Raw genomic sequence first — 115,343 nt, 5'->3', positions numbered from 1 at the left:
CGGAGTTATCGGGCAGGCAAGACCGCCGAGCGCCGAGACAAGCGTCCCGTAAGGCGAGATGAACGGGGAAGAGCCATCGTTGCCGTTCGAAGAGACTCGCGTATTCCGTTGACTGTGTCATCCCTGACGGCGCGAGTTAACAAGGTCGACCAGTTCAACGTCATCCTGACGAATCGCTGCAACCTGCATTGCATCTCTTGTTCGTACCCGGACCAGCGTCCCTTCCGATTCGTGCGACGGCAGACCATCTCCCGGCTGCTGCCCAGCCTGGAGGCGGCGGGCCTCACCCGGGTGATGCTCACCGGCGGCGAGCCGTGCATGCACCCGGAGTTCGACGACATCGTCGACGACATCCACGCGCGGGACCTCAAGATCGTCCTGGTCACGAACGGCACCTACATCCGCCGGAAGATGGCGCGGCTGGAGGGCAAGCTCTACCGGCTGATCATCTCGCTGGACTCCGACGACGCCGAGGGCTATTCGGCGATCCGGGGCGCCGGGGCGTTCGACCACCTCGTGCAGCTCCCCTCGTTGATGCGGGAGCGGTCGCCGGAGACCCACCTGACGCTCTGCATCCTCACCCAGCGACTGAACTTCCGTAGGCTGCCGGCGTTCGTCGAGATGGCCGCCGAGATCGGCGTCGACCAGGTCTCCTTCCTGGTGCCCGACGTGGCGGGAATGGCCGCCCCGATGGATCGCGGTGGCGCCTTCGGGCACCTCGAACCGGTTCCCCGGTCGCGCGTCGACCAGGTGGCGCTCACCCTCGACGAGGTCGCCGAGCTGCGTGCGGAGGTGATCCCGGCGGTCTACGCCGCGGCGGACCGCCATCCCGAGCTGATGTGCGGGTCCATCGGCATGCTCGACGACTTCGCCGACTATTTCGAAGCGTTCCAGCGGGGCGTGCCACGGGCCGAACGCCGGCGCTGCGCACTGCCGTTCCGCGAGGTCGTACTCGACGAGCAGGAGCGGCTGCGGTTCTGCTTCTTCATGCCGGACGCCTGGCCGGCCGGCCGCGTGGACGACGCGCTGAACCACCCCGACGCGGTGGCGGCGCGGCAGGACTACCTCGATTCCGACGAGCGGCTGGACCGTCACTGCAACATGTGTCTGCAAGCCGTGCGAGTGGAGGCGTGATGGCGGACGACCGTAAAGATCTGATCCTCACCGCCCTGCCGTGGCAGCGCTACGACACCACGGCGATCCAACTCGGTGCGCTCCAGGCGTGGCTGCGGGAGGGCGGTTACGAGGTCGACACCCGGCACTACTACAAAGACCTGATCAACTACATGGCGCCGTCGACCTACATGCGTGTCTTCGAGGCGTACATGGGCGAGTCGGCGTTCAGCGCGCTCATGTGGCCGGAACGGTACGACAGCATCAGGAACGCGGTGGTGTCGTGTGTGGACTTCGACCTCTCCGTCGCACCCACGGTCGGGGTGGTCAAGCATCCGCAGTTGAACGCGAACCTGTCGCTGGCCGAGCGTGAGCAACTGGCGCGCAGCCACGAGACGCGGAGCGAGCCGACGGTCCAGCCGCTGGACTTCGACGCCCTCGTGGCCACCCTCTCGACCTTCCTCGACGACGTCTTCGCGGCGGTTCCGTGGCAGGACTACAAGGTCATCGGCTTCACCACCAGCCACCAGCAGTTGATCCCGACAGTGCTGCTGTCGCGGCGGATCAAGCAACTCCTGCCGGACACCCCGATCATCATCGGCGGCGCGCTGATGACGCAGGACCTGCCGAGGACCGTGCTGCGGCTCTTCGAGTGCTTCGACGTGGTGGTCGAGGGCGAGGGCGAGGCGACCTGTAGCGACCTGATGGCCGTACTCACCGGACGGGATCCGGAGCGGACCCTCAAGGACGTACCCGGCATCGTCTGGCGGCGGCCGGACGGCGAGATCGCCCGTAACCTGTCCCGGCACGCCATGGACGACCTGGACAAGCTGCCACCGCCTGACTACGACGACTACTTCCGGCACGCGCTGCGGCCCGGTGCCGGGGACGTGATCCCGAAGCTGACGCTGGAGGCGTCCCGGGCCTGCGTGTGGGGCAAGTGCACCTACTGCAACCTCAACCTCCAGTGGCGCAACCTCTACCGGCGCAAGAGCCACAGCCGGGTCATCGAGGAGATGGCCACCCTCAGGAGCAAGTACAAGAGCCCGTACTTCACCTTCTGCGACACGAACGTCGAGGACAAGATCCCGCTGTTCCAGCAGTTGGCCAAGGACCCCTACGACTACCGGATCCTGGCCGAGGTGTCACCGAACATCAGCCGGGCCGGGGTACGCGCGCTGCGCCGGGCCGGGGTACGCACCATCCAGGCCGGCATCGAGTCGTTCAGTGACCGGGTCCTGCGGCTCTACCAGCGCAACCACCGGCTGATGCGCAGCCTGGAACTGCTCAAGTGGACGGCCGAGTACGACGTCGAGATCTACTACAACGTCATCATCAACTTCCCGGCCGAGGTGCCCGAGGACGTCGAGGCGTCGGTCAAGGTCGTCGACTACGCGCGGTACTTCATGTACCCGTCGGTGCACGATTACAGCTTCACGATCGACAGCCCGGCGTGGAACGACAAGGAGAGCTACAACATCGCCGGCTTCTACGTCCCGGACGAGGTCGGCGCCTGCTTCCCCGAGCCCTACGCAACCGAGTTGGCGCAGCTGCTCGCCCTGACGATCAAGCCGATCCCGGCGAAGGAGACCGGTGCGGACTGGGCACCCTTCCTGGCTGCGGTCGGCGACTGGAAGAAGCAGTACCACGCCAACCTCGGTCGCCCCGGCCTGGTGTACGCCGACGGCGGCGACTTCCTCAACGTCACCATCCGGTCCGGCGGCAACGGCAACGACATCGTGATGCAGTTGCCTGACGAGTACCGGGCCGTCTACCTGGCCTGCAACCACTCGTCGCGGACGCTTCCGGAGATCACCGCCGCCGTTCCCAAGATTCCGGAGCGGGAGGTCGTCGAGATGCTCGAGGAACTGCACGATCTCAAGATCCTCTTTGCCGACCGGGGCCGGTACTTCGCGCTGGCGATCCGCGAGCGCAACAGCGGAAACTACCCGACCGCCGGTGACGAACCCGAGCCCGCGGAGGAAACGACGACGACGCTGCCGCTGCTGAGCCTGGAAGACCCCCGGTCGCGGCAGAAGCGGATCACGCACGTGCCAAGAGGCGCCGATGCCCGCTCCGACGCCACGCAGTGAACTGGTCCTGCCGCCGCTGAGCCCGGTACTCGTGGGCCGGCCGTACGCCGCGATACCCCATCTCGCGGCGTACGCGCAGCAGCGCGGCAGTACCGGGATCCGGCAGACCGACCTCAACCAGGCGTACGCGGGGCACCTGCTGCGCACCGCCGACCCGGCCGAGTTGCCGTCCTCGGCCGACCCGGAGAGCCTGGCCGGTGCGGTCGACGAGGCCATCGTCGCCGCGATCCTGGCCGCGATCGAGCGGGCACCCGACGACGTGGAGCTGCTGGCCGCGGCGGCCCGAGACCCGGGGATGCGGGAGTGGCTCTTCGCCCGGGTCGGGCTGGCCGAGAGCGAGAGCCCGGAGGACCTGGACGCGGCGTTCGCGATGGTGCCCCTGCTGCGGGACATGCGGGCGTTCTTCGCCGACCACTACCGGGTGCGGGGTGTGCCCCGGCTGGTCGGCGTCAGCGTGCCGTTCGCCACCCAGCTCGCCCCGGCACTGGTCCTGGCCGAGGTGCTGGGCGAACTCGCCGACGACGTCTTCGTCGTGCTCGGTGGCCCGCTGCCCAGCCTGCTCAGCGACGAGCAGGTCGAGCGCCTGCTGCGCAACTCGGCGGTCTCGGGCGTGGTCCGGCACGAGGGCGAGGAGGCGTTCCGGCTGCTGCACGAGGCCGACGACCTCTCCCCGGCGGGAATCTCCGGCATCCCTTCGCTCTCCTACCGGGACGGCGCGGCGGTCACAGTGAAACGCCCCGGCGAGTTCCTGGTCCGGCTCACCGACACCGCGCCGTACCCGTTGGATCCGGAGTACGTCGCGGAGGGCGTGGAGCTGCCGGTCATCGTGGGGCGGGGCTGCTTCTACACCTGCGCCTTCTGCGACTACATCCAGCTCTACGAACGGATCAACTTCCGGTCCGCCGCCGACGTGGTGGAGTCGGTCCGGCTCGCGGCGGAGCAGAGCCGTACCGGGATGCTGCACTTCGTCTACGAGGTCATGTCGGTGCGCTACGAGCGCAAGCTCGTGCGCGCCCTGGTCGAGGCGGATCTGGGCATCCAGTGGCGGGGATTCCAGCGGGTCTACGGCGAGATGACCGCCGACGACGTACGGATGCTGGAGGCGTCCGGCTGCCGCCGGTTGGACATCGGGCTCGAATCCGCCGACGACGACGCGTTGCGGCGGATGGACAAGGGCTACACCCGGGACGACATCGCGGCCTTCCTGCGGGCCTTCGAGGGTACGTCGATCCAGCTCCTGGTCAACGTCATCGTCGACTACCCGGGCCTGAGCTACGAGCGGGCGATGGAGGCGGCCCGGTTCCTCGCCGAGGCGACCGAGAAGATCGACAGCCTGCACTTCGAGGTGCTCCGGTTCGCGCTCGGCCGCAACTCGGCGATGTTCGACCGGCCGGACGACTTCGGGCTGACGATCCTGCCGACCAGCTCGGACGGTTCGCCCCGGCCCACCTCGCCGACCCAGGTGCCGTTCAGCTCGCGCGAGTCGATGAGTCCGGAGGAGCGGGCCCGGGTCGAGGCGTACTACCGGACGCTCAACGGCCGCAACTCCGCCCGCCGGGCCGAGCGGGCCGCCTCGGACCTGCGGATCGCCGAGGAGCTGTGGGTCAGCCGGGAACCCCTGGTCTACACCGCCGCCGTGGACAGCGCGGACATCGCCGTCCGCCGGCTGTCGACGGCGGAGACCTTCCTGCTCTCCCGCCGGTACGAACCGCTGCTCGCGCAGGTGTGCCGGAGCACGGCGCCGACCCGGCTCGACGACCTCGTCGCCGGGGCGTGGCGCGGGCGGGCCGGGTTGGAGCCGGACGAGTGCGCCGAGGTGCTGGAGGGGATCGGCCTGCTGCGGCCCGACCCGCCCCGGCGCCCCCGGCGTGAGCCGGTCCGGGTGGGGGTGGCCAGCGACGGCGACTTCTTCCGGGGCGTGAAGCGGACCGGGGAGGGCCGGGCGATATGACCGGGGACGGGCGCCGGCCCGCGCCGGCACGGGTACGCCAGGACTTCGACGCCGAGGCCGTACTCCAGACCTTCTTCGGCTGCAAGCCGGACGACGTACCGGACGACTTCGTCTGTACGCCCATCCCGGCGTTCTACTCCGCGCTGGTCTCCGGGGCGTCGGAGGTCGTCGAGTACCGGGGCTGGTGGCGGATGGCCACCGTGACGCTGGACCGGCGCCGTTACGGGGTGGTGCAGCACTTCGAGGGCAGTCGGGTGGTCGACGTGCTCTACGCGCTGGCCGGGCCCGGGTCGCGGGCGGCCTTTCTCGGCCTGGTCGGCGGCCTCGACGACAGCGTCGAGATAGGTGACGTCGTCGGCATCGACGTGGCGCTGCGCCACGGCGGGTCGCCGGAGCGGGCCGTCGGGGGCCTGCCGGGCGGCGGGGTGACCGCGCTGACCGTCGACGGCATGCTGGAGGCAACGCCTGTCGGGCCGGCCTCGCCCGGTCACGCCCAGGTCGTCGACCTGGAGACGCACTTCTTCTACCGTGCCGCCCGTGGTACGGCGGTCGCGGCCTCGGCGGCCTGGGCCCTGGTCACCGACAAACCTGCGGTACGCCCGTTCTGGCAGGTACCGCTCACCGACGGGGACCTCGACGACGCCGTTTCCCGAATGTTTCCCGTCCTCAACGAATGGCTGGACCTGTCGGTCGACCGATCTCAAGGGGAGATGTGAACCATGGGGCAGAAAGTGTTCGTTCCGCTGACCATCCCGCAGACCTCACGTGACCATCTGCCCCAGGCGCCGGTGATCCACCGTTTCCAGCGCGGCGACGAGGTGGTGCACTACAACGCCTTCACCCACAACTGGCTGCTGCGCAGCACCGCCGACCCCGAGCCCAGCCAGGCCGAACTCGACACGCTCAGCGAGGTGGACTGGTCCTTCACCCCGATGGACATGCTCAGTGATCCGCACCTGATGCGGGTCGAGGTGACGCAGACCTGCAACTTCCAGTGCTCCTACTGCATCGTCTTCGAGAACAACCTGGCCCAGCTCTACGAGCACATGTCCGCGGACACGGCGCGCAAGCTGTTGCAGTGGTACCGCGAGAACATGATGGGCGGCACGGTGATGCTCATCGGTGGCGAGCCCACGCTGAACTGGGAGGTCTGCAAGATCTTCCTGGAGGGCGTGCCGCTGGACGCCGGCAAGGAGCTCTACACCAACGGCATCCTGCTCAGCGACGACGACATCGCCTGGCTGCGCGACCTCAACGTCGAGATCCGGCTCTCCATCGACGGCTTCGAGCGGCACCACCGGCAGCGGGTGAACTTCGCCGGGGAGACCCTCTACGCCCAGGTGCTCGACCGGCTCGCCGCGATGCAACGACTCAACGCGAACGTCGGCGTCAACTGCACGGTGACCCCGGAGAACCTCCCGGACCTGGTCGACATCCACCACTACTTCGTGCAGGAACTCGGCATCCGGCACGTCAACTACTCCATCCCGCACACCACCGTGAACAGCACAGTCGCGGACGGGCTCGACATGAACGCGTACACCGCGGCGATGATGGAGATCTACGAGGACGCCAAGCGCAACCACGTCTACGTCGCGCAGATCATGAAGCGGGTCGCGTACATCGCCCGGAAGCGGTTCAAGGCCATCGGCTGCACCGTCATCGGCCCCGAGGTGACCTTCTATCCGAACGGCCAGCGGACGCTCTGCACCAAGCTGGACAGCCACCCGAAGACCCGGGTGGTCACCCCGCAGGACATCTACGACTCGTTGCCGTTCTTCCAGCAGGACTGCCGGTCCTGCTCGGCGATCGGGATCTGCGGCGGTGGCTGCTACTGGGACGCCCAGATGCGCTTCGACCGCTTCCAGGACCTGCGCGAGTGCGACTTCCAGCGGCAACTGCTGGAGCGCATGCTCTGGGACGTCGTCGACTGGACGCGCTCCGGCGACGAGTTCCCGATCATGTTGAACGACGTCTTCGGCACCACCATGTTCGGACAGCGAAATGCCGCCTGAGGTGCACCTCGCCGGGACCTGGGAACAGGTCGTGGCAGCGTACGACCAGGGGTGGGAGCAGCTCGACTATCTGCCCCGGGTGCTCTGCGTGGAGCCGACGAACGGGTGCAACTTCGCCTGCACCTCGTGCCCCCGGCCGGACGGCAAGCCGCACCTGCTGGACGCGGCGGAGCTGGCCGACTGGGTCGAGCGGGAGCGCGACGCCTTCCAGGCCGCGCCGGTCTGGGTGCACTTCTCCGGGGAGTCACTGCTGCATCCCCGGCTCGACGAGATCATGCGTACGCTGCGCGAACGCGGCGTACGCATGATGCTCTCGACGAACGCCTCCCGGCTGGACGACCGGCGCTGCGCGATGCTGCTGGAGGCCGGGCTCGGCCTCCTGGTGTTCTCCCTGGACGCGGCCCGGCGGGAGACCTACGAGCGGATCCGCATCGGCGGGGACTTCGACGAGGTCCAGCGCAACGTGCGGCGGTTCATCGCGCTGCGCGGTGACCGCGGCCAGCCGGTCACCCAGGCACAGCTCGTCATCTCCGACCAGCCCCTCGACGAGATCTGCGAGTTCATCCGGATCTGGGCGGAGGAGGGCGTCGACACGGTGCACCTCAAGCGCTATTCGACCCGCGCCGGGCAGCTCAGCCGGCCCGCCGGCCGGCGGGACTCGGCGCCGCCAGGCAGCCGCTGCCTCGACCCGTGGCTGAACGTCGTGGTCCGGGCCGACGGCTCGGTGGTGCCGTGCTGCGCCGACTTCGCCGGCCGCCTGGTCCTCGGTTCGCTGCACGAACAGACGCTGGCGCAGATCTGGAACGGCGAGAAGGCCCGCGCGCTCCGCGCCGCGCATGTCGCGGGCGGGTCGCAGCTGCCCGAGGCGTGCCGGCTCTGCTCGGACGTCCGCACCCCCCGGGACAACGAGTCGGTCAGCCGGTGCATCGGGGTACCGGCCGATGTGCAGGAACTCGCCGAACTGCTCGACACCGTGCCCCGGCACCTGCTCTTCGACGTACGCGGGACCGTCGGATCGCTGGCGGAGCGGTCGCCGGAGCGGAGGGTGCGGGTGTGAGTCTCGCCGTACTCGCCAACCGCCTCTACGACGGCCGCGCCGACCGTGCCGTCGGCCGCGCGATGGTCCTCGTCGAGGAGGGCCGGATCGCGGCAGTCGACACCGACGGCAACCCCGCCCCGGACGGGTACGACGTGCTGGACCTGGGCGACGCCACGATCCTGCCCGGACTCGTCGACACCCACGCACACCTCTGCCTGGACGGCAGGCCGGACGCGGCGGACGCGATCGCGACGACCCCGGCGCAGCGGCTCGTACTGTCGATGCGGCACGCCGCCCTGCGCGCCCTGCACGCCGGCATCACGACCATCCGCGACCTGGGCGACCACCAACTGCTGAGCCTGCACCTGCGGGACTGGTTCGCCACCGGACCGGAGACCGGCCCCGAGCTGGTCTGCGCCGGTACCCCGGTGACGATCACCGGCGGGCACGGACACTTCCTGGGGCTGGAGGCCGACGGCGAGCTGGAGGTGCGCAAGGCCGTCCGCACGCTCACCAAGCGCGGGGTGGACGTGATCAAGGTGATGGCCTCCGGCGGCCGGCTGACCCCCCGGTCGAACACCTCGCTTCCGCAGTACACCACCGTCGAGCTGCGGGCGGCGGTGGAGGAGGCGCACCGGCACGGGCTGCCGCTGACCGTGCACGCCTATCCACCGGAGGCGATCGCCCAGGCGGTGGCGGCCGGAGTCGACGGGATCGAGCACTGCTTCTTCAGCGTGCCGGGTGGGCTGGCTCCGGAGCCGGCGGTCATCGACGCCATCGCCGAACGTGGGATCATCGTCGGCCCGACGCTCGGGCTGAGTCCCGAGTGGACGGTCCCACCCGGGTTCCGGACCTTCCTCGACGTCTTCGAGCCGGTGGTGGAGACGATGCACAAGAGCGGCGTGCTCCTGGTCGCCGGCCCGGACGCCGGGTCGCTGCCGGGCAAGCCGCACGACGTACTCCCGCACGCCGTGCGTACCCTCGCCGGGCTGGGGTTGACAAACGTCGAGGCACTGCGCTCGGCCACCTCGCTCGCGGCCCGGGCCTGTGGACTCGACGACCGCAAGGGGGCGCTGCGGCCCGGGATGGACGCCGACCTGATCGCGGTACGCGGTGACCCGATCGCCGACATCGACGCCATCGCCGACGTCTGCCTGGTCGTACGCCAGGGAAAGGTCGTCCGCGACGACGGCCGATCCCACGTCGCCGCCCAGGGACGACATGCGCCACCCTCCGGCGACCGGGCGGGCTGATGCGGCACGAGCGGATGCTGGTCGACGGAGAGCTGACCGAGGCCGCCGACGGCAGGCGTTTCACCAGCCTGAACCCGTGCACGGGCGAACCGGTCGGCACCGTGCCGGACGCGTCGGCCCGGGACGTGGCGGCGGCGGTCGGTGCGGCCCGGCGGGCGGCCGACGACGGCGGCTGGGCACACGATCCGAAGCTCCGCGCGGAACGCCTGCGCGGCCTCGTCGACCTGCTCGACCGGGACCGTGAGGCGGTACGCGACGACGTCGTGACCGAGGGCGGGGTACCGGTCCGGCTGACCCGCTCCATCCAGCTCGACGCGGTCCTCGGCGACCTCGACTGGATCTGCGACCATCTCGTGCAGCATCTGGCGGACGAGGAGTTGGGCACCCGCGACTTCCACGGGTTCGGCAGCGCCCGGATCGTCCGCCGGCAACCGGTGGGGGTGGCCGCGGTGCTGACACCGGCCAACTTTCCCGCCGCCCTGCTGCTGCGGCGGGTCTTCACCGCACTGGCCGCCGGCAACACGGTGGTGGTCAAGCCCTCGCCGTACACCTCGCTGACCGCCCTGCGGATCGCCCGGCTCGGCATCGAGGCGGGGCTGCCGCCGGGGGTACTCAACGTCGTCACGGCAGCCGACCACACCCTCGGCGAGACACTCTGCGGCAGCGACGGCGTCGACCTCGTCAGCCTGACCGGATCGTCGGAGGTCGGCCGTCGGGTGGCCGCGATCGCCGGTGCCGCACTCAAGCGGGTGGTGCTCTACCTCAGCGGCAAGTCCGCACACGTCGTACTGCCCGATGCCGACCCGGACCTGCTGCCGTACGCGGCGGTGCGGGCCTGCTTCCACGCGGGTCAGGCCTGCACCCTCTTCTCCCGGCTGATCGTCCCGCGCCGACTCTTCGCCGAGGGCGTCGAGGCGCTCCGCGAGGCGATGGCCACAGTGCCGTTGGGCCGCCCGGACGATCCCGAGGTGGTGGTGGGACCGTTGGTGAGCGAGGCGGCCCGGCAGCGCTTCCTGACGGCGGTCGCCGCCGCCGGCCGCTCCGGAGCCGAGATCGTCTGCGGCGGTGGCGTCCCGCCCGGACTGGACGGCGGCTACTTCGTCGAGCCGACGCTCGTCACCGGGGCCGCACCGGATTCGCCACTGTCCTGTCAGGACATCCCCGGCCCGCTGTTGACGGTTTTCCCGTACGACACGGAGTCCGAGGCACTGGCGCTCGCCAATGGCACCGAGTACGGTCTGGCGGCAGCGGTGACCTCCGGCTCGCTCGAGCGCGGCCGGCGGTTCGCCAACCGACTGCGGGCCGCCGCCGTGACGGTAAACGACGGCCTGCCGTACGGACCCGACGCGCCGTACGCCGCGTTCGGGGCGAGCGGAAACGGTCACAACGGGGGTGGTCCCGCGTTCGACGACTACCTCGTGCGACAGGTGACGGGCCTCCCGCTGGACACCTCGCCGACCGATGGTCCGGCCGATCCTCCGGTGAGTCGCCCGGCCGGCTGAGGCCGACTGTCGGCGAACGGCGAACGGGATCCGGTGAGGAAGGGCTGTGAGGGCGACGTACCCATCAACAATCGACCGGCTGCTGGACCGGTGGGGTGAGCATCACCCGGACCGGGTCGCACACCTGGTGCACGACGCGGGCCGGCTGACCTACGGGCAGTGGGCCGCCCGGGCCCGGACGGTCGCGGCCCGGCTGGCGGGCCACGGTGTCCGGGCCGGCACCCGGGTCGCGCTGGCCTTTGCGCGCGACGCCGCGCTGGACTTCGCCGTCTGCCTGGCCGCGGTCCACCGGCTGGGCGCGGTGGCGGTGCTCGTCTCGCCCGACGACCACACCTCCCGACGGCGCGCCCTGACCTCGGCCGTGCACTGCGAGTTCCTGGTCGGCGGCGAGGACGCCGCCGAGGCCGATCCGGAGGTGCGGATTCTCGTCGTCAAGGAGCTGCTGGACGGCGTCGACGAGGAGCCCCGGACCGATGACGCTCCGGAACCGGCCGCCGAACCGGACGCCGTCGCCACTGTGGTCTTCACCTCCGGCACCACCGGTACGCCGAAGGCCGTCGCCATGACCCACCGCGACATCATGTACGGTGCCCGTCCGGCGCCGAGCACCGCCGACGAGGTACTGCTGCACGCCTTCCCGCTCTTCGTGCCGGTCGGCCAGTGGGCGACCCAGGTACCGCTGCTCCGGGGCGTCACCGGAGTCCGCGCGCCCGAGTTCGACCCGGCCACCTTCCTGCGGCTGGTGGAGCAGTACCGGGTCACCGAGACCGCGATGGTGCCGGCCACGGCGACGGCGATGGCCGGACTGCTCGACGGGGACCTGCCGGACACCTCGTCGCTGCGTCGCCTGACGATCGGGTCGGCGCGCTGCCCCGTTCCGGCCCTGGAGGCGCTGCGCGCGCTCTTCCCCGCCGCCACCATCGTGATCGACTATTCGAGTACCGAATCCGGCTGGGCCGGCACCATGCTGGAGTACGGCCCCGGCTACCAGCCCGGCGCCGTCGGCTTCGCCAACCCGGGCTCGGCGGTCCGGATCGTCGGGGAGCAGGGGCAGATTCTCGGGCCGGACGAGGTCGGCGTGGTCGAGTTGCGGGTGCCACCCGACCTGCCGGCCCGGTCCTATCTCGACGATCCACAGGCCACCGCGGCCACCTTCCGGGGCGACTGGGTGCGGATGGCCGACCTGGGCCGTCTCGATGAACGAGGCTGCCTGCACCTGGTGGCGCGGACCCGCGAGTTCGTCAACATAAGCGGGCAGAAGGTCTCCTGCCCGGAGGTGGAGCGGGTGCTCGAATCCTTCCCGGGCGTCCGGGAGGCGGCGGTGTTCCCGATCAGCGATCCCATCCTCGGCGAGGACCTGGGTGCCGCGGTGCAGGCCGTCCGGGCCGTCGAACCGGAGAGCCTGCGTCGGCACGCCGCCGACCGGCTGGCCGCGTACCAGGTGCCGAGCCACGTGCTGGTGCTGGCCGACCTGCCGCGTACGCCCAGCGGCAAGGCGGACAAGGAGGCCCTCGCCGAGTTGGTGGCCGCCCGGCTCGCGCCCACGGGCGGGACGGACGCCGCAGGTGCCGCACCGGCCGGCGACGCGGAGGCCACCGGGCGTGCGCCGGGCGCGGAGGTGGCGCGGGCCCTGCGCGACGCCGTCGCCCGGGTCACCGGCAGCGAGCAGGTCGCGCTGGAGAGTTCCTTCACCGAGCTGGGCCTCAGCTCGGTGGAGGTGATCCGGGTGTACCACAAGCTCGGTGAGTCGCTCGGCGGTGACCTGGACATCGCCCTGATCTTCGAACCGGTACCCCTGGCCCGACTCGCCGAACTCATCGCGGAACAGGGCGTCGCGGCGCCGATCCGGCCGGGAGGCACCGATGCCTGACGCGCCGGCCGTCTACCTCGCCAACATCTCGCACGTGGTGGGCGATCCGGTCACGCTCGACGACCTGGCGGACGCCGAAGTGCGCAAGGCCCTGGCGACGCTCACCGACGAGGGACTGGTGCGCTGTCGGGTGACCGACGACCCCGTACCCGACCTGGCCGGCGCGGCAGCGTCGGCAGCGCTGCGTGCACCGGGCCACCGGACGGAGCCGGAAACCGTGGTCTACTGCTCCGACACGCCGACCCTGGTCCCCCCGGGACCCCAGGTCTGGCAGCTCGCCAGCGGGCTGGGCCTGCCCCGGGTGCCGGTGCTGCGCGTCGCCGGGGGAGAGTGCGGCAACCTCGGCCTCGGCCTTCGGGTGGCCCGCAACATGGTGCTGGCCGAGGAGTTGCGCAGCGTGCTCCTGGTCACCGCCGACCGGTCCGTCGGGGACACCCGCTATCTGCCGGACGGGCTGACCGTGCTCAGCGACGGAGCCGCCGCCTGCCTGGTCACCGCCGAGCCGCCGGCCAGCGGTTTCGCGGTGCACCGGATCGCCGTCAGCGTGCAGGCCGATGCCGCCGCGACGGGCATCGGAATGCCGACGGCCCGGGTCACCCTCAACGGGATCGGCAGAGCCGTACGCCGGCTCTTCGCCGACGCGTCACTCAGCGTGGCGGACTGCCGCTATCTGGTCACCGGCAACTACGGTACGGCCATCCAGTCGCTCTTCGCGGCAGCCGTGGGAGTGCCGCAGGCCGTGGTACGTGCCCCGCTGCGCGAGGCGATGGGGCACTGTTTCTCGGCCGACGTCCTGATGAACCTGGAGGCGCTCCGGGTCGGTGCCGATCTGGACCCCGGTGACCGCCTGCTGCTGCTGACCACCGGGTCGCGGGGCTGGACCGTGACCCTGGCCGAATACCTCGGTTGAGTCGCGGCCGAACACCTCGGTTGAGGCGCGGCCGGGTGCCTCGATCTTTGAGACCGCGCCGGCCGGGCGGGGACACGACGACGCGCCCCCGCCCGGCCGACGGTCTCAGACGACCAGGTTCACCAGCCGGGGAGCCCGGACGATCACCTTCTTGACGGCGGCCCCGCGCAGCGCCTGCCGCACCGGGTCGGCGGCGAGGGCCAGCTCCTCCAGGGCGGCGTCCTCCACCGCAGAGGGCACCTCGAGCCGGGCCCGGACCTTGCCGTTGATCTGGACCACGCAGGTGACGGTCTCGGTGACCAGCAGCGCCGGGTCCGCCTCCGGCCATCCCGCGTCGCAGACCGAGGCGGGGCGGCCCAGCCGCTCCCAGCACTCCTCGGCGGTGAAGGGTGCGAAGCACGACAGCATCCGCACCAGCGCCTCGGTGCCCTCCCGCACGGTCGGATCCTTCGGCCCGGGCTTGCCGTCCACCGCGCGGCGCAGCGACGAGGTGAGCTGCATCAGGCGCGCGACCGCGACGTTGAGCCGTCGGCCCTCCATCAGGGTGGTGACCTCGGCGACCAGGCGGTGCACCTCCTTGCGCAGCGCCGAGTCGCCGTCGGCCGGTGCGGCGTCGACGGGTACCGCGCCGACGTCGCCGGCCAGCCGCCAGACCCGGGCCAGCCATTTGACCGCACCGGTCGGCGAGACGTCCGCCCAGTCGATGTCGTCCTCCGGGGGACCGGCGAACAGCATGGTGACCCGCACCGCGTCGGGGCCGTGCGCGGCGATCTGCTCCTGGAGGTTCACCAGGTTGCCCAGGGTCTTGCTCATCGCCTTGCCGTTCATCACGACCTGGCCCTGGTTGATCAGGCGCCGGAACGGCTCGACGAAGGGCAGGTAGCCCATGTCGTGCAGCACCTTGGTCATGAACCGCGAGTAGATCAGGTGGCCGGTGGAGTGCTCACGCCCACCGACGTACTCCTCCACCGGCAGCCACCGCTCGATGCCGGCCGGGTCGAACGGGCCCTCGTCGTACTCGGCGTTCGGGTAGCGCAGGAAGTACCACGACGAGTCGACGAAGGTGTCCATGGTGTCGGTGTCCCGCCGGGCGGCCTCGTTGCCGCAACGGGGGCAGGGCACGGTCACCCACGCCTCGGCGCTGGCCAGCGGCGAGCGGCCGTCCTCCGGGCGCAGCTGGTATCCGGAGTCGGGCAGTACGACCGGCAGCTCCTTGTCGGGCACCGGGACCTCGCCGCAGTCCGGGCAGTGCACGATCGGGATCGGGGTGCCCCAGTAGCGCTGCCGGGACAGCAGCCAGTCCCGCAGCCGGTAGGTCACCGCCTTCTCGGCCACGCCCCGCTCGGCCAGGTCGGCGACGATCTTCTCGCCGCCCTCGGTGTGTGGCAGGCCGTCGTAGTCGCCGGACTGCACCAGGGTCCCCGGCCCGGCGGTCGCCACCCCGGTCGTCTCCGGGTCGGGTTCGCCGGTGTCCACGACGGTACGCACCGGCAGGCCGAACGCCTTGGCGAAGTCCAGGTCCCGCTGGTCGTGCGCGGGAACCGCCATCACCGCACTGGTGCCGTACCCGGCGAGGACGTAGTCGGAGGCGTAGACCGGGATCCGTTCACCGTTGACCGGGTTGACGGCGTACCGGCCGAGGAAGACTCCCGTCTTCGGTCGATCCTTGGCCAGCCGGTCGATCTCGCTTGCCGTGCGTACCTCGGCCCGGTACGCCTCGAACTCGTCCCGCCGCTCGTCGGCGCAGAGTTCGTCGGCGAGCGTGCCGTCGGCCGCCACCACGAAGAAGGTCGCCCCGAACAGGGTGTCCGGGCGGGTGGTGAAGACCCGGATCGGCTCCTCGCGGCCCTCGATCACGAAGTCGATGTGCGCGCCCTCGGACCGGCCGATCCAGTTGCGCTGCATCGCCAGTACGTCGTCCGGCCACTTGCCTTCCAGCTGGGCCATGTCGTCGAGCAGGCGCTGGGCGTACGCCGTGGTGCGGAAGAACCACTGGGTCAGGTCGCGCTGCTGGACCACCGCGCCGCACCGCTCGCACCGGCCCCCGATCACCTGCTCGTTGGCCAGCACCGTGCAGTCCGTCGGGCACCAGTTCACCGGGGCGGAGCGCCGGAATGCCAGGCCGCGTTCGAACATGCGCAGGAACAGCCACTGGTTCCAGCGGTAGTATTCCGGGTCCGACGTGTGGAAACGACTACGCCAGTCGAACGATATCCCGAGCCGACGGAATGATTCGGCCTGGACGTCGATATTGCGGTAGGTCCATTCCCGCGGATCCATGTCGCGTTTCAGGGCGGCATTTTCGGCCGGCAGACCGAACGAATCCCAACCGATCGGATTCAGCACGTTCGTCCCGCGCATGCGGATGAAACGCGCGATGCTGTCGCCGATCGAATAGACCTCTGCGTGCCCCATGTGAAGATCACCGGAGGGGTACGGGAACATGCTGACAACGTAGGAACGGGGGCGCTCGGGAGACCCGTTCTCGGATGGTCCCTCCGCCTTGAACGTGCCCCGGTCCTCCCAGACCTCCAGCCATTTCTCGATGATGGCCTGAGGGTTGTAACTGTCCTCCACTGTTCCCGACCCCTTACGTCACGCGGACTACATGTGCTTAGGAAAGCACGAGGAGTGCCTGCTGTGTGTCACGCCTATCATTCAGAGTTCTGTAAAGCCGCGGCGCCCGCGCCGACGGTCAATCATATCGGCTGCCCCGGGCGGTGTTCCCGCACCCACGGCGAGGCCGGGGCGGATGGCGGCGCCGGGGTGCCGCGCCAACACGTCCGGGAGCCGCGACCTGGCGTTGCGAAGATCGGGTCAGCCCGCGCCGGATGCACGTCGACGACCGCGCCACGGTCGCCCAGCGGGACGCCGCGCCACGGTCGCCCAGGCGGCCGCGCCGGTTCAGCGCAGCAGGGTGACCCCGGTGTCCATCATGCACAGCGCACCATTTGTCACCAGCAGTCGATCGTTTGCGTAGTTCAGGCTCGCCGACCGGAGATCCCGGAATATCCGTTCCAGCGGCAGCGGCGAGTCCCGCCGGTAGGCCAGTCCGAGGCCGCCGAGCTGCACCATCCGGTCGACCGCCTGGAAGGTCAGTTCCGCGGCCAGCACCTTCAGCGAGTTCAGGTGCAGTTGGGTGGCGGTACCGCTCAGCGACCCGCCCGCCTGGCGGGCCGTGCTGACCTCGCCGAGAGCGCCGTGCAGGTAGGCGCTCACCGCCTCCAGGTCGAGCCGGATCCGCGCCAGCCGCTCGGCGACGAGCGGCGACCCCAGGTCGATCGAGGAGGGCCGGTCCGGCGACCGCAGCATCCGGAGCAGTCCGGCGTACGCCGCCCGTGCCCCGCCTAGCCAGCAGGCCGCCCAGCCGAGGTGACCGGCCGGCACCATGGACTCGATGGTGATCGCCCGGAAGCCGCCGGGCTCGCCGAGCAGTTGGTCGGCGCCGACCCGGCCGGTGATCGAGAACCCGAGGCTGTGCGTGCCGCGCATGCCGAGCGGATCCCAGTTGCCCCGGCCGGTCAGGGTGAGTTGCTCCCGGTCGGCGTAGACCAGGCTGACCTCGTGTGACGTCGCCTCCGGTGAGGTCCGCATGGTGATCAGGAAGCCGTCCGCGTGCTCCCCGCCGGTGACGACCGGCGCCATCCGGTCGATGTGCAGGTCGCCGTCCTGCCGGGTGATCGCGGCCTCCGCGCTGAGCAGGTGTCCACCCTTGCCGGCCTCGGTGGTCACCGAGGCCAGGTACACGTCGCCGGCGGCGATCCGGGGCAGCAGCCGGTCCCGCAGCGGCGCGGACGCGTGGCGCACCAGCACGTCGACCTGCTGGCAGTGCATCGCCCAGATCATGGCGGTGGAGAGGCACTCGGCGGCCAGGTCACCGGCGATCTCCACCAGGTCGGACAGGTCGCCGCCGAGCCCGCCGTACCGCTGCGGCACCAGCAGGCCCAGCAGGCCGCTCTTGCGCAGTGCGGCCAGGTTCTCGGTGGGGAAGGCCGCCGCCAGGTCGATCTCGCGGGCGTGCCGGCGCAGCACCGGCAGTACCGCGTCCAGCAGTTCGGCGCGCCTCTCCGCCGGCAGTGCGGGGCGGGTCATCGGGCCGACCCCGACGCGCTGCCCGGACGGCTGATCGCCTGCCAGGGGCGGCCCGGGGGAGTGAGCGTCTCGCCGTACGGCGACTGCCCGGTGCACCGGATGTCGTAATCGTGCTCGACGGCGACCATGATCCTCCTCGTCGGTTGGCTCTGGACGACCAACACCGCCATCAGCCGGCAACGTGTTCCGCGACGATCAGCGACCACGACTGCGGGGTGGAGCTGAGCAGCAGCAGCCGGTCCGCCGGGTCGAGATCGCCGCGCTCCAGCAACGTGGAGAGGCTGATCAGGAGGTCGGCCGAGAAGCAGTGCCCCAGTTCGGCGACCCAGGGCGTGTAGGCCTGTTCCGGGGTGCAGCGCGCTGCCGTGGCGAGGAAGGCCCTCGACGTACGCCCGAAGTTGCTGGTGAGGAAATGTCGGCACTCGGCCGGCGGTACGCCGGATTCCGTGGAGACCGCGCTCAGCGCCCGCCCGATCTTGCGCATGATGGCCCGGCCCAGCACCAACTGGCTCGACCCGACGCCGAGGTCCGCCTTCACCTCGGTGGACAGGCCGAGGACGCGGAACCCCTCGGCGACCGGTTCGGTGGTGAGGAGGCAGGCCGCGGCCGAGTCGCTGAGCACTGTCGTGCCGTGGGTCAGAAACCGTGGGATGTTGCCGGCGACGCGGTCGGCCGTGACGAACAGGACGGTGCCGAGACCCTCGCTCGCCATCACCGCCCGGGCCACCTTCAGCCCGGCGCCCAGGTTGCCGCATCCGCCGCTGCTGATCAGCACGGCGGGCGTGTCGGCGAGCCCGAGTTCGCTCTGCACCTGCCACATCTGCCGCGCCACCGGGTCGCTGGTCGGGGTGTCGGTGCAGTAGACCAGCATGTCGACGGGCCTACCGGAGAGCTTTTCGACGACCGGCCGGGCGGCCGCGACGGCAAGCTCCGGCACCGACCGCTCGTCGACCAGGTAGTGCCGGATCCCCTGCTCGTGCAGGTTGGCCAACTCGGCGCGGACCTCCGGGTCCGTCGTGTCGTCGATCGGCACCGGTTCGCCCAGGACATGGCACAGGTGGGACGCGTACACCTGCGGGCGTCGCGCCTCGTTGGCACCGTTCGGCAAATCTCCCCCGTGGTTCGACGACCAGACGTCCGCCGGGTGACGCCTCGATGCGGGTCCGGCCCGGCAGGACGGCCAGGTTGGGCATCGTGAGGGCAAAATAGTTGACGACATCGATCTGGGGCAAGGTATCGACCGAGTCTCGATGGACTGCTACAAACCAGCGCCGGTCGGGCCAACCCAACAAGTAGTACAACTCTTGACGTTCCCGACGAGTGTCCAGACCCTGTGTGGGTCGCAGGCGAGGGAGCGGAACGGAGACCCGCCGTGGAATCACTGTACGTCCAGGCTCGGCACGGGGTTGACCGCGAGGCTCCGATGACCTGGGGGCAGCTCACCCAGCAGGCCATCTACGACATCACGGCGGACGAGTCGTACCGGCAGACCCAGAAACGGACTATCGAACTGCCGCCGGGCCTGTCGCCGCAACGGATCGCGACGGCGGTGCGGTGCGTGCTCGAACGCCACGAGAGCCTGCGTACCCTCTTCTCGGCCGACCGGCGCCAGCGGGTGCAGCCCGCCGTCGAGCTGTCGGTGTCGATGGCCGAGGCGGGCTCGGCCGACGAGGCGTGCCTCCACACCGAGCTGTACCGGCGTCCCTTCGGCCCCGACGACCTGCCGGTGCGGTTCGGCGTCTGCCACGAAGCCGACGGTTCGGCCACCCTGCTGGTCGCGGCCTCCCACCTGGCGATCGACGCGTTCGCCGCGGACCGCCTCGCCGACGAACTGCGCCGGCTCTGCGGCCCCGACGACCCGGCCGTGCTGCCGGACCCGGTGGCCCAGCCGGTGGACCGGACCCGGTTCGAAGGGTCGGAGGCGGGCCGGGCGATGTCGCGCCGGAACATCGGTCGCTGGCAGCGGCTGCGCGAGGAGGGGGTGGGCAGCACCCCCGCGCCCACCCTGCCCGGACTCACCCCCCGATTCCACACCGGCACGCTGATCTCGCCGGTCCTGCGCCGGGCGATGCCGGCCGCGTCGGCGCGGCTGGGAGCCTCGTCGGCGGTGATCCTGCTGGCGGCGATGAGCAGCGTGCTGGGTGACACCTTCGGCATCCCGAGGGTGGCCACCCGGATCGCCTACGCCAACCGCACCGACCCGCTCGACCTCGGGATCGAGACGCTCATGCAGTGGGGCCTGGCGATCGTCGACGTACGCGGCACCGCGCAGGAGGTGACCCGATCGGCGTTCCGGGAGACGCTGCGCGCCTCGGCGGCTGCCCGGTACGACATCTACGAGCTGTTCGAGACGCTGTCCGGCGAGCGCCACCCAGCGGGCCACCGCTTCATGCCGCAGGTCTTCCTCAACTACTTCGACGGCGCGAACACCGGGACGATGCCGGTGCCGGAGGACGACGACGGCCCGGTGCCGGAGAGCACGTTTCGCAGCGTACCCAGCCACGAGCACGACAGTGACGGCCTGTATTTCCTCTTCGCGTCGCCGTCCCGCGAGGCGATCACCCTGCATTACATGATCGACACCCGGCTGATGTCCCTTGTCGATCTCGAAGCGTCCGCCCGGGCGCTCGAGGAGTGGGTGGTGACGGTGGCGCGGTCGGAGCCCTGAGTAACCATAAGACGGCCGCCAATGGGTGCCAGCAGTGAACAGAGCGATGGGGTACGGTGGCGCAAAGGGCAGCGACCGCCAGCCGAGCGGCACACCGTCCTAAAGGCACGGTGAAGCCATCCAGCAGCAGAGTTTGCCGGGGTCGCCCGCCCCAACACGGGGGAGTAGCTGTTGGACCTGACACCTCAGGCGTCGACGCTTGTCAAGATCATGGATGGCGCCTCCTGCTATGTCTACGACCTTGACGACGTGCTTGCCGCGGCGGAAGAACTCCGTTCCGCGGTGCCTTCGGGGTCGCAGCTCTACTACTCACTGAAAGCGAATCCCCACCCGGCCGTGGCCGGCATACTCGCCGAGCTGGGCTTCCGTGCCGAGGTGAGCTCGGTCGGCGAGCTCGACCAGGCCTGCCGGGCGGGATTCCCGGCCGTCGAGGCCATTTTCACCGGTCCCGGAAAGACGACACAGGACCTGCGCACCGCGGTTGCCCGTGGGGTGCGGACCTTTTCCTGCGAGTCCGTCAACGACGTGCGCAGACTGGAGGGGGAGGCGTTCCAGGCCGGTGAACCGCCCCGGGTTCTGCTCCGGATCAACGGGCTGGACGCCGGCAATGCGAGCGGACTCCGGATGGCCAACACCGCGTCCCAGTTCGGCCTGACCCCGACGGAGATCGAAAGCGCACTCGCCCAGGCCAGGACGGTGCGCGTGGTCGGGATGCACTTCTACACGATCTCCAACGCGCAGGACGCCCAGGCGTTGGTGAACGAGCACCTGTTCAACCTCGACGCCGCACACCGGTTGGCCGGCGAGTTCGGGATCCCACTCGACCTGCTGGATCTCGGCGGCGGGTTCGCCTCGCCGTACGCGCGTCCAGGATCGCGCCCGGACTACCGGGCCCTGCGCCCGGCGGTCGAGGCGGAGGTGGCCCGCCTGGGCCTGACCGGCACCACCCTGGCCTTCGAGTCCGGCCGCTTCCTGGTGGGGGGCAGCGGCTCACTGCTCACCGAGGTCGTCGACGTCAAACAGAGCCGGTCGAAGACCTACGTCGTGCTGGCGAGCGGGATCAACCACCTGGGCGGGATGTCCGGGCTGCGCCGGCTCCCACCGGCCTCCGCCGTCTTCGAGAATCTGACTCCGCCACAGGGAGAACCGGAGACGGTGACCGTGGTGGGTCCACTGTGCACTCCCGTTGACGTCCTCTCCGCCCAGACCTCCATGCCCGTGCCGCGAGTTGGTGACGTCCTGCGCGTGCCGAACGTCGGCGCGTACGGGCTGACCGCGAGCCTGGTCGGATTCCTCGGTCACGACGCGCCGACGGAGGTGGCGATGCGGGCCGGCGAGGTGGTGACGGTCGGCCGGCTGCGCCTCACCCGGGACGACGAGCAGGCGGCCGGGCAGAGCGTCTCCGCACAGGATGTCGCCCGTCGCCTCCAGCCGCTCCTCGCCCAGCACGCCCCGGCCGCCGACGCGTCCGCCGAGGTTCCCGAGGCGTCGCTGAAGGCGCTGCGGGCGAGCGGGCTGTTCGGGCTGCTCGTGCCGAAATCCCACGGTGGGCTCGGCGGAAGCCTCCGCGACATGGCGGAGGTCACGACGATCCTCGGCGCCGGCTGCGTCTCCACCGCGATGATCTGGGCGATGCACTGCCAACAGGTCGATGCCGTGGTCCGGTTCGGTTCCGCCGAGTTGCGGCAGCGGGTGTTGCCGCAGATTGCCAGGGGTGACTGCTACATCGCCTCGGTGACCTCGGAGCGCGCCAAGGGTGGAGACCTGCTCACCAACGCCGAGGGCCTGGTCGAGCACGGCGACCGGCTCTGGCTCGAACGCGACGCGCCGATCGTGACCGGTGGGCTGCGCGCCGACGCCTTCCTGGTGACCATGCGGTCCGCACCGGAGGCGCCGCCGAACCGGGTCACCCTGGTCTGGGCCGACCGCGCGGATCTGGCGATCGAGCAGCTGCGCAGCTGGGACACCCTGGGCATGCGGGGCACCGAGAGCGTCGGGCTCAAACTGCGCGGCTTCGTACCCAGAGCTGCCGTGATCGGGGACGAGGGAAACTTCCGGGCCATCGCGCTGGAGAGCTTCGTACCGGTCGGGCACATCGGCTGGGCAGCCGCCTGGCTCGGCGCCGCCCGGGGCGGACTGGTCCGGGTGGCGTCCAGCATGCGCAGCCGGGAGCGGTCGAGTGTGCCCGCCGCACAGTCGGATCTGGCCCAGGCCAGGCTGGCCGAGGTGCGCGGCAAGCTTGAGGCGGTCAGCGCGTACCTGTGGCAGGTGGTGGCCGAGGTGGAGGAGCTGCGCTCACTCGGCCGGCGGCCGGACGCACCGGCGACGCAGATCCACCTGAACACACTCAAGGTGCTCGCCTCGACGCTCACCTATCAGGCCATCGACGAGTGCGTGCAGCTCGTCGGCCTCAACCACGGCTACCGGCGCGACAGCGATCTGCGGCTGGAGGCACTGCTGCGGGACCTCCGGTCGGCGAGCCTGAACTTCTCGAACGACCGCATCCTGGTCGCCTCCGGCGTGCTCGGACTCGTGGACACGAACGTGCAGCTCGTCGCGCGATCCGGATTCGAATGGTGACGCAGAGGCTGCTGGAGGATCGATGACGGACCTGTGGAACGACACCTTCCTGGAAACGCTGCGGCAGCAGGTTCCGCTGCTGCCGGCCGAGGGCGAGCTCACCCCCAGCACCAACCTGTACGACCTCGGGCTCGACTCGATGCGCAGCGTCCAGTTGCTCATCGCGCTGGAGGAGTCCTTCGACATCAGCATCCCCGACGAGATGCTGACGGCCGAGGCGTTCCGTACCCCGGGTGACATCTGGACGCTCGTCCAAACGGTCCACGCGGGGCAGGATCCGGGAAGCCGCGATTCGTCGTGACCGCGACAGCCCGGGTCGCCGGCGATGTCGGCGAGATGCTCACGCTCGCCGCGGATCGCTGGCCCGACGCCCCAGCCGTCCGAGATCCCGAGTCGGGCACGGTCACCTATCGTCAACTGCTGCGTCGGGTGACCGCGACCGAGCAGTGGCTCCGCGACCAGGGGGTGGGGCCGGGAGCACGTCTGGCGGTGGTCGCGCAGAGCCGGACCGGCACCGTCCAGCTGCTCTGGGCCACGATCCGGATCGGTGCCGTCTTCGTACCGTTGAATCCGGCCGCCCCGGCCGCCGTGCTGCAGGCGATGGTCACGGACGCCGAGCCGACCGTGATCGTCGGAGCGCCCGAGACGATTTCCGGATCGACGGCCGCGCGATGGGTGGACTGGCCGGAGCTGGACGGCGCCGCAGCCTCTGCACGGCCGCCGGGGGACCCGGAGCCGCACCCCGACGACCTGTGCATGCTGCTCTACACCTCGGGCACGACGGCGGCCCCGAAGGGCGTGATGTGTCCGCACCGGAGCGTGCGCTTCGCGGTGGAGGCGATCCAGCAGCGGCTCCGCTACACCGCCGAGGACGTCATCTTCAACCGACTGCCACTGTCGTTCGACTACGGCCTGTACCAGGCCCTGTTGGCGGCCCGGGCCGGAGCCTGCCTGGTGCTGGCCGGCCCGGGGAACGATCCGGCACTACTTCGACGGATTGGTGACTCTGAGGCCACCGTGCTGCCGCTGTTGCCGACGCTCGGCAACATGATCGAACGGCTGCGCCGCCGCTCCGGGCCGGTGACAAGCGTGCGACTGATCACCAACACCGGAGCGGCGATGCCGGAACGGCTCCGGCAGAGCCTCCGGGAGATCTTCCCGGCGGCCAGCCTGGCGCTGATGTACGGGATCACCGAGTGCAAACGGGTCACCATCATGGAGCCGGACGGTGACCTGGCCCGGCCACGTTCCGCCGGACGGCCACTCGACGGGCTGGAGATCCAGGTGCTGGACGCCGACGGCAACCGGTTACCGCCGATGTCGGTGGGGGAACTCCACGTCCGTGGCCCCTCGGTGATGGCCGGCTACTGGCGCGACGAGGAGCAGACCGAGTCGCGGTTCGTCAGGTGCGCCGGGACATCGGAGCGGATGCTGCGCACCGGCGACTTCGGTTACCTCGACCAGGACGGTTACCTCTATTTCGAGGGGCGCCGGGACGACATCTTCAAGCACAACGGGGCCCGGATGAACACCCAGGAGATCGAGTCGGCGGCCCAGCAGGTCCCCGGTGTCGAGCTGGCCGCCCTGCTCATCCCGTCCGGTGACGACGAGCCGATGGTCCTCGCGGTCGCCGGTGACGCCGTCGATCCGCCGTCGGTGCTGTCCGAACTGAGGCGACATCTGGAACAGGTCAAGATGCCTGAGGTCTGTGTGCTGGTCCCGGAGATGCCGATGACGCCGAACGGCAAGATCGACAAGGCGAAACTCCGCGAGTACTGCGCCGCCGGCCTGCCGGGTAACCGAGAAGTGTCCGCGTCCGGCCCGGGGGCCCGCCCATGATGCTGCGTCAACTACTGCGCGACCGGTGGACGCTGCTGCGCCTGTTGCCGAAGGACGGCACCTTCGCCTGGATCGGCATGGCGCTCATCCTGGTCGTCCGGGCCGCGCTGCCCGCCGCCACCGCGCTCGCCACCGCCGCCGTCGTCCGGAACCTGACCGAGGGTCTCACCGTGGTCGGTGCCGACGACGGCATCTACCTGCCGCTCGTGGCCCTCGGCGCGGTTCTCCTGCTCGACCAGGCGCTGGACGGGATCAGCGACCCACTGCAGTTCCACGTCGCACACCGGATCGACGGAGCCCACCGGCAGGAGGTCATCCGGGCGCTGCAACGACCGGAGACGATCGCCCATCTCGAAGACCCCGCGTTGCAGGACGTCATCGAGCTTGCCTCGGCGGAGCCGGCCAACTGGACCGAGTACACCCCCGGCACGGCAGCCGTCGGCCAGTGCATACTGCTGAGCCGGCTACTGGGAGCGGCCCTCTCCGCGGCCGTGCTCTGGGTCGTCGTGTCGCCGCTGCTTGTCGTCGTACTGCTGGGGCTGCTGCTCCTGCTGCGCGGCATGATGCGGCGCAAGTGGATGAGCCTGATCGCGGTCTGGGCCGGCAACACCAAGCACATCCGGCGGGCCGGCTACTGGCGGGACGTCTCCTCCGGCCCGGAGACCGCGAAGGAGCTGCGGATCTTCGGCTTCTTCCCGTGGTCGGTCCGGCAGTACCGCCGGGCGACCCTGGACCACCTGGAGCCGTACCGGGAGCGCAAGTTCATCATCCTGCGGGCCCAGTGGCAGTTGCTCACCGTCAGCGCCCTGTCGATCGGTACCGCACTCCTCGTGCCCGCCTCGTTGGCGGCCTCCGGCCGGCTCAACAGCAGCGAGCTGGCCACGGCGCTCACCGCAGGGCTCGGCATGCTCTCCCTGGGCTGGATGGGATACGAGGCGATGCACATCGAGGGCGGCCTCCCAGCCGTCCGGGCGCTACGGAAACTGGAGGCGCTCCCGGCAAGGCGACCCGGGACCGCGCCTGCGGTCCGCGTCGCGCCAGCCGCGCCGGCGCCGCCGCTGCTCGCCTTCGAGTCGGTGTCGTTCGGGTACCCGGGCGGGAGCCGCCGGGTCCTGGAAAACCTGGACCTGACCGTCAGGCCCGGTGAGGTCCTCGGCATCGTCGGTGCCAACGGCGCCGGCAAGACCACCCTGATCAAGCTGCTGTCCCGGCTCTACGATCCTGGCCAGGGCCGGATCACCGCCGACGGGATCGACGTGGCGGAGATCGACCGGGAGGCGTGGCAGTCCAGGTTGGCAGTGGTCTTCCAGGGCTTCGTCCGGTACGAGCTGTCACTGCGGGACAACGTCCGGATGGGTCGCCCCGGGGCGGCGGCCGATCCGGAGGTGTTGAACGGTGTCGCTGCCGACGCCGGGATCGAGAAACTCGTCCGCAGCCTGCCGCACGGCTGGGACACCCCGTTGTCACGGTCCCGGAGCAACGGCGTCGACCTCTCGGGTGGACAGTGGCAGCGGGTCGCGATCGCCCGGGCACTCTTCGCGCTGCGTACCGGTGCCGACGTACTCGTGCTCGACGAACCCACCGCGAACCTCGACGTACGCACGGAGTTCGAGGTGTTCAGTCTGTTGATGGAGGCAGCTCGGGACAGCACGGTGCTGCTCGTCTCGCACCGGTTGTTCACCGTCAAGGAGGCCGACCGGATCGTTCTGCTCGGCGACGGAGCGATTTCCGAGTCCGGAACACACGCCGAGCTGATGGCGCACGACGGCGAGTACGCCCGGATGTTCCGACTGCAGGCCGAGCGCTTCCTGCGATCCGACGAGGCGTCCGTGCGAGGGGGAGCCCATGCGTCATCGCTTTGAGGCCTGGCTCGAAATCTTCCGGCGCTCCTGGCGCCTGGACCGCCGGATGTCCGCCTCGGTGCTCGCCCTGCTGGTGGTGTCGAACGCCGCCTTCCTGGCCGGCGGGCTGGCGCTGCGGGCGCTCGTGGACGCCGCCATCCACCGGGACTGGCAGACCGTGCTGGTCGCGGCCGCGCTGGGTGCGGTGGCCTGGGCGGTGGTGGACATCGGGTTCCTGGTGGAGCAGGAACTGCGGATGGACCTCTCCGACCGGCTCGGCATGCTGGACGTGGACGAGGAGATCCAGCGCAACGTCGCCGGCATCCCCACCCTGGACCACCTTGAGGACCCCGAATATCTGGACCGGCTGGAACTGGTACGGGGCCAGGGCGCCGTACTCGTGCAGGCGTGCTGGGCGCTGCTGTACTCCGCCTCCAACTTCGTACGCGTCCTGATCACCCTCGTCCTGCTGGGCTCGATCCATCCGGCCCTGCTCGGCCTGGCGATCTTCGCCCTGCCGCCGCTGCTCCTCAAGCGCGTGGGGCCGGCCAAGGCCCGCAAGGCACAGCTCGCGGTCGCCGAGACGGCACGCCTGGAACGCCACCTCTTCGGCCTGCTCACCGACCCCCGATCGGCACCGGAACTGCGGATCACCGGGGCCGGCGCCGAGCTGGCCCGGCAGGTCGAACAGGCGTGGCGGGCCGAAGGCGTGATCGAGGCCCGGGCCCGCTATTTCGGCGCGGCGGCCTCCGCCCTTGGCTGGACCCTGTTCATGGTGGGCTACGTCGCCGGCCTGTTCTACGTCGTCTACCTGGTGGCCCAGGGCGAGCGGAGCATCGGTGACCTGGTACTCGCGGTGGCGCTGGCAGGTCAACTCCGGGCGCAGATCGAGCAGGCCATCTCCCAGACGGCTCCGGTGTTCGCCGGGATCGCCGCCCTCGAACCGTTCCTCTGGCTGCGCCGTTACGCCGCAGCGCAGGCGAGCGACCGGACCGGTGCGGATGCCCCGAGTCGACTCGGCCGTGGTGTGACACTGCGTGACGTCAGCTTCCGCTATCCCGGGCAGGATCGTGATGCGCTCTCCGGCGTGACCCTGGACCTGCCGGCCGGAAGCATCATCGCGATCGTCGGCGAGCACGGCTCGGGCAAGACCACTCTGATCAAGCTCCTGACCGGCCTCTACCAGCCGTCCAGCGGCACCATCGACATCGACGGCGTACCGCTGAAGGACCTGGACCCGACGTCGTGGCGGGCCTCGTGCGGTGCCGTCTTCCAGGACTTCGGGCGGTACCGGACCTCCGTACGCGCCGCGGTCGGAGTGGGCGACGTCGACCGGATCGACGACAGTGCCAGGATCGAGCGGGCGTTGGCCGCCGCCGACGCCTCGTCGATCGTGCAGGCGCTGCCGGACGGGTTGGAGACCCGGCTGGGCAGGGAGTTCGGTGGAGTGGAACTGTCGGAGGGGCAGTGGCAACGGGTCGGGCTCGCCCGCGGGGCGATGCGCGACGACCCACTCCTGATGGTGCTTGACGAGCCGACTGCGGCGCTCGACGCCACCAGCGAGTACGAGATCTTCCAGGCGCAGAACGTGATCTCCCGTACCCACGCCGCCGCCCGGGGCACCATCACGCTCATCGTCACGCACCGGTTCTCCACCATCGCGATGGCCGATCTGATCATCGTCCTGCACGAGGGCAGGGTGGTCGAGCAGGGCGATCACGCGACGCTGATGCGGGCCGACGGCCGGTACGCGGCCACCTATCGGCTCCAGCAGGAGGCGAGCGCCGCCGGCATCGGTGTCAAGCTCGACTAGCCGCTGGCCGATCATGGCGAGACGTGGTCGCTCTCGGTCCGGCGCGAGCAGTAGGGTCCTGCCGTGGACCTTCGATCTCGACGAGCTGACACCCTGCGCGTACTTGGAACCATGGCGATGACCGCCGGTCTGCTGGTCTCACTGCTCACCCTGTGGAACGACCCTGGGCCAGTCGAACTGCACGTCTTCGGGGGGATCTTCGTTGTGACAGGAGTGGGGCTGCGCATCGAGGCGGCGATCCTTGCCTCTTCGAGATAGCAGGCGTCGCCCCGGCCACCGGCGGGATCAGCGAGGTCGGCCCCGGTTGCGCGGCTGGTGGCCGCCCGACAGACACCCCCGTCAGACACCCCCGTCAGTAGATTTCATCGTCACCGAAGAGTTGCCGAAACCCCGCCGGCCACCGTTGTCGGCAGTTACCCGGGCCGACCGTCGACCCGGAACGAGAGGGGAACAGGGCAATGACTCGCATGAACCGCTGGTTCGTCCCGGCCGGTGCCGCCGCGATCGTGGTGGCCGCCCAGGTCGGAATCCAGCTTGCCGGTGCCGGCCCGGCCGCGGCGGTGACCGGCATCGAGAAGGTGACGTCGCCGCTGTCGGCGATCGACTCCCAGCAGACCCACACCGCCCGGGCCCAGTGCCCGGCCGGCAAGTGGGTGATCGGCGGCGGGGGCTGGGCATTCGCCGTGGCCGCCGCGGACAGCGCCAAGGTGACGCTGGTGCAGCTCTTCCCGGAGCACCGTACCGACGGGACACCGGACAGCTACGTGGTGACCGGCTCGGAGACCACGGCCGGGATGACCGGCGACTGGTGGGTGCAGGCGTACGCCATCTGCGCCAGCCCGTCCGGGCTCTCCGGCTATCAGGTCGTGGGTACCGCAAACTCGGCGACCTCGTCCCCGATCGAGTTGGAGGCGAAGGCGCCCTGCGGCACCCGGCGGGCCATCGGCGGCGGCGCCCGGATCGTCAACCCGGGGCGTGACGTGGCACTCCAGGTTTCCCGGGCCTCGGCCAGCGGTGACATCTTCCGGGCCACCGCGCACGAGGACGCCGACGGCTACGCCGGCCGCTGGACCGTGGACGCGTACGCGGTCTGCGTGAACCGGCCGGCCGGCTACCAGGTGGTCACCACCGCCTCGACCCAGAGCGACTCGGAGTCGGAGAAGATCGCGTTCGCGAGCTGCCCGACCGGTACCCGGGTGCACGGTGCCGGTGCGGCTATCTCCGACGCCGCGCCCGGCGGCGTGTCGCTCCAGGTCGTCTACCCGGCCAACGCGCTGGACGACGTCGAGGCGTTCGCGGTGGAGAACACCCCGACCAGCCAGGACTGGGACTTCATCGTCAGCCAGGCGATCTGCGCCTCCTGACCTCGCCGGCCGCCCCAGAACGCGGCCCAGCGCCGGGCCGCCGTCAGCTTCCGGGACGGCGGCCCGGCGCGGCGACGTCCGGCCCGACGGCGGCAGGGACGGCGGTACCGCCGGCGAGTACGCCCCCGACCGGGCCCGCTCCCCGCACTCCGTGCAGGTGCAGGCGGACCCGGTCGGCGTCCGGATGGCCCATCTCGTCGTACAGCACCAGGGCCCGCTCCCAGGCCCGCACGGCGGCGCGGATCTCGCCGTCGCCGTGCAGCGCCTCGCCGAGGCAGGTCAGCGTCTCGGCGGCGCCGGCCCGGTCGCCGACCTCGGCGAAGAGGTCGAGCGCCCGCCGGCAGCCGGTGACCGCCGGACCGAACGCCCCGGCCGCGCATTCGAGATAGCCGAGGCTCTGCCAGTTGGTGGCCGTGCCGTGCCGGTTGCCGATCTCCTCGTTGAGCCGCAGCGCCTGCCGGCACAGCTCGCGGGCCTGGTCGTACTCGCCGAGCCGGGTCAGCATGCAGGCGATGTTGTTCAACGCCCGGGCCTGTCCGGTCAGGTGCCCGGCCTCGCGATAGAGGTCGAGTGAGCGTCGGTCGTGGTGCAGTGCCTCCAGGTCGCGACCCTGCTGTTCCAGGATCCGCGCGATGTTCACCCGGGTCTGCGCCTGGTTGGCCTGGTCGCCGACCGCGACGAACAGCCGCGACGCCTCGGCGAGGTGAGTCCGGGCCTGGTCGAGGCGGCCGAGCTGGGTCTGGGCCCGGCCGAGATTCCGGTGTACGTGTGCCTGCGCCGCCTGATCGCCGATCCGGCCCGCCGCCTCCAGGGCGGTACGCTGCACGGCGACCTGGTCGTGCCAGTACCCGCTCAGGTTGAAGAAGCTGGTGAGGCTCCAGGCCAGCTCCCAGCAGTGCCGGTCGAACCCGGAACGGCCGGCCCAGTCGACCAGGGCGTGCAGGGTCCGGTGCTCGGCGCGCAGCCACGCGCTCGCCCCGGCCTGGTCGACGAAGGACTCACTCCCGGCTCCCGGCACCGGCTCGGCCAGCACGATCGGATCCCGGTGCGGATACAGCAGCCGGTCGGCCGCGTACGCGGTGTGCAGATAGTGGTCCAGCAGCCGGTTCGTCGCCGTACGCCGGTCGGTGGCATCCTCCTCGACCTCGACCCGCTCCGCGGCGTACGCCCGCAGCAGGTCGTGCCGGGTGTACCGCCCCGGCGAGCGTTCGTCGAGCAGGTGTGCCCGGGCCAGCTCGGCCAGCGGCCGGCGTGCCGCCGCCACCGGGAGGCCGGCGAGGCTGGCCACGGCCGGTACGGTCAACTCGGCTCCGGGGTGCAGCCCGACCAGCCGGAACAGCCGTGCGGCCAGCGGGCTCAGCGCCCGGTACGACCAGGAGAGGACCGCCCGGACGTCCGCCGCCGGTTCGCCGCCGTCGAACGGGTCGAGGCTGCTGCCGCCGGTCCGCAGCTCGGCGGCCAGGTCGGCGAGGCGGAAGCCCCGGTACGCGGCGGCGCGGGCGGCCACCACGGCCAGCGCCAGCGGCAGCCGCGCGCACCGGGTCGCGATCTCGGCCACGGCGGCCGGCTCGTCGGCCACCCGGTCGGTGCCGAGGCGCCGGGCCAGGAAGCGGTGGGCCTCGGCCGGACTGAACAGGTCGACGGTGACCGGCCGGGCGCCGTCGATCGCGACCAGGCCGGCGAGGCGGTTACGGCTGGTCACCACGGTGGCACAGCCGGGGGCGCCGGGCAGCAGCGGGCGCACCTGCGCGGCGTCGCGGGCGTTGTCGAGGACGACCAGGATCCGCCGGTCGGCGACGAGGCTGCGGTAGAGCGCGGTCTGCGCGGCGAGCCCGACCGGGATCCGCCGCGCGGCGACCCCGAACGCGTCGAGGAATCCGCGTACCGCCTCCGCCGGGTCGACCAGCACGCCGTCCGGGTCGAAGCCGCGCAGGTTGACGTAGAGCTGCCCGTCGGGGAAGCGGCCGGCGTGACGGTGTGCCCAGTGCACCGCCAGCGCGCTCTTGCCCACCCCGGCGGAGCCGGAGACCACGGCGGTGCGGCCGACCACGGCGGTGTGGCCCCCTCCCGAGGCCGGGTCGACGAGACCGTCCAGCTCGGCCAGTTCGTCCTCCCGTCCGGTGAACGCGGCCGGTGGCGCCGGCAGTTGGCGCGGTACCGCCGGTGCCGCGGTCGCGGCGCCGCCCGCCGGTGGCCGGTCCGGGACCGGTGCCGGCCGGCTCTCCAGCGCCGGGTCGCCGGTCAGGATCTGCTGGTGCAGCCGTTGCAGCGCGGGTGCCGGGTCCATGCCGAGTTCCCCGGCCAGCCGGGACCGGACCTCCTGGTAGTGCCGGAGCGCGTCGGCCTGCCGGCCACAGCGGTACAGCGCGGTCATCAGCTGCCCGGCGATCCGCTCGTCGAACGGGTGCATGGCGGCCCGGGTGGTCAGCTCGGCGAGGAGTTCGGCGTGCCGGCCGGCGGCCAGGGCGAGATCGGTCAGGTCGAGTTCGGCCGCCAGCCGCTCGGCCGCGACCGCGACCCGGAGCCCGGCCAGCCAGGGCGTGTCGAGGGCGCCGAACGGCTCGCCCCGGCAGAGCGACAGCGCCTCTTCGAGCAGGGCGGCCGGGGTTTCGCCGCTTCCCGGCGCCGCCGCCGTTGCGCCGCCGGTGTGTGTTCCCTCGGGGCGGGCGAGGGAACGGGCCCGGGCGAGCAGCCGGTGGAACCGGTGCAGATCGACCGCGTCCGGGTCCACCGTCAGCAGGTACCCCTCGGAGCGGTGGGTGATCGTGAACCCGGCACTGCCGCCGAGCAGGGTACGCAGCCGGGAGACGTACCCGGCCAGGGCGTTGCGGGCGTGCCGGGGCCGCTGCTCGCCCCAGACCCGGTCCAGCAGCCGGTCGGCCGGCACGATCCGGTTGGCGTCGACCAGCAGCGCCGCGAGTACGCAGCGCTGCCGCGCGTGCCCGAGCGCGACGGGCTGCCCGTCGACCCGGGCCCGCACGTCGCCGAAGAGCAACAGCTGCACCGTCATCGCCGACCGCACCTCCTGACCCGGGCTTCGTTCGGTGACGCCGTGACAGCAGGATGCCGCACCGTACCGGCAGCGAGCAGCCAATTTCGCGACTGCCGCCCGTTCCGGCGCCGCCGAGCGCTGCGGTGTCCACGAAGACCGTCGGCACCGGCCGATCCCGGTTGTCGACCAACGTCATGGCGACTCGTCGAGCGCGGGTGGCCCGGTCCGACCGGCACCGTTCCACGAGCCGAGCTTCTCCGGATTGAGTACCGCCCAGATGCGTCTGATCCGGCCGGCCGTGACGTGGAACGCGAAAACCCCCACGGTCACGCCGTCCCGCCGAGCGACCAGCCCGGGGCGGCCGTTGACGGTACGCTCCAGCAGGGTCAGGCCGTCTGGCGCCCTGCTCATGAGCTCGGTCAGGCGGCGCGCGATCCGCTCTCCGCCTTCGATCGGGCGGACCTCGGCGTTGGTGATGCCACCACCGTCGCCGACCGCGGTGGCTCCGGGGTCGAGCAGTCCGAGGAGTGCGTCGATGTCGCACGCCCGCCATGCCCGCTTGAATTCCCCGACGACTCGGGCCTGTTCGGCGGTCGGGGTCGCCGGACTCCGCACCACCCGGACACGACGGCGGGCCGAGGAGGCCAGTTGGCGACAAGCCGCCGGTGTGCGGCCGACGGTCTCGGCCACCTCGGCGAAGGAGAACCGGAAGACGTCGTGCAGGATGAACGCGACGCGTTCGGCCGGGGTCATCGATTCGAGTACCACGAGGAACGCCATGCTGACCGACTCGTCGAGGGTGACCTGGTCGGCCGGGTCGACTGTGGGACCGGCTGGCCGCCCGTCGATCCACTCCGCCGGTTCGGGCACCGGCTCCGGAACCCATTCGCCCACGTACCGCTCACGTCGGACCCGGGCCGAGCGGAGCACGTCGAGGCAGACGCGACCGGCTACCCTGCTCAGCCAGGCGCTCGGGGATTCGATGGCGTCCCGCTGTTGCGGTGACATGGCGTACCAGCGGGCATAGGTCTCCTGGACGGCGTCCTCGGCCTCGGAGAGGGACCCGAGGAGCCGATAGGCGATGTTGATCAAGAGACGTCGGTTGCCCATGACCATGCTGAGGTCCCCGTCAGAGTCGAACCGGGTGGTCATAGCGTCGACAACTCCCTCGGTCGTACCTGTCCTCGTCGGTCCGACGAAGCCCCTGTCCTCGTTCAACCGACGAAACACACTGCCGAGTTGTGAGGTCGCCGAAGCACCTCACGTTTCGGTGCGTCGGATCGTCACATCTGCGGCACCCGCCACTGACAGAGACGACATGCAGGCAGTGAGGAACTGATGAGCGACTTCCAGGCCGTCGCCGACCGCGTCGAGATCGAGGCGCTGCGCGGCGAGTTCACCGACGCGGCGATGATGCGCGACCGTGCCCGTCTCGCGGCACTGTTCACGCCGGACGGCGTGCTACGGATGCCCAACATCCCGGTCGAGCTGGTCGGCCGCGAGGAGATCCGCGCCGGCGGCGAGCGGCTACAGGCCCAGTGGGACGTCTTCGTGCAGACCACCCACCCGGGAACCATCGAACTTGACGGCGACACCGCGATCGGCCGCGCCTACCTCCAGGAACTCGTCCGCACCCGCGACGGCCACGAAGGACTGAACTATGCCATCTACCACGACCGCTACCAGCGCACCCCGGACGGCTGGAAGTTCACCGAGCGCGTCTACGAGGTCAGATACCTCGACACCACCCCGCTCGCGGGCTCGGCACCTCGATCGACGGACGAACCCGCCCGGCCGGAAATCTCAACTGACCCGACGCCGGCTCCCTCGTTCGCCGATCCGGTCTCCCCGGAGCGCCTGGAGCGATCCGCAGCCGCGCTGACGGCACACGGCTTCACCGTCGAAATCCTTGACGACGTTGCCGCCGCGCGCGCCCGCATCGCGGAGCTGATACCCGAGGGCGCCAGCGTGTTCACCGCAGCCAGTGAAACCCTCCGGCTTTCCGGCATCGACGCCGATCTGAACACCAGCGGGCGATACCAGGCCATCAAACCACGGGTACTGGCAATGGACCGCGCCACCGCCGCCGACGAGATCCGGCGGCTGCTGGCCAGCCCTGACGTCGTCGTCGGCAGCGTCGCCGCAGTTACCGAAACCGGCTCGCTCGTGGTCGCCTCGGCGAGCGGAAGCCAACTACCCGCCTACGCCGGTGGCGCTGCCCGCGCGATCTGGATCGTCGGAGCGCAGAAGGTGGTACCCGACCTGAGCACCGCGCTGCGTCGCGTCGAAGAACACGCCCTCCCGTTGGAGAACACCCGAGCCCAGGCGGTCTACGGGACGCCCAGCGCGATCAACCGGCTACTCATCCTCAACGCGGAACCCCACTCGGTCTGGGACAGCGGCAAGAAGGTGACCCCCGGGCGCGCCACCATCCTGCTGCTCCGCGAGGCCATCGGGTTCTGACGCTACTGCTTTGGTGGTTCTGAGGCGCCGCGTCGACGGCAAGTCACACAGCGGTACGGCAGCGATCACCCCGACCATGACGGCGGTCGACCACTCACGCGATCGTCACAGCCTCTCGGCGGCGGCCCGTCTCATCGACGTGATCCCTGGTCGGGGCGGAGCGACGGCGACGCACCGCCGCCCGGCACACTGTCTGTGCGCCGGGCGGCGGACAGCCCGGCCAGCGTGAACACCAGGCAGCCGAGCGCCACCAGCCAGCAGATCGCCGCGATGGTCCATCCCTGGCCAGCTGGCGGACCGAAGTCCAGCGTCAGGTAGAACGGGCCGGCAATCACCCACGGGACCAGCGCGTTCAGCCGGGCCCCCCACGGTGGCGCCCCGACGTCGCTGCTGTGCAGGCCAAGTCGACCACCCAGCATGGTAAGCAACGGGTAGAGCGTGAAACACACGATCATCGGCACCAGCACGCCCAGGTCGCCGGGCATGGTGGTCGGGAAGGAGTAGTCGCCGCCCTCGTCCCACCGTTGCAGCCACTGCGGTGTCAGGGTGGCGGCCACCGCGGCCTGCCCAGCCGCCATGAGCAGCCCAGCGGCCGCCGTGGTCACGAGCGTGGCTCGCGCGGACGTCTGTCGCAGCCCGAGCCAGAAGCCGACGAAGATGGCCAGCCCGTGGCCGACGTGGACACCTGCGGTGTACAGCGCGACGGCCCCTCGCCGCAGGGCATCCCGCTCCTGCTCGTAACCCTGTGGGTCATAGAACGTCCTGAGGACGTCCTCGACGAAGAGGGCGTTGATCTGAACGGCAATCACCGTCCAGGCCGCCAGACCGAAGCCGGCGACGAGGGAGGCTCGCCAGGCAGAATGGCGCGCCGGTCCATCGACCATGCTGCCTATGGTGCACCATGCGGCCACCTTCCGGTGAGCCGGCTGCCCATCAGCATGACCTGCGGGCGGCGGTCAGCCCCGGTTGCGTCTCGTGCCCGCTCGTGCCCGGTGTGCGCCACGGTTACTGGCCGACGGACGGCCCATGCTGGCCATGCGATCAGCAGAAGATCGCGGGCGGCCGGTCGGGCTACCTGCACCCTGGTCAGCCCGCCCGTGCTTGTCCGGTCGGCGTCGGTGGTTCACCTCGGCTGTACAGGTGACGGTACGACCGGGAACGTGCTGTCAGGGAACACCTAGGCTGGCACCATGTCGGCGGAGCACGGAGTGATCGACCTGGACGAGCACAATCCCCGGTCGACGGCGGCGAGCAGCGCGGTTCCCGACCGCCTCCTGGTCAGACGGAGGACAAGTGTCTGGCTCGTCGCTGCCTTTGTTGCCGGCGGGGTGCTTGGTGGCGTCGGTGTCAGTGTGCTGCGGGACTCGCAGGAGGATCGGGAGCGAAGTGCCTCGGTCGCACTCGTGGCCTTTCCCGCCTCCATCGCTGGCGGGGGTTCGGACGTCCCGGGCGTTCTCCAGATGGACGGGCAACTGGCAGTGACCAACGCCGGCCAAGCGCCGCTCACGGTTCGTGCGGCGACTGGGCAAGGACCGGGTGCCCTGGTCCGTGACACCGGAAAGTCTCGCTTGCTACGCCCCGGTGATACCGACGTGATAGGTGTCAAGCTGCGCCTCGAATGCGCGACCGCGTTCGGGGGTGAGCTGTTGTCGATGCGGTTCTCAATCGAGACCGGCGATCGCCAGGTCAGAGAAATCAACTACCCCGTCGCCCTGGTGGGAAGCATCTGGCACGCCAGAACTGAGCAGCCGTGCGCGCATGTCCAGGAGATGGAGAAGCGCGGCGGATAGCGCTGAAGCGGATCTTCTCGTCGGGCAGGCGCCGGACCGTCCAGCCTCCCCGGGCGGACGAGAGCAAGGAGTAGAACCCGTACCGTCAGTTTTCAAGATTTCTTTCGGCTTTCGTGTTCTGCCGAATCCTGATAGTTCTTGACCAACTGGGGCACAGGTCACTGGCACGTGACTGGCAGGGCTTCGCGGTGAGTGGTCGTCCGGCGGCGTGCGATCTGCCGCGCCCGGCCCTCTCGGGTCGGACGGCTTTCCGTGCGCCTGGACCTCGCTGCCCGGTGGCAGGCCAGGACGCAGCGCAGCAGCCGATCGCCCCACCCTCGGCGGACAACTGGACCACCGTCGCGATCGTCGCGGTGGCGCTACCCTGACCGTCGTGACGACCATCGAGCAGCTTGAGCGGGAAGTGTGGCCGGACCCCGGCCCGGACGACACGTTCCTCGTCCGACGCTGCATCGAGCTGCGGCGCAAACCGGTCGCAGAGTTCACCGTCGAAGACCTGCGCATCATGCTCGGCCAGCGAATCGGGGTGTCTGCCCTGCTGCCTCTCGCTGTACAGGTCCTGCTCCAGGATCCCCTGGCCGAGGGCGACTACTACCCAGGCGACCTGCTCTTCAACGTGCTGCAGCTGCCGGACTCGGCGTGGTCGAATCTCCGAGCTGAACGGACGCAACTGGCATCAGGTCTGACTCGGCTGGTTGGCGGCCACCCATTCTCCGACCCCGACCTTGGGCCGCGTGACCCAAACCGACAGCTCCGTGACGCCATGGTGCGGTTCCTTGGTCAGTAGGAGCCACAACAGTCGATTCTCAGGAGAGTGGGTCCGGGCAGGGAACGAACTTCTAGCTTCACGCCCAGATATGGCCGGGCGGTTCGGCCGGTGTGGGCCGGAGGCCGTTGGAGCGGGCGACGGGAACTGCGGCTTGGTCGCGGACCGGAGGGGATTTGAACCCCTGGTGGGGCATGGCACGCCAGTGGCCCCACGCGTCTCCCAGTCACGGCGCGTGCACCAGACCGACTCGGGACGCTGCGATAACCCGGCTCTGCCACCGGTCCAGGTCACATCTTGCCCGTCGACGCTGGACCGGGGGTACCGGCTTTGGGTCGTGCTTGATGGCACGGCCGGCCGGCGTCGTACGGCTTTCCGCCCCGGCACTTCCGGCCGGGCGGCTTGCCGTGGCGCCAGGGCACCACACCCCAAAGCTACGGCTCCACGGTGATCGGGCACGGTGCGATGAGCAGCAGCATCAACGCGGACGCGCTTGTCTTCGTCGGGTCGCCGGGTGTCGACGTCAACCACGCCAACGAGCTGACCGGCGTGCATCCCAGCCAGGTGTACGCCACCCGCGCCGAACACGACATGATCGCCCGGATCCCCGACTGGGACATCATCCACGGCAACGATCCCACCCGGGACGACTTCGGCGCCAACGTCTTCGCCAGCAATCCCGGCGACCCCGACGACGAGGCCGCGACCCACTCCAGGTACTGGGACGAGGAAAACGTCTCCCGCGACAACATCGCGTTCGTTGCCACCGGCCAGACTGAGAAGTCGACATGAACATGAGACGAGCCGTATCGGCCGTGTTGGTTACGGCGATGAGCCTGGCTCTCGTCGCGTGCGGGGGGAAGGAAGAAAGCTTGCAGCCCACCGAGACCCAAGCCACCGCCATCGAGCGGGTGGAGAAGCTCATCCAGGACGCGTTCGCGCAACTGCCTGCCGGCACCACCCTCAAGGACGATTACCGCGGCAACGAGGCTGCCTGCGACGATCCCACCGACAACGGCCCCGCCGGCCGGATCATCGTCGAGCACCGCCACTGGATCGTGTCCTCCGAGAGCTTCGGCGCATGGAAGACCGACCAGGTCATACCGCCGCTGGTCGCGTACTGGCAGCAGCAGGGCTTCAAGGTCAGGCACGACCTGCGGGACCGGCCCGACCCCCGCTACACCGTCGAGAACGCCGACGGATACCTCGTCTCCGTCCGACGCTACGACCGGGGCGTCTCCTACGAGTTCACCCTGTCCGCCACCTCACCCTGCATCTGGCAGAACGGCACACCGAACCCGCAGTAGGGGCGGCTGGTGCGGCGCGGGGCGGATGCCCGGCGGCTGTCGGCGGATCTCCGCCCAGCCGCGGAGCGGTCCGGGGCGGCGTGCCGCCGGACGACCTACCGCTCCCGCGCCGCGCAAAGATCCCACCCGACGCCGAGCGGCGAGATCGGTGACCCCGCAGGCCACCCGGACGGCAGGTCCCGCGCTGCTGGCATACGAATGGCACACAAGATCGAAGAGAGTTGCACACAACACATCCAGGCTGGACGAGCACGCCGCTGACCTGGGCCGGAGGAACTGGAGCGGGCGACGGGAATCGAACCCGCACCGTCAGTTTGGAAGACTGAAGCTCTGCCATTGAGCTACGCCCGCGCTCGCCCTGATCATCTCAGGACACGACCGACAGCCTAACGGGTCGCCCTGCCCCCTGGATACCGGTATCCCTCCGGCCGCCGCCAGCCCCGCTCCCAACCCCGAAACCGGCAGCGCGAGCACCCCACGTACCCCCGGATCAAGCTTGATCGGGACGACACGGCGGCCGGGCACGGAGACCGGGCGGGCGCGACCCCGACCCGACGACATACACTCTTCACCGCCACGGGGTGTGGCGCAGCTTGGTAGCGCACTCGCTTTGGGAGCGAGGGGCCGTGGGTTCAAATCCCGCCACCCCGACTGTCCCCCGCAGCTCTGGCTGCGGGGGAGAGCCTCGGTTGCGGGGCGGGTGAGTCTCGGCTGTGGGGTGAGTCCTACCACCCCGCGCCGTCAGCCGCCGCTGCCGGCTCGCCTACACTCGATGGGCTGAAGACCGGCCCAGACTTAAGATCGAGATCCGTCAAGGAGTACGCCTGTGAAGAGCACCGTCGAGACTCTGAGCCCGACGCGCGTGCGGCTCGCCATCGAGGTGCCGTTCGTCGAGCTCGAGCCGAGCCTCAAGAAGGCGTACCGGGAGATCGCCTCGCAGGTCAATGTCCCGGGCTTTCGGCGCGGCAAGGTGCCGGCTGCCGTGATCGACCAGCGGGTCGGTCGGGGCACGGTGCTCAACGAGGCCGTGCAGGAAGCCATCCCGGAGAACATTCTCGCCGCGGTCCGCGAGCACGACGTGAAGACGCTGGGCCGGCCCGAGGTCGAGATCACCGAGTTCAACGACGGTGACTCGCTGAAGTTCACCGCCGAGGTCGACGTCCGCCCCGAGATTACGCTGCCCGACCTCTCCACGGTCGAGGTGACCGTCGACGAGCTCCAGATCGACGAGAGCGAGATCGACACCCAGGTTGCCAGCCTGCGCGAGCGGTTCGCCACCCTCAAGACGGTCGAGCGGGCCGCCCAGGAGGGCGACTACGTGCAGATCGACCTGGCGGCGACCGTCGACGGCGAGGACGTGCCGGGCGGGTCGGCGACCAACATCTCGCACGAGGTCGGCAGCAAGCAGCTCCTGCCGGGGCTGGACGAGGTGCTGGTCGGCCTCTCGGCCGGTGACTCGACCACCTTCCAGACCCAGCTCGTCGGCGGTGACTTCGCCGGCCGGGACGCGGACGTCTCTGTGACGGTCCGCACGGTCAAGGAAAAGGAGCTTCCTCCGCTCGACGACGATTTTGCCCAGCTCGCCAGCGAGTTTGACACCCTCGACGAGCTGCGTGGCGACATCCGCGAGCGGGTGAGCCGGTCGAAGAAGATCGAGCAGATCTACGCCGCCCGGGACCGCGCCCTGGAGCAGATGGTGGCGGCCGCCGACGTGCCGGCCCCGGAGGGGGTCGTGCGCGAGGAGGTCGAGCACCGCAAGCAGGCGATGGTCGACCAGCTCGAGCGGATCGGCGCCTCCCTGGAGGAATACCTGACCTCCGAGGAGAAGACCGAGGAGCAGATCGACGCCGAGCTGAAGGACGCGGCCACCGAGGGGGTCAAGATCCAGCTCCTGCTGGACACCCTGGCCGACGCCGAGGAGGTCCAGGTCTCCGACGACGAGTTCGGGCACGAGATCGTGCACCGGGCGCAGCGTGCCGGGATGGCCCCTCAGCAGTACTACGACCAGCTCGTCCGCTCGGGCGCGGCCGGCGCGGTCTTCGGCGACGTCCGGCGCGGCAAGGCGCTGGCCATGGTGATGGAGCGGATCAAGATCACCGACTCGGCCGGCAACCCGATCAGCATGGACGAGCTCCGCGCCGCGAGCGGCGAGGAGCACGACCACCAGCACGACCACGACCACGAGCACTGAAAGCGGCGCGGGTCGTGACCGCCGGGCCCGGACGCCACGCTCCGGGCCCGACCAGACCAGAACCCCATCGGGTACGCCCCGGCGGTCAGCACGCCACTGCCGTCGCTGCCGTACCGCCGCCGCCTACTGCGCTGTTAGCGAACAGTGCCCGGACCGGGACGTTACGACCCCGGTCAGCGGTTAATGTCGGGCGTAAGACGCACGGAGAGCGAAGGGCTGCCATGACTGGTTCAGACTTCTCAGCTATGCCCCTGCGGGTGACCGAAGCCCGCGGTGCGGACGCACTTGGTGGCAACCTCGACGACTCGGTCTACAACCGGCTGCTCAAGGAGCGGATCATCTTCCTTGGCAGCGAGGTGACCGACCAGGTCGCCAACCGCATCTGCGCACAGCTGCTGCTACTCGCGGCGGAGGACCCCAGCCGCGACATCAACCTGTGGATCAACTCGCCGGGTGGCTCGGTCTACTCCGGCATGGCGATCTACGACACCATGCAATTCATCGACAACGACGTCTCCACCGTCGCCATGGGCATGGCCGCCTCGATGGGCCAGCTCCTGCTCTGCGCCGGCACCAAGGGTAAGCGCTACGCCCTGCCGCACGCGCGGATCATGATGCACCAGCCCTCCGGCGGCATGGGCGGCACGGCATCCGACATCGCCATCCAGGCGGAGCAGATGCTCTACACCAAGCGGATGTTCCAGGAGCGGGTGGCCCACCACACCGGCCAGGACCAGGCCCAGATCGAGGCCGACTCGGACCGGGACCGCTGGTTCACCGCCACCGAGGCCAAGGACTACGGCTTCATCGACAAGGTGATCACCGGAGCCGCGCAGGTTCCGGAAGGCGCCGGGACCCTGAGCTGAGGAGCGGAACGATGACTGACCCGACCCTGCTTGCCGGTGGCGGCTTCCAGCCCGTGCACAACCGGTACGTCCTGCCCTCCTTCGTCGAGCGCACCTCGTACGGCGTCAAGGAGTCGAACCCCTACAACAAGCTCTTCGAGGACCGGATCATCTTCCTCGGCGTGCAGGTGGACGACGCGTCGGCCAACGACGTGATGGCCCAGCTGCTGACGCTGGAGGGCACCGACCCGGACCGCGACATCATCATGTACATCAACTCGCCCGGTGGCTCGTTCACGGCCATGACGGCGATCTACGACACGATGCAGTACGTCCGGCCGGACATCCAGACCGTCTGCCTCGGGCAGGCGGCCAGCGCCGCGGCCGTACTCCTCGCCGCCGGTACGCCCGGTAAGCGCATGGCGCTGCCGAACTCCCGGATCATCATCCACCAGCCGGCCACCGAGGGCGGCTACGGGCAGGGCTCGGACATCGAGATCCAGGCTCGGGAGATCCTCCGGATGCGTACCCAGCTCGAGGAGATGCTCTCGCGACACTCCAACCAGCCGATTGAACGAGTCCGTCGTGATATCGACCGTGACAAGTTCATGACCGCCGAGGAGTCTCGGGAGTACGGCCTGGTCGACACCATCCTGACCAGCCGAAAGAAGGGCCTGCTCGCGGCCAACGCCTCGAGCTGATCATCTTGGGTCAGAGGCCGGCCGACCGACTGTCCGGCGGCCGGCCTCTGACACACCCGTTTTGGGGGTCGGAGAAACCTCGCGCAGCGGGTAACGTCGGTTCTGCACCGCCCACGGCCGGTCGGAACCGGCCGGTGAAGACAACCGACGGGGCATACCGTCCGCAGGCCAGTGGACCTCTGTTCGACAGAGGGTGGCCGATGAGCGCAGGGAGAACGTAGGTGGCACGGATCGGCGACGGTGGCGACCTACTCAAGTGCTCCTTCTGTGGCAAGTCACAGAAGCAGGTCAAGAAGCTCATCGCGGGCCCCGGGGTCTACATTTGTGACGAGTGCATAGACCTCTGTAACGAGATCATCGAAGAGGAGCTGGCCGAGTCCGGCGAGGTGAAGTGGGAAGAGCTTCCCAAGCCGATGGAGATCTGCCAGTTCCTCGACCAGTACGTCGTGGGTCAGGACCAGGCCAAGAAGGCCCTCGCGGTAGCGGTCTACAACCACTACAAGCGGATCCAGGCGGAGTCCGCCGGCGGGCCCGGCGCCAGCGACGGCGTGGAGCTGTCGAAGTCCAACATCCTGCTGATCGGCCCGACGGGGTGCGGCAAGACACACCTGGCCCAGACCCTCGCCCGGATGCTCAACGTGCCGTTCGCGATCGCCGACGCCACCGCGCTGACCGAGGCCGGCTACGTCGGCGAGGATGTCGAGAACATCCTGCTCAAGCTGATCCAGGCCGCCGACTACGACATCAAGCGGGCCGAGACCGGGATCATCTACATCGACGAGGTCGACAAGATCGCCCGCAAGTCGGAGAACCCGTCGATCACCCGGGACGTCTCCGGCGAGGGCGTGCAGCAGGCACTGCTCAAGATCCTCGAAGGCACGGTGGCGAACGTGCCGCCGCAGGGTGGCCGCAAACACCCGCACCAGGAGTTCATCCAGATCGACACCACGAACGTGCTCTTCATCTGTGGTGGCGCCTTCGCCGGCCTCGACCAGATCATCGAGGCCCGCACCGGCCAGGGCGGGCTCGGCTTCGGTGCCCACCTCCGCTCGGTCTCCGAGCGCTCGACCGACGACATCTTCGGCCGGGTGATGCCGGAGGACATGCTCAAGTTCGGTCTGATCCCCGAGTTCATCGGCCGGCTCCCGGTGATCACCAACGTCCGGAGCCTCAACCGTGAGGCGCTGGTCCGGATCCTCACCGAGCCCCGCAACGCGCTCGTCCGGCAATACCAGCGCCTCTTCGAGCTCGACGGCGTCGAGCTGGAGTTCGAGCCGGCGGCGCTGGAGGCGATAGCCGACCAGGCCATGCTCCGCGGCACCGGTGCCCGAGGGCTGCGCGCCATCCTCGAAGAGGTCCTGCTCTCGGTGATGTACGAGGTGCCCAGCAACCCGAACGCGGCCCGCGTCCTGATCACCCGAGGTGTCGTACTCGAGAACGTCAACCCGACGATCGTGCCGCGCGAGTTCACCGGTCGGCGCGCCCGCCGGGAGCGCGAGGAGCGCTCGGCCTGACTCCGGCCCTCAGGGCCGTTCCGGTGAGTCCGGGGAGCCTGGTCACCTGGCCAGCGTCCCCGTAGGCTCTTCGCATGCGCGTCGCCGTCTGCCAGCTCAACGCCCGCGACGACCGGAAGGCCAACCTGGCCGTCGCCGCCGAGCTGCTCGCCCGGGCCGCGGACGCCGGGGCGGATCTGGCGATCCTGCCGGAGTACGCCGACTATCTCGGCCCGTCGCGTGGAATGCCCGCCCCTGAGCCGGTCGACGGCGAGTTCGCCGACTTCTTCGCCGAGGCGGCCCGGCAGCACGGGATGTGGGTGCACGCCGGCTCTTTCCACGAGATCGGACCGGACCCGGAGCACACCTACAACACCTCGCTGGTCTTCGATCGCACCGGAACGCTCGCCGCCACGTACCGGAAGATCCACCTCTACGACGTGGAGATCCCCGGCCGGGTCTCCTATCTCGAATCCAGAACCGTCGCCGCGGGCTCCGAGCCGGTCACGGTCGACGTCGACGGGGTACGCGTCGGCCTGTCGATCTGCTACGACCTGCGTTTCCCGGAGCTGTACCGGCAACTGGCCGTCACCGGTCAGGCCCAACTGCTGGTGGTGCCCGCCGCCTTCATGCTGCACACCGGTCGGGACCACTGGGAGGTGCTGCTGCGCGCCCGGGCGATCGAGAACCAGTGCTACGTGGCAGCGGCGGCGCAGATCGGCGATCACGAGCCGGGGCGTACCTGCTTCGGCCGGAGCATGGTGATCGACCCTTGGGGAACGCTGCTGGCCCAGGCGCCCGACACCGTCGGAATCGTGGTCGCCGAACTCGACTTCGACCGGCTCCGCGAGATCCGTACCGAACTCCCCAGCCTGGCGAACCGTCGCCTCTGACGGAACGGTCCCCGCTGGCTCGACAGCCGTACGGTCATTGCAGCAGCACGCCGACGACGGCCAGGCCGACGATCACGGAGGCCGTCACCAGCAGCCCGGTGGTCATCCGGGACCGGCCACGGCGGGCCAGCCGATGTACGGAGACGACCATGGCCACCAGCACGAGGCCACCGATGACGAGCTGCCAGAACGGCAACAGGAGCGCGGTGATGCTGTCCTGCGCGACGATGATCTGCGTGGAGCTCGCGAACGCGGCCATGGTTGCCACTCTGACACGCCTGGCACGTACCGACACCCGACAACCGTGGCACGGTCCGGTCACAGCGGTACAGGAAGGAGGAGTACGTCGATTTGCGCCCAGGGGCGCGACGGCGTAACTTTCTCCCTGCGCGCGGCGCCCCGGACGACAAGGCCGGGCCGCGAGCACCTCGGTCTCTCGGAAGGCATGAGCCTGACAGGGACTGAGGCCGGGTGGTGCGCTCGACCGATGAACTTCGAGTTGAGATTGCGGGACCAACCGGGTAGAGTGTTCGAGGCCGGCAGGAGCCGGGCAGATGCGCCGCGAGCGGCCATCGGCCGGTCTGCAGGCCTCCCCCTGACAGAAGCGACCACCATCAGGTGTGCGTGTGTGCGGGGACTCTCGGCTGAAGCAGACAGGCCCGAAGTTGGTGCTTGACACTGCGAAGCAGAGCGGGTAGGTTAGGTAAGTTGCCCCGGGGGCGGTCCTCTCCGTGAGGATCGTGTCTGGTGTGTGGTTGTTCTTTGAGAACTCAACAGGGTGCTTGATAAGCCAGTGCCAAATGTTTGTTTGATTTGGCAGCAAGTGTTTATTGTTGCCGGGTTTTGGATTTTCCATAGTTTTTGTTGGAGAGTTTGATCCTGGCTCAGGACGAACGCTGGCGGCGTGCTTAACACATGCAAGTCGAGCGGAAAGGCCCTTCGGGGTACTCGAGCGGCGAACGGGTGAGTAACACGTGAGTAACCTGCCTCAGGCTTTGGGATAACCCTCGGAAACGGGGGCTAATACCGGATATGACCTTTGACCGCATGGTTGGGGGTGGAAAGTTTTTCGGCCTGGGATGGGCTCGCGGCCTATCAGCTTGTTGGTGGGGTGATGGCCTACCAAGGCGACGACGGGTAGCCGGCCTGAGAGGGCGACCGGCCACACTGGGACTGAGACACGGCCCAGACTCCTACGGGAGGCAGCAGTGGGGAATATTGCACAATGGGCGGAAGCCTGATGCAGCGACGCCGCGTGAGGGATGACGGCCTTCGGGTTGTAAACCTCTTTCAGCAGGGACGAAGCGTAAGTGACGGTACCTGCAGAAGAAGCGCCGGCCAACTACGTGCCAGCAGCCGCGGTAAGACGTAGGGCGCGAGCGTTGTCCGGATTTATTGGGCGTAAAGAGCTCGTAGGCGGCTTGTCGCGTCGACTGTGAAAACCCACAGCTCAACTGTGGGCTTGCAGCCGATACGGGCAGGCTAGAGTTCGGTAGGGGAGACTGGAATTCCTGGTGTAGCGGTGAAATGCGCAGATATCAGGAGGAACACCGGTGGCGAAGGCGGGTCTCTGGGCCGATACTGACGCTGAGGAGCGAAAGCGTGGGGAGCGAACAGGATTAGATACCCTGGTAGTCCACGCTGTAAACGTTGGGCGCTAGGTGTGGGGGGCCTCTCCGGTTCTCTGTGCCGCAGCTAACGCATTAAGCGCCCCGCCTGGGGAGTACGGCCGCAAGGCTAAAACTCAAAGGAATTGACGGGGGCCCGCACAAGCGGCGGAGCATGCGGATTAATTCGATGCAACGCGAAGAACCTTACCTGGGTTTGACATGGCCGCAAAACCTGCAGAGATGTGGGGTCCTTCGGGGGCGGTCACAGGTGGTGCATGGCTGTCGTCAGCTCGTGTCGTGAGATGTTGGGTTAAGTCCCGCAACGAGCGCAACCCTTGTTCGATGTTGCCAGCGCGTTATGGCGGGGACTCATCGAAGACTGCCGGGGTCAACTCGGAGGAAGGTGGGGATGACGTCAAGTCATCATGCCCCTTATGTCCAGGGCTTCACGCATGCTACAATGGCCGGTACAATGGGCTGCGATACCGTGAGGTGGAGCGAATCCCAAAAAGCCGGTCTCAGTTCGGATCGGGGTCTGCAACTCGACCCCGTGAAGTCGGAGTCGCTAGTAATCGCAGATCAGCAACGCTGCGGTGAATACGTTCCCGGGCCTTGTACACACCGCCCGTCACGTCACGAAAGTCGGCAACACCCGAAGCCGGTGGCCTAACCCTTTTGGGAGGGAGCCGTCGAAGGTGGGGCTGGCGATTGGGACGAAGTCGTAACAAGGTAGCCGTACCGGAAGGTGCGGCTGGATCACCTCCTTTCTAAGGAGCACCTCTCGGCGAAGGCCGGGTAGGAGCCCCAGGGCCCGCGGATGTCGGGTCGGGGTGCTCGATGGCGGAGACACTGGCGAGTTCACGGCTGGCAACGGCTGACACGGCGAGTACGGCCCCGCTCTTGTGGTGGGGTGTGGAAGGTCGGGTTGGTGCGGCTGGTGGTGGATGATGGGCACCCTGTTGGGTCCTGAGGGAACAACCGTGTGGTTGGTTCTTCAGTGGCTGTGGCGGGCTTTTGGGTTCGTCTGGCTGCCAGGCATGGCCTGGCCTCGCATACCGGATCTTTGCTCTGTTGTTGGGGGTGGGGGTTGCTGGTGTGGGGTTGTGGGTTGTGGGTTGGTCGTTTGTTGAGAATTGCACAGTGGACGCGAGCATCTTTGTGGTCAAGTTGTCAAGGGCGAACGGTGGATGCCTTGGCACCAGGAGCCGATGAAGGACGTGGGAGGCCGCGATAGGCCTGGGGGAGCTGTCAACCGAGCTGTGATCCCAGGGTGTCCGAATGGGGTAACCTGGCACCAGTCATGTGGTGTCACCTGCACCTGAATTCATAGGGTGTGTGGAGGGAACGCGGGGAAGTGAAACATCTCAGTACCCGTAGGAAGAGAAAACAATAGTGATTCCGTGAGTAGTGGCGAGCGAAAGCGGATTGAGGCTAAACCGGTTGCGTGTGATACCTGTCAGGGGTTGCGTGGTCGGGGTTGTGGGACCTCATGGGGTGGGCTGACAACCATCCGGGGAGTTATAAAGCCAGTTGTTAGCTGAATGGTGTGGAAAAGCCAACCGTAGGCGGTGATAGTCCGGTAGGTGAAAGCAGCTGGTCTTCCTTGTGGGTGTTCCCGAGTAGCGGCGGACTCCTGTAATCTGCCGTGAATCTGCCAGGACCACCTGGTAAGCCTAAATACTTCCTGGTGACCGATAGCGGACGAGTACCGTGAGGGAATGGTGAAAAGTACCCCGGGAGGGGAGTGAAATAGTACCTGAAACCGTTCGCCTACAATCCGTCGGAGCCTTTTGGGGTGACGGCGTGCCTTTTGAAGAATGAGCCTGCGAGTTAGTGGCATGTGGCGAGGTTAACCCGTGTGGGGTAGCCGTAGCGAAAGCGAGTCTTAATAGGGCGTGTAGTCGCGTGTTCTAGACCCGAAGCGGGGTGATCTAGCCATGGGCAGGCTGAAGCGTGGGTAAGACCGCGTGGAGGGCCGAACCCACCAACGTTGAAAAGTTGGGGGATGACCTGTGGTTAGGGGTGAAAGGCCAATCAAACTCCGTGATAGCTGGTTCTCCCCGAAATGCATTTAGGTGCAGCGTCGTGTGTTTCTTGCCGGAGGTAGAGCACTGGATGGTCTAGGGGCCCTACAAGGTTACTGAAATCAGCCAAACTCCGAATGCCGGTAAGTGAGAGCGCGGCAGTGAGACTGCGGGGGATAAGCTTCGTAGTCGAGAGGGAAACAGCCCAGATCGCCAGCTAAGGCCCCTAAGCGTGTGCTAAGTGGAAAAGGATGTGGGGTCGCATAGACAACCAGGAGGTTGGCTTAGAAGCAGCCACCCTTTAAAGAGTGCGTAATAGCTCACTGGTCAAGTGGTTCCGCGCCGACAATGTAGCGGGGCTCAAGTACACCGCCGAAGCTGTGGCATTCACATTTTAACTTCGTGTAGGTCTTTCGGGATTTGCATGCAGGTGTGTGGATGGGTAGGGGAGCGTCGTGCCGGGGGTGAAGCAGCGGGGTGACCCAGTTGTGGACGCGGCACGAGTGAGAATGCAGGCATGAGTAGCGAAAGAAGGGTGAGAAACCCTTCCGCCGGATGACCAAGGGTTCCAGGGCCAGGTTAATCCGCCCTGGGTGAGTCGGGGCCTAAGGCGAGGCCGAGAGGCGTAGTCGATGGATAACGGGTTGATATTCCCGTACCCGTGTAGGAGCGCCCGTGATGAACCTCGTTGTGCTAACCACCCGAACCTGTGGCGGTCTTCGGACCTCTGTGGGGGAGCGTGGGAACCTGGCGGGTAGTAGTCAAGCGATGGGGTGACGCAGGAAGGTAGCTGAGCCCGGCCGGTGGTTGTGCCGGGGTAAGCGTGTAGGCCGGTGTGTAGGCAAATCCGCACGCCATGTGGCTGAGACGTGATGCCGAGCCGATTCAGGTGAAGTCAGTGATCCTATGCTGCCGAGAAAAGCCTCTAGCGAGTTCCGAGCGGCCCGTACCCTAAACCGACACAGGTGGTCAGGTAGAGAATACCGAGGCGATCGGGTGAACTGTGGTTAAGGAACTCGGCAAATTGCCCCCGTAACTTAGGGAGAAGGGGGGCCGGAGACGTGAAGCCACTTGCTGGTGGAGCGTTGTATGGCCGCAGAGAGCAGGGGGAAGCGACTGTTTACTAAAAACACAGGTCCATGCGAAGAAGTAATTCGATGTATATGGACTGACGCCTGCCCGGTGCTGGAACGTTAAGGGGACCGGTTAGTCTTTCGGGGCGAAGCTGAGAACTTAAGCGCCAGTAAACGGCGGTGGTAACTATAACCATCCTAAGGTAGCGAAATTCCTTGTCGGGTAAGTTCCGACCTGCACGAATGGCGTAACGACTTCCCCACTGTCTCAACCACAGGCCCGGCGAAATTGCAGTACGAGTAAAGATGCTCGTTACGCGCGGCAGGACGGAAAGACCCCGGGACCTTTACTATAGCTTGACATTGGTATCTGAATTAGCTTGTGTAGGATAGGTGGGAGCCGGTGAAGTCCATACGCCAGTATGGGTGGAGGCAATCTTGAAATACCACTCTGGTTGGTTTGGGTATCTAACTTCGGGCCCTTATCGGGTTCAGGGACAGTGTCTGGTGGGTAGTTTAACTGGGGCGGTTGCCTCCTAAAATGTAACGGAGGCGCCCAAAGGTTCCCTCAGCCTGGTTGGCAATCAGGTGTTGAGTGTAAGTGTATAAGGGAGCTTGACTGTGAGACTGACGGGTCGAGCAGGGACGAAAGTCGGGACTAGTGATCCGGCACTTGCGTGTGGAAGCGGTGTCGCTCAACGGATAAAAGGTACCCCGGGGATAACAGGCTGATCTTCCCCAAGAGTCCATATCGACGGGATGGTTTGGCACCTCGATGTCGGCTCGTCGCATCCTGGGGCTGTAGCAGGTCCCAAGGGTTGGGCTGTTCGCCCATTAAAGCGGTACGCGAGCTGGGTTTAGAACGTCGTGAGACAGTTCGGTCCCTATCCGCCGTGCGCGTAGGATACTTGAGAAGGGCTGTCCCTAGTACGAGAGGACCGGGACGGACGAACCTCTGGTGTGCCAGTTGTCCCGCCAGGGGCACGGCTGGTTGGCTACGTTCGGGAGGGATAACCGCTGAAAGCATCTAAGCGGGAAGCCTGCTTCAAGATGAGGTATCCCACCCCGTTATGGGGGTAAGGCTCCCAGTGAGACGACTGGGTTGATAGGCCGGAGATGTAAGCCAGGTAACTGGTTCAGTTGACCGGTACTAATAGGCCGAGGACTTGACTACGAAGCTGCTACGCGTCCACTGTGTGATTCACAGCAAACGAACAACGGTTCCCGCGTGTGGGTGGGATGTGTTGTTTGTGTTGTTGATAGGGTTACGGCGGTTATGGCGGAGGGGAAACGCCCGGTTACATTCCGAACCCGGAAGCTAAGCCTTCCAGCGCTGATGGTACTGCACTCGGGAGGGTGTGGGAGAGTAAGACGCCGCCGGACATCTTCTACGAAGTGGCGCCACCTTCACAGGTGGCGCCACTCGTGTTTTACGGGCAAGTGGCGTGGTGGGCAACAGCGTGCCACGTCCGAATAGGCTTCTGCAGTGGATCAGGTACGCCGTGCTGTCGTTCACGCCGATCATGCGCAGTTCTACGTCCAGGATGTCGATGGGCAGACCGCGGCTGAGCAGGACGAGGACTACGACTGGCCGGAGGCGTGGTCGGACGAGGCGGTCGAGGTATGGCGCATCGGCCTGGACGGCCCCTGTTCGATCGCGATCGGCACCGCCCGTAGCGACCACGTCGAGACGGCCCTGCAGGTGCACCACGCCTGCCCGCCGTTGCTGGCTGATGCCGAGCACGTCGTCGAGGCGGATCTCACCGTGCCGAGCGGCGTCGTACACGTCTTCGGATGCATGGAGCTTCCCGGGCCGGAGCACCGGGTCGAAATCCCGGCCGGGCAGTACCGGCTCCGAGTCTCGCACCTGCCGTCGGGCCCGCCCGCAGCGCCGACACTGACGTGTTCGGACGAGCCTGGTCCGCACTTCGTCTACCACCTGGACCTGTGGCCGCGCGCTGAAGCGACCGGCGTCGCAGTCATCCGACGCGGGCGACCTGCATAACTGGCGTGGCGGGGTGGGGCAGGTCAGTCTCGGCTCTGCACCGCGTTGCGGATCTCCCGCAGCAGCGTGGCGGACTCGTCCAGGGGCCGACCGGCGAACATCCCCATCGCGATGCTGCCGTGGTCGGCCCAACCGCAGAAGACCAGCTCGCCGTCCTGGATCGGGGCGGTGCCGCACTTCATCACCCCGCCGAGTGGACCGGCGTCCACCTCCCGAACGTCGGAGACCTTGCTGTCCTGCTCCGAGGCAAGAGCGAAGATGCGGTCCAGGTCCCGCTCGGGCTGCCAGACCAGGGTCGTACCGCCGAAGAGCAGGACGCTGCGGCCCGGGCCAGCCGGGTCGGAGTACGCCGCGCCGAAGCTCTCGGCAAAGTTGATTTCGGCGTTCACGGCGGTCCGAAGGTACTCGATGGTGGTCCGGGCGCCCTCGCTCTCGTCCCGGGTGAGGCCGGCGACCTCGACCGGGGTGGTGAGGGTGGCGTCCTTTTGTTGCAGGATGCGCCAGCCGACGCTGCCGAAGACGGCGGCTCCGGCGACGGTGACCGCGAGCACCGCGCCGAGGACGATCTTGCGTCGGCGGGACGACGGCTTGCCGGCCGGACCGGCGGCACCGACCTGACCGTCGGGCGCCGGAACGTCGTCGACCGCCGGAGTGATGTCCAGTGCCGAAGAGCCGTCGACCGCCGAGGTGGCGTCGGATGCCGGTGTGATGTCGACGGCATCGGTCTCCCGGCCGGTCCGCTGGCCCAGCACGATCGGTTCCGACGTGATCTCGATAGCACCGGAGTCGGCGGTGGCACGCCGTTCGGAGCGGGGGGCATCGGACATAGCCGCCACCGTACGCGACGGGTGGTGGCGCACGACGGGCCCGGCGCCCAGGCTCGTAGACTTCGAGGGTGACCGAGACTCTGGATGCGAACCGCGCCGCGGCCCCGACCCTTTCCGCCCAGTACCAGCCGGGCGAGGTAGAAGGTCGGCGGTACGAGGAGTGGGTAGCGGCCGGGCGTTTCCGGGCCTCGGCCGACAGCGACAAGCCGCCGTTCACCATCGTGATCCCGCCGCCGAACGTCACCGGCTCGCTGCACATGGGCCACGCCTTCGAGCACACCCTGATGGACGCGCTCACCCGGCGGCGCCGGATGCAGGGCTTCGAGGCGCTCTGGCTGCCCGGCATGGACCACGCCGGCATCGCCACCCAGAACCTGGTCGAGCGCCAGCTCGCCGGCGAAGGGCTGTCCCGGCACGACCTGGGCCGGGAGAAGTTCGTCGAGCGGGTCTGGCAGTGGAAGGCGGAGTCGGGCGGCAAGATCCTCGGCCAGATGCGCCGGCTCGGTGACTCTGTCGACTGGGACCGCGAGCGTTTCACCATGGACGAGGGGCTGTCCCGGGCGGTACAGACGATCTTCAAGAAGCTGTACGACGACGGCCTGATCTACCGCGCCGAGCGGATCATCAACTGGTGCCCGCGCTGCCTCACCGCGCTCTCCGACATCGAGGTGGAGCACACCGACGACGACGGTGAACTCGTCTCGATCCGGTACAGCGACGACGTGGTGGTCGCCACCACCCGGGCCGAGACGATGCTCGGGGACACCGCGGTCGCGGTGCACCCGGACGACGAGCGCTACAGGCACCTGATCGGCACCGAGGTCGAGTTGCCGCTGACCGGGCGGCGGATCCCGATCGTCGGTGACGAGCACGTCGACCCGAGCTTCGGTACCGGCATGGTGAAGGTGACCCCGGCGCACGACCCGAACGACTTCGAGATCGGCCAGCGGCACGACCTGCCCTCGCTGACCGTGATGGACGAGCGTGGCGTGATCACCGCGCCCGGCCCGTTCGAGGGACTCGACCGGTTCGAGGCCCGCCCGGCGATCGTCGCCGCACTGCGCGAGCAGGGCCGGATCGTCGCGGAGAAGCGGCCGTACGTGCATGCGGTGGGGCACTGCTCGCGGTGCCGTACGACCGTCGAGCCCCGGCTGTCGTTGCAGTGGTTCGTCAACACCGGTCCGCTGGCCCGGGCGGCCGGCGACGCGGTGCGGGACGGCCGGGTCAGGATCGAGCCCGCCGACATGGCGAAGCGGTACTTCGCCTGGGTCGACAACATGCACGACTGGTGCATCTCCCGCCAGCTCTGGTGGGGGCACCGGATCCCGGTCTGGTACGGCCCGGACGGCGAGGTGCGCTGCGTCGGCCCGGACGAGGAGCCACCCACCGGGGAGGGCTGGACGCAGGACACGGACGTGCTGGACACCTGGTTCTCCAGCGCGCTCTGGCCGTTCTCCACGCTCGGCTGGCCGGAGTCCACGCCCGACCTGGCGAAGTTCTATCCGACGAGCGTGCTGGTGACCGGCTACGACATCCTCTTCTTCTGGGTCGCCCGGATGATGATGTTCGGCCTCTACGCGATGGACGGCCGGCAGCCGTTCGACGTGATCGCGCTGCACGGCATGGTGCGCGACCAGTACGGCAAGAAGATGTCGAAGTCCTTCGGCAACGTGGTCGACCCGCTGGACTGGATCGAGCGGTACGGCGCCGACGCCACCCGGTTCACCCTGGCCCGGGGCGCCAACCCTGGACAGGACGTGCCGGTCAGTGACGAGTGGTGCCAGGGCTCCCGCAACTTCTGCAACAAGCTCTGGAACGCCACCCGGTTCGCCCTGATGAACGGGGCGCACGTGGCCGGGGAGCTGCCGGAGCCGGCCCGGCTCTCGACCGTGGACCGGTGGATCCTCTCCCGGTTGCAGCAGGTCACCGCCGAGGTGGACGAGCAGTTCGAGGCGTACGAGTTCGCCAAGGTCTGCGACGTGCTCTACCACTTCGCCTGGGACGACGTCTGCGACTGGTACGTCGAGCTGGCCAAGCCGGTGCTGGCCGCCGGTGGCGAGCCGGCCGAGGTCACCCGCCGGGTACTCGGGCACGTGCTCGACCAGTTGCTGCGGCTGCTGCACCCGGTGGTGCCGTTCGTCACCGACGAGCTCTGGACCGCGCTGGCCGGTACCGAAAACTCCGGTGCGGACCCGGCGGGGGCGTCGGTGATGACCGCCGCGTGGCCGGTCGCGGTGCCGGCGCTGCGCGACGAGGTGGCGGAACGCGAGGTGACCGAACTCCAGCGGGTGGTCACCGAGATCCGCAGGTTCCGCTCCGACCAGGGGCTGCGGCCGGCGCAGCGGGTGACGGCCCGGCTCGACGGGCTCGCCGGGGCCGGCATCGCCGCGCACGAGCCGCTGATCCGCTCGCTCGTCCGGCTCGACGAGCCGGCAGCGGACTTCCGGGCCAGCGCCACCCTCGCCGTCTCCGGCGCCGTGACGGTGGCCCTGGACACCCGGGGGTCGATCGACGTCGCCGCCGAGCGGGCCCGGCTGACCAAGGACCGGACCGCGGCGGAGAAGGAGATCAGCCAGGCTCGGGCGAAGCTCGGCAACCCGGCCTTCCTCGACAAGGCGCCGGCACCGGTGGTCGACAAGATCAGGGGCAGGTTGGCGGCGGCCGAGGCGGATCTGGAGCGGATCGCCTCCGCCCTTGCCGCACTCGGCTGACCTTGACAGGCGGGTGACCTTGACAGTCGGCGGAACGGGCGGGGGCGTACGGTGCGGGGGCGAGGGACACGGTGAGTGAGCGTACGGAGCGGGCGGCCGAGTTCGCCCGGGTCGAAGCGGAGTTGGCCGATCGCGGCTACACCCGGATGGTCTTCGACCTGGGGCGGATCGAGGAACTGCTCGACGTGCTCGGCAGCCCGCAGCGGGCGTACCCGGCGATCCATCTGACCGGCACCAACGGCAAGACGTCGACGGCTCGGATGATCGACTCGTTGCTCCGGGCGTTCGGGCTGCACACCGGCCGGTACACCAGCCCGCACCTGGAGACCGTGCGGGAGCGGATCAGCCTGGACGGCGAGCCGATCAGCGAGGACCGGTTCGTCTCGGTCTATCGGGAGGTGGCGCCGTTGGCCCGGCTGGTCGACGAGCGCGCCGACGAGCCGCTGACGTACTTCGACATGACCACGGCGCTCGCCTTCGCCACCTTCGCCGACGCCCCGGTCGACGTGGCGGTGGTCGAGGTGGGGCTCGGTGGGGCGGAGGACTCCACGAACGTGCTGAACGCCGGGGTCGCCGTCATCACCCCGATCGGGCTCGACCACACCGAGTGGCTCGGCGACACCATTACCGACATCGCGCTGCACAAGTCGGGGATCATCCACAAGGGCGCGACGGTGATCTCGGCGGTGCAGCCGGAGGAGGCCGCCGGGCCGATCCTGGAACGCTGCGCCGAGGTGGGCGCCACCATCGCCCGGGAGGGCGGCGAGTTCGGCGTACTGCGCCGGAGCATGGCGGTCGGCGGCCAGGTGCTGTCGTTGCAGGGCCTCGGCGGGGTCTACGACAACGTTTTCGTACCCCTGCACGGGGCGCACCAGGCGCAGAACGCCGCGATCGCGCTCGCCGCCGTCGAGGCGTTCCTCGGCGCGGGCGCGTCCCGGCAGCTCGATGTCGAGACCGTCCGGCAGGGCTTCGCCACCGCCGACTCGCCCGGCAGGCTGGAGCGGGTACGGTCGGCCCCGACGATTCTGCTGGACGGGGCGCACAACCCGCACGGCATGGCCGCCACCGTCACCGCGCTCCAGGAGGAGTTCGCGTTCAGCCGGCTGATCGCGCTGGTCGGGGTGTTGGCGGACAAGGACGCGTCAAGCCTGCTCGAACTGCTCGAACCCGTGGTCGATGCGATCGTGGTGACCCGGAACAGCTCACCCCGGGCGATGCCGGCGGCGGAGCTCGGCGTACTCGCCGAAGAGGTCTTCGGGGCGGACCGGGTCGAGGTGGCCGAGGAACTGCCGGACGCGATCGAGGCCGCCGTGGCGCTGGCCGAATCCGACGTGCAGGGGGAGTTGAGCGGGGTGGGCGTGCTGGTCACCGGCTCGGTGGTGACCGTTGCCGACGCGCGACGGCTGCTGAAGCGATGAGCGCGCCGGACGAGGCGGTCGACCCGTCGGACCAGACCAAACCGGCGGCCGGGTCGGCGGGATCGGCGGCTGGGTCGGCTGGACCGGCCGGGGCAGTCGACGAGGACGGCTCGACGGGTACCCCCGGAGGCCGGCCCTCCGGACTGCGGGATCCGGGTCGGGCGGTACGCAGCCTCGGCGCCCTGACACTGAGCGTCGAGACGCTGGCGCTGCTGCTCGCGATCCAGCCGATCCGACTGCTCGGCGGCGACCTGAGCGGCACTGCCATCGGGGTGATCGTCGGGCTCGCGGTGCTGGCGGTCGTACTGGCGGGCTGCCTGCGTCGGCCGTGGGCCTGGCACGCCGCCACCGTCCTACAGGGGCTGCTGCTGCTCGCCGGCTTCCTGCACTGGTCACTCGGCGCGCTGGGGCTGATCTTCGCCGGCGTCTGGGCGTACGTGCTGCACGTCCGGCGGGCCATCCTCGGTTGACCGGGCGGCGGCTCAGCCGGTACCCCGGCCCCGCCACTGGGTGAGCGCGATCCCGTGCCCGTCCGGGTCCCGGAACGCGGCGGCCCAGAGTTCGAGCTTGGCCCCCCGGTTGACCGCTCGGGGCGCATAGGTGAATTTGACGCCCTTGGCGAGGAGTTCCTCGTAGACCGCGGTCACGTCGTTCACCTCGAGGTTGAGGTGGACCAGTCGTCGGTTGATCGGCGCCACCTCGCGGATCGCCCGTAGCACCAGCCGGGTCGCGCCGGAGGCGAGGATGGCGTTGCCCTCGCCGCCGTCGATCTCGAAGAAGCCGAGCAGGTCCCGGTAGAACGCGATGGACCGTTCGAGGTCGGTGACGAGCAGGGTGATCCCGACCCCGGCGATCGGCCCGGATCCGCCGAGCCGGGCCGGTGGCTGGGTGGCGATCAGGTCGGCCAGGATCGCCTCGTCGTCGGCGTCGACTGCCGGGTCGGCGAGCGCCGCCCCACCGGCTCGCGGGTCCCGGTCCAGATCGCGGTCCAGATCGCGGTCCAGGTCCACCAGGTCCAGGTCCACCAGGTCCTGGTCCAGATCGCGGTCCAGGTCGGATGCGGGGGCGGGATCGTCCAGCGGGATGTCGATCTCGTCGTGCGGGCTGTCTGCCGGGCCGGTGGGTCGGGAGCCGGGGCGGTACGCGGCGGCGCCCGACCAGGCTGCGCCCGACCTGGCTGCGCCGGTCGCGGCGGCTTCCGCCGTCGCCGAAGACTCCGGGGTCACCGTAGACGTCTGGGCCGCTGAGGACGGCTGGGGCATTGAGGCTTCCGGGGTTGCCGGGTCCGGCCCGGGGAACTCCAGGTCCGGGTCGGCCGGTACGGCACCGGTCGTCGGGCTGCCGCCGGACCGGGCCTCCGGAATCGGCGGCCCACCGGTCCGCCCGGTGTCGTCGGCGGCCGGGTCACCGCTGCCGGCTCCCGTCGGTGGGCCACCTGCCCCCGGCGTCGGGGCGTCAGGCCCGGTCGGCCGAGCGTCATACCCGGTCGGTGGAGCGTCGGGCCCGGTCGGGTACGGCGCCGGTGGCGCGTCGGAGACCGGTCCGGCGGCGGCCGGGGCCGGGCCGGGTCGGGGCCGGCGGTTCCGGCCGCCCGGACCCGGGGTCGGCCGGGAACGGCGGGGCAGTGGCGCGGTGGAGGGCGGCTCGACCAGGGTGCCCTCCAGCACTATGGTTCCGCCGGGGGTCTGCCGCATCACCACCGGCTCCTCGCGGGGCGTGGCCCGGTCGTCCCGGAGCGGCTCCAGGTCGTTGCGGAGCGGGGCGAGGTCGTCCTCGGTCAGGTCATCGGTGACCGGCGTGCCGCCGGGCGGTGCGGCGGCGTACGGGTCGTCCGGACCACCCCGTGCCCACGGCGGCGCCTCCTGGCCGATCAGGATGTCGTCGTCGACCGGGTCGAAGTCGTGGAACTCCGGCGGCAGGTCGCTGCCGGCCGCCGCCTCGGCATGGGTCAACACCTCGTCCCAGAGGATCCGGACGTGCCGCTGGTCGTCGATCGCCACCATGATCGGCAGGGTGGCGCCGGGATCCGGCCACTTCGACACAGGTACCCGGGGATCACGGATCCGTACCGACCGGCCCGGCACCCCCGGCGCGTCGATCACGATCTGGAGTTCGCAGCGGCCGAAGGTCGACGAGGCAGGTGGCTCGGTGACGCTGTGCACGTGCCCGATGCCGGTCACCCAGGCCCGGGGACCGCTGCGCACGGCGGTGACCGCGACGAGCGCGATGGCCAGGGCGAGCAGCGCCACCCCGAGTACGGCGATCGCCCAACTGCGCATCCCGAAGCCGAACAGGATGACGAAGGTGGCGAAGGTGCCCAGCACAGCGGCGACCAGTTTGCGCACCGGCGCGACCGGGCGGCGACGACCATCTGCCACAGTGGACCTCCCTGGTTAAGGCCAGGCTAGGCCGGATCTGGCGGGAATGGAACGACCCAGGGCCGGTACGCGGTCCTCGTCACCGGATCAGTCCGGTCGTACGCCGGGCCGGCATACGCTGGCCGTGCCCAGCTCTTTGGCCGTACCGAGGGGTCTTCCGTGGTCAGCAGCGGTTCCACCGAGCGTACCTTCGTGTTGATCAAGCCTGACGCGGTACGGCGCCGGCTGGTCAGCGAGATCCTCGGCCGGTTCGAGCGCAAGGGCCTCGGCATCGACGCCATGGCGCTGCGCCGGATGGACGACCGGCTCGCCGACCTGCACTACGCCGAGCACGTGGGCCAGCCGTTCTATCCGGCGCTGCGGGAGTTCGTCACCTCCGGGCCGCTGGTCGCGCTGGTGCTCTCCGGCTCCGGCGCGGTCGAGATGGTCCGTGGCCTGGTCGGCGCGACCGACGGGCGGCGGGCGGTCCCGGGCACGATCCGGGGTGATCTTGCCTGCTCGTCCCGGGAGAACCTGGTGCACGCGGCCGACTCGGTCTCCACCGCCCGCCGGGAGATCGCGCTCTGGTTTCCCGAGCTGGCCTGACCGGCCGGCAACCCGAGCGAATCCGGGGGTTGTCGCGCCGTGGCGGGCGGCCCGGTCAGGTCAGGTTGGGGTGGGGGCCGGGGCCGGTCAGGGGGCCGGCCCGGCGGCGTTGCCCGGCACGGCGGCACGGTGCGGCAGCGGGGCGCCCCGGGCGGGGATATCCGGTGGGAGCCGATCCGGCGGTCGAGTATCGTTGGCAGGTACAGGCGTCGACCCGGCCATCACCGGCGAGCCTCCGGAAGAACAGGTGGAGACACCCCAGTAGAACCGGACGGGACCGGCCCGTCACAGCCGGCCAACGAGCGGGTGGTCGAACACCGACCGCCAAGCGGGGTGGTACCGCGGGCCCACGGCCGCGCCGGCTTCCGGCGTACCAGGGCTCGTCCTCGCAGACCACGGTCAGTGAGCTGCGACGAGGAGAGCGACCCGCGATGGCGTACCCGAAGAACGCCCCCGCCGGCACGGGCGTGCCGGCCAGTCCCGAGCTGCCGGCGGTCGAGCAGCGCGTGCTCGACCACTGGGCGGCCGACAAGACCTTCGAGAGCAGCGTCGAGGCCCGCGACGCCGGGCCGAACGGCGCCAACGAGTACGTCTTCTACGACGGCCCGCCGTTCGCCAACGGCCTGCCGCACTACGGCCACCTGCTGACCGGCTACGTCAAGGACCTGGTGCCGAGATACCAGACGATGCGCGGCCGGCGGGTGGAGCGGCGCTTCGGCTGGGACTGCCACGGCCTGCCGGCCGAGGTGGAGGCGGAGAAGCAGCTCGGCATCACCACCAAGGCGGAGATCCTCGACCTCGGCGTCGGGCGGTTCAACGACGCCTGCCGGACCTCGGTGCTGGCCTACACCCGGGACTGGGAGCGGTACGTCAACCGGCAGGCCCGCTGGGTCGACTTCGGCAACGACTACAAGACGCTCGACCTCAGCTACATGGAGAGCGTCATGTGGGCGTTCAGGCAGCTCCACGACAAGGGGCTGGTCTACGAGGGGTTCAGCGTGCTGGCGTACTGCTGGCGCTGCGAGACGCCGCTGTCGAACACCGAGACCCGGATGGACGACGTCTACCGGGACCGGCACGACCCGACCCTCACCGTCTGGTTCGAGCTGACCCCGGACGAGTCCGCCCCGGAGCCGCTGCGCGGGCCGGTCCGGGTCGGCGTCTGGACCACCACGCCGTGGACGCTGCCGTCCAACCTGGCGCTCGCGGTCGGCCCGGATATCGAGTACGCGGTGCTGGAGCGGGACGGCCAGCGCTACGTCGTCGGCGCCGCCCGCCTCGGGGCGTACGCGAAGGAGCTGGACGGCTACACCCAGGTCGGCACGGTGTACGGCCGGGACCTGGTCGGCCGCCGCTACACCCCGCTCTACGACTTCCTGGTCTCGCAGGGCGGGCCGAACGCCTACCAGGTGCTCGGCGCGGAGTTCGTCACCACCGAGGACGGTACCGGGGTGGTGCACCTGGCCCCGGCCTTCGGCGAGGACGACCAGAAGGCCTGCAACGCGGCCGGTATCCCGACCGTGGTGACCGTGGACGACCACACCCGGTTCACCGCGCTGGTCCCGCCGTACCAGGGCGAGCAGGTCTTCGACGTGAACAAGTCGGTGATCCGGGAGCTGAAGGAGCGCGGGGTGGTGCTCCGGCAGGACACCTACACGCACGCGTACCCGCACTGCTGGCGCTGCGACACCCCGCTGGTCTACAAGGCGGTCTCCTCCTGGTTCGTGGCCGTCACCAAGGTCAAGGACCGGATGCTGGAGCTGAACCAGCAGATCAACTGGACGCCGGGGCACGTCAAGGACGGCTCGTTCGGCAAGTGGCTGGCGAACGCCCGGGACTGGTCGATCAGCCGGAACCGGTTCTGGGGCTCGCCGATCCCGGTCTGGAAGTCGGACGACCCGCAGTATCCCCGGGTCGACGTCTACGGCTCGCTCGCCGAGCTGGAGGTCGACTTCGGGGTCAAGGTCACCGACCTGCACCGGCCGATGATCGACGAGCTGACCCGGCCCAACCCGGACGACCCGACCGGGCGCTCCACGATGCGCCGGGTGCCGGAGGTGCTGGACTGCTGGTTCGAGTCCGGGTCGATGCCGTTCGCCCAGGTGCACTACCCGTTCGAGAACCGGGAGTGGTTCGAGCACCACTACCCGGGCGACTTCATCGTCGAGTACGTCCCGCAGGTGCGCGGCTGGTTCTACACCATGCACGTACTGGCGACCGCGCTCTTCGACCGGCCGGCGTTCCGCAACGCCGTGGTGCACGGCATCGTGCTCGGCTCGGACGGGCGCAAGATGTCCAAGAGCCTGCGCAACTATCCGGACGTCTACGAGATGTTCGACAGCTACGGCTCGGACGCGATGCGCTGGACCCTGATGTCCTCGCCGGTGCTGCGCGGCGGCGACGTGGTGGTAAGCGAAACGACGATCCGGGACTCGGTACGCCAGGTGCTGCTGCCGTACTGGAACGTCTGGTACTTCTTCTCGCTCTACGCGAACGCGGAGGGGTACCAGGCCAAGCGGCGGACCGACGCCGAGCCGACTGGCGACGGCGGGGCCGCCGCGGCGAACCTGCTCGACCGGTACGTGCTGGCCAAGACCCGGGAACTGGTCGAGACGGTGCAGGCACAGCTCGACGTCTACGACATCTCCGGCGCCTGCGGCACGGTCCGGTCGTACCTGGACGCGCTGACCAACTGGTACGTCCGGCGGTCCCGGGACCGGTTCTGGTCCGGTGACCGGGACGCCTTCGACACCCTCTACACGGTGCTGGAGACGGTCAGCCGGGTGCTGGCCCCGCTGGCCCCGCTCACCGCCGAGGAGGTCTGGCGCGGGCTGACCGGGGAGCGGTCGGTGCACCTGGCCGACTGGCCGGACGCCGCCGAGTTCCCGGCCGACCACGAGCTGGTCGCCGCGATGGACGCCACCCGGGCGGTCGCCTCGGCGGCGCTGTCGCTGCGCAAGGCGAAGGGGCTGCGGGTCCGACTGCCGCTGTCGTCGCTGACCGTGGCCAGCCCGGCTGCGGCCACCCTGCGGCCCTTCGCCGACCTGGTCGCCGACGAGGTGAACGTCAAGGCGGTCACCTTCAGCGACGAGCTGGCCAGCTACTGCCAGCAGGTGCTCACGGTGGTGCCCCGGGCACTCGGACCCCGGGTCGGCAAGCAGGTGCAGGCCGTGATCAAGGCGGTCAAGGCCGGCGACTGGGCGCTGGTGGACGGGGTACCTGAGGCAGCCGGGGTACGGCTGGAGGACGGTGAGTACGAGCTGAAGCTGGTACCCGCCGACGCCGAGCACTCCGCACCGCTGCCCGGTGGGGAGGGCGTGGTGGTGCTGGACACCAACGTCACCCCGGAACTCGCCGCCGAGGGGCTGGCCCGGGACGTCGTACGGGTGGTGCAGCAGGCCCGCCGCGACGCCGGGCTGGACGTGTCGGACCGGATCGAGGTGCTGGTCGCCGCTTCGCCGGAGGTCGTCTCGGCGGTCGAGGCGTACCGGGACTTCGTGTCCCGGGAGGTGCTGGCCGACTCCGTCGGCTTCGCCGAGCGGGTCGACGGCTTCGCCGGTGAGGTAGGCGAGGGTGACCGGGTGACGGTGGCGGTACGCCGCCGCTGAGCGGTCCCGCGCGCTGAGCGGTCCGACAGCGTCGCGAGGAGCGTTGCCGGGTGCCGCCCGACCGGTCCGGGCAGGTGATCGAGACGGTCACCTACGCGGACCGGTCGGGCGTCGGTTAACGTGACAGCGCCCCACTACCTTGACCGACGGAGGTCCCGTGCCGCTGCTCTACACCATCGGCCAGTACACCGTCGGCACCGCGATGCGGGTTGCCTGGCGTCCGACCGTGGAGGGTCTGGAAAACGTCCCCGCGACCGGCGGCGCGATCTTCGCGGGCAACCACCTCTCGGTCGCCGACGAGTTGTTCCTCGGCTCGGTGGTGCCCCGGCACCTCGCCTTCTGGGCCAAGGCCGAGTATTTCACCGGTACCGGGCTGCGCGGCTGGATCACCCGGTCGGTGATCAGCGGGCTCGGCGCGATCCGGGTGGAACGGGCCGGCGGCCGAGCCGCACTCTCGGCCTTCGACGGGGCGATTCCGGTGCTGCGTGCCGGTGACCTGGTGGCGATCTATCCGGAGGGCACCCGGTCGCCGGACGGCCGGCTCTACCGGGGGCGTACCGGGGTGGCCCGGCTGGCACTCGCCGCCGAGGTGCCGGTGATCCCGGTCGGGATGATCGGCACCGAACGGGTCCAGCCGATCGGGGCCCGACTGCCCCGGTTGGGTACCGGCAAGGTGACCGTCCGGTTCGGCAAGCCGATGGAGTTCGTCGGCCGCCCGACGGACCGGACCTCGCTGCGGCAGATCACCGACGAGATCATGGCGGAGATCCAGAAGCTGACCGGGCAGGAATACGTGCCCCGGTACGCGCCGGCCCGCAACACGGCGGAGAACGGCGGCTCCTAGTGCCTCGTCTTTGCAGGTTGATGGGGTGATCGTTTAGGTGTGGGGCGGTGATCCGTCATTTGGATCACGGTTTAAAGCCGTGAGCGATCGGCGGCGGAGCCGGGGTGGTCGGCGCGGAGACTGTCGAGCTGGGTGCACAAGCGGGGCACGGAAGTCGGGGTTGCCGACGGCGTGCCGCGGTTCGGGTCGACCGCCGGGCGGGCCCGGGGGTTCGGGCAGCCCGGGAGGGTGGGCACACAAGCGGGGCAGCTCGACAGTCTCCCCGGCGCATATCCCCACCCCGCACCCGACCCGACGCCAGATCGCCGACCCAGAGATACCTGGCGGCACCGGATCACCCGACCAACCTGCAAAGACGAGGCACTAGACCGTAGTTCCTGGAACCGCGGCTCGTCGACCGCCAGCCACCGCCGCTGTCCTCGGCCCAGCAGTGCTGCGGGCCGGCCGGTTCAGCCGGTGCTGGAGTTGCCGCCGCCGGAGCCGACCGGGTCTCGCACGATGATGTTCTCCCGCAGCGTGGTCAGCAACTCGGAGCTGTCCGCGATCGACAGTCGGGTGAACAGCGCGGTGGCCAGGCTGCCGTGGTCCGCCCAGGTGCAGATCACCACCTCGTCACCGTCGACCCGGCCGGTGCCGCAACTGCGGTACTCGCCGCGCACGCCGGTCGGCACCGACTCGACCGAGGAGACCCCGTACTCGTCCTGGAGCCGGGTGACCTCCTCCTGCACCGCCGACTCCGGGCTGAGCCGGAAGCCGGTGCTGCCGAAGATGACCACCTCCTTGCCGTTCGAGGCCCGGTACACCCCGGCGAACGCTTCTCCGCTGTTGAACCAGTTGCGCCCCTGGACCTCCTGCTTCAACCGCTCGGCGGTCTGCCGGCCGGACGCGTTGTCCAGCAGTCGCAGGTCGAGTACCTCGGCGGGCAGCGGATCCCTGGGCGACGCCGGGTACTGGTCCCAGACCGGCTTGGCGTAGTACGCCGGGATGCCGCAGCAGCAGACGATGCTGAGCACGGTGAGCGTGAACATCACCCCGGGCCAGCGGCGCCGTCGGCGTACCGGCGGAATGGGGGCGGGCGGCGCCTTGCGCAGCGGCGGCGCCTCCGGCCGACGCCGTTGTTTCGCCGGTCGCGGCGGGGCGACCGGTGGCGGTGGTGGTGGCGGCTTCCGTGGCGCTGGCGCTGGCGCTGGCGCGGCCGGCGGTCGGGCGGCCCGGGCCGGCGGCGGCGCCGCGTGCGGCGGTGGCGGCGGTGCCGTGCGAGGTGACGGTGCCGTGCGTTGTGGTGGTGTCGCGCGCTGTGGTGTCGTGCGCGGTGGCGGCGGTGGGCCGGTCGGCGCGGGGAAGCGCCGGGTCACCGGCAACTGCCGGGCCGGGGGTGGGCTGACCGGCGCGTCGAAGTCGACCGGTGGGTGACCCGGCGCGGGTGGGTGGCCGGCGACCGGCGGGTACGGCGGGTGCGCGGCCCACGGATCGTCGGCGGCATCCGCCCAGGGGTCGACCGGGGTGGGAATCTCGTCCTCGTCCGCCTCGACCGCCGGCATCCGCAGGGTCGGGTCGGGCGGTCGGGTCCGCACCGTCGGTGCCGCCGCCGCGCCGTCCGGATGCTCGCCGTCGGCCCCTTCGGCGTCGCCCCGGAACCAGCGACGCTTGCGCGGCCCGGGCGGTGGTACGGCCGCCGAGCCGGTCCAGCGCGGCGCAGCGATCCGGGTGGGAGCCGGCCCGTCGCCCTTCGGCGGTGACGTCGCCAGCGGCGTACCCGACTCGGCCGGCTCGGGGTCGGCGGCGGTCGGGGACGGCGCCTGATCGACCGGGGACGGTGGTGGTGCGTCGACGGCGGGGGCCGACCCCTCGCGCACGTCGCGTTCGGTCGGGTCGGGGCGCGATTCCCCGGTTGTCGGACTTCCGGTGGTGGCGGCTGGGCGCACCGGTTCTCCGGCCGGGTTGGCTGGGTGCTGCGTGGGGCGGGTCGGCCGGTCCAGGTCGTCGTCGGCGTCTGCGGCCTCGGCGGACCGGTCGGCGGACCAGTTGTCGGCCTCCGCCTCGGCGGATCCGTCCGGTCCTGTCGGGACGTCCACGGCCGTGTCGGTCGGCTCGCCGGCCCGGCGCTCCTGCTGGTCAGCGGCTCGGTCGTCCCGCTCGTCGTCGGTCCGGTCACCCCGCTCGTCGTCGGTCCGGTCGTCCGGCTCGTGGCCGGTCCGGCCGTCGTGCTCGTCGTCGCCCGGTACGGGCCGGTCGCCAGACGCCACGGGCGCCGAACCGTCGGCCGGGGGCGGCCCGGCCGGCGTGGCTCGGCCCGCCGGTACGGTCTCCTCCGGCTGGGGCTGGGACATTGTGCGGATCTCCTCTCGCGCCCGTCCGAGGTTAGTACCGTCCGACCAATCGGTCGTTGCACGCCGGATGGTACGAGCCGTCGGCGACGGTGGGGAAATCCCCGGCGAGCGGGCGTACGGGGAGCTTTCCGCGCAAACGCCGCACCAGCCAGGGCGCGGGGACTACGCGCCGGAGCGACAGGGATGGCGCGTACCCTGAATGGTTGGTGTTCCAGCGTGATGTCCCGGGAGGTTCCATGAGCGCCGCGTCGTCCGCCGCGGAAAGGCCAGCGGCGATGACGGTCTGGCCGCAGCTTGAGCAACTGCTGCCCCAGGTCAGCAAGCCGATCCAGTACGTCGGCGGCGAGCTGGGCGCTGTTGTGAAGGACTGGGAGCCGGCGGTCGTCCGTTGGGCGCTGATGTATCCGGACGCGTACGAGGTGGGCCTACCGAACCAGGGCGTGCAGATCCTCTACGAGGTGCTCAACGAGCTGCCGGACGTACTGGCCGAGCGGACGTACGCGGTCTGGCCCGACCTGGAGCGGCTGATGCGGGCGCACGGCGTGCCGCAGTTCACCGTCGAGGCGCACCGGCCGGTCGGCGCCTTCGACCTCTTCGGGATCTCGTTCGCCACCGAGCTCGGCTACACCAACCTGCTCACCGCGATCGACCTGGCCGGCATCCCGCTGCTCTCCGCCGACCGCACCGACGCGCACCCGGTGATCGTGGCCGGCGGGCACGCCGCGTTCAACCCGGAGCCGATCGCCGACTTCATCGACGCGGCGGTGCTCGGCGACGGCGAGGAAGCCGTACTGGAGATCACCGAGATCGTCCGGGCCTGGAAGGAGGAGGGCAGCCCCGGCGGGCGGGACGAGCTGCTGCTCCGGCTGGCCCGGACCGAGAGCGTCTACGTGCCGCGCTTCTACGACGTCGACTACCTGCCCGACGGCCGGATCCAGCGGGTCGTGCCGAACCGGGCGGACGTGCCGTTCCGGGTACACAAGCGCACGACGATGGACCTGGACGCCTGGCCGTACCCGAAGAAGCCGATCGTGCCGCTCGCCGAGACCGTGCACGAGCGGTACGCGGTGGAGATCTTCCGGGGCTGTACCCGAGGCTGCCGGTTCTGCCAGGCGGGCATGATCACCCGGCCGGTACGGGAGCGTTCGATCACCACGGTCGGGCAGATGGTGCGCGACGGCCTGGAGTACTCCGGCTTCCACGAGGTGGGGCTGCTGTCGCTCTCGTCGGCCGACCACTCGGAGATCGGCGACATGTGCTCCGGCCTGGCCCAGCAGTACGAGGGCACAAACGTCTCGCTCTCGCTGCCCTCCACCCGGGTGGACGCCTTCAACATCGAGCTGGCCCAGGAGCTGTCCCGCAACGGCCGGCGTACCGGGCTCACCTTCGCCCCGGAGGGCGGTTCGGAGCGGATCCGTAAGGTGATCAACAAGATGGTGTCGGAGGAGGACCTCATCCGCACCGTGGTCACCGCCTACACCAACGGGTGGCGGCAGGTGAAGCTCTACTTCATGTGCGGGCTTCCGACCGAGGAGGACTCCGACGTCCTGCAGATCGCCCGGCTCGCGCACGAGGTGATCAAGGCGGGTCGGGCGGCCACCGGCTCAAAGGACATCCGCTGCACCGTGTCGATCGGCGGGTTCGTGCCCAAGCCGCACACCCCGTTCCAGTGGGCGCCGATGGAGCGCCCCGAGGTGATCGACAACCGGCTCCGGCTGCTCAAGCAGGCGATCAACTCCGACCGGTCGCTGGGCCGGGCGATCGGCTACCGCTACCACGACGGTGAGCCGTCGCTGATCGAGGGCTTGCTCAGCCGGGGCGACCGGCGGGTCGGTGCGGTCATCCGGCGGGTCTGGGAGAACGGCGGCCGGTTCGACGGCTGGAGCGAGCACTTCTCCTACCAGCGCTGGGTCGACGCCGCCGCCGAGGTGCTGCCGGCCTTCGGGGTCGACCTCGACTGGTACACCGTCCGGGAGCGGGAGCAGACCGAGGTGCTGCCCTGGGACCACCTCGACTCCGGGCTGGACAAGGACTGGCTCTGGCAGGACTGGCAGGACGCCCTCACCGAGTACGAGCAGGACGACTGCCGGTGGACCCCGTGCTTCGACTGCGGCGTATGCCCGTCGATGGACACCGAGATCCAGATCGGCCCGACCGGCAGGAAGCTGCTGCCGCTGACGCCGGTCAACGCCGGCCTGCGGCTGCCGGCCGGCGCCGGACACTGACCTCGACCGTTCCGCCCGGACGCTGTCGGCTCCGGGGGAGCGGTCACACCCCGACCATCCGTACCCGAGGAGCGGCACGATCAGCAGAAAACCACAGCCGGAGGGCGGCCAGGCGCCGGTCGTACAGCGGATCCGAATCAGGTACGCCAAACGTGGCCCCCTGCGGTTCACCTCGCACCGGGACTTCGCCCGGGCCTTCGAGCGCGCGTTGCGCCGGGCCGGCGTACCGGTGGCTTTCTCACAGGGTTTCACCCCGCACCCGAAGATCTCCTACGCCAGCGCGGCCCCGACCGGGGTGGCCAGCGAGGCGGAGTACCTGGAGATCGGGCTCCAGCGGCCGGTCGATCCGATGGAGTTGCGGATCGCCCTGGACGGCGTGCTCTCGCCCGGACTCGACGTGCTGGACGCGGTGGTGGCCACCGGCGGCAGCCTCGCCGACCGGATCGACGCGTCCCGCTGGCGGATCGAATTGCCCGGCGTCGAGCCGGATGTCCTTCGCGCCGCCGTGTCGACCTTTCTGGCCGCCTCCGAGGTGCTGGTCGAGCGGATGACCAAGCAGGGACGACGCGTCTTCGACACCCGCGCCGCCGTGACAGTCGTCGATGTGATCGAGGGGACCGAGGCACCTTCCGGGGTCGCGGGCGTACCGTGTGCGATACTCGAAGTGGTCGTACGGCAGGTCACCCCGTCCGTGCGACCCGATGACGTCCTTTCCGGCCTCCGCGTGGTGGCCGACCTGGAGCCGCCGGTGCCGCCGAGGGCGACCCGGCTGGCACAGGGCACGCTGACCGCGCAGGGGGAGATCGTGGATCCGTTGGAGGCGGATCGCGACGGGACCGCCATCGGCGAACGCCAGCCGGAAGCCCGGCCGGCGGTCAGGTAGGCAGACTTCGGCGACCCGGTCACCTTGACGCGTCACCGGAAATACTTTGCGGCAACCCTGCGTGGCAGCGCTCACCCGCGCCCGGGGAAGCCAGAACTGGAGAACGTCCATGCTCGAGAACGAGCCAGAGGGCGGAGACCGGACCGGCGCGGAGCCGGCCGTCGACGCCACCAACGCAGGCGAGACCACCAACGCGGGTGGTAGCAGCGACGCCATAAACCCGGGCGGCAGCGGCGCCATGAACCCGGGCGGCAGCAGCGGCGAGGGCGCCAACGCGGGCGGCAGCGGCGAGGGCACGAGCGCCGAGAGCGCCGGCCCGGAGGGCACCGGCACGGCGGACGCCAGCGCCGAGGCGGCACCTCGGCGGCGTACCACCCGGCGTCGTACCTCCAGCACGTCGAGTGAGCCGGCGCCGGCCGGGGTACCGGCCGAGGCGCCCAGCAGCGCCCGGACCACCAGCGGAGAGGCACCCGACGCCGAGGTGCTGGCACCGGTGGCCGCCGACATCGAACCCGCCCCGAAGGCGACCCGCCGGCGCCGGAAGGCCACCACGGCGGAGAAGAAGGACGACACCGTACTGCCGGCCGGAGAGCCGGCTGCGACCGCTGACCCCGGTACCCCTGCCGGAGGCGCCGACGACGGGGCCGCGACCGAGGCCGTACCGCCGGTGAAGGTGACCCGTACCCGCCGGAAGAAGGCGGCGCCGCCGGCCGAGCCGACCGAGGCGGCCGTTGCCACCCCGCCGGCTGGCGAGAGCGCCCCCGAGGCGGCCGGCGAGGTCCCGGCGACCGGGTCCGACGTCGGTGCGCCGGCCGCCCCTGAGCCGACCGGCGGAGCCGGCCTGCCGCCGTCCGGCGGTCCGGCCGACGCCGAGGCCGAGGTGGTGGCCGTAGAGAGCCCCCGTGGGCGTCGGCGCCGCGCGGCGCTCTCCGCGCCGACCGTGCTGTTCATGGCCCCGGAGCCGGAGACCCCGCCGGTGCGGGTCGCCGCGCCGGTCGAGCCGGCCGAGCCGACCCGCCCGGCCGAGGCCGAGGCCGCCGAGGCCGAGGGTGTGCCGGTCGAGCCCGTCGAGGGCACCCGACGGCGTCGCCGTGCCCGGCGTGCCGAACCCGCCGTGCCGGAGGCCGTGGTCGAGCCCGTGGTCGAGCCCGTGGCCGACGAGGAGGCCCTGGACCTCATCGACTCCGACATCGAGGCCGACGAGGACGAGGAGAGCGCGGCGGCCCGGCGTCGGCGGCGTCGCGGTCGCCGGGGTCGCGGCCGGGGCCGGGGCGGCGCGGACGACATCGAGGACGCCGAGGAGGGCGAGGAGCCGGCGGCCCAGGCCGAGGAGGGCGCCGACGACGAGGACGAGGACGGCGAGGTCGGTGACGGGGTGACCCGGCGCCGCCGGCGGCGCCGGCGCAAGGGTGCCGGGGAGACCGACGGTACGGCGGACGACGGCGTACCCACCGTCATCAAGATCCGTGAGCCCCGCAGGTCCGTGGACGAGGTGCAGGGCGTCTCCGGGTCGACCCGGCTGGAGGCCAAGCGCCAGCGCCGCAGGGACGGCCGCGAGCAGCGGCGTACCCGGCCGCCGATCCTGAGCGAGTCCGAGTTCCTGGCCCGCCGAGAGGCGGTCGACCGGGTGATGGCGGTACGCCAGCGCGGTGACCGGACCCAGATCGCCGTACTGGAGGACGGGGTGCTGGTCGAGCACTACGTCACCCGGGCCTCCGCCGGCACGATGGCCGGCAACGTCTACCTCGGCAAGGTGCAGAACGTGCTGCCCAGCATGGAGGCGGCCTTCGTCGACGTCGGGCGCGGCCGCAACGCGGTGCTCTATGCCGGTGAGGTCAACTGGGACACCACCGGGCTGGAGGGCCGGGCCCGCTCGATCGAGCAGGCGCTGCGTTCCGGCGACTCGGTGCTGGTGCAGGTCACCAAGGACCCGATCGGGCACAAGGGCGCCCGGCTGACCAGCCACATCGCGCTCTCCGGCCGGCACCTGGTCTATGTGCCGCACGGCAACGCCTCGGGGATCAGCCGGAAGCTGCCCGACACCGAGCGCAAGCGGCTGCGGGACATCCTGAAGAAGCTGGTCCCGGACGGTGCCGGCGTGATCGTCCGGACCGCCGCCGAGGGCGCCAGCGAGGACGAGCTGGCCCGGGACGTGAAGCGGCTCCAGGCGCAGTGGGAGGACATCCAGGCGAAGGCGGCCGAGGGTGGCGCCCCGGTGCTGCTCTACGAGGAGCCCGACCTGGTGATCCGGGTGGTCCGGGACCTGTTCAACGAGGACTTCCGCGAGCTGGTGGTGCAGGGCGACGAGTCGTACGACATGGTCGAGTCGTACCTGTCGCACGTCTCGCCCGACCTGGTGCCCCGGTTGCGCCGGCACACCGGTACGGCGGACGTCTTCGCCGAGCGGCGGATCGACGAGCAGATCCTCAAGGGGCTGGACCGGAAGGTCTTCCTCCCCTCCGGCGGTCACCTGGTGATCGACCGTACCGAGGCGATGACGGTGATCGACGTCAACACCGGTAAGTACACAGGTGCCGGCGGCAACCTGGAGGAGACGGTCACCCGGAACAACCTGGAGGCGGCCGAGGAGATCGTCCGGCAACTCCGGCTTCGCGACCTGGGCGGCATCGTCGTGATCGACTTCATCGACATGGTGCTGGAGTCGAACCGGGACCTGGTGCTGCGCCGGCTCACCGAGTGCCTGGGCCGGGACCGGACCAAGCACCAGGTGACCGAGATCACTTCGCTCGGCCTGGTCCAGATGACCCGGAAGCGGATCGGCGCCGGTCTGCTCGAGGCGTTCAGCGAGACCTGCGACTGCTGCAAGGGCCGTGGCCTGATCATCCACACCGAGCCGGTACCGGAGAAGGCCCGTTCCGGCGCGGGGGACAAGGTGAAGGCGGTCGCCTCGGCCACCGGTACCGCCGCCCCCGCCCCGACCTCGGAGGCGCCGGCCAGCGGTCGGCGCCGGGGCCGCAAGGCGGCGGCCGCGCCGGAGCGGGTCGTGGTCGAGGTCCCGGAGTATGAGGACACGATGGGGTACGACCTGTCCCGTTACGAGGCGGAGACCGCCGAGGCCGGCGACCTAGTCGAGGACGCACCAGCCGAGTCGATGCGACTGGCCGGTGTAGGTGACCCGGACGGCATCGAGGAGACCGGTGACCTGGACGCCGAGGCCGAGGGCGCGGAGATCGGCGGCGGTCGTCGCCGGGCCCGGCGGGGTGGCACCCGCCGCCGTACCCGGCCCTGACCGGGAACGCCCGGCGCAGCGGGTTGCTCCGCTGACCCTGCTGGTGGCTAGGCTGGGCACTTCCTCGCGTTCCGGGCCGGACGCCGACCACTGTCGGCGCCGTCCCGCTCGCGGAGCAGCCGCACCCCCTCTCGAGGAGGAGACGACCATGCGACGCCTGCTGGTGACCGCCGCTATCGCCACCGCGCTCTTCGCGGCGGCCGGCTGCTCGGGTGAGCGGGACGGTGTCGCTGGCCCCGGGCCATCCGCCGTCCCGTCGGCCGGCGTGCCGTCGTCGTCGGCCACCGCGTCGCCGGGCGCCAGCCCGGGCGGCCCGGCCGGCTCACCGCCGGTGGAGACCAGCCCGGCCGGCGGCAACGGCAAGGAGGTCTGTGCGGCCGCAACCAAGGCCGCCACCTTCTCCGTGCAGACCTTCGTCTCCGAGCTGGGCAGATCGCTCCAGGCGGCGGGGAGCGGTGACACCGCCGGAGCGCAGGCGGCCCAGCGCAAGGCGGAGGCGGCGTTGCAGTCCTGGAGCGCCGCGATGCGGGAGCAGTCCGCCCGGGCCACCGACGAGCGGCTCAAGGCGGTACTGGCCGAGATCGCCACCGAGGTCGGCACCATGAAGGCCAGCGTCGAGTCGGTCGACGAGAACAAGCTCCAGCAGTTGCAGCAGCGGCTGGACGCGCTCTGCCCGAGCTGACCCCGACGGGTCGGCAGCGCTGCCCGGGACCTCGGGCAGCGGCGAGCGGGTCGGCGAGCCTGGTCACCGGCCCCGGGGCGGCGGGGGCCGGTTTGGGTGAGCGGCCTGTCATGGCGTACGCTAACCTGCGGCGCTGATTACGTGCCACGTTCTCGCGTGCCTGCCCCGTACCTGTGCGGTCGAGCGGGCCGTCGCGAACAACCACCCGCAGCCTCAACGACAGGGAGTCCGCGTCCGATGTACGCGATCGTCAAGACCGGCGGCAAGCAGTACAAGGTCGCCGAGGGCGACGTGATCGAGGTTGAGAAGCTGGTCGGCCAGCCCGGCGACGCGATCAAGCTCGCCGCCGTCCTCCTCGTCGACGGGGACAACCTGGTGACCGACGCCGCGCAGCTGGCCAAGGTCGCGGTGTCCGGCGAGATCGCCGCACACACCAAGGGTCCGAAGATCCGGATCCACAAGTTCAAGAACAAGACCGGCTACCACAAGCGCCAGGGTCACCGCCAGCCGCTGACCCAGGTCAAGGTGACCGGCATCTCCAACGGCAAGTAAGCCCCAGCGGAAAGACAGGTCGTCCTCAGATGGCTCACAAAAAGGGTGCGTCCAGCTCGCGGAACGGTCGCGACTCCGCGGCGCAGCGACTCGGCGTCAAGCGGTTCGGTGGGCAGGTCGTCAGCGCCGGCGAGATCCTGATCCGGCAGCGGGGCACCAAGTTCCACCCCGGTGACCTGGTCGGTCGCGGCGGCGACGACACGCTGTTCGCGCTGGCCGCCGGTGCGGTCCAGTTCGGCACCAAGCGCGGCCGCAAGGTCGTCAGCATCGTGCCGTCCGAGCGGTAACGTCAGTTCTTCCGGCGGAGCGGGCCGCGGACCCTGGTGTCCGGGCCCGCTCCGCCGTTTCTCTGGCACCGGTCGACCGGCTGCGGCTGTCCGTAGTCGGTGGGCCGACCTGTGCCGTATCCGGCGCCGCGGGTCGGCGTCGATGAAAGGATTGCAGCGTGACGACGTTCGTTGACCGGGTCGTACTGCACCTGCAGGCCGGTGACGGCGGGCACGGTTGCGTCTCGATCCACCGGGAGAAGTTCAAGCCGTTCGGTGGGCCGGACGGCGGCAACGGTGGACACGGCGGCAGCGTCTCCCTGGTGGTCGACCCCCAGGTGCACACCCTGCTCGACTTCCACTTCCGCCCCCACGTCAAGGCCGAGAACGGCAAGGGTGGCGCCGGCTCCAACCGGGACGGTGCCAACGGGCACGACCTGGTGCTCAAGGTGCCGGACGGCACCGTCGTGCACGCCGTGGACGGCACGGTGCTGGCCGACCTGGTGGGCGCCGGCACCACCTTCGAGGTGGCCCGGGGCGGTCGCGGCGGTCGGGGCAACGCCTCGCTGGCCAACGCCCGGCGCAAGGCCCCCGGCTTCGCCGAGCTGGGTGAGCCGGGGGACCGGCTCGACGTCGTACTCGAACTCAAGAGCGTGGCCGACGTCGGGTTGGTGGGCTTCCCGTCGGCCGGCAAGTCCTCGCTGATCTCGGTGCTCTCGGCGGCCAAGCCGAAGATCGCGGACTACCCGTTCACCACGCTGGTGCCGAACCTCGGCGTGGTCCGGATCGGCGAGCACACCTTCACCGTCGCCGACGTGCCGGGCCTGATCCCCGGAGCGGCCACCGGCAAGGGGCTCGGGCTGGAGTTCCTCCGGCACATCGAGCGGTGTGCGGTGCTGGTGCACGTGGTGGACGCGGCCACCCTGGAGCCGGGACGCGATCCGCTTGCCGACATCGACGCCATCGAGGCCGAACTCTCCGAGTACGGCGGGCTGACCGACCGGCCCCGACTGGTCGTACTCAACAAGATCGACGTACCGGACGGGCGGGACCTGGCCGAGATCGTCCGGCCCGACATCGAGGCTCGTGGCCTGCGGGTCTTCGAGGTCTCGGCGGTGACCCGGGAAGGGCTGCGGGAGCTGACCTTCGCCCTGGCGGAGCTGGTCGAGCAGTCCCGGGCGGCGGCACCCGACCTGGAGCCGACCCGGATCGTGATCCGGCCGGTCGCGGTCGACGACGCCGGCTTCACCATCGAGACGGCGCCGGACGGCGCGTACGTGGTGCGCGGGCAGCGGCCGGAGCGCTGGGTCAAGCAGACGAACTTCGACAACGAGGAGGCGGTCGGCTACCTCGCTGACCGGCTGGCCAGGCTCGGCGTCGAGGAGCAACTCGGCAAGGCGGGCGCGGAGCCGGGCAGCCTGGTCCGGATCGGGGAGCGGGAGTTCGACTGGCAGCCGACGCTCTACGCCGGTGTCGAGTACGTGCCGAGTGCCCGGGGCACCGACAGCCGGCTGGCCGAGAAGGTGACCCGACCGACCGCGGCCGAGCGGCTGGCAGCCCGGAAGGCCCGTCGGCAGCGACCGCCGGAGGAGGCGACCCCGGAGGCGACCCCGGACGGCACGGTGCACCGGCCCGACGGGGGTACGGCGCCGGACACGGATTAGTTCGCCGCGTCGGCGTACCCGGTCCACCTGGTCGAAACCTCGCTGAAAGACCTGGTGGTTAGCGTCGCCGGTGTGCTGATCGAGTCACGTGCGTCGTCGGATCCCGAGCTGGCCGCCCTGCTGGTGGCCCAGCAGCATGAGCTTGGCCAGGCCGACGGCGGTCCGGCCGGCCAGGTGTTCGTGCCGCACGACGACGCCCGCTATCTGGTGGGCGTGCTCGCCGGCCGGGCGGTCGCCTGCGGGGCGATCCAGACGCTGGACCGGGACACCGCCGAGGTCAACCGGATGTACGTGCGGCCGGCCCACCGGGGTCAGGGCCTCGCCCGGCAGCTGCTCGACGCCCTGGAGGAACTTGCCCTGCGGACCGGGCACACCGTACTGCGGCTGGAGACCGGCAGCCACCTCCCCGCCGCCATCCAGCTCTGTCTCTCCTCCGGCTACACCGAGATCCCTGCCTACGGCGAGTACGCCACCAACCCCTACAGCGTCTGCTTCGAGAAGCCCCTGCCGGAGCAGGAGCGGTGGCCGGCTACCCCGGGGAGGCAGTGGCGGACCGGACGGGCCGGCGCCACGGTTTCCCTGGGGTAGCCGACGCGGCCTTCAAGGCAGCAGGCCGACCGCCTGTTTCGCCCGGTGGACGGTGTCGACGGCGTTGTCGCGGGCGCGGTCGGCGCCGTCGGCGAGTACCCGCCGGACGTAGCCCGGATCGCGGGCGAGTTCCGTGTAGCGCAGCCGGATCGGCCGGAGCATCGCCTCGACCGCCTCGGCGACCGCGTTCTTCAACTGGGCGTACGAGCCGTACTCGGCGGCCAGGGCAGCGGGTGAACCGCCGAGACAGGTCGCCAGGATCTCCAGCAGGTTCGCCACGCCGGGGCGGTGCTGCGGGTCGTACCCGACGGTCCGGTCCGGATCGGTGACCGCGCGCAGCACCTTACGGCGGATCACATCGGGCGGATCGAGCAGGAAGATCGTCCCCGCCCCGTTGGCGTTGGTCTTGCCCATCTTCGCGGTCGGGTCGGCCAGGTCCATCACCCGGGACGTCACGGTCGGATGGACCGCCCGGGGGATGGTGAAGGTGTCGCCGTACCGGGCGTTGAACCGGGTCGCCACGGTACGGGTGAGTTCGAGGTGCTGGTTCTGGTCGTCGCCGACCGGCACCTCCTGCACGTCGTGCAGCAGGATGTCGGCGGCCATCAACACCGGATAGCTGAGCAGGCTCAGCCGGACCTGCTGGTGGCCGCTGGACTTCTCCCGGAACTGGATCATCCGGTGCGCCTCGCCGTAGCCGGTGGCACACTCCAGCAGGTAGTGCAGTTCGGTGTGCTGCGGCACCTGCGACTGCACGTAGAGCAGCGCGCGGTCCGGGTCGAGGCCGGCGGCGAGCAGCACGGTGGCCTGCTCGATGGTGAGCGCCCGGATCCGGGCCGGCTCGTGGGCCACGGTCAGCGCGTGCAGGTCGGCGAGGAAGACGATCGTCTCGGCCCGGTACTGACCGTCGACGATCGGCCGGATCGCACCGACCAGGTTGCCCAGGTGCAGGTGGCCGGTTGGTTTGAGGCCGGTGATCCGGCGTACCGCCGGTGCCTTCGGGGCGAGTGCGGTGGTTGCCGGAAGTGGTGCGTTCGGGGCCATGACACGTGCTCCTTACCGGGTTGGCAGCCGCCTCCGGGTGAGCGCATGCGAAACGGCCGCCCGGAGGGCGGCCGTTGGCTGTTGTTCGGGTACGCGGATGCGTGGGCCGCCCGTCAGGGCAGCCACCAACCGTTCGAGGTCATCCGCACACCTACACGGTAGCAGGCCGGTGCCGCCACCGGGGGCTGCAAGGAAGGGCCCCTTCATCTACAAAATGCGATAAGAAGGGGCCCTTCCTTGCACTGTCAGGGGGTGACGCCGACGTTGAGTTCGGCCACCGAGGTCCACCGGTTGCCGCTGACCTCACCGAGGGCACGGAACCGGATGTACCGCCCGCTGGTCGGCGGGATCGTCACCGTCTGCTCCGCCGTACTGTTCGGGAAGGTGCCGGTGGCGACCGGGGTACCCCAACTGCTCCGGCTGTTCGAGACGTACACCTCGTAGCCGGTGATCCGGCCGCCGCTGTTCGAGCCCTGCCGGGGCAGGTAGTAGAGCCGGTTGACCGTCCGGGCGCTGCCCAGATCGAGGTCGATCCAGTGCGGGTGCGCCGAATTCGAGAGCAGCCGCTGGGTGTGCCAGATCGACGAGCTGCTGCCGTCCCGGACGTTGCTGGCCCGGCCGTTGACCAGCAGCGTCTCCTGGCTGTCCGCCCCGGCCACCGTCCACGCCGACTGCGGCAGCCGAACGCTGCCGGACTGCGGGTTGTAGGTGGCGGTGTAACTGGTCGGGGTGGTCGGGGCGGTGACCACGTGGGTCTGCGCCCCACCGTCGGACCAGGAGCCGAAGACGTACGGTACGCCGCCCAGGGTCTGCGGGGTGACCGCGCTGACGGTGTTGCTGGATCCCTGGATAACGGTACGGGTGAAGGGCGCCGCCTGGGCTGTCGAGCCGAAGACCAGTTGCAGGCCCGGCGGGCTGGAGTTGAAGGTCAGGTCGACTGTCTTCGGGTCGAGCCGCACGCTTGTGCTGTGCGACAGCCCGCCGCTGTCCGTGGCGGTGAGCACCAGTTCCAGATAGGACGGATACTCGTGGTCCGGCCCGAACATGCTGCCGCTGGTGCCGGTGAAGTCCTGCAACGTGTGGGTGTGGCAGTTGTCCAGCGTGTAGCAGTGGTGCAGCAGCATCCGCCAGTGCAGCGCGCTGGCCGGTAGGGTGCCCTGGTCGGGGTCGGTCGCGTGCCCGGTGAAGCTGATCGTGTCGTTGACCGCCCAGGTGAAGTCGCCGTCCGGGCTGTCGATCACCGCCGTCGGCATGCTGTTGCCGGTCTGGATCGGCACCGTCTGGGTGCCGGAGGCGTTCAGCGTGTCGTAGACGGTGAGCCGGGCGGTGTAGGGGCCACCGGCCGGATAGGTGTACGTCGCCGTCGCCGTGGTGGCGTCGACCGTACCGTCGTTCGTGAAGTCCCACTCGTAGCGCAGCCGGCCCACGTCAGCCGGGTCGGCGTCGGTGGAGCCGGTGCCGTCGAAGTTCACCGTCAGCGGGGCGGTCCCGGAGGTGGGTGAGGCGGCGATCGACGCGACCGGCGGCTGGTTGCCGGGGAAGTAGCGGATCCGGCGTACCGAACCGGCGTGGTCGACGTAGTAGAGGTCACCGCCCGGCCCCATCGCCAGGTCCACCGGGTTCGCCGCCGCGCTGCCGAAGGTGCGCCTGTTGCTCGCCTCCGGCAGCCCGCCGGGTGCGGCCGGCAGCATCGCCCAGATGCAGTCCCGGGAGTAGTCGGAGAAGAAGAGCGCGCCCGCGTACTCGGCCGGGTAGCTGCCACCGGCCGCCGGATAGAACGCGGCACCGGAGATCGACGAACTGCCGGTCGGGCACGCCTCTCCGGTCACCACCCGGGCGGCGTGGTCGTACGTGTAGAACGGCGCCGTCTGGCCAGCTCCACTGTAGAGGGTTTCACACATGTCGAGGTTGGCGCTGTCGTAGCCGCTCTGCCGGCCGGCGCCCTCGAAGCACGGCCAGCCGAAGTTGGTGACCCCGGACGTCGGGTCGACCACCCGGTTGAGCTCCTCCCAGCGGGTCCAGCCCACGTCACCGGCCCACACCTCGTTGGTGCCGGGCCGGACGGTGAACCGGAACGGGTTGCGCAGTCCCTGCGCCACGATCCGCCGGATGTTCGGGTCAGGGCTGGCCGCCGACGGGTTGCCGGGGGCGGCGGCGCCGGTCAGCGGGTCGAGCCGGACCACCGTACCGTCCAGGCTGGTCGGATCGGTGGTGGTCCGGGAGTCCTGAGAACGCAGCGCACCGCCCTCGGCGGTCGGCGGGGACATCGTGCCGCCGGGCGGGTCGGCGCAGGGGTTCGGCGGGTTGCCGAGCTGGCCGTAGTCGACGAGGTCGTAACTGGCTCCGTCGCCGGCAGTGGCGTAGAGCATGCCGTCGGCACCGAACCGCAGGTCACCGGTGGCGTGGCTGGCGTACTGCTGGCACCAGTCGTCGATGAACACCTGCTCGGTGCCGGTCATCGTGTTGCCGGCGGCGGTCAGCCGGGAGAGCCGGCCGGTGACGATGCACCGCCCGCCGTTGGTACCGCCGACTGCGGCGCAGTTGTCGTTCCAGTACGGCGCGGTCTGCCCCGGGGGCGCGTCGTAGGCGTAGAGCACGTAGACGTACGGCTGGGTGGGGAAGTCCGGGTGCAGGGCCAGCCCGAGCAGCCCCCGGTCGTGCTGGTTGTGCACGTTCGCGGACAGGTCGGCGAAGACGGTGGCGGTGGTGTCGGCGAGGTCGTCGTACACCTTGATCCGGCCGCCCTTCTCGGCGACGAAGACCCGCCCGTCCGGAGCGAACTCGATGTTCGTCGGCTGGTTCAGGCCGGTGAAGACGACCTGCTCCTGGAAGCCGGTCGGCAGCACCACCGCGGCGGCGGGTGCCGTACCGGAGATCGGTGCGGCGAGCGCGGCGACCAGCGCGACCGCGACTGTTGTCCGTAGCAGGCGGTTGACCGGTGACGGTCGTGCGGAAGATGGCATTCGTTCCCCCAACTTGGCGCAGCTCCAAGTAGTGCACGGTGCGACCCTCGCACCGGTCCGGGACCGGGTGCACAAAGGACCTGTCACGCTAGGGGGAGGGGCGGAGCCAGGCAGCCCGGTCCCGCCCGGAGTGAGCATCTCGTGACTACGGGCTAACCGTACGTCGTCTGATGTATGGGGATGATCTCACCCGGATCATGACGCACCGCCTCGGCGGATCATCGGAGAGTGCCTGTCCGGTCGGGCGAACCGAATCCGACCGACCGGTCGGCCGAGGCCGGCGTTGTCTGCCGGCACTGAGCCGGCGTTGTCTGCCGGCACTACTGTGTCAGCCGCCCATCGAACGGGAGGACTGCATGGCGGATCCAGATACCCCGGCGTCGCCCGTCCCGCCGACCCCGACCCCGGACCCGCCCCCGGACCCGGTGCCGACACCGACGGCGGCAGCGGAGAGCGAGTCTGCGGGCAGGTTCTGGGACCGGCACAGCAACCTGCTGACCCTGCTGGTGGCGTTGGCCGGCCTGGTGGTGTCGGTCATCTCGCTGACCTACGCCAAGGACGCCAACACGCTGGCCGAACAGCAGGAACGGGCGAAGAACGCGGACGACGTGACGTTCTGGGCGATCCCCGTGGACCATCCGGAGAACCCGATGGGTGTCGGTGCGCTCCAGATCCAGAACCGGTCCCGGGCGACCATCACCAGCGTCACCGTACTGACCAGCCAGGACGGCAAACTCTCCTGGACGATCTCCGAGGGGCTCACCACGATCCGGTCGTACGCCGTCTGGAAGGTGCCCGACATCGGCTCGTGCATGCTGTTCACCACCGAGAACCTTGATCCGGAACACGACGTCGTGGCGGTCGCGTACATCCAGGACGGTGCGACCTGGTTGAACGTCAGGGGGCACCGACCGGTCGAACTCGGCGACAAGAGTTACCGGGTCGACAGCAAGGTGACGATAGGCCGGGGCACCATGACGGTCACGGTCGTCATCCCGACGCCTTCGGCCGGTACCGCCACCTCGGCGCCACCCTCACCCGACCCGACGGTCCCCGCCGCCGCGTCGGAATCGCCGTCCCCGGCCGCCCCGGCGCAGGGTGACCGGTGGGAGCGTACCGACGCCTGTTGACGGGTCCTGCGGTCCTGCGGCCCGGCCGGTCGGTGCCGCTGGAGATGCCCGCCCGACCCCCCGAGGTCGTCAGTCGAGGTCGAACTCGCCGTCCTGGGCGCCGGCCACGAAGGCGTCCCACTCGGCCTGGGTGAAGACCAGCACCGGACCATCCGGTTCGGCGGAGTTGCGCATGCCGATCAGGTCGTCGACGAACGCGATCTCGACCGCGCCCTCGGAGTCGTCACCCTCGGCCCGCTGCCACACGGCGCGCGACAGGTCGAAATCGCCCTTGGGGTGCTGCGCCATCGTCGGTTCCTCCATAGCGTGATCTGCCCGGGACCGAGCCGTCCGCGGACCCATCGTGCAGGATAAGCGGATGCCGAGCCTGACCCGGGTAGCGGCGGCGGAACGCGCCGCCCTGCTCACCGTCGATTCGTACGACATCGAACTGGATCTCACCGGTTCGGCCGAGCGGTTCCGGTCGACCACCACGGTCCGGTTCCGGGCGGCCACCTCGGGGGCCGGGACGTTCGTCGAGGTCAGGCCGGCTCGACTGCTCGGCGTACGACTGGGCGGCGCGGAGCTGGACCCGGCCGCGCTCGACGACAACCAGTACCCGCTGGCCGGGCTGGCCGCCGACAACACGCTCGTGGTCGAGGCGGAGATGGCGTACTCGAACAGCGGGGAGGGGCTGCACCGGTTCGTCGACCCGGTCGACGGCGAGACCTACCTCTACGCGATGGCGGGGTTGGACAACGCCCAACGGATCTTCGCCTGCTTCGACCAGCCCGACCTGAAGGCGCCGGTGCGGCTGACCGTCGTCGCGCCGCAGGACTGGATCGTGGCCGGCAACGGGCGGCTCGACACCGGTCCGGTCTCCGGACGCTGGGTCTTCGCCCCGACTCCGCCGCTGGCCACCTACTTCGTCTCCCTGGTCGCCGGGCCGTACGCGGTGCGCCGGGCCGAGCACGACGGTATCCCGCTCGGCCTCTACTGCCGGCGTTCGCTGGCCGGGCATCTCGACCGGGACGCCGAGGAGATCCTCACCGTCACCCGGCAGTGCCTGGACCGGCTGCACCGGCTCTTCGGAGTGCGCTACCCGTTCGACAAGTACGACCAGGCGTTCGTGCCGGAGTTCAACATGGGCGCGATGGAGAACCCGGGGCTGGTCACCTTCCGGGACGAATTCCTGCCCCGGTCGGCGGTCACCGACGCCGAGCGGGAACAGCGGGCGACAGTCATCGCGCACGAGATGTCGCACATGTGGTTCGGCGACCTGGTCACCCTGCGCTGGTGGGACGACCTGTGGCTGAACGAGTCCTTCGCCGAGTACTTCGGCACCCGGCTGACCGCCGAGGCGACCCGGTTCGACCGGGCGTGGACCACCTTCGCGTTGCGGCACAAGGCCCGTGGGTACGCCGCCGACCAGCGCCCCTCGACCCATCCGGTCGCGCCGACCGAGGTCGTCGACGCCGCCGAGGCGCTGGCGAACCTCGACGGCATCTCGTACGCCAAGGGTGCCTCGGTACTCCGCCAGCTCGTCGCCTGGCTCGGCGACGACGCCTTCCTGGCCGGGCTGCGGGAGTACTTCGCCGCGCACCGGTTCGGCAACGCCACCCTCGCCGACCTGCTCGCCGCGCTCACCGCCGGCAGCGGACGCGACCTGGCCGGCTGGGCGGCGGTGTGGCTGCGCCAGCCGCGCCCCAACACCCTGCGCACCGAGGTACGGCTGCGCGACGACGGGCACTACGCCGAGGTGGCCCTGGTGCAGAGCGCCCCGCCGGAGCATCCGGTACTGCGCCCGCACCGGATCGCCGTCGGGCTCTACGATCCCGATCCGGCCGGCGGGGAGAGCACGATGCGACTGCGGGACCGCTTCGAGGTGGACCTCGATCCGGCGGTGGATGGTGGTCGGACGGTGCTGCCCGGGTTGACCGGTCAGCCGGCGGCCCGGCTGCTGCTGCCCAACGACGGTGACCTGACCTTCGCCAAGGTACGCCTGGACGCCTCCTCCGTCGCAGCCGTGCCGGCGGCCCTGCCCGAGCTGGCCGATCCCTTGGCCCGGGCGCTGCTCTGGGCGGAGGCACTGGACGCGGTGACCGACGGGGAACGGCCGGTCGCCGACCTGGTGGCGCTGGTGGTGGCCGCCCTGCCCGCCGAGACCGAGGTGGTCGTGGTGCAGGACGTGCTGGCCCGGGCCGGCGACCTGGTCGACCGCTATCTCCAGCCGGAGGTCCGGCCGGCCGCGCTGGAACAGCTCGCCGGGGCCTGCACGCGGCTGCTCGCGGTGGCGGCACCCGGCGGCTCGGGGCAGCTCGCCGCGGCCCGAGGCTGGATCTCCTCGACCGTCGAGGTCACCCGGCTCACCGGCTGGCTGGCCGGCAAGGACGTGCCCGACGGGCTGGCGGTCGACGCCGAACTGCGCTGGGCTGCACTGCGCCGGCTGGCGGTACTCGGCGCGGTGGGGGAGCCGGAGATCGCCGCCGAGCAGGCCGAGGATTCCAGCGCCAGCGGGGCGGAGCGGGCCGCCACGTGCCGGGCGGCACTGCCGGATCCGGCGGCCAAGGAGCGCGCCTGGCGGCTGCTCGTCGGCCAGACGAACCTGTCGAACCGGCTGCTGGAGGCGACGGCGCGAGGGTTCTGGCAACCGGAGCAGCCGGAACTGACCGACTCCTATGTGGAGCGGTACTTCGCCGAGATGCCGGGGGCGGCTCGTCGACGTACCCCCTGGGTGGCAGACCGGGTCGCGGCGCTCGCCTATCCGCGCTACGCCGTCTCCGCGCGGACCCGGGAACTGGCGGCGGCGCTGCTGCGTCGGGACGACCTGCCGTCCGGCCTGCGCCGGGTGCTGGTCGACGAGGACGACAACCTGCGCCGGGCGCTCGCCGCGCGGCGCTGAGGCCGGGCCGCAGCCGGCGGTTCGGCGGCGGTCCGGAGGCGGTCCGGAAGTGCGATCTGGCTCATGCTCGCCGATTCGGGCGGCGTGTGCGGCCTACGATCAAGCGGTGGAGGCAGACATCCGGCGGATAGGGATCATGGGGGGCACCTTCGACCCGATCCACCACGGGCACCTCGTCGCCGCGAGCGAGGTGGCCGACCGGTTCGAGCTGGACGAGGTGGTCTTCGTGCCCACCGGCCAGCCGTGGCAGAAGGCAGACGAGCCGGTCAGCTCGGCCGAGGACCGCTACCTGATGACCGTGATCGCGACCGCCTCGAACCCGCGCTTCCAGGTGAGCCGGGCCGACATCGACCGGGGCGGTCCGACCTACACCGTCGACACGCTGCGCGACCTGCATGCGGAGTACGGCCCGAAGGTGCAGCTCTTCTTCATCACCGGCGCCGACGCGCTGGAGAAGATCCTCTCCTGGAAGGATCTCGACCAGATGTTCGAACTGGCCCATTTCATCGGGGTCACCCGGCCCGGTTTCGTCCTCTCCGACGCGCACCTGCCGGCCGACACGGTCAGCCTGGTCGAGGTGCCGGCGATGGCGATCTCCTCGACAGGCTGCCGGGCCCGGGTGGCCGCCGGTGGGCCACTCTGGTATCTCGTCCCCGACGGTGTGGTGCAGTACATCGCCAAACGGCGGTTGTACCGGGGGTGATTTCGCCCTGTTTCATGCTCATCGTTCGTTAACCGCCGAGCCGTACCGTCCCCGTGTGTGAGAGGCTGTAAGGGTCCGACGGTTGATCGAAGGAGAATGGTGACAGCTTCCGACCGCGCCCGTGAGCTGGCAACGGCCGCCGCGCAGGCCGCCGCCGACAAGAAGGCGCAGGACATCGTCATCATCGACGTGGCGGACCAGCTGGTGATCACCGACGCGTTCCTGCTCGCCTCCGCGCCGAACGAGCGGCAGGTGACCGCGATCGTGGACGCGATCGAGGAGGCACTTGTCGGTCTGCCGGAGAAGGCCAAGCCGGTCCGCCGCGAGGGTGAGCGGGCGGGCCGCTGGGTGCTGCTCGACTACGTCGATCTGGTGGTGCACGTCCAGCACACCGAGGAACGCGAGTTCTACGCGCTCGACCGGCTCTGGAAGGACTGCCCGACGATCCCGTTCGTCGACCGGGACCTGGTGGAGGCCGAGGCGGGCATCGCCGAATGACCCGGCTGATCGTCTGGCGGCACGGCAACACGGACTGGAACGCCGCCAACCGGGTGCAGGGGCAGACCGACGTACCACTCAACGACCTCGGCCGCGAGCAGGCCGTCGAAGCCGCGCCACTGCTCGCCGGGCTGCGCCCGGACGCGATCGTCGCCAGTGACCTGCGTCGGGCTGCCGACACCGCCGCAGCACTCGCCGCGCTGACCGGGCTGCCGATCCGTACCGACCCCCGGCTCCGGGAGCGGTTCTACGGTCAGTGGCAGGGGCTGCTGATGACCGAGGTGGCGCAGCGCTTCCCCGCCGAGTACGCCCGCTGGCGCAGCGGCGACCCAGATCCGGGTGCCGAGGTGGAGAGCCTCGACGACCTCGGCAAGCGGGTCGGCACGGCGTTGCAGGATGCCGCCGACGCCGTAGCGGGCGGCACTGTCGTGATCGCCACCCACGGCGGCGGCGCCCGGCAGGGTTGCGGCTATCTGCTCGGCTGGGATCCGACAGTGCTGCGCTCGGTCGGCTCGCTGAACAACTGCCACTGGACAGAGTTGCGACACGACGAGGTACGCGGCTGGCAGTTGCGGGCGCACAACGTCGGCCGCCTGGTCGCGCCCGGCCCGGCCCCGGCATCCGTCTGAGCCGCTCCGTTCTGAGCCGTTCTGTTCTGAGTTGCTTCGGTCCCAGCCGTTCCGTTCTGAGTCGTTCTGTTCTGAGTTGCTTCGGTCCGAGACGTTCTGTTCTGAGTCGTTCTGTTCTGAGTCGCTCCGGTCGGGTTGCCCGTCCGGCTGGGTCACCATCCGGTGGCCGGCCGGTCGTTGCGCCGCCGGTGATCGGCTAACGTGCCGTAATGCCTGTCGCGGTCGTCACCGACTCCACCGCCTACCTGCCGGCCGAACTGGCCGACAGGTACCGGCTCACCGTCGTGCCGTTGATCGTCGTGCTCGACGGGACACCGGGACGGGAGGGCGTCGACGTCGGGCCGGCGGACGCGGCCCAGGCACTCGGCGCCCGGCGCTTCGCGATGAGTACCTCCCGGCCGGCTCCGGAGGAGTTCGTCGAGACGTACCGCCGGTTGTTGGCCGAGGGGGCCGACGGCGTCGTCTCGGTACACCTCTCCGCCGAACTCTCTGGCACGGTGGAGGCGGCCCGGCTTGCCGCCGCCGAGCTGGGTCCCCGGGTCAGCGTGGTCGACGCCCGGTCCACCGGAATGGGTCTCGGCTTCCCGGCGCTCGCGGCCGGTGCGGCCGCCGCCCGGGGTGCCGGCCTGACCGAGGTACGCCGGGCCGCGCTGGACGCGATCGGCCGGACCAGCACGTTCTTCTACGTCGACACCCTGGAGTTCCTCCGGCGCGGCGGCCGGATCAACGCCGCCGAGGCGCTGTTCGGCACCGCCCTGTCGGTGAAGCCGATCCTGCACGTGGCCGATGGCGGCATCGCGCTGCGGGACCGGGTGCGTACCGCCGGACGGGGAATGGCCCGGCTGGTCGACCTCGCCGTGGAGGCGGCCGGTCCCGGTGAGGTCGAGGTGGCGCTGCACCATCTCGGGGTACCCGATCGGGTGGCCGAGTTGGCGGAGAAGCTGGCCGGGCGGCTCGGCGACCAGCTCCGGGCCAGCTTTGTCACGGAGGCCGGGGCGGTGATCGCCACACACACCGGACCGGGACTGGTCTGTGTCGTGGTGCACCGCTTGTAGTCGGCTCGGGCCTCCGTGTGGTCGGCCGGCGGCCTCGGATCGAGGCAGCCCTAGCACATTCGTGCTTGATCAGGGCATTGTCCACAGTGGGGTCGGTTGTCCACAGCCGGCGGATCACGGCCGGTAGGACGCCCCGTGCGTTGCCTACCTTCGCCGGGTGTCCGACGACGACGAAGTACTGGTGCGACAACGCCTCTCCCGACTGCTCGGCGGCCGCTCGATCGCGGAGGAGCGGTCGGCCGTCGGCCTCCTGCCCGCCGACACCGGTTCCGCCGACTTCCTCCCTACTGACACCGATTCCGCCGGCCTCCTTTCCGTCGACACCGGTTCCGTCGACACCGGTTCCGTCGACACCGGTTGCGCTGGCACCGGTTCCGCCGGCAGCGGACCGGGCCCGTCGGCGGACGCATCGGCGGAGCCGGGACGACTGGCCGGTCCGGGCGCCTTCGAGTCCGCCGGTCCTGGCAACTTCGACCCGGGGCGCCGTGGGGTCAAGGCTCTCGCCGTGGTGGCGGTCCTCGTGGTGCTCGGCGCGGCCGGTTGGGCCTGGTTGTCCCGGCCCCGGACCGAGCCGGTGGCGGGACCGCCAGCCTCGGCGGCCACCTTCGCGCCGGCATCGTCGACCCCGGGGTCCGCTGCTGGTGCCACCGAGGTGGTCGTCGCGGTTGCCGGCAAGGTGCGCCGCCCCGGCCTCGTACGCCTGCCCGCAGGTGCCCGGGTCGCCGACGCACTCGAATCCGCCGGCGGCGCGTTGCCCGGCGTAGACGTTGCGCTGCTCAATCTCGCCCGCAGGGTGACCGACGGCGAGCTGATCCTGGTCGGCGTGACACCGCCGCCCGGAGCCGGCCTACCCGGAGCACCCTCGGGAGCCGGCGGCGCCCCGCAGGCGGGCGGCGGAAAGATCAACCTCAACACCGCCACTGTGGCGCAACTCGACGCACTCCCCGGGGTCGGTCCGGTGCTCGCCCAGCGCATCGTGGCGCACCGTGAGGAACACGGCGGATTCCGCTCGGTGGGCGACCTCCGCCAGGTCACCGGCATCGGCGACGCCCGTTACGAGGACCTCAAAGACCTGGTGACGGTGTGACGGGCCGACCCGATCCGCCGGGGCCGCCGCAGGCCGACAAGGACGCGGCAGGCACGGCTGACCTTCGCCGACGGCCGACGCAGGCGGATCAGGACCCGGCAGGCACGGCTGACCTTCGCCGGCGGCCGACGGAGGCGGATCAGGACCTGGCAGACACCGCAGACACGGCGAACACGGCAGACACGGTCGACCCCCGTCGGCGGCCGCCGGATCTGCGGCTGGCCGGACTGGCCGTCGGCACCTGGCTGTCGGCACTGGCCGGGCTGCTGCTGGGCACCGAGCCGACCGTACTGGTCGCCGCCCTGGCCAGCGGCGCCGCGCTGCTCCTCTGTCGTCGGTTGACCCGCCGGCCGCCGACGGGGTCGGCCCGGCACGGCTGGGCGGTGCTGACCGTACTCCTCGGTGTGGTCTGCGGCAGCGTGGCCACGGCCGCCCGGCTGGAGGTACGGGACGCTCCGCCGGTCGCCCGGTTGGCCGAGGAACGGGCCAGGGTCAGCACCGAACTGGTGGTCCGGGAGGATCCACGGTCGATCGGCGGGTCATCCGGCCGTCCGGTGACCTACCTGTTGCCGACCCGGCTGGTCTGGGTCGCCGGGGAGGACGGGCCGAGCAGGGTCACCGTGTCGGTCCGGATCCTGGTGCTGGCCACCCATCCGCAGTGGCGTGGACTGCTGCCCGGCCAGCGGGTGACCACCACCGGCCGACTGGCACCGCCGCGCGGCGGCGACCTCACCGCCGCCGTACTGACCGTCAGCACGCCGCCCGTGCTGCGCGGTACCCCGTCCTGGGCTCAGCGGGCGGCCGGCACGCTGCGGGCCGGGCTGCAACGGGCCTGTGCACCGCTGCCCACCGAGCCGGGCGGACTGCTGCCGGGACTGGTGGTCGGCGACACGAGCAGGCTCGAACCGGCGGTCGAGGAGGACTTCCTGACCACCGGGATGACGCACCTGACGGCGGTCTCCGGCTCCAACGTGGCGATCGTGGTCGGGCTGGTGCTGCTGCTGGCCCGATGGTCCCGGGCCGGTCCCTGGCTCGCCGCCGTCCTCTGTGGCGCAGCGCTTGTCGGCTTCGTCATCCTGGCCAGACCATCCCCGAGCGTCGTGCGGGCCGGCACGATGGGTGCGATCGGTCTGCTGGCGTTGGCCGTCGGGCGTCCCCGGGCAGCCCTGCCGGCGCTGGCCACCGCGGTCACCGTACTGGTGCTCGCCGATCCTGAGCTGGCCGGCGATCCGGGGTTCGCGCTCTCCGTACTGGCCACCGGCGGGCTGCTGCTGCTCGCACCCCGGTGGCGGGACGCGCTGCGGCGTCGGGGCGTACCGGCGGGTGCGGCGGAGGCGTTGGCCATCCCGGCGGCGGCACAACTGGCCTGCGCGCCGGTGGTCGCCGGGCTCTCCGGCACCATCAGCCTGGTGGCCGTACCGGCAAACCTTCTCGCGGTGCCGGCGGTGGCTCCGGCCACCGTGCTCGGGGTGACGGCGGCGGTGCTGTCGCCGTTCTGGGCGGCCGGCGCGGAGGGCGTCGCGTGGCTCGGCAGTTGGCCGGCGTGGTGGCTCGTCCTGGTGGCCCGGTACGGCGCACGCCTGCCCGCCGGGACGCTGCCCTGGCTGGACGGGGTCTCCGGCGGGTTGCTGCTCGGCGCCCTGACGGTGGCGCTGCTGGTCGCCGCCCGCCGGCCACTGGTGCGCCGGATCGTTGCGGTGGTCGCGGTCGCGGTGCTGGTCGGTGCGTTGCCGGTGCGGCTGATCGCCAACGGGTGGCCGCCGACCGGTTGGGTCGTCGCCGCCTGTGCCGTGGGTCAGGGCGACAGCCTGGTGCTGCCGGCCGGCGAGGGCCGGGCGGTGGTGGTGGACGCCGGTCCGGACCCGGGGGCGGTGGACCGCTGCCTGCGCCGGCTCGGCGTACGGCAGGTGTCCCTGCTTGTGGTGAGCCACTTCCATGCCGACCACGTGCAGGGGGTGGACGGGGTGTTCCGGGGACGTCGAGTGTCCGCCGTGGTGGTTCCGCAGTGGCTGGAGCCGGTCGAGGGACACGGCACCGTCGAGCGCGCCGCCAGCGCGAACGGCGTACCGGTCGGTGTGGCCAGGGCCGGCTGGGCCTACGCGGCCGGCCCGGTGACGCTGACCCTGCTGGGGCCGCCACACCCGATCCGGGGCACCCGATCGGATCCGAACAACAACTCGCTGGTCCTGCGCGCCGAGGTCGACGGGGTCAGCATCCTGCTCACCGGGGACGCCGAAACCGAGGAGCAGCAGGCGCTGCTTGAGGTCGTACCGGTCGCCCGGCTCCGGGCGGACGTGTTGAAACTCGCTCACCACGGCTCGGCGTACCAGGAGCCGGCGTTCCTGGACGCCGTACGTCCGGCGGTGGCCTTGGTGCCGGTCGGTGCCGACAACGGGTACGGGCACCCCAGTCCCGGGGTACTGGCCCGGTTGTCCCGGGGCGGCACCAGGGTGCTCCGGACCGACGAGCAAGGGGATCTGGCGGTGGTCGGGCCGGGCAGTGGACGGCTGTCGGTGGCGGTCCGGGGCTTGGACCCCGGCGACCCGTCCGCCCGGTGACTTCTCGTGATCCTCGTTGCTCGTCGAGGCGGCCAGACACCCCGTTCGAGTGCGTCGGTCACCGTCCCGCGTGGTGACGCCGTGACCACCCGAGGTGGCGGTACGCTGCGATCGGTCACCACAACCACTGGCGTGAAATGCCAGGGTTAAGATAAATGTCTGGATTTGCACTAAGTGCGGGGTCAGCCGCAGCGAGCCGGGTGACCAGGCCCGATGAGCGCACACCACGTGCGACGATGACCCCGTGACCCCCGCTAGCCTCGCCCCCGTCGTACTCGTGCTCGGTGACGAAGAACTGCTCGCCACCAGAGCGGTCGCCGGAGTGGTCGACGCGGCCAGAGCCGCCGACCCGGATGTCGACGTACACGACCATGAGGCGGGCGCTTTGGGGCCGGGGGAGATCGCCGAACTGCTCGGACCGTCCCTGTTCGGCGGTCGGCGGGTGCTGATCGTCCGGGCTGGACAGGACGCCAGGAAGGATCTGGCGGCGGCACTGCTGGCGTACGCGAAGAATCCCGACCCCGAGGTGCAGTTGGTGGTCGCGCACGCCGGCGGGGCCAAAGGTAAGGCCTTCGCCGACGGCCTCCGGGCGGCGGGTGCGGAGATCGTCCCGGCGGCGAAGCTGAAGAGCCACCGGGACCGGGTCGCGTTCGTCCGGGACGAGATCCGGCGCGGCGGCGGCAGGTGTACCGACGACGCCGCCGAGGCGCTGATCGCGGCGGTCGGCAACGACCTGCGCGAACTCGCCTCCGCCTGCTCACAGTTGCTGGCCGACACCGACGGGCGGATCGGCGTCGACACGGTGGCCCGCTACTACCGGGGGCGGGCCGAGGTCAGTGGGTTCACGGTCGCCGACGCGGCGATGGCCGGTGACGTGCCGGGTGCTCTGGAGGCGCTGCGCTGGGCGCTGCACGTCGGGGTGGATCCGGTGCCGATCGCCGACGCGATCGCCGACGGGGTGCGGACGGTGGCCCGGGTCAGCTCGGCGGGCCGGGGCAGCGCCTACCAGTTGGCGAGCAGCCTCGGCATGCCACCGTGGAAGGTCGAGAAGGCGCAGCGGGTCGGCCGGGGCTGGACCCCGGAAGGGCTGGCCGACGCCATGTACGCCGCGGCCGAGTGCAACGCCGCAGTCAAGGGCGGCTCGGACGACCGGGGCTACGCCCTGGAGCGCGCCGTGGTCGCGGTCGCGGCTGCCCGCAGGGCGAGCGCGTCGCGATGACCACGGCGACGGCGGTGCCGGCGGACGAGGAGCGGCTCCGACCGCTCTACGCCCGCGTGCTGCGGCTCCGACACGTCGACCCGGGCGGGATGCTCTGCTTCGTCTTCTTCGAGGGCACTGTGGCCCTCGGCATACTGCTGGCGCTCGCCGAGCTGGTGAGCTGGTGGGGCGTACTCGTCCTGCCCGCGACCGTCGCGGCGATGGTGAAGGTCAACGACGTGGTGGCCGCCGCGGTGCTCCGTTCGGCGGCCCGGGTGCCGACGCAGGAACGGGAGCGGTTCCGTCAGCAGATCCAGCCGGCGGTCGGCCGGGCCAGCGTGCCCAAACGGTCGCTGATCGGCTCGGGGCAGACGCACCCGCTGACCGCCCCCGGGTCCGGTGCCGTAGCCGATCGCGACTCCCCGGCAACCCCGGTCGCGCGCGGTAACCGGCTGCCGGCGCTGTTCCGGGTCGGCCGCCCGTTCAGCATGACCGCGATGCTCCGGGCCCGGCTGGAACTCGGCGGCCTGCGTCGGCTCCGTACCGGCCTGGTCACGTCGGGTCGGATGGACGACGGTGACCCGACGGAACGGCAGACCGGTGGTGTCACCGGGTGGGAGGCCGGCCGAGCAGGTCTCGGGCTCCCGCAGGGTCTTGGGCTCCCGCAGGAACTTGGGCTGCCTCAGCGTCTTGGCCTGCCGCAGTCCCGGCAGGCAACACCGCCGCCGTCCGCTACCACCCGGGTCCACAACAGCGGCCTGGTCGAGCGCCTGGACCAACGGCCGGAGCGCCGCTGGCTCTCCCGGCAGGACCCGATCGACACCAGCCGGCAGTCCGCCAGACGCCGTTACCGGTAGCCACCGGGCAGCCGGCAGCCCGCAGACGACGAAGGACAGGTGCGTCACGCGAAGGTGGCGTGCCGAAAGTACGGCGGGGCGAGCTGCCGGAAGACGGCGGCGCGCAAGCTGCCGGAAGAACACGTGTGGCCCCTGAGCCGGCCGGCTCAGGGGCCACACGTCAGGTGTGTGGTGTCCCGTTCGTCAGGCGGAAAGCGACTGGAGCCGCTTGGCGATCGCCGACTTGCGGTTCGCCGCCTGGTTCTGGTGAATCACGCCCTTGCTGACCGCCTTGTCGAGCTTGCGCGAGGCGTCCTGCATGAGCTCGGTCGCCTTGGCGCTGTCTCCACTCTCGGTAGCCTCGTGGAACTTGCGGATGGCGGTCTTCAGCGACGACTTGACCGACTTGTTACGCAGCCGGCGCTTCTCGTTCTGCCGGTTGCGCTTGATTTGGGACTTGATGTTCGCCACGCGACAGCCTCGTCCTGGTAGCTAGGGTTACATTTGCCTGTGATGCGCGGGCGGCGACGCACGTCGGAATACGGCCCGTGTCGGCACGCGCGAAGAGCCACGTTACCAGGTACGACCCGCCAGGGCCAAAACAGCCCATCGCCGGCCCCAGTCCGGTCGCCAGCCCTGTCGCAGCCCAGCGCCGATCCGGCGCGGCTCACTGCCAGCCCTGCCGCTCGGCCAGCCAGCCGAGCGCGGTCTGGGCACTCCACCGCTGGTGCGCCCTGGCGTGCGGGGAGCCGGTGTCGGTGCCGGCTGCCGCGCGGATCAACCAGTATCCGGAGAGCGCGGCGAGCGTGGCGTCCAGCCCGTCGGCCGGGGCGTCCCGGGCCGCCGGATGGGTGGCGAACAGGTCGTCGGCGTCCAGCCCGCTGGCGTACGCGGTGACCAGCAGGCTGGCGAGGTCGAACCAGGGTGGCCCGTAGCAGAGCCACGTCCAGTCGCAGAGCCAGGCGACCCCGGCCGAGTCCAGCAGTACGTTGTCCACCCGCAGGTCGCCGTGGATCATCGACGGGCGGTCGGCGTACCCGGGGAGCCGGGCCTCGAGCGCGGCGAGTTCGGGCAGTCGGTGCCGGGCGACGGCGGGAACCTCCGGCAGCGTCTCGCGGCCGGCGGCCAGCTCCGCCCACCAGGCCAGGTCCGCCCGGGCGAGGTCGGCGAGCCGGGGTACGCCGAGCGCCGCCAGTTCCATCGGCGGCTCCCGGAGTGCCGCCGCGACTGTCGCGTACGTGTCGAGGGTCGCCACCAGCTCGGCAGGCGTCCACGGCAGCCCCGGCATCCGCCCGTCGATGGCGTCCAGGCAGATCACGTGGTACCCGGCGGCGGTGAGCGTCCAGCGCGGGCGGGCCACGGCGAGCCCGGCCGGCAGTACGGCGGTGATCGCCGCCTCCCGGGCGTACCAGTCGCTCAGGTGCCGCTGGTCGACCAACGATGCCGCCTTGACGAAGACCCGGTCCCCGGCGGCGGTCTGCAACACTCCGGCGAACCCCCGGGTGAATCCGCCACCGGCGGTGCTGGCCCAGCTGACCCGGGCGCCCAGCCGGGCGGTGATCGCCGCTCGCAGGTCGGCGGGGAGATCCGCCCAGCCCGGGCGTACGGCGGTCGCGTCGTACGGTCGGGGCGGTACCGAGATGGCGGCCATGGCGTCAAGTCTGCCCTGGCTCGGCCGGCCGGCCGGGATTTCGGCCGCCGGGCTCGCCGCCCGTGGGAGCCGTTCCGCAGCCGCCCCCGATGTCCGTGGGAGCGTGCCGACGTCCCCGGGGAGCCGCGCCGACGCGCCCGTGGGAGCCGGGATTCCGGTGATGGTGACGGAACTCGCGGCGGTGATCCGGCGGCCTCGGCCGGGCGCCGTCTGACGGCATGGGAACATAGAAGGCCCATCGTCGTCAGCCAAGCAGAACGGATCGCCGTGCCACCGACGCCCGACTCCGGCGCGAACTCCCCTGGTGCCACCGACCCCGGCCGCATCAGGAACTTCTGCATCATCGCCCACATCGACCACGGCAAGTCGACGTTGGCCGACCGGATGTTGCAGCTCACCGGCGTGGTCGACCCCCGGCAGATGCGTGCTCAGTACCTCGACCGGATGGACATCGAGCGGGAGCGCGGCATCACGATCAAGAGCCAGGCGGTCCGCATGCCGTGGACCGTGCGGGAAGGTGACCAGCAGGGCGAAGAGGCCGTGCTGAACATGATCGACACCCCGGGTCACGTGGACTTCACCTACGAGGTGTCCCGGTCGCTCGCCGCCTGCGAGGGTGCGATCCTGCTTGTCGACGCCGCCCAGGGGATCGAGGCGCAGACCCTGGCCAACCTCTATCTGGCGCTCGAGAACGACCTGCACGTCATTCCCGTACTCAACAAGATCGATCTGCCGGCCGCCCAGCCGGACAAGTACGCCGAGGAGCTGGCGCACCTGATCGGCGGGGACCCGAGCGACTGCATCCGGGTCTCCGGCAAGACCGGCGAGGGCGTCTCCCACCTGCTCGACGAGATCGTCCGGCAGTTCACCCCGCCGGTCGGCGAGGCGGAGAGCCCGGCCCGAGCCATGATCTTCGACTCGGTCTACGACGTCTACCGGGGTGTGGTGACGTACGTCCGGGTGATCGACGGTCGGATCGAGGCGCGCGACAAGATCAAGATGATGTCCACCGGCGCCGTGCACGAGCTGCTGGAGATCGGCGTGATCTCGCCGGAGATGCAGAAGGCCGGCGCGCTCGGCGTCGGCGAGGTGGGGTACCTGATCACCGGGGTGAAGGACGTCCGGCAGTCCCGGGTCGGTGACACCGTCACCATCAACACCCGGCCGGCGCGCGAGGCGCTCGGCGGCTACAAGGACCCGAAGCCGATGGTCTACTCGGGGCTCTACCCGATCGACGGGTCGGACTATCCGGCGCTGCGGGACGCGCTCGACAAGCTGAAGCTCAACGACGCGGCGCTCAGCTACGAGCCGGAGACCTCCGCCGCGCTCGGCTTCGGCTTCCGCTGCGGCTTCCTCGGCCTGCTCCACCTGGAGATCATCGGCGAGCGGCTGGAACGCGAGTTCAACCTCGACCTGATCTCGACGGCTCCCAACGTCGTCTACCGGGTGAGCCTGGAGGACGGCAAAGAGGTCACGGTGACCAACCCGAGCGAGTACCCGACCGGCAAGGTCGCCGAGGTGTACGAGCCGGTGGTCCGGGCCACCGTGCTGACCCCGAACGACTACGTCGGTGCGGTGATGGAGCTCTGTCAGGGGCGGCGCGGCTCGTTGCAGGGGATGGACTACCTCTCCGCCGACCGGGTCGAACTGCGCTACACGCTGCCGCTCGCCGAGATCATTTTTGACTTCTTCGACCAGCTCAAGAGCCGTACCAAGGGCTACGCCTCGCTGGACTACGAGCCCTCCGGGGAGCAGCACTCCGACCTGGTCAAGGTCGACATCCTGCTCAACGGCGAGCCGGTGGACGCGTTCAGCGCGATCGTGCACAAGGACAAGGCGTACAACTACGGCGTGAACATCGCGGCGAAGTTGCAGAAGCTGATCCCTCGGCAGCAGTTCGAGGTGCCGATCCAGGCGGCTATCGGCAACCGGGTGATCGCCCGGGAGACCATCCGGGCCATCCGCAAGGACGTGCTGGCCAAGTGCTACGGCGGTGACATCAGCCGGAAGCGCAAGCTGCTGGAGAAGCAGAAGGAGGGGAAGAAGCGGATGAAGATGGTGGGCCGGGTCGAGGTGCCGCAGGAGGCCTTCATCGCAGCCCTCTCCACCAGCGACTCCGGCGACGGCAAGGGCGGCGGCAAGAAGTGACTCCCCGGGGGTACGGCCCCGGCGCGTCCTTCTGCCCCCGGTGTGCGGCGGCCCTGCCCGGCCCCGCACCGACCACCTGCACCCGCTGCGGCTACCAGCTCTTCGTCAACGCCCGGCCGACCGCCAGCCTGGTCATCCTGGACCGCGTTCCGGCGGTCCGGCCGGAACGCCGGAACGCGGTCGCGTCCTCGGTCGCGGAGCTGCGCTTCCTGGCCCTGCGCCGGGCGGCGGAACCGATGATCGGCCGTTGGGAGACACCGGGTGGGTTCTGCGACGGCTGGGAACATCCGGCCGAGGCGGCGGTCCGGGAGGCCCGGGAGGAACTCGGGGTGCCGATCAACCTTGGCGACCATATCGGCATGTACGTCGGCAGCTACGAGTTCCAGGACGAGATCCTGCCGGTCCTCGACAACTTTTTTCTGGCCACCCTGGCCGACCCAAGGATCGTGCTCGATCCGGCCGAGTCTGCCGAGCTGAGCTGGTTTTCCCTGGTAGATCCGCCGCCGCTGGCCTTTGCCACGATGGACGCGGCACTTCGGGACGCGGCGCGACGTCTGGGTGCGTAAGGCGGTTTGAGATTTTCGACCTCCGGGAATCTAGCAGTCACCACAACAACGTGTGACACATTCGAAGGAGGACGGCCGTGGAACTCACCGTCTGGGGTATCATCACCGCGCTCATCGTCGGTCTCATCATCGGCGCCCTCGGTCGTCTGGTCGTACCAGGCCGCCAGGACATGCCGATCTGGCTGACCATGCTGATCGGTGTCGGCGCCGCGCTGCTGGGCACGGTCATCGCCCGAGCGGCCGGCATCGCGACCGCGACCGCCGGCATCGACTGGATGGAGCTGCTGATCCAGGTCGCACTGGCCGCCGTCGCCGTGGCCCTGATCGCCGGGGTCGGCCGCCGTCGCCGAGTCAGCCGGTACTGAGCACCCCGCTCCCGGTAGCAAGGGGCGTCGGCCGACTCTCGGCCGGCGCCCCTGCTGGCGTTCTGCCCCCCATCCCGCCGAGAGCGCCGACCCCTCCGCCAGTCCGATCGGCGGGTGGACGATCGGCCGATCGGTCTGGCGCCGATTGCCGGGAACCGCTAAATTCCCTACGGCCGTACGATCGACTGTCGTGATCGACTAGCCGGTATCACCTATAGTTGTGAACGTCCATTCGCATTTGCTCAAATGATCTCCCCATGTTACGCTCTGTAAGTGTCTGCGGACTCTCTCCCGGGAAGCGTCAGGGTGTCGCCTCTACAGCTTTCGAATCAGCACCCCAAGGTCGCGTTGTACCTTGAGGCGTACACCCCCCTGGTCGAAGAGTGGTTCTCCGCGCTTCGGGTTTCGAGTGGGCTGAGGGAATTGCGGCGCGGTGGACCGGGCCGGGATCTCGTCGAGAATCTGCAAAGGCTCGACCAGCTTTTCCGGGACCTGGTCGACGACATGTTCGCGCGTCCGACACCGGTGCTGGAGCGCGCCCTCGCGGTCGTGGCCGCACACCGGGAGGCGGTCGTCTGGGAGGACCAACTGGTGCCGAGTCCCGGTGCCGGCCTCGACGAGCTGGCCGCCTCGCTGCGACACAAGTTCAAGCGCAACATCAGCCTCGCCCTGCTGGAGGCGTTGATCTGTCTGGAGTCGGCCCTGACCTACGGGCGGGAGAGCCTGGGCCTGTCCGGAGAGGCGCTGGAGTGCACCCTGCGCGGCAGCACCTCCATGCTGGCCAGCCTCTCCGTCCTGCACGACCAGCAGGAGATGGCCCGGATGCGGCAGTTGACAGGCGATCCGACCGAGATCCAGCATCCGAGGTTCACCGTCGCGGACATCGTCCGGGGTGCCTTCCGGATCGGTCCCGACAAGTTCCGGGCGGTCGGCCCCGAGGGTCAGCAGCGGATCCGGTTCGGCAGCGTCCCGCCGCACGGCGTCGAGTTGACCAGCCCGACCATGAAGTGCCCGGCGCACCGGCTGACCAACGAGGAGGGTCAGCCATTGAATAACGAGCTGTGGGCCCTTCTCGTCGACGTCTACCGGATGTCCGGTCGGTTGGCCTAGCCTCCACCGAACGGTGGCCGGTCGGATCCGCCGAACATGAATAGTTCGGCAATTCCGTCGCGTTGACGTTCGCTTCCCGGGTCGAATAGCGGCGCCGACCGGCCGTCGTTGCCCGCCCGAATCGGCGACACCGTACCGCCCATGGGCCGGAATTCGTGCACGCCACTGGGATCGCGTCGGTAGAACCGCCGATACGCCCGGTGAATTACCCAGGGTTATAGCCCGGTTTCATTCAGCCGCAACGGTTTCTGAACTCGACGAGGGTGAATCACCGGACGGCTACCGGGCCGGTTTCGCGGCTGCCCGGAAACGAAGCGGTGGTGGCCGCGCCGGCTCCCGACGGAACCGGCCCGGCCACCACCCTCGGGTCTCAGACTCAGCGCAGCCAGGGGATGCTGCGGTCGAGCAGACCGCGCTCCTTCAGCTCCTTGCGCAGCGGGATCTCGTCGTCGACGTACCCGTTCCAGTTGATGCCCCAGTAGTTGGCGGTGTGGGTACCCTCGCCGAGCAGCTGGCGCTGCACCGGGGTCCGGTTCTGGTACCACTGCCCGTTCTTGTCCGGGTGCAGTTCGTCGAGCGGGCGGATCCACCGGTAGGTGTAGCCGACGAAGAGCATCTTCCGGGTGATGTTGGAGAGGTTCGTGGACCGGGAGTGCCACTGCCGCCGGTCGAAGATGAAGGCGTCACCGGGGTTGGCGGTGATCTCCACGGTCCCCTCGGGGTCCGGGTTGTGCACCGTCAGGTCGGCCGGACGCGGCAGCGAGTTCCACAGGTGGCTGCCCGGGATGACCTTGGTGGCGCCACGGCCCTTCTCCGAGAGGTCGGAGAGCACGTACGCGACCTTGAGCGAGAACATCGGCCGGGGCAGGTTCGGATCCATCGTCTCCGGGTCCGAGTTCTGCCGGTAGCCGTCCTGGTGCCAGCCCCAGTACGGCTTCTCCGGCTCCAGGGCCGGCGGAGTGACGTCCAGGTGGTTGTGGTGGGTGTAGATGTTCCAGCCCGCGAGACCCCACATGTAGGGGAAGGCGATCGGGTGGGTGAGCAGTTCGCCGAAGAGCTCGTCCCGCTCCAGGAAGCCCAGCAGGTGCAGCGTGCCGTCCTTGGTGGTGTTGCCCTTCGCCTTCTCCTCGGCGTAGACCCGGTCGACCGCCGCCTCCAGGGCCGCCCGGTGATCCTCGGTCAGGACGTTGCGGAGCAACAGGAAGCCCTGCTCGTGGAACTCCTTGCGATCCGTGTCACTGATCGGCTCGTAGCCAGTGCGGCCGCCGTAGTCGAACACCGCGTCCCCTCCCCATAGGGTGAAACTCTTTCTGAGCACAGGCTGCCGATCGTAACCCCCACCGCAAGGCCCGCATCCCGGTGCGCGGCGCGCTGATCGGCGCCGGCCATCCGGAGGTACGCAGGGGAGCCAACTTTTGACACACCGCGACTAAACGACCGAGAAATGAGGGAGTCAGTCCCGTTCTGACCGTTTGTGCAATCACTGCCAGTTAGTGGTCGTTCCGGGAAGCAACAGAGTCGTCGCCCGATCAGCCGGGGCAGCCCGATCACTCAGGGCAGGCCGATCAGTCGGTGAAGACCTCGGCGACCACCTGGTGCGGCGTCGGCGGTACGCCCTTCACCGGTGTCCAGGCGCCGTCGTCCGCCGTCCACTGGAGGTCACCGAAGCGCACCTTCTTCACCCCGTGGTCGTCGGCGTGCGACACCAGCCAGTGCGCGTACCGCCAGCCCACCTGCGGATCCGTCGTCGGTACGGCCAGCCCGGTCAACTCGGCCGGTACCAAAGTCTCCAGCCGGCCCCAGTCGAGCTTCAGCCCGGCGGTCAGCGCCACCGCCGCCGCGTTCCCGCGCATCGCCGGCTCCCGGCCGACGGTGCAGGCCACCGCGCCGGTGGCGTTGCCCAGCAGTGCCCGGGTCAGCACCTCGGACTCGTCCGCCCACTGCTGGTACGCGTCGGGGAAGGCCGACCGCTGCACCCGTTGCGCCGCGACCGTGACCTCCATCTGCTCCCAGCCACGGACCTTCTTCAACGCGTTGTAGAACTTGGTCGCGGCGTAGCGCGGATCCCTGATCTGCTCCGGCGTGCCCCAGCCCTGGCTCGGCCGCTGCTGGAACAGCCCTACCGAGTCGCGGTCACCGCCGGCCAGGTTGCGCAGCCGGGACTCCTGGAACGCGGTCGCCAGAGCCACCACCACGGCCCGCTCCGGCATCTTGCGCCGGATCCCCACCGCGGCGATGGTCGCGGCGTTCGCCATCTGCTCGGCGTTCAACGTGACCCGGCCGTCCGCCTCGACCACACAGCCGGGGGCGGCGCTGGGTAACGGCAACCTGTGCCCGAACTCGCGAGCACCCAGGTAGACACCGAAACCGGCAACCGCCGCGAGCGTCACGCCCGCCGCCACCACCGCGCGAGTCCGCACCGCCACCTCCTGCCCGATAGTCGGACACAGCCTACTTCGACCGCCCAAAATCCGGCCCGGGTCAACCGCCGGCCGGGCCGGCCGGGGCCGGGTCAGTTACCGGGTACCCACCGGGCGGGCCGTTTCTCCCCGAACGCCGCGACACCCTCGCGGCCCTCCTCGGAGTGGAAGTACCGCACCGACAGTTCGCGCAGCCGTGCCAGCTCGGCCCGGAAGCTCTCCGTCGAGCCGCGCCGGAGCAGCTCCTTCGCCCCGGCCAGCGCGCCGGGGGCACCCCGGACCAGCGCCAGGCAGTAGGAGGCGACCGTCTCGTCCAGCGCCTCGGCAGTGGTGACGGTGGTGACCAGTCCGATCTCGGCCGCCCGACGGCCGTCGAAGGTGTCCCCGGTCAGGTACAGCTCGGCGGCGGCCCGTGGTTGCAGCCGGGGCAGCACGGTCGCCGAGATCACCGCCGGGATCACCCCGAGTCGCACCTCGGTGAACGCGAAGGTGGCCTCCTGGGCGCAGATCGCGATGTCGGCCGCCGCGACCAGGCCGAGGCCGCCGGCCCGGGCCGGGCCGCCGATCCGGGCCACCACCGGCTTCGGGCACTCCCAGATCGCCGCGAGCACGTCACCCAGCATCGCCACCGGCACCGTGCCCTCGCGGTACGCCGCCGCCGTCTCCTTCAGGTCCGCGCCCGAGCTGAAGACCGGCCCGGTGTGCGAGAGCACCACGACCCGGACGTCGTCGTCGGCCGCCGCCGCGCCCAGCGCGTCGAGCAGTTGACCGAGCAGGGCGGTGGAGAGCGCGTTGCGGTTGTGCGGGCTGTCCAGGGTGAGAGTTGTCACTCCGTGCGTGGTAGACACCCGGACGAGCTGATCAGCGGCTGAGGTCATGCCGGCACACTAGTCGCATGCCTGGAGTGCTCCCAGCGGGCGAGCCCGTACCCGTCGACGGGGCGCTGCCCGCCGCCGCCCTGGCCACGGTCGGCGACCGCGGCTTCGGGGTCTACGTCCACGTGCCGTTCTGCGCCTCCCGCTGCGGCTACTGCGACTTCAACACCTACACCGCCACCGAACTCGGCGGTTCGGCCGGCCGGGACGGCTACGCCGACCAGGTACTCGCGGAACTGCGCCTGGCCGCCCGGGTGCTGGCCGACCGGCCGCCGACCCGGGTCGACACGGTCTTCGTCGGCGGCGGTACGCCGACCCTGCTGCCCCCGGACGACCTGGCCCGGATCCTGGACGGCATCGACCGGACGTGGGGGTTGGCCGCCGACGCCGAGGTGACCACGGAGGCGAATCCGGAGTCGGTGACCCGGGACTCGCTCAAGGAACTGCGGGCGGCCGGGTACAACCGGATCTCCCTCGGCATGCAGTCGGCCGCGCCGGCGGTGCTGGCGATCCTGGACCGCCGGCACACCGCGGGCCGGGCCACCGAGGCCGCGCTGGAGGCCCGGGAGGTCGGCTTCGAGCACGTCAACCTGGACCTGATCTACGGGACGCCGGGGGAGCGGGCGGAGGACTTCGCGGCGTCGCTTCGGGCGGTACTGGCGGCGGGGGTCGACCACGTCAGCGCGTACGCCCTGATCGTCGAGGACGGTACCCGGCTGGCCGCCCGGATCCGGCGCGGCGAGTTGGCGTACCCGGACGACGACGTGGCGGCGGACCGCTACCTGGCCGCCGAGGCGGCGCTGACCGAGGCGGGTTTCTCCTGGTACGAGGTTTCCAACTGGGCCCGTAGCCCGGCCTCGGCCTGTCGGCACAACCTGCTCTACTGGACCGGCGGCGACTGGTGGGGTCTCGGGCCGGGTGCGCACAGCCACGTCGGCGGGGTCCGCTGGTGGAACGTCAAGCACCCGTCGAGTTACGCGGTCCGGCTGGCGGCGGGGCACTCCCCGGGGCAGGCCCGGGAGGTGCTGTCGACCGGGGAGCGGCGGGTCGAGGAGGTGCTGCTCGGGCTCCGGCTCGCCGCCGGGCTGCCGCTGTCGGTCCTCGACGACGCCGGTCGGGCGGGTGCGGCCGGGGCCCGCGAGACCGGGCTGCTGGACGCGGCGGCGTACGACGCCGGGCGGGCAGTGCTCACCCTGCGCGGGCGGCTGCTGGCCGACGCCGTGGTCCGGGACCTGCTGCCCTGACCCGCGCCGACGCGGCCCCGGAAAGCGCGATGGCCCGCGCCGGATCCGGCACGGGCCATCGCGCTGACGACTCGGATTACTTGATCATGCGGATGGACATCGGGTACTGGTAGACGACGCCCTCGTTCGCCTTCATGCCGGCGATGATCGAGAAGATCAGCACGACCACCCAGGCGATGAGCGGCAGGAAGAACAGCACGATGGTGCAGGTCCCGATGATCAGCGAGACGATCGAGATGATGCCCCAGGTGATCTGGAAGTTGAGCGCCTCGACCGCGTGCGCGCGAACGATCGGCGACTCGTTGCCCTTGGCGAGCAGCGCGACGAGCGAGGCGATGAAGCCGACCACGATGCCACCGAAGTGCGCGATCAGGGCCCAGGTCTTCTCCTCGCTGTTGGCGTAGCCGGCCGGTCCCGGGGCGCCGTACGGGTTGCCCGGCGGCGGGTAGCCGGCACCCGGGTACCCGCCCGGAGGCTGGCCGCCGGGGGGTGGGTAACCGCCGCCGGGTGGGTAACCGCCGCCCTGGGGCGGGTAGCCGCCGGGCGGGGGGTAACCGCCGCCGGAGGTCGGGTACGTCCCGCCCCCCGAGGTCGGATAGGTCCCGCCACCTGACGTCGGGTACGTCGCACCGCCGGAGGTCGGGTACGTCCCGCCGCCCGAGGTCGGCGGGGGCGTGCCGGGCGCACCGTACTGGGGTGCGGCGGGCGGGGGATACCCCTCGCCAGGTGTCGGGTATTGGCCCGGATTCATCGGGGCTGTCGGGTCCTGGGGCGGACCGCCGTATTCTCCGGGAGGGCGAGGCGGTTCAGTCATGGAGGTCACGGTAGGACTCCCGATCAAACAGCGCCAGCCGCCCCCCGGACGGAATCTGGACAACTGCCGGCCGTACCTGCTAGGTCCACCGGAGTACTGTGTCCTGGCAAGCCTGTTGTCCAGGTTCGGATATCCCCTCCAAACGATCATCGCGCCGGGTACGCCTTGGTCGTAGACTGGCACTCGCTACAGTCGAGTGCCAGGGCTGGCCTGGCCCGACCGTCGTGGTCGCCCCGGTCGTTTCGCCCAGCCGGGGCCGGGACGTCGCAGGGAGGTGAGGATGGGTCTCGACGACCGCAAGCTCGACGTGCTGCGCGCGATCGTGGAGGACTACGTCGCCACCCAGGAGCCGGTCGGCAGCAAGGCCCTGGTCGAGCGGCACCAACTCGGGGTTTCCCCGGCCACCGTCCGCAACGACATGGCCGTGCTGGAGGAGGAGGGCTACATCCGGCAGCCGCACACGAGTGCCGGCCGGGTGCCCACCGACCGTGGCTACCGGCTCTTCGTGGACCGGCTCTCCCGGGTCAAGCCGCTCACCCCGGCCGAGCGCCGGGCGATCGAGCGGTTCATGGTCGGCGCGGTGGACCTCGACGACGTGGTGCACCGTACGGTCCGGCTGCTCGCCCAGCTCACCCGGCAGGTGGCCGTGGTGCAGTACCCGAGCCTGGCCCGTTCCGCCGTCCGGCACCTGGAACTGGTGCCGATCTCCACCACCCGGCTGATGCTCGTCATGATCGCCGACACCGGCCGGGTGGAGCAGCGGCTGGTCGAGCTGCCCATCCCGATCAGCGCCGACGACGTGACCGATCTGCGCCGGCTGGTCAACGAGCGGCTCGGCGGCAAGAAGCTGGCCGAGACCCCGCCACTGGTCCAGGCGCTTGTCGACGAGGTGCCCCCGGGGCTCGGTCCGGCGATGACCACGCTCGCCACGGTGTTGCTGGAGACCCTGGTCGAGCGGCACGAGGAGCGGATCGTGATGGCCGGCACCGCCAACCTGACCCGGGGCGGGCTGCTCGACTTCCAGGGTTCACTGCGGCCGATCCTCGAGGCGCTAGAGGAGGAGGTCGTCCTGCTCAAGTTGATCGGCGAGGTGGAGCCGAACACCCTTCAGGTTCGCATCGGCGACGAGAACGAGATCGACAATCTGCGGGCCGCCTCGGTGGTCAGCACCGGATACGGTCCGGGTACGACCATCGTCGGCGGACTCGGCGTGTTGGGGCCCACCCGGATGGACTACCCGGGCACCATCGCCACGGTGCGGGCCGTGGCACGCTACGTCGGCGACGTGCTGGCGCAGAACTGACCACCAAGCTCTCCCCCTGACGACCGGCGGACGGTAACGCGAGACAGACATGAGGACACGGAACGCAGTGGCCAAGGACTACTACGGGATTCTCGGCGTCAGCCGGGACGCCTCCGACGACGACATCAAGCGCGCCTACCGCAAGTTGGCGCGGCAGTACCACCCGGACGTGAATCCGGATCCGGAGGCACACGAGAAGTTCAAGGACATCAACGCCGCGTACGAAGTCCTCTCGGACGACCAGAAGCGGCAGATCGTCGACCTGGGCGGCGACCCGCTCGCTCCCGGTGGCGGCCCCGGAGCCGGCCCCGGCGGTGCCGGTGGGCCGTTCGTCGGCTTCCAGGACATCATGGACGCCTTCTTCGGTGCGGCCGGTGGTTCCCGGGGGCCGCGTCCGCGTACCCGGCCGGGTGCCGACGCCATCCTGCGGCTCGAACTCGACCTGCACGAGACGGCGTTCGGGGTGGAGGCGCCGATCGCGGTCGACACCGCCGTGCTCTGCACCACCTGCACGGGTGCCGGCACCGCGCCCGGCACGCACCTGGCCACCTGTGAGGCGTGCGGCGGGCGGGGCGAGGTGCAGTCGGTGCAGCGCACCTTCCTCGGTCAGGTCGTCTCGTCCCGGCCGTGCACGGTCTGCCAGGGGTACGGCACGGTGATCCCGCACCCCTGCCCGACCTGCGCCGGGGACGGCCGGGTGCGTACCCGCCGTTCGCTGACCGTGAAGATCCCGGCCGGTGTCGAGGACGGCATGCGGATCCGACTGGCCCAGCAGGGCGAGGTCGGCCCCGGTGGCGGTACGGCCGGCGACCTCTACGTCGAGATCCACGAGCGGCCGCACGACGTCTACTCCCGCAAGGGCGACGACCTGCACTGCCGGGTCACCGTGCCGATGACCGCCGCCGCACTCGGTACCCGGCTGACAATCAAGACGCTGGACAGCGAGGAGCCGGTCGACGTCAAGCCGGGCACCCAGCCGGGCTCGACGCTGCGGCTGCGCGCCCGGGGCGTGCCACACCTGCGCGGTACCGGCCGGGGCGACCTCTACGTGCACCTCGACGTGCGTACCCCGACCAAGCTCGACGCCGAGCAGGAGCGGATGCTGCGCGAGTTCGCCAAGACCCGGGGCGAGGAGGTCGCCGAGCTGACCAAGCAGGGCGGCTTCTTCTCCCGGATGCGCGACGCCTTCAACGGCCACGCCTGACGGGCCACGCCTGACGGGCCACGCCTGATTGGCCACGCCTGATTGGCCACGCCTGATTGGCGCGTCGTCCGGCCGGCGCGGCTCGCCGGCCGGACGAACCGCTAACCTGCTCGCCGTGAGTGCGCCGCTGTTCCTGGTCGAGTCGCTGCCGTCGGACGACTCCGTCACCCTCGACGGTCCGGAGGGGCATCACGCCGCGACAGTGCAACGGCTGCGTACCGGTGAGGAGTTGCTGCTTGCCGACGGGCGCGGCGGCACCCTGACCGCGGTGGTCACCAGCGTCGGCCGGGGCACCCTGACCGCCTCGGTCACCTCCCGGCGGTACGTCGAGGCGCCCGACCCGAGACTGGTGGTGGTGCAGGGCATCGCCAAGGGCGACCGGGCCGAACTGGCCGTGCAGGCGATGACCGAGGTCGGGGTGGACGAGATCGTGCCCTGGGCGGCGGAGCGCTCGGTGGCGCAGTGGCGCGGCGACCGGGGCGCCCGGGCCAGGGACCGCTGGGTGGCGACCGCGCGCGAGGCGGCCAAGCAGGCCCGCCGATCCTGGCTGCCGACCGTCGCCGGCTCGGCGCAGGCACCGGACGAGTCGACCCGGGTGGTGGCCCGGCGGATCGGTGACGCGGCAGCCGGTTTCGTGCTGCACGAGGAGGCGCAGGCCCGGCTCGGCACCGCCGAACTGCCGCCCGCCGGCGACATCGTGCTGGTGGTCGGTCCCGAGGGAGGCGTGTCGCCGGCCGAGTTGGCGACGCTTACCTCGGCGGGTGCCGTACCGGTCCGGCTCGGCCCGGAGGTGCTGCGTACCTCGACCGCCGGTGTCGCCGCCCTCGCCGTCCTCTCCACCCGCCTCGGCCGCTGGTGAGTAAGGAAGGGCCCCTTCTTATCGTTTTCTGTAGAAGAAGGGGCCCTTCCTAACGGGCGTCGGATGGTGCGTCAGATGTCGACGGTGCTGGTTAGGCGGATGTTGGCGACGCTGCGAGCCGCCTCGATGCGGTACCGGCCGGGGCGGGTGGCCCAGCCCTCCGGCTCCCAGACCCGGAAGGTCCGTGCCGGCAGTGGGACCCGTACCGTCACCGACTCGCCGGGAGCCGCCTCGGCAGCGGCGAAGCCGGCCAGCCAGCGCACCGGACGATCCGGCTCGGCGGCCTCCGGGCCGACGTACACCTGCACCACCTCGCGGCCGGGACGGTGGCCGGTGTTGCGGACGCTCACCACGGCGACCGGTCCCTCCGCCCCGTCCTTGACGGTGAGCGACTCGTACGCCCACTCGGTGTAGCCGAACCCGTGCCCGAACGGGAAGAGCGGCTCGGCCCGCCAGCCCCGGTAGCCGACGAAGATCCCGTCGGTGTAGTCGAGCACCCCGTCGACCGGGGTGGTGGGAAGCGCCGGGCAGTCCTCCGGCCGGCGTGGCCAGGTGGTGGGAAGCCGTCCGCCCGGTTCCGCCCGACCGAGCAGTACGTCGGCGAGCGCCGCCCCGGCCTCCTGCCCGGGAAACCAGGTGAGCAGGATCGCCGCCACCTCGTCGGCCCAGGGCATCAGCACCGGTGAACCGGCGTTGACCACCACCACCGTCCGGGAGTTCGCCGCGGCGACCCGCCGGACCAGCTCGTCCTGCCGGCCGGGCAGCGCCAGCGTGCTCCGGTCGAACCCCTCCGACTCCACCTCCTCGGTGGTGCCGACCACCACCACCGCCACGTCGGCGTCGGCGGCGACCCGGACCGCCTCGTCGAGCAGGGCGTCGTCCGGGGCGACCGCCGGCTCGGCGTGACCGAGGCCGAAGGAGACGAAACCCGGATGTTCGCCGTCGACCATCCGCCGGGTGAGCCGTACCTCGACCGGCTCACCGGCGCGTACGGCGACCTCGAACCGGCGCTCCACGGTGGCCCGGAAGACGGTGCCGGGCTCCTCCGACGGCTCGTAGAGCGGGCCGTCGAAGAGTTCCGTACCGTCCACGGTGAGGGTGAAGACCCCGAAGCCCTCGACCGCGAGCCGGGCGGTGCCGCTGCGCAGCGGCGTGTGTACGGCGCTGATCTCGATGCTGGCCAGCTCCTCCGGCGGCAGGCCCTCGGGCAGCTCACCCATCCAGCGCACCGTCGCCCGGTCCAGCTCCGCCCGGTAGCGCTCCCGCCCGTCGGCGTCGCGCAGCGTGGCGATGATCGGGGTCCAGGCCACTCCGCCGGCCGCCGGCAGCCGGAGCCGGGGGTCGGCGCCGACCCCGTGGACGAGGTCGGTGTCGGGCAGCGCGGCGGTCAGCCCGGCGAGCGGGGAGATGGCGTGCGGCGGCGCGACCAGGGCACTGCCGCCGCCCTGGATCCGCGCGTCGTCGGCGAGCGCGCCGAGCACCGCCACCCGGCGCAGCCGGCCCGGATCGAGCGGCAGCAGCCCGCCTTCGTTGCGGGCCAGCACGAAGGAGCGGACCGCGACCGCGTGCGCCAGGGCGGCGCCGTCCGGCGGGCGCGGCCGGTCGGCCGGGTCCACCGCCGGGGGTACGCCGTCGAGCAGCCCGACCCGGCCGGCGAGCCGGAGCACCCGGCGTACCTTGTCGTCCACCTCGGTCTCGGCGACCGTGCCGGCCCGGACGGCGGCGACCAGCGCGGCGCCCCACGGGTCACCGGCGGCCGGCATCACCACGTCGAGCCCGGCGTTCGCGGACGCCTCGGTGCTGCGCGCCGCCGTCCAGTCGGAGACGACGATCCCGTCGAAGCCCCACTCCCGCTTGAGCAGGTCCCGGAGCAGCCCGGCGTGCTCGGTCATGGTGTGCCCGTTGACCCCGTTGTACGCCGCCATCACCGCCCAGACCCCGGCGGCGACGATCCGTTCGAACGGGGCGAGGTAGACCTCCCGGAGCGCCCGTTCGGAGACCCGGACGTCAACTGTCATCCGCTCCGTCTCCGAGTCGTTCGCGACCAGGTGCTTGACGGTGGCACCGACGCCGAGCTCCTGCACGCCGGTGACGTAGCCGACGCCGATCTCGGCGCTGAGCAGCGGGTCCTCCGAGTAGCACTCGAAGTGCCGGCCGCCGAGCGGGCTGCGGTGCAGGTTGACGGTGGGGGCGAGGAGCAGGTGGATGCCCTTGCGCCGGCACTCGGCACCGAGCACCCGGCCCGCCTGCCGGGCGAGGATGGGATCCCAGGTGGCGGCCAGCGCGGTCGGGCTGGGCAGGGCGATCGACGGGTCGTCCGGGGTCCAGCGGACGCCGCGTACCCCGATCGGGCCGTCCGACATCACCAGCGAGCCGAGCCCGATCTCGGGGATGGCCGGCAGGGTCCAGAAGTCCTGGCCGGAGAGGAGCCGGACCTTCGTCTCCAGGTCCAGCGCGGCGAGCGCCCGATCGAGTACGGCGTCCGCCGGATCAGGGATCGCGTCCGCTCGGTCGGCCTCAGCCCCGTCCCGCCGATCCACCGTCATCGTCGCGCCCCTTCCGCCGGCCGGATATCGATCATCCTGCCAGCCGGAGCCGCCGCCCGCCGCCCGACGATCCGGCGGTAGGGATTCGGTAGTGGAGTCGGCGTTTTGGGGCAGCGGTGGGCCGTGTCCGGTCGGCGGCCGACGGCGGTGGTCAGGTGCGCAGGTAGGAGGCGCCGTTGAGGTCCACGATGGTGCCGGAGGCCCACTCCGCCTCCGGCGAGGCCAGCCAGTGCACGGCGGCGGCGATCTCCTCCGGCCGGGCGATCCGGTTGAACGGGCTCTGCGCCCGGATCGCGTCACCGCGCGGCGCCTTGAGGTGCTCGTTGGTCATGTCGGTCTCGACGAAGCCGGGCGCGACCGTGGCGACCGCGATCCCGTACGGGGCGAGGGCCACCGCAAGGGACTGGCCCAGCGCGTTCAGCCCGGCCTTGCTGGCGCCGTACGCCGGCTGGGTCGGTTCGCCCCGGAACGCGCCCCGGGACGAGACGTTGACGATCCGGCCACCCGGCTGACGCAGGTGCCGGGCAGCACACCAGATGGTGTTGGCCGCGCCCAGCAGGTTGACGTCGAGCGTCCGGCGCCACTGCTGCTGCCACTGCTCGTAGGAGGACTCGAAGACCGGGTGCCCGGCATCCGCACTGCCGAACACCCCGGCGTTGTTCACCAGTACGTCCAGTCCGCCGAGCCGGTCGGCCGCGTCGTCGACCATCGCGCGTACCTCCTCCGGGTCGGCCAGGTCGGCCCGGACCGCCACGTGCCCCTCGCCGGGCAGGGCCGCGACGAGCTGCTCGGCCAGCGGGGCCGAGTCGCGGTGGTGCACCGCCACCCGATCGCCCCCGGCAGCGAACGCCATCGCCACCGCCCGCCCGATTCCCCGGGACGCCCCCGTCACCAGCACCGCTCGTCCAGTCATCCGGCCATGATGCCGGTCGCCGCCGGCTTCGAGGTCACCGGGCCGGACCGCGCTGCACTCGCATCGGCAGGACGGTGCCGCACCGGGCCGGCGGGACCGTGCCGCACTCGCATCGGCGGGACCGTGCCGCACCGGGCCGGCGGGACGGCGCCGGGCAACGGCAACCCCTACGATTGGCGATGATGGAGACCAACTGCCTGTTCTGCCGGATCGTCGCGGGCGAGATCCCGGCGACCGTCGTCCGGGAGACCGACACCACGCTCGCCTTCCGGGACATCGATCCGAAGGCGCCGGTGCACGTGCTGGTGATCCCGAAGGAGCACTACGCCGACGTGGTGACCCTGACCGAGGCCGATCCGGGACTCGCCGGTGAGGTGCTGAGCACCGCGGCGGTGGTCGCCGAGACCGAGGGACTGGCCGCCGACGGCTTCCGGCTGATCTTCAACACCGGCCCGTACGGCGGGCAGGAGGTCTTCCACGCCCACGCCCACGTGCTCGGCGGCGAGCCGTTGGGGCCGATGCTGGCCCGCTGAGCACGCTCCCTCCGTTCAAGCCGGGAAAGTGCACCCCCGGCGGCCAGCGGAAACGGCCAGGTGGGCGGGCGTAGGATCCGTGATCTTGGCGAAGGGATCGCTGGCGAGGGGGCATCGTGGCCGAGGGAGACGGACGGTTCGAGCGGCTGGTCCGGCAGGCACAGGCCGAGTCCCGGATTCCGGCGGTCTCGGTCGCGCTGCACCGGGCCGACCGGCCGTTGCGGACCTTTACGGTCGGCACCACCGGCAACGACGCGCCGCTGCACAGCGGTACCGCGTTCCGGATCGGTTCGGTGACGAAGACCTTCACCGCCGTACTCGTGATGCAGTGCCGGGACGACGGACTGCTCGACCTGGACGACCCGATCGGGGCGCACCTCGACGTACCGGCGCACGGCGAACCGACCGTACGCCGGCTGCTGTCGCACACCTCCGGGGTGCAGCGCGAGCCGTACGGCGACGTGTGGGACACCCTGCACACCCCGGAACTCGACGAGTTCCTCGCCGACCTGGCCCGGGCCGAACGGGTACTCCCACCGGCCCGCCGGTTCCACTACTCCAACCTCGGCGCCGCGCTGCTCGGCCAGGCGGTCGCCCGGCTCCGTGGCGGTACCTGGGCGGAGGTGCTCGCCGAGCGGGTACTCGACCCGCTCGGGCTGGCCGACACCGTCACGCACCCGCCGGCGGGCGCGGCGACCGGCTTCCTGGTCGACGCCTACTCCGACCATGCCCGGCCGGAGCCGAACACCGACCTCGGCGCGGTCGGCCCGGCCGCGCAGCTCTGGAGCACCGCACCCGACATGGCCCGCTGGGCGGCGTTCCTGGTCGACCCGGCGGCGATTGACCCGACCGGCGCGGTGCTCCGGTCGAGCACTCTCGACGAGATGCGCTGGCCGCTGACCGTGACCGACGAGTCGCTCTGGTCCGCAGGCTTCGGGCTGGGACTGATCCTGCTGCCCCAGCGTTCCTCCGGTGCGGCGGAGCGGGTCACGCACGTCGGCCACGACGGTGCGATGCCCGGTTTCCTGGCAAGCGTCTACGGCCGGCGCGGCGGTCCGGGCACACCGGCGGCGATGGGGTGCGCGGTGCTCGGCTCCTCGGGTACGGGCGTCGCGGTGAACGAGCTGGCGCACCAGTTGCTGGCCCTCTCGGCCCAGGAGGATCCCGCCGACATCGTGCCGTGGACTCCGGGCGAGCCGGCTCCGGAGCCGTACCGCGGGCTGCTCGGCCGCTGGTGGGGCGAGGGCTTCGAGTACGTCTTCTCGTGGCGGGACGGCACCCTGCGGGCCCGCGGCGTGGCCGATCCGGCCGGTAAGCCGCCGGCCGTCTTCGCACCGTTGCCGGACCGGCCGGACGTGCTGCGTACGGTCTCCGGCCGGGAGGTCGGCGAGTTGCTCCGGCTGACCCGGGACGACCGGGGCGAGGTGGTCCGGATGCACTGGGCCACCTACCGCTTCACCCGGCGCCAGGAGACCTTCGACCGCTTCGACTTCCGCGCGAGCTGACGGTTCCGCGTGAATTGACGGTCCGCACGAGCTGCCGGTGGCGCGTCCGGTGGTGGTCACCGCCGTCCCGTTACGGCCATTATGTCCGGGTAGTCGGGCGTGCCGACCGGTCACCGAGCGGGTCAGCCGGACCGGCTCCGCCGGGCGGGGCCGCCCCGGCGCGGACGGGGTAGGGCCCCGACCTGCCCAGGCCGGTGATCGGGGGCGGAAATGGGCAGCGTGCCATCGGCGTTGAACAGATACGATGAGTCCAACGTCCGCACGTCGCGCGACCGGTCGGGAGATTCCCGACGGTGCAGCGGCACCGAGATTGGAAGCAGGTGGCACAGGGCCTCGGGCCCGACCCATGACCGGTACCCCACCCCCCGGGCAGCCCCGGGTGCAGACCAGGATCACGGTCCCAGACCCCAAGATCATGGTCAATCTGCTCGGCGCGGGCGACGAGATCCTGCGACTCATCGAGCGGTCGATCCCCAGTGACGTGCACGTCCGGGGAAACGAGATCACCCTGACCGGCGCCCCTGGCGACAACGCCTTCGCGGAGCGGCTCTTCACCGAGCTGCTCGAGTTGATCGAGAAGGGCGAGACACTGACCACCGACGCCGTACGGCGTACGCTGGCCATGATCGAGCAGGGCGGCACCGAACGCCCCGCCGAGGTGCTGACGCTCAACATCCTGTCCCGGCGCGGCCGGACCATCCGGCCCAAGACGCTGGGCCAGAAGCGGTACGTCGACGCGATCGACGGTAAGACGATCGTCTTCGGCATCGGCCCGGCCGGTACCGGCAAGACCTACCTGGCGATGGCCAAGGCGGTGCAGGCGCTCCAGGCCAAGCAGGTGAACCGGATCATCCTGACCCGGCCGGCGGTCGAGGCGGGCGAGCGGCTCGGCTTCCTGCCCGGCACGCTGCACGAGAAGATCGACCCCTACCTGCGGCCGCTCTACGACGCGCTGCACGACATGCTCGACCCGGACTCGATCCCGAAGCTGATGGCCGCCGGGACGATCGAGGTCGCGCCACTGGCGTACATGAGGGGCCGCGCGCAACCGTACGACGCGCGGGTCCTGACTCCGGAGGGATTCAAGCCGTTCGGGTCGCTCCAGGTCGGCGACCTGGTCATCGGCTCGAACGGTACGCCCACGCCGGTGATCGGCATCTACCCGCAGGGACCCAAGCAGGTCTACCGGGTCACCACCCAGGACGGGGCGTCCACGCTCTGCTGTGGCGAGCACCTCTGGACGGTCAGGACTCCCGAGGACAAGCGGCATGGCCGCCGCCGGACCCTTGAGACGAGTGAGATGATCGGCAACGAGCGGCGGGGTCACGCCCACCGCTATGAACTCCCGGTCGTGGCCCCGGTGCAGATGGAGCCGCAGGAGGTTCCGCTCGACCCGTACGCTCTCGGGCTGCTGCTCGGGGATGGGTCCATCTCGTGCCGGGCGACGCCTGGATTCACGACGGCGGATCCCGAGCTGGCAGTCGCGCTCGAGGCGGCGCTCCCCAACATCGAACTCGTCCGCAAGGGCGACCTCGACTACGTCCTTCGGCACGTTCACGGTGGCCGTGGTGGGGTGATCGTCGCCAACCCGGTGACCGTCGCGCTCCGCGAGCTGGAACTGGCCGGCACCAAGTCGGGAACCAAGTTCGTGCCGGAGGTGTACAAGCGCAACGGCATCGAAGTACGACTGGCAGTGCTACAGGGCTTGCTGGACACGGACGGAGGGCCGGTCCTCCAGTCGGGGCGCACCTGCCGGGTGCAGTACTCGACGACCTCCGCCAGGCTCCGGGACGACGTC

The 115,343-nt window shown here is 70.5% G+C and carries 82 protein-coding genes, 3 tRNA genes, 3 rRNA genes and 5 pseudogenes (1 of these 93 only partly in view); 68 read left to right on the top strand and 25 right to left on the bottom strand.

The annotated features are described in order from the left end of the window. The first annotated feature begins 114 nt into the window (after window positions 1-114). From CLT71_RS14740 to CLT71_RS14695, 10 genes are read left to right on the top strand one after another with little or no spacing between them, the layout of a single operon-like run. Window positions 115-1,134, top strand: a complete 1,020-nt coding sequence (locus CLT71_RS14740; protein ID WP_158242239.1) for a radical SAM protein — start codon at window positions 115-117, stop codon at window positions 1,132-1,134. Continuing rightward, the gene (locus CLT71_RS14735) at window positions 1,134-3,206 is read left to right on the top strand and encodes a RiPP maturation radical SAM C-methyltransferase (RefSeq protein WP_101367612.1); all 2,073 of its coding nucleotides are present in this window, start codon (window positions 1,134-1,136) and stop codon (window positions 3,204-3,206) included. The genes CLT71_RS14740 and CLT71_RS14735 overlap by 1 nt, the downstream gene beginning before the upstream one ends. Further along, window positions 3,181-5,157, top strand: coding sequence for a radical SAM protein (locus tag CLT71_RS14730; protein ID WP_101367611.1), 1,977 nt, complete (start codon window positions 3,181-3,183; stop codon window positions 5,155-5,157). The genes CLT71_RS14735 and CLT71_RS14730 overlap by 26 nt, the downstream gene beginning before the upstream one ends. Then, the gene (locus CLT71_RS14725) at window positions 5,154-5,873 is read left to right on the top strand and encodes a hypothetical protein (protein ID WP_101367610.1); all 720 of its coding nucleotides are present in this window, start codon (window positions 5,154-5,156) and stop codon (window positions 5,871-5,873) included. Before CLT71_RS14730 ends, CLT71_RS14725 begins: the two co-directional genes overlap by 4 nt. 3 nt (window positions 5,874-5,876) lie before the next feature. Next, complete coding sequence (locus CLT71_RS14720; protein ID WP_101367609.1) at window positions 5,877-7,172, top strand: radical SAM protein; 1,296 nt, start codon at window positions 5,877-5,879, stop codon at window positions 7,170-7,172. Window positions 7,173-7,203: 31 nt separating this feature from the next. After that, the gene (locus CLT71_RS14715) at window positions 7,204-8,229 is read left to right on the top strand and encodes a radical SAM protein (RefSeq protein WP_158242238.1); all 1,026 of its coding nucleotides are present in this window, start codon (window positions 7,204-7,206) and stop codon (window positions 8,227-8,229) included. Further along, window positions 8,226-9,464 carry an amidohydrolase family protein gene (locus tag CLT71_RS14710; protein WP_101367607.1) on the top strand — a complete coding sequence of 413 codons (1,239 nt, stop codon included), beginning with the start codon at window positions 8,226-8,228 and terminating at the stop codon, window positions 9,462-9,464. Before CLT71_RS14715 ends, CLT71_RS14710 begins: the two co-directional genes overlap by 4 nt. After that, a complete protein-coding gene (locus CLT71_RS14705; RefSeq protein ID WP_101367606.1) occupies window positions 9,464-10,966 on the top strand; it encodes an aldehyde dehydrogenase family protein in 1,503 nt (500 codons plus the stop codon). Before CLT71_RS14710 ends, CLT71_RS14705 begins: the two co-directional genes overlap by 1 nt. Before the next feature lie 46 nt (window positions 10,967-11,012). Continuing rightward, entirely contained in the window at window positions 11,013-12,836 is a 1,824-nt protein-coding gene (locus CLT71_RS14700) for an AMP-binding protein (protein WP_101367605.1), read from the top strand. After that, window positions 12,829-13,746, top strand: coding sequence for a beta-ketoacyl-[acyl-carrier-protein] synthase family protein (locus CLT71_RS14695; RefSeq protein WP_101367604.1), 918 nt, complete (start codon window positions 12,829-12,831; stop codon window positions 13,744-13,746). The genes CLT71_RS14700 and CLT71_RS14695 overlap by 8 nt, the downstream gene beginning before the upstream one ends. A gap of 105 nt (window positions 13,747-13,851) precedes the next feature. Here CLT71_RS14695 and leuS read toward each other — a convergent pair whose 3' ends face one another. From leuS to CLT71_RS14680, 4 genes are all read right to left on the bottom strand, one after another. Further along, window positions 13,852-16,323, bottom strand: coding sequence for a leucine--tRNA ligase (gene leuS, locus CLT71_RS14690; protein WP_101367603.1), 2,472 nt, complete (start codon window positions 16,321-16,323; stop codon window positions 13,852-13,854). Between the two features lie 327 nt (window positions 16,324-16,650). Next, entirely contained in the window at window positions 16,651-17,838 is a 1,188-nt protein-coding gene (locus CLT71_RS14685; RefSeq protein WP_101367602.1) for an acyl-CoA dehydrogenase family protein, read from the bottom strand. Then, a complete protein-coding gene (locus CLT71_RS38020) occupies window positions 17,835-17,966 on the bottom strand; it encodes a valine--tRNA ligase (RefSeq protein WP_143743482.1) in 132 nt (43 codons plus the stop codon). Before CLT71_RS38020 ends, CLT71_RS14685 begins: the two co-directional genes overlap by 4 nt. Window positions 17,967-18,007: 41 nt before the next feature. Then, the gene (locus tag CLT71_RS14680) at window positions 18,008-18,871 is read right to left on the bottom strand and encodes a beta-ketoacyl-[acyl-carrier-protein] synthase family protein (RefSeq protein WP_158242237.1); all 864 of its coding nucleotides are present in this window, start codon (window positions 18,869-18,871) and stop codon (window positions 18,008-18,010) included. Between the two features lie 339 nt (window positions 18,872-19,210). Here CLT71_RS14680 and CLT71_RS14675 point away from each other — a divergent pair, with 339 nt between their 5' ends. The 7 genes from CLT71_RS14675 to CLT71_RS14645 all read left to right on the top strand — a co-directional run bounded on the left by CLT71_RS14675 (window position 19,211) and on the right by CLT71_RS14645 (window position 29,943). Then, entirely contained in the window at window positions 19,211-20,506 is a 1,296-nt protein-coding gene (locus CLT71_RS14675) for a condensation domain-containing protein (RefSeq protein WP_143743481.1), read from the top strand. 171 nt (window positions 20,507-20,677) lie between these two features. Continuing rightward, window positions 20,678-23,086 (top strand): acyl-CoA dehydrogenase family protein, encoded by a 2,409-nt coding sequence (locus CLT71_RS38015; protein ID WP_486483264.1) that lies wholly within the window; start codon window positions 20,678-20,680, stop codon window positions 23,084-23,086. Window positions 23,087-23,108: 22 nt separating this feature from the next. Continuing rightward, on the top strand, window positions 23,109-23,387 hold the full coding sequence (locus CLT71_RS14665) for a phosphopantetheine-binding protein (RefSeq protein ID WP_101367598.1): 279 nt from the start codon (window positions 23,109-23,111) through the stop codon (window positions 23,385-23,387). Then, on the top strand, window positions 23,384-24,925 hold the full coding sequence (locus CLT71_RS14660) for a class I adenylate-forming enzyme family protein (protein ID WP_101367597.1): 1,542 nt from the start codon (window positions 23,384-23,386) through the stop codon (window positions 24,923-24,925). The genes CLT71_RS14665 and CLT71_RS14660 overlap by 4 nt, the downstream gene beginning before the upstream one ends. Continuing rightward, window positions 24,922-26,787 (top strand): ABC transporter ATP-binding protein, encoded by a 1,866-nt coding sequence (locus CLT71_RS14655; RefSeq protein WP_101367596.1) that lies wholly within the window; start codon window positions 24,922-24,924, stop codon window positions 26,785-26,787. Before CLT71_RS14660 ends, CLT71_RS14655 begins: the two co-directional genes overlap by 4 nt. After that, on the top strand, window positions 26,771-28,579 hold the full coding sequence (locus CLT71_RS14650) for an ABC transporter ATP-binding protein (RefSeq protein ID WP_101367595.1): 1,809 nt from the start codon (window positions 26,771-26,773) through the stop codon (window positions 28,577-28,579). Before CLT71_RS14655 ends, CLT71_RS14650 begins: the two co-directional genes overlap by 17 nt. Window positions 28,580-29,037: 458 nt before the next feature. Continuing rightward, complete coding sequence (locus CLT71_RS14645; RefSeq protein WP_143743479.1) at window positions 29,038-29,943, top strand: hypothetical protein; 906 nt, start codon at window positions 29,038-29,040, stop codon at window positions 29,941-29,943. Window positions 29,944-29,986: 43 nt separating this feature from the next. On the opposite strand, the gene CLT71_RS14640 is transcribed toward CLT71_RS14645, so the two are convergent. Then, window positions 29,987-32,953, bottom strand: a complete 2,967-nt coding sequence (locus CLT71_RS14640) for a BTAD domain-containing putative transcriptional regulator (RefSeq protein WP_101371450.1) — start codon at window positions 32,951-32,953, stop codon at window positions 29,987-29,989. Window positions 32,954-33,127: 174 nt separating this feature from the next. Next, window positions 33,128-34,087 (bottom strand): RNA polymerase sigma factor SigJ, encoded by a 960-nt coding sequence (sigJ, locus tag CLT71_RS14635; protein WP_101367593.1) that lies wholly within the window; start codon window positions 34,085-34,087, stop codon window positions 33,128-33,130. A gap of 186 nt (window positions 34,088-34,273) precedes the next feature. On the opposite strand from sigJ, the gene CLT71_RS14630 reads away from it, so the two are divergent. Continuing rightward, window positions 34,274-35,398: a nuclear transport factor 2 family protein gene (locus tag CLT71_RS14630; RefSeq protein ID WP_101367592.1), complete on the top strand. Its 1,125-nt coding sequence runs from the start codon at window positions 34,274-34,276 to the stop codon at window positions 35,396-35,398. Between the two features lie 131 nt (window positions 35,399-35,529). Here CLT71_RS14630 and CLT71_RS14625 read toward each other — a convergent pair whose 3' ends face one another. Beyond that, window positions 35,530-36,282: a hypothetical protein gene (locus CLT71_RS14625; RefSeq protein WP_101367591.1), complete on the bottom strand. Its 753-nt coding sequence runs from the start codon at window positions 36,280-36,282 to the stop codon at window positions 35,530-35,532. A 306-nt stretch (window positions 36,283-36,588) separates the two neighbouring features. Between CLT71_RS14625 and CLT71_RS14620 the strand changes: the two genes are divergently transcribed. Together CLT71_RS14620 and CLT71_RS14615 are read left to right on the top strand one after the other, a co-directional pair. After that, the gene (locus CLT71_RS14620) at window positions 36,589-37,188 is read left to right on the top strand and encodes a hypothetical protein (protein WP_101367590.1); all 600 of its coding nucleotides are present in this window, start codon (window positions 36,589-36,591) and stop codon (window positions 37,186-37,188) included. Window positions 37,189-37,561: 373 nt separating this feature from the next. Next, entirely contained in the window at window positions 37,562-37,975 is a 414-nt protein-coding gene (locus CLT71_RS14615; RefSeq protein ID WP_101367589.1) for a contact-dependent growth inhibition system immunity protein, read from the top strand. 140 nt (window positions 37,976-38,115) lie between these two features. Here the strand turns inward: CLT71_RS14615 and CLT71_RS37005 are convergent. Further along, window positions 38,116-38,241: transfer RNA gene (locus tag CLT71_RS37005), tRNA-OTHER, on the bottom strand. Between the two features lie 109 nt (window positions 38,242-38,350). Between CLT71_RS37005 and CLT71_RS14610 the strand changes: the two are divergent. Together CLT71_RS14610 and CLT71_RS14605 are read left to right on the top strand one after the other, a co-directional pair. Further along, window positions 38,351-38,746: pseudogene (locus CLT71_RS14610) on the top strand (alpha/beta hydrolase); the annotation flags it as partial. 80 nt (window positions 38,747-38,826) lie between these two features. Further along, window positions 38,827-39,261 (top strand): hypothetical protein, encoded by a 435-nt coding sequence (locus CLT71_RS14605; RefSeq protein WP_143743478.1) that lies wholly within the window; start codon window positions 38,827-38,829, stop codon window positions 39,259-39,261. Between the two features lie 277 nt (window positions 39,262-39,538). Here CLT71_RS14605 and CLT71_RS14600 read toward each other — a convergent pair. Next, window positions 39,539-39,612: transfer RNA gene (locus CLT71_RS14600), tRNA-Gly, on the bottom strand. Window positions 39,613-39,838: 226 nt separating this feature from the next. On the opposite strand from CLT71_RS14600, the gene CLT71_RS14595 reads away from it, so the two are divergent. The 6 genes from CLT71_RS14595 (at window position 39,839) to CLT71_RS14570 (ending at window position 45,384) form a co-directional block, all read left to right on the top strand. Then, window positions 39,839-39,912 (top strand) — tRNA-Pro (locus tag CLT71_RS14595). A 175-nt stretch (window positions 39,913-40,087) separates the two neighbouring features. Next, window positions 40,088-41,452 carry a trigger factor gene (tig, locus tag CLT71_RS14590; protein WP_101367586.1) on the top strand — a complete coding sequence of 455 codons (1,365 nt, stop codon included), beginning with the start codon at window positions 40,088-40,090 and terminating at the stop codon, window positions 41,450-41,452. Window positions 41,453-41,673: 221 nt separating this feature from the next. Next, window positions 41,674-42,318 (top strand): ATP-dependent Clp protease proteolytic subunit, encoded by a 645-nt coding sequence (locus CLT71_RS14585; RefSeq protein WP_101367585.1) that lies wholly within the window; start codon window positions 41,674-41,676, stop codon window positions 42,316-42,318. Between the two features lie 11 nt (window positions 42,319-42,329). Further along, the gene (locus CLT71_RS14580) at window positions 42,330-42,998 is read left to right on the top strand and encodes an ATP-dependent Clp protease proteolytic subunit (RefSeq protein ID WP_101367584.1); all 669 of its coding nucleotides are present in this window, start codon (window positions 42,330-42,332) and stop codon (window positions 42,996-42,998) included. Window positions 42,999-43,219: 221 nt separating this feature from the next. Then, complete coding sequence (gene clpX, locus CLT71_RS14575) at window positions 43,220-44,512, top strand: ATP-dependent Clp protease ATP-binding subunit ClpX (RefSeq protein ID WP_101367583.1); 1,293 nt, start codon at window positions 43,220-43,222, stop codon at window positions 44,510-44,512. 74 nt (window positions 44,513-44,586) lie between these two features. Beyond that, window positions 44,587-45,384 carry a carbon-nitrogen hydrolase family protein gene (locus CLT71_RS14570; protein ID WP_101367582.1) on the top strand — a complete coding sequence of 266 codons (798 nt, stop codon included), beginning with the start codon at window positions 44,587-44,589 and terminating at the stop codon, window positions 45,382-45,384. 34 nt (window positions 45,385-45,418) lie between these two features. Here the strand turns inward: CLT71_RS14570 and CLT71_RS14565 are convergent, their stop codons facing one another. Continuing rightward, window positions 45,419-45,643 (bottom strand): hypothetical protein, encoded by a 225-nt coding sequence (locus tag CLT71_RS14565; protein ID WP_101367581.1) that lies wholly within the window; start codon window positions 45,641-45,643, stop codon window positions 45,419-45,421. Between the two features lie 602 nt (window positions 45,644-46,245). Here CLT71_RS14565 and CLT71_RS14560 point away from each other — a divergent pair. From CLT71_RS14560 to CLT71_RS14545, 4 genes are all read left to right on the top strand, one after another. Then, window positions 46,246-47,761: ribosomal RNA gene (locus CLT71_RS14560) — 16S ribosomal RNA — on the top strand. Window positions 47,762-48,154: 393 nt separating this feature from the next. After that, a 23S ribosomal RNA gene (locus CLT71_RS14555) occupies window positions 48,155-51,265 on the top strand. A gap of 92 nt (window positions 51,266-51,357) precedes the next feature. Further along, window positions 51,358-51,474 (top strand): 5S ribosomal RNA (gene rrf / locus CLT71_RS14550). The 16S, 23S and 5S rRNA genes sit together here, the layout of an rRNA operon. A gap of 103 nt (window positions 51,475-51,577) precedes the next feature. Further along, window positions 51,578-52,096, top strand: coding sequence for a hypothetical protein (locus CLT71_RS14545; protein ID WP_101367580.1), 519 nt, complete (start codon window positions 51,578-51,580; stop codon window positions 52,094-52,096). 23 nt (window positions 52,097-52,119) lie between these two features. Here CLT71_RS14545 and CLT71_RS14540 read toward each other — a convergent pair whose 3' ends face one another. After that, window positions 52,120-52,923 (bottom strand): hypothetical protein, encoded by an 804-nt coding sequence (locus tag CLT71_RS14540; protein WP_101367579.1) that lies wholly within the window; start codon window positions 52,921-52,923, stop codon window positions 52,120-52,122. A gap of 68 nt (window positions 52,924-52,991) precedes the next feature. Here CLT71_RS14540 and CLT71_RS14535 point away from each other — a divergent pair, with 68 nt between their 5' ends. The 3 genes from CLT71_RS14535 (at window position 52,992) to CLT71_RS14525 (ending at window position 57,522) form a co-directional block, all read left to right on the top strand. After that, a complete protein-coding gene (locus tag CLT71_RS14535) occupies window positions 52,992-55,634 on the top strand; it encodes a valine--tRNA ligase (RefSeq protein ID WP_101367578.1) in 2,643 nt (880 codons plus the stop codon). A 146-nt stretch (window positions 55,635-55,780) separates the two neighbouring features. After that, window positions 55,781-57,052 (top strand): bifunctional folylpolyglutamate synthase/dihydrofolate synthase, encoded by a 1,272-nt coding sequence (locus CLT71_RS14530; RefSeq protein ID WP_486483681.1) that lies wholly within the window; start codon window positions 55,781-55,783, stop codon window positions 57,050-57,052. After that, complete coding sequence (locus CLT71_RS14525) at window positions 57,049-57,522, top strand: DUF4233 domain-containing protein (RefSeq protein ID WP_101367576.1); 474 nt, start codon at window positions 57,049-57,051, stop codon at window positions 57,520-57,522. Before CLT71_RS14530 ends, CLT71_RS14525 begins: the two co-directional genes overlap by 4 nt. A gap of 12 nt (window positions 57,523-57,534) precedes the next feature. On the opposite strand, the gene CLT71_RS38010 is transcribed toward CLT71_RS14525, so the two are convergent. Both CLT71_RS38010 and CLT71_RS38005 read right to left on the bottom strand, forming a co-directional pair. Continuing rightward, window positions 57,535-58,314, bottom strand: a complete 780-nt coding sequence (locus tag CLT71_RS38010) for a VOC family protein (protein WP_101371449.1) — start codon at window positions 58,312-58,314, stop codon at window positions 57,535-57,537. Window positions 58,315-58,650: 336 nt separating this feature from the next. Beyond that, window positions 58,651-59,430 (bottom strand): annotated as a pseudogene (locus CLT71_RS38005) (glyoxalase/bleomycin resistance/dioxygenase family protein); the annotation flags it as partial. 159 nt (window positions 59,431-59,589) lie between these two features. On the opposite strand from CLT71_RS38005, the gene ndk reads away from it, so the two are divergent. The 3 genes from ndk (at window position 59,590) to CLT71_RS14505 (ending at window position 64,467) form a co-directional block, all read left to right on the top strand. Then, window positions 59,590-60,015, top strand: coding sequence for a nucleoside-diphosphate kinase (gene ndk, locus CLT71_RS14515; protein ID WP_101367575.1), 426 nt, complete (start codon window positions 59,590-59,592; stop codon window positions 60,013-60,015). Between the two features lie 431 nt (window positions 60,016-60,446). Further along, window positions 60,447-63,623 (top strand): isoleucine--tRNA ligase, encoded by a 3,177-nt coding sequence (ileS, locus tag CLT71_RS14510; protein WP_101367574.1) that lies wholly within the window; start codon window positions 60,447-60,449, stop codon window positions 63,621-63,623. Window positions 63,624-63,780: 157 nt separating this feature from the next. Then, window positions 63,781-64,467, top strand: a complete 687-nt coding sequence (locus tag CLT71_RS14505; protein ID WP_101371448.1) for a lysophospholipid acyltransferase family protein — start codon at window positions 63,781-63,783, stop codon at window positions 64,465-64,467. 449 nt (window positions 64,468-64,916) lie between these two features. Here the strand turns inward: CLT71_RS14505 and CLT71_RS14500 are convergent, their stop codons facing one another. Then, window positions 64,917-66,797, bottom strand: coding sequence for a hypothetical protein (locus CLT71_RS14500; RefSeq protein ID WP_101367573.1), 1,881 nt, complete (start codon window positions 66,795-66,797; stop codon window positions 64,917-64,919). 236 nt (window positions 66,798-67,033) lie between these two features. Here CLT71_RS14500 and CLT71_RS14495 point away from each other — a divergent pair, with 236 nt between their 5' ends. From CLT71_RS14495 to CLT71_RS14460, 8 genes are all read left to right on the top strand, one after another. Next, window positions 67,034-69,022, top strand: coding sequence for a TIGR03960 family B12-binding radical SAM protein (locus CLT71_RS14495; RefSeq protein ID WP_101367572.1), 1,989 nt, complete (start codon window positions 67,034-67,036; stop codon window positions 69,020-69,022). A 136-nt stretch (window positions 69,023-69,158) separates the two neighbouring features. Next, window positions 69,159-69,905 carry a TIGR03936 family radical SAM-associated protein gene (locus tag CLT71_RS14490; RefSeq protein WP_101367571.1) on the top strand — a complete coding sequence of 249 codons (747 nt, stop codon included), beginning with the start codon at window positions 69,159-69,161 and terminating at the stop codon, window positions 69,903-69,905. Window positions 69,906-70,014: 109 nt separating this feature from the next. Beyond that, complete coding sequence (locus CLT71_RS14485) at window positions 70,015-73,155, top strand: Rne/Rng family ribonuclease (protein WP_101367570.1); 3,141 nt, start codon at window positions 70,015-70,017, stop codon at window positions 73,153-73,155. Between the two features lie 148 nt (window positions 73,156-73,303). Continuing rightward, a complete protein-coding gene (locus CLT71_RS14480) occupies window positions 73,304-73,837 on the top strand; it encodes a hypothetical protein (protein WP_101367569.1) in 534 nt (177 codons plus the stop codon). Between the two features lie 237 nt (window positions 73,838-74,074). Beyond that, window positions 74,075-74,389 (top strand): 50S ribosomal protein L21, encoded by a 315-nt coding sequence (rplU, locus tag CLT71_RS14475; RefSeq protein WP_101367568.1) that lies wholly within the window; start codon window positions 74,075-74,077, stop codon window positions 74,387-74,389. A gap of 29 nt (window positions 74,390-74,418) precedes the next feature. Further along, entirely contained in the window at window positions 74,419-74,676 is a 258-nt protein-coding gene (gene rpmA, locus CLT71_RS14470) for a 50S ribosomal protein L27 (protein WP_101367567.1), read from the top strand. Window positions 74,677-74,834: 158 nt separating this feature from the next. Next, window positions 74,835-76,319, top strand: a complete 1,485-nt coding sequence (obgE, locus tag CLT71_RS14465) for a GTPase ObgE (protein ID WP_101367566.1) — start codon at window positions 74,835-74,837, stop codon at window positions 76,317-76,319. A gap of 72 nt (window positions 76,320-76,391) precedes the next feature. Continuing rightward, window positions 76,392-76,907: a GNAT family N-acetyltransferase gene (locus CLT71_RS14460; RefSeq protein WP_101371447.1), complete on the top strand. Its 516-nt coding sequence runs from the start codon at window positions 76,392-76,394 to the stop codon at window positions 76,905-76,907. A gap of 12 nt (window positions 76,908-76,919) precedes the next feature. Here CLT71_RS14460 and trpS read toward each other — a convergent pair whose 3' ends face one another. Next, a complete protein-coding gene (gene trpS, locus CLT71_RS14455) occupies window positions 76,920-77,951 on the bottom strand; it encodes a tryptophan--tRNA ligase (RefSeq protein ID WP_101367565.1) in 1,032 nt (343 codons plus the stop codon). 245 nt (window positions 77,952-78,196) lie between these two features. After that, window positions 78,197-80,914 carry a PQQ-dependent sugar dehydrogenase gene (locus CLT71_RS14450; RefSeq protein ID WP_101367564.1) on the bottom strand — a complete coding sequence of 906 codons (2,718 nt, stop codon included), beginning with the start codon at window positions 80,912-80,914 and terminating at the stop codon, window positions 78,197-78,199. A gap of 356 nt (window positions 80,915-81,270) precedes the next feature. Here CLT71_RS14450 and CLT71_RS14445 point away from each other — a divergent pair, with 356 nt between their 5' ends. Continuing rightward, a complete protein-coding gene (locus tag CLT71_RS14445) occupies window positions 81,271-82,044 on the top strand; it encodes a hypothetical protein (RefSeq protein WP_101367563.1) in 774 nt (257 codons plus the stop codon). A gap of 69 nt (window positions 82,045-82,113) precedes the next feature. Here the strand turns inward: CLT71_RS14445 and CLT71_RS14440 are convergent, their stop codons facing one another. After that, window positions 82,114-82,332, bottom strand: coding sequence for a DUF397 domain-containing protein (locus CLT71_RS14440; protein ID WP_101371446.1), 219 nt, complete (start codon window positions 82,330-82,332; stop codon window positions 82,114-82,116). A 70-nt stretch (window positions 82,333-82,402) separates the two neighbouring features. On the opposite strand from CLT71_RS14440, the gene pepN reads away from it, so the two are divergent. The 9 genes and pseudogenes from pepN to CLT71_RS14395 all read left to right on the top strand — a co-directional run. Then, window positions 82,403-84,925, top strand: a complete 2,523-nt coding sequence (pepN, locus tag CLT71_RS14435) for an aminopeptidase N (RefSeq protein WP_101367562.1) — start codon at window positions 82,403-82,405, stop codon at window positions 84,923-84,925. Window positions 84,926-85,031: 106 nt separating this feature from the next. After that, window positions 85,032-85,628: a nicotinate-nucleotide adenylyltransferase gene (gene nadD, locus CLT71_RS14430; RefSeq protein ID WP_101367561.1), complete on the top strand. Its 597-nt coding sequence runs from the start codon at window positions 85,032-85,034 to the stop codon at window positions 85,626-85,628. A gap of 99 nt (window positions 85,629-85,727) precedes the next feature. Beyond that, the gene (rsfS, locus tag CLT71_RS14425; RefSeq protein WP_101371445.1) at window positions 85,728-86,126 is read left to right on the top strand and encodes a ribosome silencing factor; all 399 of its coding nucleotides are present in this window, start codon (window positions 85,728-85,730) and stop codon (window positions 86,124-86,126) included. Continuing rightward, window positions 86,123-86,755 carry a histidine phosphatase family protein gene (locus CLT71_RS14420; RefSeq protein ID WP_101367560.1) on the top strand — a complete coding sequence of 211 codons (633 nt, stop codon included), beginning with the start codon at window positions 86,123-86,125 and terminating at the stop codon, window positions 86,753-86,755. The genes rsfS and CLT71_RS14420 overlap by 4 nt, the downstream gene beginning before the upstream one ends. Before the next feature lie 209 nt (window positions 86,756-86,964). Next, window positions 86,965-87,810 (top strand): DegV family protein, encoded by an 846-nt coding sequence (locus tag CLT71_RS14415; RefSeq protein WP_101367559.1) that lies wholly within the window; start codon window positions 86,965-86,967, stop codon window positions 87,808-87,810. Window positions 87,811-87,967: 157 nt separating this feature from the next. Continuing rightward, entirely contained in the window at window positions 87,968-88,897 is a 930-nt protein-coding gene (locus CLT71_RS37460; RefSeq protein WP_199187599.1) for a ComEA family DNA-binding protein, read from the top strand. A 146-nt stretch (window positions 88,898-89,043) separates the two neighbouring features. After that, entirely contained in the window at window positions 89,044-91,455 is a 2,412-nt protein-coding gene (locus CLT71_RS14405; protein ID WP_101371443.1) for a ComEC/Rec2 family competence protein, read from the top strand. Between the two features lie 244 nt (window positions 91,456-91,699). Then, on the top strand, window positions 91,700-92,674 hold the full coding sequence (gene holA / locus CLT71_RS14400; protein ID WP_101367558.1) for a DNA polymerase III subunit delta: 975 nt from the start codon (window positions 91,700-91,702) through the stop codon (window positions 92,672-92,674). After that, window positions 92,671-92,994, top strand: a pseudogene (locus CLT71_RS14395) (hypothetical protein); the annotation flags it as partial. The gene holA and the pseudogene CLT71_RS14395, both read left to right, overlap by 4 nt. Window positions 92,995-93,693: 699 nt before the next feature. Here the strand turns inward: CLT71_RS14395 and rpsT are convergent. Then, the gene (rpsT, locus tag CLT71_RS14390; RefSeq protein ID WP_101367557.1) at window positions 93,694-93,960 is read right to left on the bottom strand and encodes a 30S ribosomal protein S20; all 267 of its coding nucleotides are present in this window, start codon (window positions 93,958-93,960) and stop codon (window positions 93,694-93,696) included. 196 nt (window positions 93,961-94,156) lie between these two features. Continuing rightward, the gene (locus tag CLT71_RS14385) at window positions 94,157-95,140 is read right to left on the bottom strand and encodes a phosphotransferase (protein ID WP_101367556.1); all 984 of its coding nucleotides are present in this window, start codon (window positions 95,138-95,140) and stop codon (window positions 94,157-94,159) included. Window positions 95,141-95,407: 267 nt separating this feature from the next. Between CLT71_RS14385 and lepA the strand changes: the two genes are divergently transcribed. The 4 genes from lepA to CLT71_RS14365 all read left to right on the top strand — a co-directional run bounded on the left by lepA (window position 95,408) and on the right by CLT71_RS14365 (window position 99,329). Then, window positions 95,408-97,288: a translation elongation factor 4 gene (gene lepA, locus CLT71_RS14380; RefSeq protein ID WP_101367555.1), complete on the top strand. Its 1,881-nt coding sequence runs from the start codon at window positions 95,408-95,410 to the stop codon at window positions 97,286-97,288. After that, complete coding sequence (locus CLT71_RS14375) at window positions 97,285-97,854, top strand: NUDIX hydrolase (protein WP_101367554.1); 570 nt, start codon at window positions 97,285-97,287, stop codon at window positions 97,852-97,854. Before lepA ends, CLT71_RS14375 begins: the two co-directional genes overlap by 4 nt. 77 nt (window positions 97,855-97,931) lie before the next feature. Then, window positions 97,932-98,219 (top strand): GlsB/YeaQ/YmgE family stress response membrane protein, encoded by a 288-nt coding sequence (locus CLT71_RS14370; RefSeq protein ID WP_101367553.1) that lies wholly within the window; start codon window positions 97,932-97,934, stop codon window positions 98,217-98,219. Window positions 98,220-98,642: 423 nt separating this feature from the next. Further along, window positions 98,643-99,329 (top strand): hypothetical protein, encoded by a 687-nt coding sequence (locus CLT71_RS14365; RefSeq protein WP_101367552.1) that lies wholly within the window; start codon window positions 98,643-98,645, stop codon window positions 99,327-99,329. 376 nt (window positions 99,330-99,705) lie between these two features. Here the strand turns inward: CLT71_RS14365 and CLT71_RS14360 are convergent, their stop codons facing one another. The 3 genes from CLT71_RS14360 to CLT71_RS14350 all read right to left on the bottom strand — a co-directional run bounded on the left by CLT71_RS14360 (window position 99,706) and on the right by CLT71_RS14350 (window position 102,627). Beyond that, window positions 99,706-100,647, bottom strand: coding sequence for a phytanoyl-CoA dioxygenase family protein (locus tag CLT71_RS14360; RefSeq protein ID WP_486483263.1), 942 nt, complete (start codon window positions 100,645-100,647; stop codon window positions 99,706-99,708). A gap of 247 nt (window positions 100,648-100,894) precedes the next feature. Continuing rightward, a complete protein-coding gene (locus tag CLT71_RS14355; protein WP_199187598.1) occupies window positions 100,895-101,755 on the bottom strand; it encodes a hypothetical protein in 861 nt (286 codons plus the stop codon). A gap of 86 nt (window positions 101,756-101,841) precedes the next feature. Further along, window positions 101,842-102,627: an enoyl-CoA hydratase family protein gene (locus CLT71_RS14350; RefSeq protein ID WP_101367550.1), complete on the bottom strand. Its 786-nt coding sequence runs from the start codon at window positions 102,625-102,627 to the stop codon at window positions 101,842-101,844. A gap of 17 nt (window positions 102,628-102,644) precedes the next feature. Between CLT71_RS14350 and hemW the strand changes: the two genes are divergently transcribed. Continuing rightward, window positions 102,645-103,868, top strand: a complete 1,224-nt coding sequence (gene hemW / locus CLT71_RS14345) for a radical SAM family heme chaperone HemW (RefSeq protein WP_101367549.1) — start codon at window positions 102,645-102,647, stop codon at window positions 103,866-103,868. 76 nt (window positions 103,869-103,944) lie between these two features. Here hemW and CLT71_RS14340 read toward each other — a convergent pair whose 3' ends face one another. Further along, window positions 103,945-104,619: a magnetosome magnetite crystal formation protein family gene (locus CLT71_RS14340; RefSeq protein ID WP_143743783.1), complete on the bottom strand. Its 675-nt coding sequence runs from the start codon at window positions 104,617-104,619 to the stop codon at window positions 103,945-103,947. 343 nt (window positions 104,620-104,962) lie between these two features. Here CLT71_RS14340 and hrcA point away from each other — a divergent pair, with 343 nt between their 5' ends. The 3 genes from hrcA (at window position 104,963) to CLT71_RS14325 (ending at window position 108,048) form a co-directional block, all read left to right on the top strand. Continuing rightward, window positions 104,963-105,985, top strand: coding sequence for a heat-inducible transcriptional repressor HrcA (hrcA, locus tag CLT71_RS14335; protein ID WP_101367547.1), 1,023 nt, complete (start codon window positions 104,963-104,965; stop codon window positions 105,983-105,985). Window positions 105,986-106,052: 67 nt separating this feature from the next. Continuing rightward, complete coding sequence (dnaJ, locus tag CLT71_RS14330) at window positions 106,053-107,189, top strand: molecular chaperone DnaJ (RefSeq protein WP_199187901.1); 1,137 nt, start codon at window positions 106,053-106,055, stop codon at window positions 107,187-107,189. 115 nt (window positions 107,190-107,304) lie between these two features. Continuing rightward, window positions 107,305-108,048 (top strand): 16S rRNA (uracil(1498)-N(3))-methyltransferase, encoded by a 744-nt coding sequence (locus CLT71_RS14325; protein ID WP_101367545.1) that lies wholly within the window; start codon window positions 107,305-107,307, stop codon window positions 108,046-108,048. A 71-nt stretch (window positions 108,049-108,119) separates the two neighbouring features. On the opposite strand, the gene CLT71_RS14320 is transcribed toward CLT71_RS14325, so the two are convergent. Together CLT71_RS14320 and CLT71_RS14315 are read right to left on the bottom strand one after the other, a co-directional pair. Further along, entirely contained in the window at window positions 108,120-110,594 is a 2,475-nt protein-coding gene (locus tag CLT71_RS14320; RefSeq protein WP_101367544.1) for a glycoside hydrolase family 3 C-terminal domain-containing protein, read from the bottom strand. Between the two features lie 151 nt (window positions 110,595-110,745). Beyond that, the gene (locus CLT71_RS14315) at window positions 110,746-111,507 is read right to left on the bottom strand and encodes an SDR family oxidoreductase (protein WP_101367543.1); all 762 of its coding nucleotides are present in this window, start codon (window positions 111,505-111,507) and stop codon (window positions 110,746-110,748) included. A 179-nt stretch (window positions 111,508-111,686) separates the two neighbouring features. Here CLT71_RS14315 and CLT71_RS14310 point away from each other — a divergent pair, with 179 nt between their 5' ends. The 4 genes and pseudogenes from CLT71_RS14310 to CLT71_RS37995 all read left to right on the top strand — a co-directional run. Then, a complete protein-coding gene (locus CLT71_RS14310; RefSeq protein ID WP_101371441.1) occupies window positions 111,687-112,040 on the top strand; it encodes a histidine triad nucleotide-binding protein in 354 nt (117 codons plus the stop codon). 116 nt (window positions 112,041-112,156) lie between these two features. After that, window positions 112,157-113,545, top strand: a complete 1,389-nt coding sequence (locus CLT71_RS14305) for a serine hydrolase domain-containing protein (RefSeq protein WP_101367542.1) — start codon at window positions 112,157-112,159, stop codon at window positions 113,543-113,545. 346 nt (window positions 113,546-113,891) lie between these two features. Next, window positions 113,892-114,638: pseudogene (locus CLT71_RS38000) on the top strand (PhoH family protein); the annotation flags it as partial. A 207-nt stretch (window positions 114,639-114,845) separates the two neighbouring features. Beyond that, window positions 114,846-115,343 (top strand): annotated as a pseudogene (locus tag CLT71_RS37995) (LAGLIDADG family homing endonuclease); its annotated part runs 36 nt beyond the window's last position; the annotation flags it as partial.

It is taken from the genome of Plantactinospora sp. CNZ320 (assembly GCF_002846275.1).
The sequence above is the reverse complement of the archived record's forward strand: the minus strand, read 5'-3'. Positions and strand labels throughout refer to the sequence as shown.

Coding starts and splice junctions, on each gene's coding strand:
- CLT71_RS14735 (WP_101367612.1), top strand. CDS start 1,134: ATGGCGGACGACCGTAAAGATCTGATCCTCACCGCCCTGCCGTGGCAG.
- CLT71_RS14730 (WP_101367611.1), top strand. CDS start 3,181: ATGCCCGCTCCGACGCCACGCAGTGAACTGGTCCTGCCGCCGCTGAGC.
- CLT71_RS14725 (WP_101367610.1), top strand. CDS start 5,154: ATGACCGGGGACGGGCGCCGGCCCGCGCCGGCACGGGTACGCCAGGAC.
- CLT71_RS14720 (WP_101367609.1), top strand. CDS start 5,877: ATGGGGCAGAAAGTGTTCGTTCCGCTGACCATCCCGCAGACCTCACGT.
- CLT71_RS14705 (WP_101367606.1), top strand. CDS start 9,464: ATGCGGCACGAGCGGATGCTGGTCGACGGAGAGCTGACCGAGGCCGCC.
- CLT71_RS14695 (WP_101367604.1), top strand. CDS start 12,829: ATGCCTGACGCGCCGGCCGTCTACCTCGCCAACATCTCGCACGTGGTG.
- CLT71_RS14685 (WP_101367602.1), bottom strand. CDS start 17,838: ATGACCCGCCCCGCACTGCCGGCGGAGAGGCGCGCCGAACTGCTGGAC.
- CLT71_RS38020 (WP_143743482.1), bottom strand. CDS start 17,966: ATGGTCGCCGTCGAGCACGATTACGACATCCGGTGCACCGGGCAGTCG.
- CLT71_RS14665 (WP_101367598.1), top strand. CDS start 23,109: ATGACGGACCTGTGGAACGACACCTTCCTGGAAACGCTGCGGCAGCAG.
- CLT71_RS14655 (WP_101367596.1), top strand. CDS start 24,922: ATGATGCTGCGTCAACTACTGCGCGACCGGTGGACGCTGCTGCGCCTG.
- CLT71_RS14650 (WP_101367595.1), top strand. CDS start 26,771: ATGCGTCATCGCTTTGAGGCCTGGCTCGAAATCTTCCGGCGCTCCTGG.
- CLT71_RS14645 (WP_143743479.1), top strand. CDS start 29,038: ATGACTCGCATGAACCGCTGGTTCGTCCCGGCCGGTGCCGCCGCGATC.
- CLT71_RS14640 (WP_101371450.1), bottom strand. CDS start 32,953: ATGACGGTGCAGCTGTTGCTCTTCGGCGACGTGCGGGCCCGGGTCGAC.
- sigJ (WP_101367593.1), bottom strand. CDS start 34,087: ATGACCACCCGGTTCGACTCTGACGGGGACCTCAGCATGGTCATGGGC.
- CLT71_RS14630 (WP_101367592.1), top strand. CDS start 34,274: ATGAGCGACTTCCAGGCCGTCGCCGACCGCGTCGAGATCGAGGCGCTG.
- CLT71_RS14625 (WP_101367591.1), bottom strand. CDS start 36,282: ATGGTCGATGGACCGGCGCGCCATTCTGCCTGGCGAGCCTCCCTCGTC.
- CLT71_RS14620 (WP_101367590.1), top strand. CDS start 36,589: ATGTCGGCGGAGCACGGAGTGATCGACCTGGACGAGCACAATCCCCGG.
- CLT71_RS14585 (WP_101367585.1), top strand. CDS start 41,674: ATGACTGGTTCAGACTTCTCAGCTATGCCCCTGCGGGTGACCGAAGCC.
- CLT71_RS14580 (WP_101367584.1), top strand. CDS start 42,330: ATGACTGACCCGACCCTGCTTGCCGGTGGCGGCTTCCAGCCCGTGCAC.
- CLT71_RS14570 (WP_101367582.1), top strand. CDS start 44,587: ATGCGCGTCGCCGTCTGCCAGCTCAACGCCCGCGACGACCGGAAGGCC.
- CLT71_RS14565 (WP_101367581.1), bottom strand. CDS start 45,643: ATGGCCGCGTTCGCGAGCTCCACGCAGATCATCGTCGCGCAGGACAGC.
- CLT71_RS14540 (WP_101367579.1), bottom strand. CDS start 52,923: ATGTCCGATGCCCCCCGCTCCGAACGGCGTGCCACCGCCGACTCCGGT.
- CLT71_RS14530 (WP_486483681.1), top strand. CDS start 55,781: ATGGTCTTCGACCTGGGGCGGATCGAGGAACTGCTCGACGTGCTCGGC.
- CLT71_RS14525 (WP_101367576.1), top strand. CDS start 57,049: ATGAGCGCGCCGGACGAGGCGGTCGACCCGTCGGACCAGACCAAACCG.
- CLT71_RS38010 (WP_101371449.1), bottom strand. CDS start 58,314: ATGCCCCAGCCGTCCTCAGCGGCCCAGACGTCTACGGTGACCCCGGAG.
- ileS (WP_101367574.1), top strand. CDS start 60,447: ATGGCGTACCCGAAGAACGCCCCCGCCGGCACGGGCGTGCCGGCCAGT.
- CLT71_RS14500 (WP_101367573.1), bottom strand. CDS start 66,797: ATGTCCCAGCCCCAGCCGGAGGAGACCGTACCGGCGGGCCGAGCCACG.
- CLT71_RS14495 (WP_101367572.1), top strand. CDS start 67,034: ATGAGCGCCGCGTCGTCCGCCGCGGAAAGGCCAGCGGCGATGACGGTC.
- CLT71_RS14485 (WP_101367570.1), top strand. CDS start 70,015: ATGCTCGAGAACGAGCCAGAGGGCGGAGACCGGACCGGCGCGGAGCCG.
- CLT71_RS14480 (WP_101367569.1), top strand. CDS start 73,304: ATGCGACGCCTGCTGGTGACCGCCGCTATCGCCACCGCGCTCTTCGCG.
- rplU (WP_101367568.1), top strand. CDS start 74,075: ATGTACGCGATCGTCAAGACCGGCGGCAAGCAGTACAAGGTCGCCGAG.
- rpmA (WP_101367567.1), top strand. CDS start 74,419: ATGGCTCACAAAAAGGGTGCGTCCAGCTCGCGGAACGGTCGCGACTCC.
- trpS (WP_101367565.1), bottom strand. CDS start 77,951: ATGGCCCCGAACGCACCACTTCCGGCAACCACCGCACTCGCCCCGAAG.
- CLT71_RS14450 (WP_101367564.1), bottom strand. CDS start 80,914: ATGCCATCTTCCGCACGACCGTCACCGGTCAACCGCCTGCTACGGACA.
- CLT71_RS14445 (WP_101367563.1), top strand. CDS start 81,271: ATGGCGGATCCAGATACCCCGGCGTCGCCCGTCCCGCCGACCCCGACC.
- CLT71_RS14440 (WP_101371446.1), bottom strand. CDS start 82,332: ATGGCGCAGCACCCCAAGGGCGATTTCGACCTGTCGCGCGCCGTGTGG.
- pepN (WP_101367562.1), top strand. CDS start 82,403: ATGCCGAGCCTGACCCGGGTAGCGGCGGCGGAACGCGCCGCCCTGCTC.
- CLT71_RS14420 (WP_101367560.1), top strand. CDS start 86,123: ATGACCCGGCTGATCGTCTGGCGGCACGGCAACACGGACTGGAACGCC.
- CLT71_RS14415 (WP_101367559.1), top strand. CDS start 86,965: ATGCCTGTCGCGGTCGTCACCGACTCCACCGCCTACCTGCCGGCCGAA.
- CLT71_RS14385 (WP_101367556.1), bottom strand. CDS start 95,140: ATGGCCGCCATCTCGGTACCGCCCCGACCGTACGACGCGACCGCCGTA.
- CLT71_RS14350 (WP_101367550.1), bottom strand. CDS start 102,627: ATGACCTCAGCCGCTGATCAGCTCGTCCGGGTGTCTACCACGCACGGA.
- hemW (WP_101367549.1), top strand. CDS start 102,645: ATGCCTGGAGTGCTCCCAGCGGGCGAGCCCGTACCCGTCGACGGGGCG.
- CLT71_RS14340 (WP_143743783.1), bottom strand. CDS start 104,619: ATGAATCCGGGCCAATACCCGACACCTGGCGAGGGGTATCCCCCGCCC.
- hrcA (WP_101367547.1), top strand. CDS start 104,963: ATGGGTCTCGACGACCGCAAGCTCGACGTGCTGCGCGCGATCGTGGAG.
- CLT71_RS14320 (WP_101367544.1), bottom strand. CDS start 110,594: ATGACGGTGGATCGGCGGGACGGGGCTGAGGCCGACCGAGCGGACGCG.
- CLT71_RS14315 (WP_101367543.1), bottom strand. CDS start 111,507: ATGACTGGACGAGCGGTGCTGGTGACGGGGGCGTCCCGGGGAATCGGG.
- CLT71_RS14310 (WP_101371441.1), top strand. CDS start 111,687: ATGATGGAGACCAACTGCCTGTTCTGCCGGATCGTCGCGGGCGAGATC.